122 protein-coding genes, 1 tRNA gene and 2 pseudogenes (2 of these 125 only partly in view) are annotated in these 108,791 nt (G+C 63.3%); 67 read left to right on the top strand and 58 right to left on the bottom strand.

From position 1 onward, the window contains the following. From NKJ58_RS20780 to NKJ58_RS20760, 5 genes are all read right to left on the bottom strand, one after another. Positions 1-218, bottom strand: the 5' portion of a protein-coding gene (locus NKJ58_RS20780) for a MoaD/ThiS family protein (protein ID WP_023684042.1). It extends 28 nt beyond the left edge of the window; only the first 218 of its 246 coding nucleotides appear in the window; the start codon lies at positions 216-218; the stop codon falls past the left edge of the window. Between the two features lie 24 nt (positions 219-242). Beyond that, positions 243-2,507 (bottom strand): xanthine dehydrogenase family protein molybdopterin-binding subunit, encoded by a 2,265-nt coding sequence (locus NKJ58_RS20775; protein ID WP_023818394.1) that lies wholly within the window; start codon positions 2,505-2,507, stop codon positions 243-245. Then, entirely contained in the window at positions 2,504-2,986 is a 483-nt protein-coding gene (locus tag NKJ58_RS20770; RefSeq protein WP_023698464.1) for a (2Fe-2S)-binding protein, read from the bottom strand. Before NKJ58_RS20770 ends, NKJ58_RS20775 begins: the two co-directional genes overlap by 4 nt. Continuing rightward, complete coding sequence (locus tag NKJ58_RS20765) at positions 2,986-3,846, bottom strand: FAD binding domain-containing protein (protein WP_023715051.1); 861 nt, start codon at positions 3,844-3,846, stop codon at positions 2,986-2,988. Before NKJ58_RS20765 ends, NKJ58_RS20770 begins: the two co-directional genes overlap by 1 nt. Before the next feature lie 178 nt (positions 3,847-4,024). After that, on the bottom strand, positions 4,025-4,981 hold the full coding sequence (locus NKJ58_RS20760) for an SDR family oxidoreductase (RefSeq protein WP_023818395.1): 957 nt from the start codon (positions 4,979-4,981) through the stop codon (positions 4,025-4,027). Positions 4,982-5,075: 94 nt separating this feature from the next. Here NKJ58_RS20760 and NKJ58_RS20755 point away from each other — a divergent pair, with 94 nt between their 5' ends. Beyond that, positions 5,076-5,984 carry a LysR family transcriptional regulator gene (locus tag NKJ58_RS20755; protein ID WP_023818396.1) on the top strand — a complete coding sequence of 303 codons (909 nt, stop codon included), beginning with the start codon at positions 5,076-5,078 and terminating at the stop codon, positions 5,982-5,984. On the opposite strand, the gene NKJ58_RS20750 is transcribed toward NKJ58_RS20755, so the two are convergent. From NKJ58_RS20750 to NKJ58_RS20740, 3 genes are all read right to left on the bottom strand, one after another. Next, positions 5,948-7,123, bottom strand: coding sequence for an MFS transporter (locus tag NKJ58_RS20750; RefSeq protein ID WP_023715048.1), 1,176 nt, complete (start codon positions 7,121-7,123; stop codon positions 5,948-5,950). The genes NKJ58_RS20755 and NKJ58_RS20750 overlap by 37 nt on opposite strands. 324 nt (positions 7,124-7,447) lie before the next feature. Next, a complete protein-coding gene (locus NKJ58_RS20745) occupies positions 7,448-7,756 on the bottom strand; it encodes a DUF1244 domain-containing protein (RefSeq protein WP_023673120.1) in 309 nt (102 codons plus the stop codon). A 12-nt stretch (positions 7,757-7,768) separates the two neighbouring features. Continuing rightward, the gene (locus tag NKJ58_RS20740) at positions 7,769-8,566 is read right to left on the bottom strand and encodes an N-formylglutamate amidohydrolase (protein WP_023673119.1); all 798 of its coding nucleotides are present in this window, start codon (positions 8,564-8,566) and stop codon (positions 7,769-7,771) included. A gap of 246 nt (positions 8,567-8,812) precedes the next feature. On the opposite strand from NKJ58_RS20740, the gene NKJ58_RS20735 reads away from it, so the two are divergent. Further along, positions 8,813-9,301: a DUF1036 domain-containing protein gene (locus tag NKJ58_RS20735; RefSeq protein WP_023673118.1), complete on the top strand. Its 489-nt coding sequence runs from the start codon at positions 8,813-8,815 to the stop codon at positions 9,299-9,301. Then, positions 9,298-10,743, top strand: coding sequence for a pyruvate kinase (pyk, locus tag NKJ58_RS20730; protein ID WP_023673117.1), 1,446 nt, complete (start codon positions 9,298-9,300; stop codon positions 10,741-10,743). Before NKJ58_RS20735 ends, pyk begins: the two co-directional genes overlap by 4 nt. 8 nt (positions 10,744-10,751) lie before the next feature. Here the strand turns inward: pyk and NKJ58_RS20725 are convergent, their stop codons facing one another. The 4 genes from NKJ58_RS20725 to ykgO all read right to left on the bottom strand — a co-directional run bounded on the left by NKJ58_RS20725 (position 10,752) and on the right by ykgO (position 13,223). Then, positions 10,752-11,216: a hypothetical protein gene (locus tag NKJ58_RS20725; protein WP_023684034.1), complete on the bottom strand. Its 465-nt coding sequence runs from the start codon at positions 11,214-11,216 to the stop codon at positions 10,752-10,754. 5 nt (positions 11,217-11,221) lie between these two features. After that, positions 11,222-12,286, bottom strand: a complete 1,065-nt coding sequence (locus tag NKJ58_RS20720; protein ID WP_023684033.1) for an alpha/beta fold hydrolase — start codon at positions 12,284-12,286, stop codon at positions 11,222-11,224. 116 nt (positions 12,287-12,402) lie between these two features. Continuing rightward, positions 12,403-12,984, bottom strand: a complete 582-nt coding sequence (locus NKJ58_RS20715) for a tetratricopeptide repeat protein (protein WP_023684032.1) — start codon at positions 12,982-12,984, stop codon at positions 12,403-12,405. Between the two features lie 113 nt (positions 12,985-13,097). Further along, entirely contained in the window at positions 13,098-13,223 is a 126-nt protein-coding gene (ykgO, locus tag NKJ58_RS20710) for a type B 50S ribosomal protein L36 (protein WP_006327841.1), read from the bottom strand. A gap of 242 nt (positions 13,224-13,465) precedes the next feature. Here ykgO and NKJ58_RS20705 point away from each other — a divergent pair, with 242 nt between their 5' ends. After that, a complete protein-coding gene (locus tag NKJ58_RS20705; RefSeq protein WP_023684031.1) occupies positions 13,466-13,894 on the top strand; it encodes a lysozyme inhibitor LprI family protein in 429 nt (142 codons plus the stop codon). Between the two features lie 38 nt (positions 13,895-13,932). Here NKJ58_RS20705 and NKJ58_RS20700 read toward each other — a convergent pair whose 3' ends face one another. The 8 genes from NKJ58_RS20700 to NKJ58_RS20665 all read right to left on the bottom strand — a co-directional run bounded on the left by NKJ58_RS20700 (position 13,933) and on the right by NKJ58_RS20665 (position 20,398). Beyond that, complete coding sequence (locus NKJ58_RS20700) at positions 13,933-15,009, bottom strand: 5-(carboxyamino)imidazole ribonucleotide synthase (protein WP_023684030.1); 1,077 nt, start codon at positions 15,007-15,009, stop codon at positions 13,933-13,935. Beyond that, positions 15,006-15,503: a 5-(carboxyamino)imidazole ribonucleotide mutase gene (gene purE / locus NKJ58_RS20695; protein ID WP_023684029.1), complete on the bottom strand. Its 498-nt coding sequence runs from the start codon at positions 15,501-15,503 to the stop codon at positions 15,006-15,008. Before purE ends, NKJ58_RS20700 begins: the two co-directional genes overlap by 4 nt. 74 nt (positions 15,504-15,577) lie before the next feature. Then, entirely contained in the window at positions 15,578-16,783 is a 1,206-nt protein-coding gene (locus NKJ58_RS20690; RefSeq protein WP_352519846.1) for an aminotransferase class V-fold PLP-dependent enzyme, read from the bottom strand. A gap of 20 nt (positions 16,784-16,803) precedes the next feature. After that, positions 16,804-17,265, bottom strand: a complete 462-nt coding sequence (locus tag NKJ58_RS20685; protein WP_023673109.1) for a RidA family protein — start codon at positions 17,263-17,265, stop codon at positions 16,804-16,806. Between the two features lie 116 nt (positions 17,266-17,381). Then, on the bottom strand, positions 17,382-18,176 hold the full coding sequence (locus NKJ58_RS20680) for an amino acid ABC transporter ATP-binding protein (protein ID WP_023673108.1): 795 nt from the start codon (positions 18,174-18,176) through the stop codon (positions 17,382-17,384). A gap of 4 nt (positions 18,177-18,180) precedes the next feature. Then, positions 18,181-18,831, bottom strand: a complete 651-nt coding sequence (locus NKJ58_RS20675; RefSeq protein WP_023684027.1) for an amino acid ABC transporter permease — start codon at positions 18,829-18,831, stop codon at positions 18,181-18,183. A gap of 1 nt (position 18,832) precedes the next feature. Beyond that, positions 18,833-19,498 carry an amino acid ABC transporter permease gene (locus NKJ58_RS20670; protein WP_023673106.1) on the bottom strand — a complete coding sequence of 222 codons (666 nt, stop codon included), beginning with the start codon at positions 19,496-19,498 and terminating at the stop codon, positions 18,833-18,835. 69 nt (positions 19,499-19,567) lie between these two features. Next, the gene (locus NKJ58_RS20665) at positions 19,568-20,398 is read right to left on the bottom strand and encodes a transporter substrate-binding protein (protein WP_352519851.1); all 831 of its coding nucleotides are present in this window, start codon (positions 20,396-20,398) and stop codon (positions 19,568-19,570) included. Between the two features lie 155 nt (positions 20,399-20,553). On the opposite strand from NKJ58_RS20665, the gene NKJ58_RS20660 reads away from it, so the two are divergent. Further along, positions 20,554-21,369, top strand: coding sequence for an IclR family transcriptional regulator (locus NKJ58_RS20660; RefSeq protein WP_023684025.1), 816 nt, complete (start codon positions 20,554-20,556; stop codon positions 21,367-21,369). A gap of 24 nt (positions 21,370-21,393) precedes the next feature. On the opposite strand, the gene NKJ58_RS20655 is transcribed toward NKJ58_RS20660, so the two are convergent. Further along, positions 21,394-21,597 carry a YdcH family protein gene (locus tag NKJ58_RS20655; protein WP_023673103.1) on the bottom strand — a complete coding sequence of 68 codons (204 nt, stop codon included), beginning with the start codon at positions 21,595-21,597 and terminating at the stop codon, positions 21,394-21,396. A 239-nt stretch (positions 21,598-21,836) separates the two neighbouring features. Between NKJ58_RS20655 and NKJ58_RS20650 the strand changes: the two genes are divergently transcribed. The 7 genes and pseudogenes from NKJ58_RS20650 to NKJ58_RS20620 all read left to right on the top strand — a co-directional run bounded on the left by NKJ58_RS20650 (position 21,837) and on the right by NKJ58_RS20620 (position 26,873). Continuing rightward, positions 21,837-22,016, top strand: coding sequence for a YdcH family protein (locus NKJ58_RS20650; protein WP_023684024.1), 180 nt, complete (start codon positions 21,837-21,839; stop codon positions 22,014-22,016). A gap of 287 nt (positions 22,017-22,303) precedes the next feature. Further along, positions 22,304-23,557 carry a flavodoxin-dependent (E)-4-hydroxy-3-methylbut-2-enyl-diphosphate synthase gene (ispG, locus tag NKJ58_RS20645; RefSeq protein WP_352519845.1) on the top strand — a complete coding sequence of 418 codons (1,254 nt, stop codon included), beginning with the start codon at positions 22,304-22,306 and terminating at the stop codon, positions 23,555-23,557. Between the two features lie 3 nt (positions 23,558-23,560). Then, complete coding sequence (locus NKJ58_RS20640; RefSeq protein ID WP_023752883.1) at positions 23,561-24,418, top strand: lytic transglycosylase domain-containing protein; 858 nt, start codon at positions 23,561-23,563, stop codon at positions 24,416-24,418. Continuing rightward, positions 24,364-24,507 (top strand): annotated as a pseudogene (locus NKJ58_RS31510) (phosphotransferase-like protein); the annotation flags it as partial. The gene NKJ58_RS20640 and the pseudogene NKJ58_RS31510, both read left to right, overlap by 55 nt. Before the next feature lie 68 nt (positions 24,508-24,575). Beyond that, complete coding sequence (locus tag NKJ58_RS20630) at positions 24,576-24,737, top strand: phosphotransferase-like protein (RefSeq protein ID WP_460222898.1); 162 nt, start codon at positions 24,576-24,578, stop codon at positions 24,735-24,737. Positions 24,738-24,900: 163 nt separating this feature from the next. Then, positions 24,901-26,040, top strand: a complete 1,140-nt coding sequence (locus NKJ58_RS20625) for a sterol desaturase family protein (RefSeq protein ID WP_502902324.1) — start codon at positions 24,901-24,903, stop codon at positions 26,038-26,040. Positions 26,041-26,120: 80 nt separating this feature from the next. After that, the gene (locus tag NKJ58_RS20620) at positions 26,121-26,873 is read left to right on the top strand and encodes a Stf0 family sulfotransferase (RefSeq protein WP_352853725.1); all 753 of its coding nucleotides are present in this window, start codon (positions 26,121-26,123) and stop codon (positions 26,871-26,873) included. Here the strand turns inward: NKJ58_RS20620 and NKJ58_RS20615 are convergent, their stop codons facing one another. The 3 genes from NKJ58_RS20615 to NKJ58_RS20605 form a co-directional block, all read right to left on the bottom strand. Next, entirely contained in the window at positions 26,874-29,213 is a 2,340-nt protein-coding gene (locus NKJ58_RS20615; protein WP_352853723.1) for a response regulator, read from the bottom strand. Positions 29,214-29,298: 85 nt separating this feature from the next. Continuing rightward, positions 29,299-29,484: a hypothetical protein gene (locus tag NKJ58_RS20610; protein WP_352853721.1), complete on the bottom strand. Its 186-nt coding sequence runs from the start codon at positions 29,482-29,484 to the stop codon at positions 29,299-29,301. 37 nt (positions 29,485-29,521) lie between these two features. Beyond that, on the bottom strand, positions 29,522-30,541 hold the full coding sequence (locus tag NKJ58_RS20605) for a LacI family DNA-binding transcriptional regulator (RefSeq protein WP_031208759.1): 1,020 nt from the start codon (positions 30,539-30,541) through the stop codon (positions 29,522-29,524). A gap of 218 nt (positions 30,542-30,759) precedes the next feature. Here NKJ58_RS20605 and NKJ58_RS20600 point away from each other — a divergent pair, with 218 nt between their 5' ends. The 6 genes from NKJ58_RS20600 (at position 30,760) to NKJ58_RS20575 (ending at position 37,520) form a co-directional block, all read left to right on the top strand. Then, entirely contained in the window at positions 30,760-31,593 is an 834-nt protein-coding gene (locus NKJ58_RS20600) for an inositol monophosphatase family protein (protein WP_050587118.1), read from the top strand. Positions 31,594-31,654: 61 nt separating this feature from the next. Then, a complete protein-coding gene (locus NKJ58_RS20595; protein WP_023711637.1) occupies positions 31,655-32,680 on the top strand; it encodes an ABC transporter substrate-binding protein in 1,026 nt (341 codons plus the stop codon). Positions 32,681-32,771: 91 nt separating this feature from the next. After that, positions 32,772-34,976 (top strand): ABC transporter permease, encoded by a 2,205-nt coding sequence (locus tag NKJ58_RS20590; RefSeq protein ID WP_502902322.1) that lies wholly within the window; start codon positions 32,772-32,774, stop codon positions 34,974-34,976. 14 nt (positions 34,977-34,990) lie between these two features. Next, positions 34,991-36,091, top strand: a complete 1,101-nt coding sequence (locus NKJ58_RS20585; RefSeq protein WP_023698487.1) for an ABC transporter ATP-binding protein — start codon at positions 34,991-34,993, stop codon at positions 36,089-36,091. A 98-nt stretch (positions 36,092-36,189) separates the two neighbouring features. Then, positions 36,190-36,663 (top strand): carboxymuconolactone decarboxylase family protein, encoded by a 474-nt coding sequence (locus NKJ58_RS20580; RefSeq protein ID WP_023736998.1) that lies wholly within the window; start codon positions 36,190-36,192, stop codon positions 36,661-36,663. After that, positions 36,663-37,520 carry a sigma-70 family RNA polymerase sigma factor gene (locus NKJ58_RS20575; RefSeq protein WP_352853719.1) on the top strand — a complete coding sequence of 286 codons (858 nt, stop codon included), beginning with the start codon at positions 36,663-36,665 and terminating at the stop codon, positions 37,518-37,520. The genes NKJ58_RS20580 and NKJ58_RS20575 overlap by 1 nt, the downstream gene beginning before the upstream one ends. A 113-nt stretch (positions 37,521-37,633) precedes the next feature. On the opposite strand, the gene NKJ58_RS20570 is transcribed toward NKJ58_RS20575, so the two are convergent. Further along, positions 37,634-38,218, bottom strand: coding sequence for a TetR/AcrR family transcriptional regulator (locus NKJ58_RS20570; RefSeq protein ID WP_023736996.1), 585 nt, complete (start codon positions 38,216-38,218; stop codon positions 37,634-37,636). A gap of 105 nt (positions 38,219-38,323) precedes the next feature. Between NKJ58_RS20570 and NKJ58_RS20565 the strand changes: the two genes are divergently transcribed. Both NKJ58_RS20565 and NKJ58_RS20560 read left to right on the top strand, forming a co-directional pair. Continuing rightward, positions 38,324-39,139: an oxidoreductase gene (locus tag NKJ58_RS20565; RefSeq protein WP_023727313.1), complete on the top strand. Its 816-nt coding sequence runs from the start codon at positions 38,324-38,326 to the stop codon at positions 39,137-39,139. Between the two features lie 67 nt (positions 39,140-39,206). Further along, a complete protein-coding gene (locus NKJ58_RS20560; RefSeq protein ID WP_023736995.1) occupies positions 39,207-40,208 on the top strand; it encodes an NADP-dependent oxidoreductase in 1,002 nt (333 codons plus the stop codon). A gap of 97 nt (positions 40,209-40,305) precedes the next feature. Here the strand turns inward: NKJ58_RS20560 and NKJ58_RS20555 are convergent, their stop codons facing one another. Further along, positions 40,306-41,223, bottom strand: a complete 918-nt coding sequence (locus NKJ58_RS20555; RefSeq protein ID WP_023736994.1) for a polyprenyl synthetase family protein — start codon at positions 41,221-41,223, stop codon at positions 40,306-40,308. Between the two features lie 132 nt (positions 41,224-41,355). Here NKJ58_RS20555 and NKJ58_RS20550 point away from each other — a divergent pair, with 132 nt between their 5' ends. The 4 genes from NKJ58_RS20550 (at position 41,356) to NKJ58_RS20535 (ending at position 44,139) form a co-directional block, all read left to right on the top strand. Further along, entirely contained in the window at positions 41,356-42,063 is a 708-nt protein-coding gene (locus tag NKJ58_RS20550) for a biosynthetic peptidoglycan transglycosylase (RefSeq protein ID WP_050587122.1), read from the top strand. A 153-nt stretch (positions 42,064-42,216) separates the two neighbouring features. Continuing rightward, complete coding sequence (rpmF, locus tag NKJ58_RS20545) at positions 42,217-42,399, top strand: 50S ribosomal protein L32 (protein WP_008834724.1); 183 nt, start codon at positions 42,217-42,219, stop codon at positions 42,397-42,399. 197 nt (positions 42,400-42,596) lie between these two features. Continuing rightward, positions 42,597-43,544, top strand: a complete 948-nt coding sequence (locus tag NKJ58_RS20540) for an agmatinase (protein WP_352519841.1) — start codon at positions 42,597-42,599, stop codon at positions 43,542-43,544. A 193-nt stretch (positions 43,545-43,737) separates the two neighbouring features. Next, positions 43,738-44,139: a hypothetical protein gene (locus tag NKJ58_RS20535; RefSeq protein ID WP_023670154.1), complete on the top strand. Its 402-nt coding sequence runs from the start codon at positions 43,738-43,740 to the stop codon at positions 44,137-44,139. A 245-nt stretch (positions 44,140-44,384) separates the two neighbouring features. On the opposite strand, the gene NKJ58_RS20530 is transcribed toward NKJ58_RS20535, so the two are convergent. The 3 genes from NKJ58_RS20530 to NKJ58_RS20520 form a co-directional block, all read right to left on the bottom strand. After that, positions 44,385-44,816 carry a GlcG/HbpS family heme-binding protein gene (locus NKJ58_RS20530; RefSeq protein WP_023690074.1) on the bottom strand — a complete coding sequence of 144 codons (432 nt, stop codon included), beginning with the start codon at positions 44,814-44,816 and terminating at the stop codon, positions 44,385-44,387. A gap of 175 nt (positions 44,817-44,991) precedes the next feature. After that, positions 44,992-45,225, bottom strand: coding sequence for a hypothetical protein (locus NKJ58_RS20525; RefSeq protein ID WP_023684002.1), 234 nt, complete (start codon positions 45,223-45,225; stop codon positions 44,992-44,994). 79 nt (positions 45,226-45,304) lie between these two features. Next, the gene (locus NKJ58_RS20520) at positions 45,305-45,832 is read right to left on the bottom strand and encodes a winged helix-turn-helix transcriptional regulator (protein WP_023684001.1); all 528 of its coding nucleotides are present in this window, start codon (positions 45,830-45,832) and stop codon (positions 45,305-45,307) included. Between the two features lie 115 nt (positions 45,833-45,947). On the opposite strand from NKJ58_RS20520, the gene NKJ58_RS20515 reads away from it, so the two are divergent. From NKJ58_RS20515 to NKJ58_RS20490, 6 genes are all read left to right on the top strand, one after another. Then, positions 45,948-46,781, top strand: a complete 834-nt coding sequence (locus NKJ58_RS20515; protein WP_023727309.1) for an alpha/beta fold hydrolase — start codon at positions 45,948-45,950, stop codon at positions 46,779-46,781. Positions 46,782-46,897: 116 nt separating this feature from the next. Beyond that, complete coding sequence (locus tag NKJ58_RS20510) at positions 46,898-47,554, top strand: glutathione S-transferase family protein (protein WP_352853716.1); 657 nt, start codon at positions 46,898-46,900, stop codon at positions 47,552-47,554. 5 nt (positions 47,555-47,559) lie between these two features. After that, positions 47,560-47,886, top strand: a complete 327-nt coding sequence (locus tag NKJ58_RS20505) for an ArsR/SmtB family transcription factor (protein ID WP_023699361.1) — start codon at positions 47,560-47,562, stop codon at positions 47,884-47,886. A 23-nt stretch (positions 47,887-47,909) separates the two neighbouring features. Then, positions 47,910-48,284, top strand: a complete 375-nt coding sequence (locus NKJ58_RS20500; RefSeq protein ID WP_032893136.1) for a nuclear transport factor 2 family protein — start codon at positions 47,910-47,912, stop codon at positions 48,282-48,284. 16 nt (positions 48,285-48,300) lie between these two features. Then, positions 48,301-48,435 carry an SRPBCC family protein gene (locus tag NKJ58_RS20495; protein ID WP_352853714.1) on the top strand — a complete coding sequence of 45 codons (135 nt, stop codon included), beginning with the start codon at positions 48,301-48,303 and terminating at the stop codon, positions 48,433-48,435. Continuing rightward, the gene (locus tag NKJ58_RS20490; protein WP_352853713.1) at positions 48,432-48,764 is read left to right on the top strand and encodes an SRPBCC family protein; all 333 of its coding nucleotides are present in this window, start codon (positions 48,432-48,434) and stop codon (positions 48,762-48,764) included. The genes NKJ58_RS20495 and NKJ58_RS20490 overlap by 4 nt, the downstream gene beginning before the upstream one ends. 29 nt (positions 48,765-48,793) lie before the next feature. On the opposite strand, the gene NKJ58_RS20485 is transcribed toward NKJ58_RS20490, so the two are convergent. From NKJ58_RS20485 to NKJ58_RS20475, 3 genes are all read right to left on the bottom strand, one after another. Further along, positions 48,794-49,057 (bottom strand): ArsR/SmtB family transcription factor, encoded by a 264-nt coding sequence (locus tag NKJ58_RS20485; RefSeq protein ID WP_023670147.1) that lies wholly within the window; start codon positions 49,055-49,057, stop codon positions 48,794-48,796. A 32-nt stretch (positions 49,058-49,089) separates the two neighbouring features. After that, entirely contained in the window at positions 49,090-50,328 is a 1,239-nt protein-coding gene (locus NKJ58_RS20480; RefSeq protein WP_023683997.1) for an MFS transporter, read from the bottom strand. A 96-nt stretch (positions 50,329-50,424) separates the two neighbouring features. Next, positions 50,425-50,619, bottom strand: coding sequence for a DUF1192 domain-containing protein (locus NKJ58_RS20475; protein ID WP_352853711.1), 195 nt, complete (start codon positions 50,617-50,619; stop codon positions 50,425-50,427). Positions 50,620-50,765: 146 nt separating this feature from the next. Here NKJ58_RS20475 and NKJ58_RS20470 point away from each other — a divergent pair, with 146 nt between their 5' ends. The 3 genes from NKJ58_RS20470 (at position 50,766) to NKJ58_RS20460 (ending at position 53,289) form a co-directional block, all read left to right on the top strand. Continuing rightward, positions 50,766-51,776 (top strand): NAD(P)H-quinone oxidoreductase, encoded by a 1,011-nt coding sequence (locus tag NKJ58_RS20470; protein WP_352853709.1) that lies wholly within the window; start codon positions 50,766-50,768, stop codon positions 51,774-51,776. Between the two features lie 354 nt (positions 51,777-52,130). Continuing rightward, complete coding sequence (locus NKJ58_RS20465) at positions 52,131-52,271, top strand: DUF1127 domain-containing protein (RefSeq protein WP_023670143.1); 141 nt, start codon at positions 52,131-52,133, stop codon at positions 52,269-52,271. A gap of 325 nt (positions 52,272-52,596) precedes the next feature. Further along, positions 52,597-53,289 carry a DUF1013 domain-containing protein gene (locus tag NKJ58_RS20460; RefSeq protein WP_023670142.1) on the top strand — a complete coding sequence of 231 codons (693 nt, stop codon included), beginning with the start codon at positions 52,597-52,599 and terminating at the stop codon, positions 53,287-53,289. A 63-nt stretch (positions 53,290-53,352) separates the two neighbouring features. Here NKJ58_RS20460 and NKJ58_RS20455 read toward each other — a convergent pair whose 3' ends face one another. The 3 genes from NKJ58_RS20455 to NKJ58_RS20445 form a co-directional block, all read right to left on the bottom strand. Continuing rightward, positions 53,353-54,072: a helix-turn-helix transcriptional regulator gene (locus NKJ58_RS20455; protein WP_023683994.1), complete on the bottom strand. Its 720-nt coding sequence runs from the start codon at positions 54,070-54,072 to the stop codon at positions 53,353-53,355. A 126-nt stretch (positions 54,073-54,198) separates the two neighbouring features. Continuing rightward, the gene (locus tag NKJ58_RS20450) at positions 54,199-54,609 is read right to left on the bottom strand and encodes a hypothetical protein (RefSeq protein ID WP_352853707.1); all 411 of its coding nucleotides are present in this window, start codon (positions 54,607-54,609) and stop codon (positions 54,199-54,201) included. Between the two features lie 182 nt (positions 54,610-54,791). Beyond that, positions 54,792-54,962: a hypothetical protein gene (locus NKJ58_RS20445; protein ID WP_023670139.1), complete on the bottom strand. Its 171-nt coding sequence runs from the start codon at positions 54,960-54,962 to the stop codon at positions 54,792-54,794. Positions 54,963-55,166: 204 nt separating this feature from the next. On the opposite strand from NKJ58_RS20445, the gene NKJ58_RS20440 reads away from it, so the two are divergent. Beyond that, positions 55,167-55,328, top strand: a complete 162-nt coding sequence (locus tag NKJ58_RS20440; protein ID WP_023737386.1) for a hypothetical protein — start codon at positions 55,167-55,169, stop codon at positions 55,326-55,328. Between the two features lie 9 nt (positions 55,329-55,337). On the opposite strand, the gene NKJ58_RS20435 is transcribed toward NKJ58_RS20440, so the two are convergent. From NKJ58_RS20435 to tkt, 8 genes are all read right to left on the bottom strand, one after another. Next, positions 55,338-55,487 (bottom strand): hypothetical protein, encoded by a 150-nt coding sequence (locus NKJ58_RS20435; protein ID WP_023737387.1) that lies wholly within the window; start codon positions 55,485-55,487, stop codon positions 55,338-55,340. A gap of 197 nt (positions 55,488-55,684) precedes the next feature. Beyond that, a complete protein-coding gene (locus NKJ58_RS20430; protein WP_352853705.1) occupies positions 55,685-56,398 on the bottom strand; it encodes an SGNH/GDSL hydrolase family protein in 714 nt (237 codons plus the stop codon). 62 nt (positions 56,399-56,460) lie between these two features. Beyond that, complete coding sequence (locus NKJ58_RS20425) at positions 56,461-57,201, bottom strand: DUF899 domain-containing protein (RefSeq protein WP_352853703.1); 741 nt, start codon at positions 57,199-57,201, stop codon at positions 56,461-56,463. A gap of 173 nt (positions 57,202-57,374) precedes the next feature. Next, entirely contained in the window at positions 57,375-58,400 is a 1,026-nt protein-coding gene (locus NKJ58_RS20420; RefSeq protein ID WP_352853701.1) for a class I fructose-bisphosphate aldolase, read from the bottom strand. A gap of 120 nt (positions 58,401-58,520) precedes the next feature. Beyond that, on the bottom strand, positions 58,521-59,723 hold the full coding sequence (locus NKJ58_RS20415) for a phosphoglycerate kinase (RefSeq protein ID WP_352853699.1): 1,203 nt from the start codon (positions 59,721-59,723) through the stop codon (positions 58,521-58,523). Positions 59,724-59,868: 145 nt separating this feature from the next. Beyond that, on the bottom strand, positions 59,869-61,755 hold the full coding sequence (locus NKJ58_RS20410) for a potassium/proton antiporter (RefSeq protein WP_023670131.1): 1,887 nt from the start codon (positions 61,753-61,755) through the stop codon (positions 59,869-59,871). Positions 61,756-61,960: 205 nt separating this feature from the next. Then, entirely contained in the window at positions 61,961-62,971 is a 1,011-nt protein-coding gene (gene gap / locus NKJ58_RS20405; protein ID WP_352853697.1) for a type I glyceraldehyde-3-phosphate dehydrogenase, read from the bottom strand. Positions 62,972-63,126: 155 nt separating this feature from the next. Further along, a complete protein-coding gene (tkt, locus tag NKJ58_RS20400) occupies positions 63,127-65,118 on the bottom strand; it encodes a transketolase (RefSeq protein ID WP_023670129.1) in 1,992 nt (663 codons plus the stop codon). A gap of 273 nt (positions 65,119-65,391) precedes the next feature. Here tkt and NKJ58_RS20395 point away from each other — a divergent pair, with 273 nt between their 5' ends. The 4 genes from NKJ58_RS20395 (at position 65,392) to NKJ58_RS20380 (ending at position 67,850) form a co-directional block, all read left to right on the top strand. Beyond that, positions 65,392-65,664, top strand: a complete 273-nt coding sequence (locus tag NKJ58_RS20395; RefSeq protein WP_023670128.1) for a DUF4164 domain-containing protein — start codon at positions 65,392-65,394, stop codon at positions 65,662-65,664. Between the two features lie 12 nt (positions 65,665-65,676). Further along, positions 65,677-66,042: a cell division protein ZapA gene (locus NKJ58_RS20390; protein ID WP_023670127.1), complete on the top strand. Its 366-nt coding sequence runs from the start codon at positions 65,677-65,679 to the stop codon at positions 66,040-66,042. Between the two features lie 190 nt (positions 66,043-66,232). Further along, positions 66,233-66,892 (top strand): peroxiredoxin, encoded by a 660-nt coding sequence (locus tag NKJ58_RS20385; RefSeq protein ID WP_023670126.1) that lies wholly within the window; start codon positions 66,233-66,235, stop codon positions 66,890-66,892. 85 nt (positions 66,893-66,977) lie between these two features. Further along, a complete protein-coding gene (locus NKJ58_RS20380) occupies positions 66,978-67,850 on the top strand; it encodes an MBL fold metallo-hydrolase (protein WP_023818423.1) in 873 nt (290 codons plus the stop codon). A 293-nt stretch (positions 67,851-68,143) separates the two neighbouring features. Here NKJ58_RS20380 and rpoH read toward each other — a convergent pair whose 3' ends face one another. Both rpoH and NKJ58_RS20370 read right to left on the bottom strand, forming a co-directional pair. After that, entirely contained in the window at positions 68,144-69,055 is a 912-nt protein-coding gene (gene rpoH / locus NKJ58_RS20375) for an RNA polymerase sigma factor RpoH (RefSeq protein WP_023670124.1), read from the bottom strand. Between the two features lie 244 nt (positions 69,056-69,299). Continuing rightward, the gene (locus tag NKJ58_RS20370) at positions 69,300-70,358 is read right to left on the bottom strand and encodes an RluA family pseudouridine synthase (protein ID WP_352519837.1); all 1,059 of its coding nucleotides are present in this window, start codon (positions 70,356-70,358) and stop codon (positions 69,300-69,302) included. 26 nt (positions 70,359-70,384) lie between these two features. On the opposite strand from NKJ58_RS20370, the gene NKJ58_RS20365 reads away from it, so the two are divergent. The 6 genes from NKJ58_RS20365 to NKJ58_RS20340 all read left to right on the top strand — a co-directional run bounded on the left by NKJ58_RS20365 (position 70,385) and on the right by NKJ58_RS20340 (position 73,746). Next, complete coding sequence (locus tag NKJ58_RS20365) at positions 70,385-70,765, top strand: hypothetical protein (RefSeq protein WP_023690093.1); 381 nt, start codon at positions 70,385-70,387, stop codon at positions 70,763-70,765. Positions 70,766-70,778: 13 nt separating this feature from the next. Continuing rightward, positions 70,779-71,186 (top strand): VOC family protein, encoded by a 408-nt coding sequence (locus NKJ58_RS20360; RefSeq protein ID WP_352519836.1) that lies wholly within the window; start codon positions 70,779-70,781, stop codon positions 71,184-71,186. A gap of 92 nt (positions 71,187-71,278) precedes the next feature. Continuing rightward, a tRNA-Glu gene (locus tag NKJ58_RS20355) sits at positions 71,279-71,353 on the top strand. Positions 71,354-71,944: 591 nt separating this feature from the next. After that, a complete protein-coding gene (locus tag NKJ58_RS20350; RefSeq protein WP_352519835.1) occupies positions 71,945-72,526 on the top strand; it encodes a VOC family protein in 582 nt (193 codons plus the stop codon). 25 nt (positions 72,527-72,551) lie between these two features. After that, the gene (locus tag NKJ58_RS20345) at positions 72,552-73,436 is read left to right on the top strand and encodes a glutathione S-transferase family protein (protein WP_352519834.1); all 885 of its coding nucleotides are present in this window, start codon (positions 72,552-72,554) and stop codon (positions 73,434-73,436) included. A 49-nt stretch (positions 73,437-73,485) separates the two neighbouring features. Continuing rightward, positions 73,486-73,746 (top strand): UCP034077 family protein, encoded by a 261-nt coding sequence (locus NKJ58_RS20340; protein WP_352519833.1) that lies wholly within the window; start codon positions 73,486-73,488, stop codon positions 73,744-73,746. A 109-nt stretch (positions 73,747-73,855) separates the two neighbouring features. Here NKJ58_RS20340 and NKJ58_RS20335 read toward each other — a convergent pair whose 3' ends face one another. Beyond that, entirely contained in the window at positions 73,856-74,071 is a 216-nt protein-coding gene (locus NKJ58_RS20335; protein WP_023670117.1) for a hypothetical protein, read from the bottom strand. 303 nt (positions 74,072-74,374) lie between these two features. On the opposite strand from NKJ58_RS20335, the gene NKJ58_RS20330 reads away from it, so the two are divergent. Then, positions 74,375-74,761, top strand: coding sequence for a hypothetical protein (locus tag NKJ58_RS20330; RefSeq protein ID WP_352853694.1), 387 nt, complete (start codon positions 74,375-74,377; stop codon positions 74,759-74,761). A gap of 14 nt (positions 74,762-74,775) precedes the next feature. Next, positions 74,776-75,273, top strand: coding sequence for a DUF2865 domain-containing protein (locus NKJ58_RS20325; protein ID WP_352519832.1), 498 nt, complete (start codon positions 74,776-74,778; stop codon positions 75,271-75,273). A gap of 118 nt (positions 75,274-75,391) precedes the next feature. Here the strand turns inward: NKJ58_RS20325 and NKJ58_RS20320 are convergent, their stop codons facing one another. After that, positions 75,392-75,748 (bottom strand): hypothetical protein, encoded by a 357-nt coding sequence (locus NKJ58_RS20320; protein ID WP_023693676.1) that lies wholly within the window; start codon positions 75,746-75,748, stop codon positions 75,392-75,394. Positions 75,749-75,989: 241 nt separating this feature from the next. Between NKJ58_RS20320 and NKJ58_RS20315 the strand changes: the two genes are divergently transcribed. The 7 genes from NKJ58_RS20315 (at position 75,990) to phoB (ending at position 87,187) form a co-directional block, all read left to right on the top strand. Further along, positions 75,990-80,498 carry a PAS domain-containing hybrid sensor histidine kinase/response regulator gene (locus NKJ58_RS20315; RefSeq protein WP_023734648.1) on the top strand — a complete coding sequence of 1,503 codons (4,509 nt, stop codon included), beginning with the start codon at positions 75,990-75,992 and terminating at the stop codon, positions 80,496-80,498. A gap of 496 nt (positions 80,499-80,994) precedes the next feature. Continuing rightward, the gene (locus NKJ58_RS20310; protein ID WP_023670113.1) at positions 80,995-82,023 is read left to right on the top strand and encodes a substrate-binding domain-containing protein; all 1,029 of its coding nucleotides are present in this window, start codon (positions 80,995-80,997) and stop codon (positions 82,021-82,023) included. A gap of 96 nt (positions 82,024-82,119) precedes the next feature. Next, positions 82,120-83,580 carry a phosphate ABC transporter permease subunit PstC gene (gene pstC / locus NKJ58_RS20305; RefSeq protein WP_023706293.1) on the top strand — a complete coding sequence of 487 codons (1,461 nt, stop codon included), beginning with the start codon at positions 82,120-82,122 and terminating at the stop codon, positions 83,578-83,580. After that, positions 83,577-84,893: a phosphate ABC transporter permease PstA gene (gene pstA, locus NKJ58_RS20300; RefSeq protein WP_352853691.1), complete on the top strand. Its 1,317-nt coding sequence runs from the start codon at positions 83,577-83,579 to the stop codon at positions 84,891-84,893. Before pstC ends, pstA begins: the two co-directional genes overlap by 4 nt. 17 nt (positions 84,894-84,910) lie before the next feature. Next, on the top strand, positions 84,911-85,735 hold the full coding sequence (gene pstB, locus NKJ58_RS20295) for a phosphate ABC transporter ATP-binding protein PstB (protein ID WP_023683970.1): 825 nt from the start codon (positions 84,911-84,913) through the stop codon (positions 85,733-85,735). 41 nt (positions 85,736-85,776) lie between these two features. Further along, positions 85,777-86,481, top strand: a complete 705-nt coding sequence (phoU, locus tag NKJ58_RS20290) for a phosphate signaling complex protein PhoU (protein ID WP_023670109.1) — start codon at positions 85,777-85,779, stop codon at positions 86,479-86,481. Positions 86,482-86,497: 16 nt separating this feature from the next. Then, entirely contained in the window at positions 86,498-87,187 is a 690-nt protein-coding gene (gene phoB, locus NKJ58_RS20285) for a phosphate regulon transcriptional regulator PhoB (RefSeq protein ID WP_023822590.1), read from the top strand. A 30-nt stretch (positions 87,188-87,217) separates the two neighbouring features. On the opposite strand, the gene NKJ58_RS20280 is transcribed toward phoB, so the two are convergent. Beyond that, on the bottom strand, positions 87,218-88,453 hold the full coding sequence (locus NKJ58_RS20280; protein WP_352853689.1) for an ROK family protein: 1,236 nt from the start codon (positions 88,451-88,453) through the stop codon (positions 87,218-87,220). Between the two features lie 286 nt (positions 88,454-88,739). On the opposite strand from NKJ58_RS20280, the gene xylF reads away from it, so the two are divergent. The 4 genes from xylF to NKJ58_RS20260 all read left to right on the top strand — a co-directional run bounded on the left by xylF (position 88,740) and on the right by NKJ58_RS20260 (position 93,855). Next, complete coding sequence (gene xylF, locus NKJ58_RS20275; protein WP_352853687.1) at positions 88,740-89,780, top strand: D-xylose ABC transporter substrate-binding protein; 1,041 nt, start codon at positions 88,740-88,742, stop codon at positions 89,778-89,780. Positions 89,781-89,925: 145 nt separating this feature from the next. Further along, on the top strand, positions 89,926-91,242 hold the full coding sequence (locus tag NKJ58_RS20270) for a sugar ABC transporter permease (protein ID WP_352853685.1): 1,317 nt from the start codon (positions 89,926-89,928) through the stop codon (positions 91,240-91,242). 12 nt (positions 91,243-91,254) lie between these two features. Further along, entirely contained in the window at positions 91,255-92,052 is a 798-nt protein-coding gene (locus NKJ58_RS20265) for an ATP-binding cassette domain-containing protein (protein ID WP_023683966.1), read from the top strand. A gap of 156 nt (positions 92,053-92,208) precedes the next feature. Continuing rightward, a complete protein-coding gene (locus tag NKJ58_RS20260) occupies positions 92,209-93,855 on the top strand; it encodes a CHASE domain-containing protein (protein WP_023670103.1) in 1,647 nt (548 codons plus the stop codon). A gap of 39 nt (positions 93,856-93,894) precedes the next feature. Here NKJ58_RS20260 and NKJ58_RS20255 read toward each other — a convergent pair whose 3' ends face one another. The 6 genes from NKJ58_RS20255 to NKJ58_RS20230 form a co-directional block, all read right to left on the bottom strand. Then, a complete protein-coding gene (locus NKJ58_RS20255) occupies positions 93,895-94,137 on the bottom strand; it encodes a YMGG-like glycine zipper-containing protein (protein WP_023670102.1) in 243 nt (80 codons plus the stop codon). An 83-nt stretch (positions 94,138-94,220) separates the two neighbouring features. Next, complete coding sequence (locus tag NKJ58_RS20250; protein WP_023670101.1) at positions 94,221-94,547, bottom strand: hypothetical protein; 327 nt, start codon at positions 94,545-94,547, stop codon at positions 94,221-94,223. Positions 94,548-94,689: 142 nt separating this feature from the next. Further along, a complete protein-coding gene (locus NKJ58_RS20245; protein ID WP_023683964.1) occupies positions 94,690-94,866 on the bottom strand; it encodes a hypothetical protein in 177 nt (58 codons plus the stop codon). Positions 94,867-94,995: 129 nt separating this feature from the next. Continuing rightward, entirely contained in the window at positions 94,996-96,030 is a 1,035-nt protein-coding gene (locus tag NKJ58_RS20240; RefSeq protein ID WP_023670099.1) for a sensor histidine kinase, read from the bottom strand. A gap of 163 nt (positions 96,031-96,193) precedes the next feature. After that, positions 96,194-96,361: a DUF1328 domain-containing protein gene (locus NKJ58_RS20235; protein WP_023670098.1), complete on the bottom strand. Its 168-nt coding sequence runs from the start codon at positions 96,359-96,361 to the stop codon at positions 96,194-96,196. Positions 96,362-96,581: 220 nt separating this feature from the next. Beyond that, positions 96,582-97,376, bottom strand: a complete 795-nt coding sequence (locus NKJ58_RS20230; protein WP_352500616.1) for a response regulator — start codon at positions 97,374-97,376, stop codon at positions 96,582-96,584. Positions 97,377-97,588: 212 nt separating this feature from the next. Between NKJ58_RS20230 and NKJ58_RS20225 the strand changes: the two genes are divergently transcribed. Further along, entirely contained in the window at positions 97,589-97,792 is a 204-nt protein-coding gene (locus tag NKJ58_RS20225; protein ID WP_023670096.1) for a NepR family anti-sigma factor, read from the top strand. A gap of 3 nt (positions 97,793-97,795) precedes the next feature. After that, the gene (locus tag NKJ58_RS20220; RefSeq protein ID WP_023670095.1) at positions 97,796-98,347 is read left to right on the top strand and encodes a sigma-70 family RNA polymerase sigma factor; all 552 of its coding nucleotides are present in this window, start codon (positions 97,796-97,798) and stop codon (positions 98,345-98,347) included. A 56-nt stretch (positions 98,348-98,403) separates the two neighbouring features. Here the strand turns inward: NKJ58_RS20220 and NKJ58_RS20215 are convergent, their stop codons facing one another. Next, positions 98,404-98,721, bottom strand: coding sequence for a response regulator (locus NKJ58_RS20215; RefSeq protein ID WP_050485906.1), 318 nt, complete (start codon positions 98,719-98,721; stop codon positions 98,404-98,406). A 338-nt stretch (positions 98,722-99,059) separates the two neighbouring features. On the opposite strand from NKJ58_RS20215, the pseudogene NKJ58_RS20210 reads away from it, so the two are divergent. The 3 genes and pseudogenes from NKJ58_RS20210 to NKJ58_RS20200 all read left to right on the top strand — a co-directional run bounded on the left by NKJ58_RS20210 (position 99,060) and on the right by NKJ58_RS20200 (position 100,745). Further along, positions 99,060-99,821 (top strand): annotated as a pseudogene (locus NKJ58_RS20210) (Crp/Fnr family transcriptional regulator). Positions 99,822-99,945: 124 nt separating this feature from the next. Then, positions 99,946-100,272: an ElaB/YgaM/YqjD family protein gene (locus NKJ58_RS20205; RefSeq protein WP_023670092.1), complete on the top strand. Its 327-nt coding sequence runs from the start codon at positions 99,946-99,948 to the stop codon at positions 100,270-100,272. A gap of 11 nt (positions 100,273-100,283) precedes the next feature. Beyond that, on the top strand, positions 100,284-100,745 hold the full coding sequence (locus NKJ58_RS20200; RefSeq protein WP_023806538.1) for a hypothetical protein: 462 nt from the start codon (positions 100,284-100,286) through the stop codon (positions 100,743-100,745). Positions 100,746-100,802: 57 nt separating this feature from the next. Here the strand turns inward: NKJ58_RS20200 and NKJ58_RS20195 are convergent, their stop codons facing one another. Next, the gene (locus tag NKJ58_RS20195) at positions 100,803-102,377 is read right to left on the bottom strand and encodes a sensor histidine kinase (RefSeq protein ID WP_502902319.1); all 1,575 of its coding nucleotides are present in this window, start codon (positions 102,375-102,377) and stop codon (positions 100,803-100,805) included. A gap of 112 nt (positions 102,378-102,489) precedes the next feature. Here NKJ58_RS20195 and NKJ58_RS20190 point away from each other — a divergent pair, with 112 nt between their 5' ends. Further along, positions 102,490-102,717, top strand: coding sequence for a hypothetical protein (locus NKJ58_RS20190; protein ID WP_023670089.1), 228 nt, complete (start codon positions 102,490-102,492; stop codon positions 102,715-102,717). Between the two features lie 26 nt (positions 102,718-102,743). Here the strand turns inward: NKJ58_RS20190 and NKJ58_RS20185 are convergent, their stop codons facing one another. Next, positions 102,744-103,664 carry a diacylglycerol/lipid kinase family protein gene (locus NKJ58_RS20185; RefSeq protein ID WP_023670088.1) on the bottom strand — a complete coding sequence of 307 codons (921 nt, stop codon included), beginning with the start codon at positions 103,662-103,664 and terminating at the stop codon, positions 102,744-102,746. A gap of 258 nt (positions 103,665-103,922) precedes the next feature. Between NKJ58_RS20185 and NKJ58_RS20180 the strand changes: the two genes are divergently transcribed. Continuing rightward, entirely contained in the window at positions 103,923-105,227 is a 1,305-nt protein-coding gene (locus tag NKJ58_RS20180; RefSeq protein WP_023706302.1) for a PRC-barrel domain-containing protein, read from the top strand. 97 nt (positions 105,228-105,324) lie between these two features. On the opposite strand, the gene NKJ58_RS20175 is transcribed toward NKJ58_RS20180, so the two are convergent. After that, a complete protein-coding gene (locus tag NKJ58_RS20175; RefSeq protein ID WP_031198020.1) occupies positions 105,325-106,863 on the bottom strand; it encodes an alkaline phosphatase family protein in 1,539 nt (512 codons plus the stop codon). 217 nt (positions 106,864-107,080) lie between these two features. Between NKJ58_RS20175 and NKJ58_RS20170 the strand changes: the two genes are divergently transcribed. The 3 genes in view from NKJ58_RS20170 to NKJ58_RS20160 are tightly spaced (at most 4 nt apart) and all read left to right on the top strand, a layout consistent with a single transcriptional unit that may run on beyond the window. Continuing rightward, on the top strand, positions 107,081-108,013 hold the full coding sequence (locus tag NKJ58_RS20170; RefSeq protein WP_023715016.1) for a VOC family protein: 933 nt from the start codon (positions 107,081-107,083) through the stop codon (positions 108,011-108,013). A gap of 4 nt (positions 108,014-108,017) precedes the next feature. Continuing rightward, entirely contained in the window at positions 108,018-108,650 is a 633-nt protein-coding gene (locus tag NKJ58_RS20165; RefSeq protein WP_023715015.1) for an alpha/beta hydrolase, read from the top strand. Beyond that, a protein-coding gene (locus tag NKJ58_RS20160) for a GNAT family N-acetyltransferase (protein ID WP_023715014.1) crosses the window boundary here: on the top strand, positions 108,643-108,791 show its 5' portion. The gene runs 151 nt beyond the window's last position; only the first 149 of its 300 coding nucleotides appear in the window; it begins with the start codon at positions 108,643-108,645; its stop codon lies beyond the right edge, outside the window. The genes NKJ58_RS20165 and NKJ58_RS20160 overlap by 8 nt, the downstream gene beginning before the upstream one ends.

The following is a 108,791-nucleotide window of genomic DNA, read 5'->3' as shown; positions in this document are numbered from 1 at the left end:
AAAATCTCCGCCCCCGGCGGCAGTTCCTTCGACCACGTATCGCGATAGATCGTCCCGTCGATCGCCACCGCGATGCCCTTCTCGATCCAGGGCTCGATGCCGGGATACTGTTCAGCCAGTTTCCTGAACAGCTCCCTGATGTCCTTGGCCTCGACCTCGACCTTGCTCTGGCCGCCGGCGAGCTGGCCCAGCGCGCCCCAGAGCGTCACTTCGACCATTAGGGCAAGAACCTCATTTTTGCCCTAGCCTCCCCGTTCCGCCTCGATCGCGGCGAGGACCCTTGGCGGCGACATCGGGATGTGGGTCATGCGTACGCCGGCGGCGTTGGAGACCGCGTTGGCGATCGCCGCCAGCGGCGGCACGATCGAGGTTTCGCCGACGCCGCGCACGCCATAGGGGTGGTTGGGGTTGGGGATCTCGAGGATCTGCGTGTCGATCATCGGCAGGTCCGAGCAGACCGGGATGCGATAGTCGAGGAAGCCGGCATTCTGGAGGCGCCCGTCCTTGCCGTAGATATACTCCTCGTTGAGCGCCCAGCCGATGCCTTGCGCGGCGCCGCCCTGGTACTGGCCCTCGACATAGGTGGGGTGCACCGCCTTGCCGGCATCCTGGATCACCGTGTAGCGGATCACCCTGGTCGAGCCGGTATCGGGGTCGACCTCGATGTCGCATATATGGGTGGCGAAGGAGACGCCGGCGCCGTCGGCGACGAGCTCGCTGTGGCCGGCGATCGGCCCGCCGGTCTTGCCGGAAGCGGCGGCGATCTCCTTCAGCGACAGGGCTGCAAGGTTGCCGTATTTCTCGCCCTTGGCGATGGCGTGGCCGTTTTCCCAGACCACGTCGTCGACGGGGATGTCCCACGTCTGGGCGGCGCGCTCACGCAGGATCTTGATCGCGTTGCGGGCGGCCGAGATGGTCGCCATCGAGGACGAGAAGGTGCCGCGGCTGCCGTCGGTCATGTCGTTGTAGCCAAGCGAGGACGTGTCGGCGACCACCGCCTTGAGCTGGGCATAGTCGATGCCGAGCTCCTCCGCCGCTACCAGCGACAGCGACGCGCGCGAACCGCCAACGTCCACCGTGCCGACAGCCAGCGACACCGAGCCGTCCATGCCGATGTTCAGGTCCACGCAGGTCTGGCCACCGAAATTGAACCAGAAGCCGCAAGCCATGCCGCGGCCCTGGTTCTTGCCCAGCGGCGCCTTCATGTGCGGATGGTGCTTGGCCGCCTCCAGCGTCGGGCCGATGCCGATCGGGCCGTAGACAGGGCCATAGGAAGAGCGGGTGCCTTCCTGCGCGGCGTTCTTGATGCGGAACTCGACCGGGTCCATGCCGAGTTCCTTGGCCAGCTCATCCACAGCGCTTTCCACCGCGAACGCCGCCATCGGTGCGGAGGGTGCGCGATAGGCCGCGGTCTTCGGCCGGTTGACCAGCACTTCGAAGCCGACCGTCTTGACGTTATCGAGCTTGTAGCAGGCGAAGGCCGTCATGGCGCCGATCTCGGCCCATGTGCCGGCATAGGGGCCGCTGGTGTAGCGCAGCGTCGCTTCGGCGGCGGTGATGGTGCCGTCCTTGCGGGCGCCGATCTTGACGTCGATCGAGGTGGCGCTGGTCGGGCCCGAGGCGCGGAACACCTCGTCGCGAGTCATCACCAGCTTCACCGGCCGTCCTGCCTTGCGCGACAGAGCGAGTGCCACCGGCTCGGCCCAGACATGGGTCTTGCCGCCGAAGCCGCCGCCGATCTCCGAGGAGGTGACGCGCAGCTTCGAGGCTTCCAGCCCGAGCAGTTGCGCACAATGCTGGCGGTAGACGAAATGGCCCTGCGTGCAGACCCAGAGGTCGGCGGTGCCGTCGGACGAGACGCTCGCAACGCAGGCGTGCGGCTCGATATAGCCCTGATGCGTCTGTTCGGTCTTGAAGGAGCGCTCGACGATGACATCGGCGTGCCCAAAGCCCTGATGGACATCGCCATGGCCGAACTGGCTGCGCTTGGTGACGTTGGACGGCTTTACCGGCTTTTCCTCGAGACCCTCGGTGAAGATCGTGTCGTTGATCAACGGCGCGGTGTGCTTCATCGCCTCGTCGACATCGGTCACATGCGGCAACAGCTCGTACTCGACCTCGATGAGCTTCAGCGCCTGCCTGGCCGTGCGGGCATCGACGGCGGCGACCGCGGCCACGGCGTGGCCGTCATAGAGCGCCTTGCCGCGCGCCATGCAATTGCCGAGGACGTCGTACATGGCGGCATCGCCATCGGTGAGATCGGGCAGGTCGGCGGCGGTGATCACCGCTTTCACGCCGGCCAGCTTTTCCGCTTTCGAAGTGTCGATCTTGAGGATTCTGGCATGCGCATGCGGGCTGCGCAGGACACGCCCGACCAGCTGTCCCGCCATGTTGAAGTCGGCGCCGTAACGGGCGCGTCCGGTCACCTTGTCGACGCCGTCGGGACGGATAGGCCGCGTGCCGACGGAGGAGAATTTGCGGCCCGAAAAGCGTGGATCGAAGTTCATGCGTGCGCTCCCTTCATCACATTGGCCGCATCCTGGACCGCGCGCACGATCTTGTCGTAGCCGGTGCAGCGGCAGAGGTTGCCGGCGAGGCCGAAGCGGATTTCTTCCTCGGTAGGATCGGGGTTCTTGGCCAAAAGGTCCTTCGCCGCGATGAGGAAGCCCGGCGTGCAGATGCCGCATTGCAGCGCTGCATGCTCGAGGAACTTCTGCTGCAGCGGATGCAACTGATCGCCATGCGCCATGCCCTCGACGGTTTCGATATGCCGGCCTTCGGCTTCAGCGCCGAGCACAAGGCACGAGCAGACAAGCCGGTCGTCGAGGATGATCGAGCAGGCGCCGCAGTCGCCGGTGCCGCAGCCTTCCTTGGCGCCGGTCAGCCCGAGCCGGTCGCGCAGGACGTCGAGCAACGTCTCGTCGGGCTGGCAAAGGTATTCGACGTGATCGCCGTTGATTGTCGTTGAAACTGCTACACCGGCCATCATTTGCCTCCTGCGCGTGCGTAGGCGGTCGTCGCGGCCCGTCCGGCCAGCACGCCCGCAACTTTTCGTCTGAACTCGATGGTACCGCGCTTGTCGTCGATGGGGCGGCAGGCCCCAGCGCAGATCTTGGCGAGCCGCTCAAGTGCCGCCTCATCCAGCTTCCTGCCGATGAGAGCCTCGGCTGCTTCTTCCACCAGAAGCACGGTCGGGGCCGCGGCGCCCAGCGCGACGCGGGCGGCCGTGATGACGCCATGCTCGTCGAGCGACAGCTTCACGCCGGCGCTGACCACGGCGATGTCCATCTCGGTGCGCGGGATGAATCTGAGGTAGGCGTCGCCCGAACGCGGCGCGCGCTTGTCGAGCAGGATCGCCTCGACGATCTCACCCTTGGTGAGCGAGGTCTTGCCAGGCCCGATCGGCACAGCCTCGACCGGAATGGTGCGCTTGCCCGACGGACCGGCAACCACGGCCTTTGCGGCGGCGGCCACCAAGGCCGGGACGCTGTCGGCGGCCGGCGATGCGTTGCACAGATTGCCAACGATGGTGCAGCGGCCCTGGACCTGTTTCGAGCCGATCAGCTTCGACGCTTCGACGACACCGGGCCAGGCCTTCTTCAGAACCGAGCTCTCGCCCAGGACGGCGCAGGGGACGGTGGCGCCGATGCTGAAGCCGTCGGCCGTCTCCCTGATCTCGCTCAAGCCCTCGATCGCCTTGATGTCGACGATCAGGTCGGGATCGACAAACCCGCCCTTCATCCGAACGAGGAGGTCACTGCCTCCAGCGAGAATGGCTGATGTGCCGGAAGCGTCGGCCAGCAGGCCAACGGCGTCTTCGATTGAAAGCGGACGTATGTAACGCATCGTCTCCCCTTGGTGATGGTGATCTCGCCGACCGTTATAAACAGTCTCCTCATAATGACCATCCGGTTGCTGATTTCCAGCGATTGGGCCAGCACTGCGAGAGAGATTTTTGTCTAAAGTCTTTGTTTTGATGCATGTCGTTGTCCCAGAACCGCGCACACTTCTGGGCGACATGCATTTAAGCGGCGTCTTTTGCACGGTCGAGGCTGATGCCGATGTCCTTCAAGGCCTCGGCCACGGCCTCGTCCAGCGGGGTGTGCGGGACTTCGCCGATGATGCCTTCCAGCCGGTCGGACACGAGCCGGTGCGGTTCGAAGCGCAGATAGGACATCGAGACGATCTCGCGCCACATCGCCACGAACGGGCTGCCGGCGCGCAGCACCCACCAAGGCATGAAGGTCAGTTTCAGCGGACGTCCCAACGCTTTCTCGGCCGCGGCCTTTATGTCCATGTCGGTGACGGCGTGGCCGGGGAAGTTGAGCGCCTCAAAGAAGCCGAGCTTGCCCTGATTACGCGCCAGGCCGACGAAGCCGATGCCGAAGTCCGGCAAATAGGCCCATTCGTGCACGAGGTTGGCAGGGCCAGGCGCGGTGTAGACGCCCTTGCTCATCTTGGCGGCGACGACGAGGTCGAACCATGATCCGCTGCCGGTGCCGCCGAAGAAATCGCCGGCGCGCAGGATGATGGTGCGGACGCGGCCGGCATCGGCCTCGCGGCGAAACAGCGCTTCCATGGCGCAGCGGATGCGGCCCTTCTCGGTCGTCGGACGGAATGGCGTGTCTTCGGTGACCACTTCAGGCATGGGCGAGCCGTAATTGTAGACAGTGCCGGGGAAAAGATGCAGCGCGCCATTGGCATGGCAGGCGGCCATGACGTTCTCCGCCATCGGCAGACACTTGCCCCAGTCGGTGTAGATCGGGTTGAGGGCGTTGAAGATGATGTCGACGCCTTGCGTGGCGCGGATCAGCGCCTCGCGGTCGAGCGCATCGCCGGCGACGGCGGTGGCGCCCTTGAGTTCGGCTGGGACCTTGCCGCTGCGGGTGACGGCGCGGACGTCGAAACCGGCGTCGATGAAGGCCTTGCCAACCACGCGGCCGAGCCGGCCATTGGCGCCTAGAATTGCGATCTTGGTCATTTTCTTCTCCGTGTCTGTGTTTGCACGGCGAATATGATGCCTCCATATGCGAATGAAAATTGACTAGGGATGCAGCTTTGTTATTCATAATTGAATGGAAGATATCGACTGGAACCTGATCAAGAGTTTCGTCAGCGTGGCGGAGACCGGCAGCCTGTCGGCCGCGGCGCGCAAACTGTCGGCCAGCCAACCGACGCTCGGGCGTCACATCGGTGAGCTCGAACAGGCGTTGGGCGTCACCTTGTTCCGCCGCGGGCGGCGCGGCTATGCTCTGACGGAAGCAGGCGCCACGCTGTTCGAACGCGGCAAGGGGGTGAGCGAGCAGGCGAGCGCGTTCTCACTACTGGCATTGGGCTCGGTCGAGGCGATCGAAGGCACGGTGCGCATTGCCGCCAGCGAGGTGGTGGCGGCCTATGTGCTGCCGAAGATGACGGCGCGGCTCGGCATCGAGGAGCCCGGCATCGAGGTCGAGATCGTCGCCTCGAACCAGGTCGAGAACCTGCTGCGAAGGGATGCCGACATCGCCATCCGCATGGTCAAGCCGGCGCAGAACGAGCTGACGGCGCGCAAGGTCTGCGATATCAAGCTCTGCTGCTGCGCGGCGAAATCGTATCTCGACCAGCACGGCCGCCCGCTCAAGCCCGCCGATCTTCTCGACCACCCGCTGATCGGCTTCGACCGCAGCGACGAGATGATCCGGGGCTTTACCCAGGCCGGCATCCCCGTCACCCGAAGCAGCTTCCGCTTCAGGGCCGACAACCAGATCGTTCTGTGGGAAGCGCTGCGGGCGGGAAACGGCGTCGGTCTCGGCCAGGAGCCGCTGGCCGACAGCGACCCCTTGCTGGAGAAACTCCTGCCCGGCCTGCCATTGCCCAGCCTGCCGGTGTGGCTGGCCATGCATCGCGACGTGCGCACCAGCGTGCGCATCCGCCGCGTCGCGGATTTCCTCTATGAGGAGCTGAAGCGCTATTCGGCGGGGGCGGCCGCGAATTCGGCGCGGTGAGCGAGCCCGGCCATCAACAGCACGACGATCAGCAGCGCCGACATGGCGACGAAGATCGGGCCGAAGCTCGAATGCTCGGCGACGAAGCCGATCGCCGACGGCGCCACCAATATGCCGGAATAGCCCATGGTGGTGACGACGCTCATGCCGGTGCCCGACGACATGCCTTCCTGATTGCCGCCGGCCGAGAAGATGATCGGCACCATGTTGGCGATGCCGAAGCCGCAGAGGGCAAAAGCGGCGATGGCGATCCAGGGCGAGGGCGACAGGCCGGCGACCAGCATGCCGGCGGCGGCCACGATGGCCGAACCGCGCAGCGTCGCCACCGCGCCGAAGCGGTTGCGCACGCCGTCGCCGAAAAAGCGCATGACAGCCATGACGCCGGAGAAGGCGGCGTAGGCAAGGCCGGCGATGGCGAGGTCGGCGCCGAGCTCCTGCCGGAGATAAAGCGCTGCCCAGTCGAGCACGGCGCCCTCGGAAATCATCGTCAGCAGCGCCATCAGCCCGACAAGATAGACCAGCGGGTTGGCCGGCAGCGTTAATCTGTGATGCTCGGCGGCCTGCGGCTTGTCCTCGGCGATGAGGTAGCCGACCGCCACGGCAATGACGGCAAAAGCTATGACCGTGACCACAGCCGCATGGGCGAGGTGGCCGTAAGTCTGGATGGCGTAACCGCCCAGACCGCCACCGGCGAAACCGCCGAGGCTCCAGAAGCCGTGCGAGGACGACATGATGGCGCGGGACAGCCGGCGCTCGACCACCACGGCATTGGCGTTCATGGCGACATCCATGCCACCAATCGAGCCGCCGAAGATGATCATGGCGATCGACGCCAGCGGCACGTTGGGCGCCAGCGCCACGATCAGCAGGCCGAGGCTGCCGCACAGGCCGAACCAGCGCAACACGGTGCGCGAGCCATGCCTGGAGATCAGATGGCCGCACCAGCTCATGGCCGCGACCGCGCCGACGCCGAACAGAAGGATCAGCAGGCCGAGGGTGAATTTCGAGATGTCGAGCCGGGTCAGGAACACCGGAATCTGCGGCGCCCAGCTGCCGGTCAGGAAGCCGTTGGCGAGGAAGATCGCTGCTACGGCCCATCGCCCCTGAAGGGCGCTCTGCATGGTGTTTTGCGCGTTCATGGCCCGAATCCGGTCAAAGAATGGCTTTGCGCGGCAAATTAGATCGATTCAATTTCTCGTCAAGCGCTTGGCTGCGAAAAGCTTGTGGGCCACATCTAAGGGGAAACCGTTAGGCAGCGTTCCTTCGCGCCCCCCTCTGTCCTGCCGGACATCTCCCCTACAAGTGGGGAGATTGGCGGCTTCGGCGCCTCGCTTATTCTTGCACCGCTGGCGATTGGCTAGAGCCTGCGTGACGGCCAATCTCCCCCCAAGTGGGGGAGATGTCCGGCAGGACAGAGGGGGGCGCTGTCCCGCCGACGTCAATCCTGTGAACCGCGCGCTACCTCAGTGATCCCTCGGCCGTCTTGCCTCGAACTCCGCTTTCTTGGCGTCCGAAGCCTCGGTCTGGTTCAGCGCCTGCCATTGCGCATAGGGCATGCCGTAGACGATTTCGCGCGACTGATCCTTGCCGAGATCGACGCCCTCAGCCTCGGCCGCTTCGCGATACCAGTTCGACAGGCAGTTGCGGCAGAAGCCGGCGAGGTTCATCAGGTCGATGTTTTGCACATCGCTGCGCTCGCGCAGATGATCGACCAGCCGGCGGAAGGCCGCGGCCTCGAAATCGCGTTTCTGGTCATCGCTGAGTTCGGTCATTGCCTTGGATCCTCACAGCGGCCCGGTGCGCGAGCCGAACATCTTCACCTGATGTATATCGGGACGGCGGTCGATGGCGTCAACGATCGGCGCCAGCCGTTCCGCCCAGGCCAGCGCCCCCTTGCGGTCTGATATCAGGTCCTGGCGGATCTCGATCAGCGCATGGGCAAAGCCGTTGACGATGGCGTGCTTGAACATGGTGTCGCCGCGCAACGCGCCGTCATAGGGTTCATTGTCGCCAACGACGAGGTTTTTATCCTGCGCCAGCATGTCGATCAGCGGCCGCGCCACGCGGTCGTCGAGGTCCCACAATATGCCGACATGCCAAGGGCGGATGAAGCCCTGCATGACAGGGGTGAAGGAGTGTACGGAGAAGATGAACGGCGCTTTGCCTGAGGCGTGCGCCACCGACGCGATCATGGCGCCGACCGCGTCCTGATAAGGCCGGTAGAAGCCGTCGAGCCGCCTTTCGCGTTCTTGCGGCGCCATAGGGTAGTTTCCCGGCACGACAGTGCCGTCATAGAGCTGGCGGATCAGCGTCGGGTCGTCCTCGCCGCGATTGGGATCGATCAGCAGCCGCGAAAAATTGGCGATCACCGCCGGCACGTCGAGCGCTGCGGCCAGTTCGCGCGTCACCGTCTCGACACCGATGTCGTAGGCGATATGGCGATCGAGTTCCGCCGCCGGCAGGCCTAGACTGCCATACTCCTCCGGCAGGTCGCGGCGGGCATGGTCGGCGACAAGCACGATGCCTCGCTTGCGGTCGCCTTCGACGATATCGAAAGGCGCGAAAACTGTGGATCGGGTCATTGGCTGGAAAGGTCTGTTCGCTGGCTTCCGGGGAGGGTGGTATCGTCATTCCCACGAAGAGGACTGTTGCGCAATGCCGTTGTTTGGCCACGGTTTCTGCGAAAATCCTGTGACGCGCGGCAGATCGCGTGTCGGGGGCCTTTCTAAATCGATTGGAATTGGACAGAACGGCGCGTTGACATGCGCCCGGACTTTTCCGAAAAGGGGCGTTGAGAGATGCAGATGACGTTATTGAGGGGTTTCGGGATGGGTTCCGCCGGCAGGCCGCGTGCGCGCACCGCCTTTGCCGTGCCGCTCCTGACCCTGACGCTAGGGCTCACCGCGCTGGTCGCGGCTTCGCCTGCCCGCGCCGATTTCCGCGTCTGCAACGCCACGCAGAACCTGGTCGGCGTTGGCATCGGCTACCGCGCCAAGGCAGGCTGGATCACCGAGGGGTGGTGGCACATCGAAGGATCGAGCTGCAAGACGCTGATCGAAGGTCCGCTGTCATCGAGGTTTTACTATCTTTATGCAGAAGACGCCGAGCGCGGCGGGCGCTGGGATGGCCCGATCAACATGTGCGTGGCTGAAAAAGAGTTCAAGATCGCAGGCGTTACCGATTGCGTCGCCCGGGGCTTCCAGCGCGCCGGATTCCAGGAATATGACACGGGCGAGCAGGCAAGCTGGATGGTCCAGCTGACCGATGAGTCCACAACGGGAGGCGCTCCAGCCGCCCCGGGAACAAACAGTCAATGAGACGTAGCCGCAAGGTCAAGATCCTCGCCACCATCGGTCCTGCCTCCTCGTCCGAGGAGATGCTGCAGAAGCTGTTCGAAGCCGGCGCCGATGTCTTCCGCATCAATATGAGCCACACCGATCACGAGCTGATGCGCACGCTGGTCGGCCGCATCCGCGCGGTCGAGGAAAAGGTCGGCCGTCCGATCGGCATCCTGGCCGATTTGCAGGGACCGAAGCTGCGCGTCGGCAAGTTCGCCAACGGCAAGGAGGTTCTGACGCCGGGCCAGACCTTCACCCTCGACAACAATCCCGAGCCCGGCACGTCGACCCGGGTCTACCTGCCGCATCCCGAAATCCTGAGCTCGGTCGAGGCCGGCCACCGTCTGTTGATCGATGACGGCAAGCTGGAGCTCAGGGCGGTGAAGAGCGACGGCAAGTCTATCACCTGCACCGTCGTCGCCGGCACCACCATTTCCGACAAGAAGGGCGTCAGCCTGCCCGACACCGACCTGCCGGTCGGTGCGCTGACCGAAAAGGACCGCAAGGACCTCGATGCGGTGCTGGCGGAAAGCGTCGACTGGGTGGCGCTGTCCTTCGTGCAGCGGCCGGAGGATTTGGCGGAAGCCCGCAAGATCGCGCGCGGCCGGGCACTGATCATGGCCAAGATTGAAAAGCCGCAGGCCGTCGCCCGGCTGGCCGAAATCATCGAACTCTCCGACGCGCTGATGGTCGCCCGCGGCGATCTCGGTGTGGAAATGCCGCTGGAAGCGGTGCCCGGCATCCAGAAGCAGATCACGCGCGCCGCGCGCCGCGCCGGCAAGCCGGTGGTGGTCGCCACGCAGATGCTGGAATCGATGATCACCGCGCCGGTGCCGACCCGCGCCGAGGTGTCCGACGTGTCGATCGCCGTGTTCGAGGGCGCCGACGCAATCATGCTTTCAGCCGAATCCGCTGCCGGCGCCTATCCGGTCGAGGCGGTGGCGATGATGAACCGCATCGCCACCAAGGTCGAAACCGACCCGACCTATGCCGGCATCATCAACGCGCAGCGCTCGGAACCGGAAGCAACCGGCGCCGACGCCATTTCGCTCGCCGCCCGCGAGATTGCGGAGACGCTGAAACTGTCGGCGATCATCACCTATACGGCGTCGGGCACCACGGGCCTGCGCGCCGCGCGCGAGCGGCCGCAAGTGCCGATCATCGCGCTGTCGCCGATCCTCAACACGGCGCGGCGGCTGTCGCTCTTGTGGGGCACGCATTGCGTCGTCTCGCCCGACGCCAGCGACCTCGACGACATGGTCGACCGCGCCTGCCGCATCGCTTTCGAAGAGGGGTTCGGTCAGCCGGGCGACCGCGTCATCATCACGGCGGGCGTGCCGCTGAGGACGCCGGGTTCGACCAACATGCTGCGCATCGCCTATGTCGGGTCGGACGTGCAGGCCACCCGCAACATAGGTTGACAGAGGCTTCAACTCATCACAGTTCGCAGCGCTCTTGCCGCACCTTCGGCGTGATCGATACGCTGAAGGAAGCGGTGTGCGCGAGGAACGGGGTCGTGCAGGTACTGGTCCGGACCCAGCATCTTTCGCCGGTTGAGTTCGACTGTGTCGAGCAGATCGAAATCGACCGTGGCGATCGTGCAGTGCCACCCGGGATTGCGCGACGCCCAGCCCCTCTTGTGGTGTTCCAAAAGCCGCTCGCGGGCTGAATAGCCGTGGTAGTCGAACGCGATCACGCCGTTCGTCGCGTAAATATGGTTCCCGGAAAAGCCCTCGCCAGGAATGATCCGTTCGCCGTAAAAGCCGTCCAGAGGAGGACGCTCGAGAAAGGCGCCGGCAAGAATGGCGCACGCGCCATAGCCGAAGAAGATGCGGTCCGGCAACGCCCATCGCTTCTCCGGGTTTCTCTTGATGCCGTGTTTCAGGACATAAATTGCGATCAGGTCGGGGCCAGTTCCGCGTCGGGCACCGTAATGTCGGGGCACTGTGCATCGTTGTAGGCATCGCCGGCGATGCGTGCTTCCACGGTTTTTGCCATTGCCTGCAGGTCGACGACCTTGCCGGCGACTTTCTCGATCGCGCCGACGACGAGGTCGGAGGCGATCCAATCCGGCTTGTGGCCCAGATTGTGGACCCAGATCAGTTCGGCGCCGGGGATGTCCCTGACCAGGCCGACCGAATGGATCGAGGCATAGACCACCTTGTCGCGGTCGCCCGAGATGACAATCGTCGGCGCTCTGATGTCGCGGTAATGCGGCGCGGCCTTCAACGTATAGTCGTAGAGGCCGGCGACATCGATGGCGTTGGCGCGGAAAGCGCCGGGACGCAGCACCAGCGGAATCGAGGCATTGCCGACATAGCCTTCCGGCACCTTGTTGGGAGAAAACACGCAGGCCGTGGCGCTGTCCATCTGCAGCGTGCCTGCCGGATAGGTCAATGTCTCCGAGAACAGCCAGCCGATGATGGGGGTGGCGGTCAGCTTGTAGTACCAGGCGGTCGCGCCGCCCGGCCAGGGGTGGCTGACCGGCGACAGAAAGACCAGCCCGAGCGTCTTCTCCGGGTGTTCGCGGCCAAAGGCGGCGGTGATCACGCCGCCAAAGGAATGGCCGACCATGATCGCATTGTGGATGCCGAGACGGTCCATCAGTCTGGCGATGGTGTCGGCCTGCGCCGACGGGCTCTCTTTGCCGGGGCCGCGTGCCGACCAGCCGAAGCCCGGCCGGTCGAGGAAGACCATCTCGGCGCGGCCTTCGAGCAAAGGCCTGATCGGCAGCATCTGATCCCTGAGATTGGCGCTGGCGCCGTGGATGAAGACGATGGCCGGCAGCTCGGCATTTTGAGGCGCCGGCACGTGGACATAGTGGATGCGGGTGCCGCCGATGTCGGCAAATTCGCCGGCCGGCGGGTTTCGCCACTCGATCAGCCACGCGCCGGCGCGGGTGACGCCGGCCAGGGCAAAGACGAGCGCGAGGAGCAAAGCACAGGCGGCGTAAATGAGGTTCATGCGCGGAGATACGGGGGTGGAGGGGGATAAGTTCTAGGGAGTAGGGAGTAGGGAGTAGGGAGGTGGCGTCTCGACCAATCTTCTCTACTGACTACTCACTAATCCCTACTGCCTAATCAAATTCCTTCGCCGGCAAGCTCTTCCGAAATTGCCGCGACCTGGTCCTGAGCGCTGCGCATCATCGGATAGATGGTAAGCACCTTCTGCCAGGCTTCGAGCGCCGATTGCTTGTGGCCGGTGGCGGCCATGATCTGGGCCAGGCCCGAAAGCGCGCCGAAATGGCGTGGTTCCAGCTGCAGCGTCTGGTCGATGTCGGACATCGATTTCCCGAAATTCTTCATCATGTAATGGACGGTGGCGCGCCGGTTCCAGCCTTCGGCATATTTTGGCTGCAGGATGACGACCTGGTCGAGGAAGTCGAGGGCGACGTCGAACTTCTGGTCGTCCATCGCCTTTTGCGACCATTGCATCATCAGGTCGATCGAGGCGCTGCCGGACTGGAACCATTCGCCCCAGATGCGCCCGGCGATGCGCTCGGCCGCCTTTTCGTTGCGCTCGCGCTTCAGCTCGGCAAACAGTTGGTCGAGCCTGGCTTCCCTGGTCAGGGCAACCGGCGGCTTTGCCGGCGGATCGTCCGCCGACGCCGGAGCGACGCCGAAAAGAAAGAGGGTGGCCAAAAATGCAAAAAGAATCCGCATCGCCGGAATCTAACCCCGGACGGCGGATCGTCAAACTGAAATTAGCGTGAAAGTGCCTGGAACCAGGCAATTACCATCGTATGGACGGAGGCAACGAGCCTCCGGCCGAACACTCAGCCCTGGCGCGCCTTGTAGCGTGGAGCGGTCTTGTTGATGATGTAGACGCGGCCCTTGCGGCGAACCAGCTGGTTGTCGCGGTGACGCGCCTTCAGCGCCTTGAGCGAATTCTTGATCTTCATGGTCTTGCCCGTCGGTCTGGGCCCTGTCCGGGCCGAATTATTAAGGCGCGCCTGAAAAGCGCGCCTTTGAACTTGCGGTGGCTCATAAACGAGGAGCCTTGCCCGTGTCAACCGCAAGCGTGCTGGATAGAGGCCGAGAATGGCTTTGGCCATCAAATATCCGCCATCTCGGCTCCACGCCATTGCGCGGCCGAAGGCGGGCTGGAATGGTGCGGCACCCGCAAGCCGATTTGGAGACCTCTATGCGCCTGTTGTTTGTGTCCGCGAGCCTTGCCGTTATGGCAGCCGCCTCCATCGCGCAGGCGCAGGAATGCGACCGCAACGACGACAGCCAGCAGATGATGAACATCTGCGCCGGCGAGGACTATCGGGCCGCCGATGCCAAGCTCAACCAGGCCTACAAGGATCTCGTCGGTCGCAACGACGACAAGGGCAGGAAGCTGCTGCAGGTCGCGCAACGCGCCTGGATCGCCTTCCGCGACGCCGAATGCGCCTACACGACGACAGACAGCGAGGGCGGCTCCATCCATCCGATGGAGGTTTCACAATGCCTGACCGAACTGACGGACCAGCGCATCAAACAGCTCACCGCGGGCGCCAATTGTAGGGAAGGCGATGCGAGTTGCGCCAGCCCCGACGAAGACGGGGATCTGAACGACGAGCTGCAATAGGGCTCGAGCCACGCCCTCGCGCAAAGTGCCGGAATGGCTTAGCTACGGCGGCTGATGCGCGTGAAATGGCCCATCTTGCGGCCTGGGCGCGCTTCCGCCTTGCCGTAGAGATGCAGCATCAGATCGGGCTCGGCGAGCAAAGCGGGTACGCGCAGCACATCGTCGCCGATCAGGTTTTCCATGATGCAGTTTGAATGCCGGCCAGGGTTGCCCAGCGGCAGGCCGGCAATGGCGCGGATATGCTGCTCGAACTGCGAAACGATGCCGGCGGCTTCCGTCCAGTGGCCGGAATTGTGCACGCGCGGCGCCATTTCGTTGGCCAGCAGCGTGCCATCGGCAAGAACGAAGAACTCGACGCCGATGACGCCGACATAGTCGAGGGCCGCCAGGATTTTCGCTGCCGACCCCTGTGCCGTCGCCGCCGTCTCCAGCCTGATCTGGGCCGGCAGGGTCGAGGTATGCAGGATGCCGTCGCGGTGGACGTTCTCAGCCGGATCGTAGGCGGCGACCGCGCCGTCCAACCCGCGCGCGGCGATGACCGAGATTTCGCGCTCGAAAGCGACGAAGGATTCGAGGATCAGCGGCACATTGCCCATGGTCTCGCATGTGCCGGCAAAGCCGCCCGTCTCCATGTTGCGGAAGACGCGCTGGCCCTTGCCGTCATAGCCCATGCGGCGGGTTTTCAAGATGCCGCTGCCACCGAACTCTCTCAGCGCCGCCGTCAGCTCGTCGTCATTGTCGACGGAGCGGAAATCCGCTGTCCTGATGCCGATGCCGTTCAGGAATAGCTTCTCCGCCACCCTATCCTGGGCAACTTCCAGCGCTCGCGGCGGCGGATAAACCGGGACCTTGGAAGCAAGTGCGCCGGCGGCCGCCACCGGCACATTCTCGAATTCGTAGGTGACGACGGCGCTGACTGCCGCCAGTTCGGCAAGGGCGTCCGCATCGTCATAGGCGGCGGTGATCTGGCGGTTGGCGACCTGAGCCGCCGGGCAATCGGCCTGCGGTTCGAGGATAATTGTGCGGTAGCCGAGGCGCGCTGCGGCAACAGCCAGCATGCGGCCGAGCTGGCCGCCGCCGATGATGCCGATGCTCGATCCCGCGGGCAGGCTCACGGCGCATCCGTCGGTTCGGTGGCGACCCTGGCGGTTTGGGCGGTGCGCCAGGCATCCAGGCGGGCGGCAAGTTCTTCGTCGTTCAGCGCCAGCACGGCGGCCGCCAGAAGGGCGGCGTTGGCCGCACCCGCCTTGCCGATGGCAAGCGTGCCGACCGGAATGCCGGCCGGCATCTGGACGATGGAGAGCAGCGAATCCTGGCCTGACAGCGCCTTCGATTCGACCGGTACGCCGAACACCGGCAGCGGCGTCATCGCCGCCGTCATGCCGGGCAGGTGGGCGGCGCCGCCGGCGCCGGCGATGATCACCTTGAAGCCGGCCGCCTTGGCGCCCTTGGCGAAATCATAGAGGCGGTCCGGGGTGCGGTGGGCGGAGACGATCAGCCGCTTGTGCGGAATGCCCAGCGCCTCCAGCGTTTCGGCGGCGTGGCGCATCGTCGCCCAGTCGGACTGGCTGCCCATGATGATGGCGACGTCGGCGCGGTGGTCGGTCAAGCGCATGCTCCCGGCGGTAATGGCGCGCCTTAGCGGAATTCGGGCTGGCCCGCAAGGATGGCGGCCGCCGCAGCCTAGTCCGGCCAGCGCAGGGCGCCGGATGAATCCTTTCGCGGCTGTCTCATCGCATCCGCCGGCCTGTCGGCCGCGGTGAGCACGGCGCGGAGGCGTTCGGCGACGATCTCGGCCTCGCCTGGGTGCAGATTGCAGGGGTCGAGGAAGAAATGGCCACGCTCGACCTCGTGATTGCGCACGATGATGGGCGGCGATCCGGCCGCCAATGCCGAGGCGAGGCCGGCGGCACTGAAGCGGCTTTCGGGGGAGACGAAGATCTGCAGCCGGTCGAGCGGATTGGCGGTCGGGTCGGGAATGATGTTTGCGACGATGCCGGGTATTCCCTGCAGCGAATCCCTCCATAGATTGAGCGCCGCTTCCTCGCGTCGGCGGATGCCGGCATGGTCGCGCTTTTCCCAGGCTTCGAGCGCCGCCATGGTGCCGGCGATGCTTTCCTTGCCGACCTTCATGGCGCGGGCGACGCCGCGGTTTTGCAGATAGGCGGCGCGGACGAGATCCTTGCGGCCGGCGACGATTCCGCTGGTCGGCCCCGAAAGGAATTTGTGGCCGCTGTAGACGACGATGTCGGCGCCGCGCGCCAGGAAGCTGCGCAGGTCATATTCGGAAGCCGCATCGACGATCACCGGCACGCCCCTGGCGTGGCAGATATCGCAGAATTCCTCCAGGGAAAGCATGCCGTATTGCACGGTGTGGTGCGCCACGACGTAGAGCGCCGCCGCCGTGCGCTCATTGATCGCCTCGCGCACGTGATAATCCTGGGTGACGCTGACGGTACCGGCTGAAATGACCTTGGCGCCGGCGACGCGGATCGACTGGTCGATCGGCGCGCCGTAATTGACGATATGGCCAAGCTGGATGACGACTTCGGACTTCAGGCCTTCGGTGTCGTCGGGCAGCCGTTCGATCGCCAGCAAATTGGTGCCGGTCATCGCCCCGGCGATCGCCATTGTGATGCCTGAGGCGCAGCAGGCGGTGATGAAGCCGGCCTCGCCGCCGGTGAGGCGGGCGGTGATCACGCTTGCGGCGCGCTGCAGATCGTCCATCTCCACCCACTGCGAGGCGATCTCGGCCATGGCGCTGATCGCCTCGGGAACGATGATCGAGGCGCCGAGCGTCGTCATCGTGCCGGAGACGTTGATGATCGGCCTCAGTCCCAGTCGTTCGCGGATCGTGGTGTTGGAGCCGGTGTCGGAATAGGTTTTCATGTTCAGCAATCCCTTGACTGTCAGGCGGCGATCTCGACGACCGCTTCGATTTCGACGGTGATGTTTCCAGGCAGCGAGCCGACCCCGATCGCCGAGCGGGCATGGCCGCCGATCTTGTCGAAGACGCTGGCGAACAGGTCCGAGCAGCCATTGACCACTTTCGGGTGGTCGCTGAAGGTCGGCGTCGCATTGACGAAGCCGAGCAATTTGACGACGCGCACGATGCGGCCGAGATCGCCGGCGGCGGCGTGCATGACGGCGAGCAGGTTGAGGCCGGTGAGGCGGGCATGCTCATAGGCCTGCTCGACGGTGACGTCCTCGCCGACCTTGCCGGTGCACAGCGTGCCGTCGGCGCGCAGCGGCCCTTGACCCGAAAGAAAGATCAGCCGGCCGCTTTCCGCATGGGTGACGAAATTGGCGATCGGTGTCGGCGGCTCGGGCAGCGTCAGGCCGAGTTCGGCGAGCCGGATGTAAGGCGTCATGGAAGAATTCTCCTTGGGCCGGCCTGTTGTTTTACGCAATTCCAGGGGAAAGCGCTTCGCGCTTTTCCCGGGAAAACCGCTTACACTTCTCCTGGAATTGCTTTGGGCCGCCCATGTCAGAAATGGGAGGCGCGGAAGCGCGCCAGGAAAGAGCGGAGGCGCTCATTGGTGGTCTCTTCGGCAAGGATCTCCTTCGGCGGGCCAACAGCGCTGACACCGCCATCGGCCATGAAGACAATGCGGCTCGAAGCGTCGCGGGCGAAGGCCATCTCGTGCGTGACCATCACCATGGTCATGCCGTCTTCGGCCAGGCTGCGCACAACGGCCAGCACCTCGCCGACCAATTCGGGATCGAGCGCGGAGGTGATCTCGTCGAGCAGCAGGATCTTCGGCTCCATGGCGACTGCCCGCGCTATGCCGACGCGCTGCTGCTGGCCCCCGGAGAGTTCCGCCGGCAGGCTGTCGGCCTTGTGGGCCAGGCCGACGCGGCTCAGCCAATGCTCGGCGATCTGGCGCGCCTCGGCCTTGCTCTTGCCGCGCACCTTGGTGAGGCCGAGCATGATGTTGCCGGCGGCGGTGAGGTGCGGAAACAGGTTGAAGCTCTGGAACACCATGCCGGTTTCGGCGCGCATATTGGCAAGGTCGCGCTCGCTGCGCCGCTGGCGCGCGCCGGCCTCACGAAAACCGACCTCCTTGCCGTCGATTCGGATCGAGCCTGAGTCGTAGCTTTCGAGAAAGTTGACGCAGCGCAGCAGGGTGGTCTTGCCGCTGCCGGAAGGGCCGATGACGGTGACCACCTCGCCCCTGTCCACCTTGAGGCTGACCGAGCGAAGCACCTCGACCGAACCAAAGGCTTTCGAGACCCCGGCAATGTCGAGAAGGGCAGCATTGTCGTTCGAGCTTGTGGCCATCGTGCTAGTCCCGGATGAAGGCAAAGCGCCGTTCCAGCCGCCGGCTGGCGTAGGAAAGCGCATAGTTGACGGCGAAATAGATCAAGGCGCCGAGGATGTAGAGCGGCATCGCCTCATAGGTGCGGCCGATGACCTGGTTGATCGCCTGCATCAGGTCGGTGATGCCGAGCAGCGAGACTAGGGCGCTGCCCTTGACCGCATCGGTGACGCCGTTGATCCAGGGCGGCAGGAAGCGCCGGAAGGCCTGCGGAAAGATGACGTAGGTGAGCCGCTGGCGAAAAGTCAGCCCAATGGCCATCGCCGCTTCTGACTGGCCCTTGGGAATAGAGCCGACGGCGCCCCGGAGATACTCAATGACCTGCGCCGTCTTGAACAAGGTCAGCGCCAGCACCGCCGCCGAGAAGGATTGCAGATGCAGGCCGATGGCCGGCAGGCCGTAATAGACGAAGAACATCAGCACCAGGATCGGGATGCCGCGGATGGTGTCGGAGAAGATGCGCACGGCCCAGCGCAGCGGCGCCGGGCCGTAGACCAGGCCGACGCCGAGCGCGACGCCGGCAATCAGCGACAGCACCACGACCAGCAGCGACACCCACAAAGTGATGGCGAAGCCCTGGGCGAGGAACGGTACGGCGTAGAGGATCTGGCTCAGCATGTCAGCGCGCAGCCCTGAACCGGCGTTCGACCAGCCGCAGTCCGAACAGCAGGGTGTAACCGGTCACCAGATACATCGCCGTCGTCACCAGATAGACCTCGACGATGCGGAAGGTGTTGAAGTTGATCCACTGGGCGCCGAAGGTGAGCTCGGGCACCGAGATCACCGAGGCGATCGACGTGTCCTTGAACAGCGAGATGAAGGTGTTGGACAGCGCCGGCAGCGTGATGCGCAGCATGGTCGGCAGGCGCACATGAACCAGCCGCTGCCAGGGCGTCAGGCCGATGGCTTTGCCGGCATCGAGCTGGCCGCGCGGCACGGCTTCCAGGCCGGAGCGGAACACCTCGACCAGATAGGCGCCGCTATAGACCGACAGCGTCAGCACGAACGAGGTCGGCGCGTCGTAGGCGACGTCGATCACCGTCGGCAGGCCGTAGAAGACGAGATAGACGAGCAGGATCAGCGGCACGTTGCGGATGAATTCGACGTAAGCCGCAATGATGGCGCGCACCACGCGTCCGGCCGAGACATACCAGACCGCCAGCATCAGGCCGATGACGACGCCGATGGCAATCGAAATCACGGCAAGCTCGAGGCTGAGCAGAAGGCCGCCCCACAGCTTGTCGAAATGCCGCCAGATCAGGTTGAAGTTGAGCGTATAGCCCATGCGTCTCCCGCAATAACCAAGGGGATGCGAACTAGAAGGCGGAAGGGCTAACCCTTCCGCCAGCGCTTGTCAGACAACCGGGAAACCCGGATGGCGGGCCGGCGGCTCCTGGCCGAAATAGTCCTTGAAGGCGGCGTCGTAGAGTGCGGTCTCATGGCCGAACATAGCGATGGTGAAGGTCTGGTTGACGAACGTCAGCCAGTCCAGGTCGCCCTGCCTGACGGCCGCGCCGTAGAGCATCGAGTACCAGCTCTTGCCGGCATCGAAATATTTGTCGGGGTTGCGCGAGGCCAGCCAGCGCACGGTTGAAAGATCGACAGCGGCGGCATCGGCGCGTTTCGATTCCAGTGCCTGCAGCACATTGGCCTGGGTGTCGATCTGCAGCACCTGCGCCTCCGGCAGGGCGTAATGGACCGAGCTTTCGGCATCGACATTCTGCAGGATCGAGATGCGCGTCGCCGAACCACCGGCGAGCAGCTTGTCGAAGGTCTTGTTTTCCGCCGTCGGCAGCGTCAGCAGGGCGACGCCCTCGACATAGTATGGCCTGGAGAAGTGGATCAGCTGCGAGCGCTGCGCGGTCATGGTCATGAACTGGATGGTAATGTCGACCTTGTTGGTGGTGACATTGGGGATGCGCTGCGCCGGATCCTGCATGACGAACTCGACCTTGCTCGGATCGTCGAACAGACCCTTGGCCAGGATGCGGCCCATGGTGATGTCCATGCCGACTAGCTCGCCGGGATCGTTTTCGAAATGCCATGGCGCGTTGGTGCTGCCGGTGCCGACGATCAGCTTGCCGCGGTCAAGCGCGGTGCGCAGAACGCTGTCGGATGCGGCTTGTGCCGCCGCCTTTTCGGCGCTGACAGCGGTCATCACGCCCGCCGTTGCAAGCCCGGCCATGCCCAGTTTCAGAAAATCTCGCTTGGATGCGTCGTTCACTGCGACCTCCTGTTGTTTGAGTTCCCCTACAGACACACGTGTCGCCGACCTGAATTGTCTCTTACAATAGACATATGTATCCTATACAAGACAGATACTAACATCAGGAATCAGTTATGCAAGACAGCAATGGACTCACGGATCGGGCGGAGCTTGGTCCAGCCGAGAGCCCGACGCCCGACAAGACCTCCGGCTCGCGCGAGAAGGGCCTCAACCGGGTGCTGGAGATCCTGGACTTCCTGCATGTTACGCAGCGCGCCATCGGCATTGGCGATCTCGCCAAGGGGGTGAATGCGCCGCGCTCCACCACCTATACGCTGGTGCGTTCGCTGGTCGATGCGGGTCTCCTGGAGATGGAGGGCGACGGCAACCGGGTCTATTTCGGCAAGAAGCTCTACCTCTATGGAATGGACTATGTCAGGGGCAACGACCTGCTTAGGCGGGGCCGGCAGGAGGTCGACAATCTGTCGCGCGAGACCGGCGAGACCTCCGAATTGTGCATGCTGCAAAGCGGGCGCTATACCATCGTCCATTCCAGCCCCGGCACCAGGCCGTTCCGCATCAGCTCGGCCACCGGCCTGCAGATCCCGCTGCCATGGACGGCATCGGGGCGGCTGCTTCTGGCCGGATTGGAAAGGGCCGCCATCCAGGACATGGTCTCGGAAGACGACCTTTTGCTGCCGGACGGCCGCAGGCTGCAGTTCGACGACTTCATTGCCGATATCGCGACGGCCAGAACGACCGGCTATTGCATCACTTCGGGGCTGGTCGACGCCTACACCAAATGCCTGGCCGCCCCTGTCTTCGCGGCCGCCGGCAAGGTCGAGGCGACGATGTGCCTGGTGGTGCCGATCGACACTTCAGCGGAGAAGACCGACGAATTGCTGACGTTGCTGCGCCATCGCGCGGCGCGGCTGTCGATAGCGGGGTGAGCAGTTAGGCCCCGAGGCCGTCGGCTAAGCGATGATGTCCGGAATGATCTTGTCTTCCAGCGCCATCAGCCGGTCCTTGAGGAAAAGCTTCTTCTTCTTCATGCGCTGGATCTGCAAGGGGTCGCAGCCCATGGCGATCATCGCATTGATGGCCGCGTCGAAATCGGCATGCTCCTGCTTCAGGCGGGAAAATTCGAGGCGGACATCGGCCTTTTCCTGGTCGGACATTCTCTACCGTCTGCATGTCTGCGGCGCCCGGCAATGGGCATGATTGGGCGGGGGCGGCATCAATTGCCGCCGGCGCGCAGCCAATATCACATATCACATTGTCGTGGAATGCTACCACGCAGCATTCGACATCGCAGCCGGATGGTGGCAGACTGTCATGGTGCCGTCACAGATGCGACCTGCGGTGGACGTGCCTTTGACGGCTGCAATCGAGGAAACCATGAAAGGGAGAACCAATCATGTCTCTTGCATCCCATCTTGATGAGTTGCAGCGGAAACACGGTGATATCGAACGCGAGATCGACGATGCGATGAACCATCCATCGGTCGACGACCTCGAAATCGTGAATCTGAAGCGACGCAAGCTGGCACTCAAGGACGAGATTGAAAAACTGAAGGCGAAACCGACGAGACACTGACGCCCTTCCAGGATTAGACGCGCCGCCTTGGCGCGTGACTATCGCTCCGGTGGCAACATGCCGCCGGAGGCCTGTTTTTGCTACTGATTCCGATACTGTTGGCCGGCGAAACCCGTCTGTGGGGTCGCCGCGCTGCTGCGATTTGGCGGCTCTGCTTGTCTGTCGCCATTGACAAGCCATCTTTGCTCCTCCACCTCATGCCCGAACCTCAGCGCTATGCGCTGATAGCTGATTGAGCGTGCGTCGACGTGGACGTGTGTCGCTCGGGTGATCAAGAGGCTGCCGGCATGACCGGGTATTTTTCCTCCCCCTTTGCGCGCCGGACATCGGTCGGCGTCGATGTCGGCGGCGTGGTCGTCGGCGGCGGCGCGCCGGTCGTCGTGCAGTCGATGACCAACACCGACACGGCCGATATCGACCAGACCGTCGCGCAGGTTGCGGCTTTGCATCGCGCTGGCTCCGAGATCGTGCGCATCACCGTCGATCGTGACGAGAGCGCCGCCGCCGTGCCGCGCATCCGCGAACGGCTCGAGCGGCTCGGCATCAATGTGCCGCTGGTCGGCGACTTCCACTATATCGGCCACAAGCTGCTGGCCGACCATCCAGCCTGCGCCGAGGCGCTGGCCAAATACCGCATCAATCCCGGCAATGTCGGCTTCAAGGACAAGAAGGACCGCCAGTTCGCAGCGATCGTCGAAATGGCGATCAGATACGACAAGCCGGTGCGCATCGGCGTCAATTGGGGGTCGCTCGATCAGGAGTTGCTCACCCGGCTGATGGACGAGAACCAGCGCCAAGGCTTCCCGCTGACGGCGCAGGAAGTAACCCGCGAGGCGATCGTGCAGTCGGCCATCCTGTCGGCCGAAATGGCCGAAGAGATAGGCCTCGCCCGCGAAAAGATCATCCTGTCGGCCAAGGTCAGCGGCGTGCAGGATTTGATCGCGGTCTACACCGAGCTTGCCACGCGTTCCAACCATGCGCTCCATCTTGGCCTCACCGAAGCCGGCATGGGATCCAAGGGCATCGTCGCCTCGTCGGCTGCCATGGGCATCCTCTTGCAGCAAGGCATTGGCGACACCATCCGCATCTCGCTGACGCCGGAGCCGAATGGCGATCGCACGCGTGAGGTGCAGGTCTCGCAGGAACTGCTGCAGACCATGGGCTTCCGTCAGTTCGTGCCGATCGTCGCCGCTTGCCCCGGCTGCGGCCGCACGACATCCACCGTGTTCCAGGAACTCGCCCAGAACATCCAGGCCGATTTGCGCAAGAACATGCCGGTCTGGCGGGAGAAATATCCCGGCGTCGAGAACCTCAAGGTCGCGGTGATGGGCTGCATCGTCAACGGCCCCGGCGAATCCAAGCACGCCGATATCGGCATATCGCTGCCCGGCACCGGCGAGACGCCGACCGCACCCGTCTTCGTCGACGGCAAGAAGTCGGCGACGCTGCGCGGTCCGTCGATCGCCGCCGATTTCGAAAAAATGGTTGCCGACTATATCGAGCAGCGGTTTGGACAGCACGGCAAAGCCGCGGCCGAATGAGCCATGCGGGGGCTGCTCAAAGCCGGTGTGATCCTGCTCTGCGGGCTGGGTGTCGGACAGGCACTTGCCGATCCACCGCAATCGCGCTCGGCGGCGAAACGATTGATCGGCCGTGTCTGTGACCTGATCGAGACGCATGCCGAGCGGAACGGTCTGCCGAAGGATTACTTCGCCCGGCTGATCTGGAAAGAAAGCCGCTTCGATCCCAATGCGGTTAGCCCGGTCGGTGCCGAAGGCATCGCCCAGTTCATGCCGGGCACCGCCAAGATGCGCGGGCTGGCCGATCCTTTCGACATCGAGCAGGCGATCCCGGCTTCGGCGAAATATCTCGCCGAAATGAAGACCGGCTTCGGCAATCTCGGCCTGGCGGCGGCTGCCTACAATGCCGGCGAGAGCCGCGTTTCGCGCTGGCTGGGTTCCGGCGGTTTCCTGCCGATGGAGACCGAGAGCTACGTCTTCGACATCATGGGCGAACCGGCCGACAAGTTCTCCGACAGCGCCTACGCCGGAACGATCGAGCCGCTCGACGGGAAAACCAGCTTTGCCGTCGCCTGCCGCAAGCTGCCGGTGATCATGTCGAGAACCGTGGCGATGGCGTCGATCAATGTGAAGCCATGGGGCGTCCAGGTGGCCGGCAATTTCCGCAGGGGAGCTGCGATCAATCAGTGGCTGCGGGTCAGGAGCCGGTTTCCGGCGCTGCTTTCCGGTCGTGACCCGGTGGTCAGCCGGGTGCGCACGCCGATCGGCCGACGCGGCATCTACGCCGTCAGGATCGGCGTCGACGACCGTGCCGCCGCAAACGTCATCTGCCAGAAACTGCAAAGCGTCGGCGGCGCCTGTATCGTCGTGCGCAACCGATAGGCCGAGGGGGCGACAGGACGGCCAAAATCGTCCTGCTCAATGGCGTCGGCAGCGCCGGCAAAAGCTCGATCGCCAGGGCGCTGCAAACGATCGCCACCGAGCCCTTCCTGCATGTCCAGATGGATGCTTTCATCGACATGCTGCCGCCGGCGCTGTACTGGAAGCGCGCGAGGCCGCGCGCGCCGACAGGCTGCCCGGCCTGGCGCGCTGGCAATATGGACGCGTCCACAACGGCATAGACTACGACCTCCAAGTCGACACCAGCCAGCTGATGCCGCTTGAATGCGCCCGTCGCATCCAGGAAAGATTCCGACTATAGTGCCCGGTGTTCTTTTGTTGCAATCATAGCTCTTCCAATCGCCCAAAAGCGATAGTCACCCGTCATGTGCAGGGTCGTGGCGATTAAATATTAATGAGCCCTGCTGTAGCAAAAGAGGTCGATATCTCGACGAGAGCTTTTGCGATCGTCAAAAAGGCGGGGCATGGGGGCGGTGGCAAATTTCCTTAGACGCGTTGTAAGTGAACTTGAAACGCCGCGCGCCAAACGGCCGTTCGGTTCTGGCTGGCTGTCCGGCTCGATCGGCTTGCTTGCCGGGGTCACCGCCCTGCTGATGGTCATCGTGCTGCGCTACCCGTCGCTTACATCGATGCCGGATCTGGCCCCCATCCACCAGATGCTGTTCTTCAAGCCGGCGCTCTATTTCGTCCTCATCTCCGGCTATATCCTGGCGATCCTCAGCATGACGCTGCGCAGGCAAAAGACGCTCGGCGCGGCAGCCATGTTCACTGTGCTGCTGGCGTCGCTGGTCGGCATGCTTCCTGTGCGACATCAACTGCACATCGAAGGGGTGTTCTTCGGGCTTGATTTCTTCATCCTGAACGCCCTGTTCATGGGTGTGCTGTTCGTTCCGCTCGAACGTCTTTTCGCGCGCAACAAGGATCAGACCGTGTTCCGCGACGAATGGCGCGAGGACCTGTTCTACTATCTGGTCTCGTCGCTGCTGGTGCAGATTTTGACCTACCTGACCTTGGCGCCGTCCAACTTCGTCAATGCACAGGGCGCCCTTGGTTCGGTGCGCGCCTGGGTCCACGGCTTGCCGTGGCTGGTGCAACTGCTGGCGGTAATGTTCCTGACCGACTTTGCCCAGTATTGGGTGCATCGGGCCTTTCATCGCATTCCCTGGCTGTGGAAGTTCCATGCCGTGCACCATTCCGCCAAGTCGATGGACTGGATTGCCGGTGCGCGCATGCATTTCCTGGAAATCATCATGCTGCGCAGCCTGACGGCAACCCCGATGTTCGTGCTGGGGTTCGATGAATCGGCTATCCAGACGTATATTTTGATCGTCTACGTCTATTCGTCTTTCATCCATTCCAACATCGGGACCAGTTTCGGTCCAGTCGAAAAGATGCTGGTGTCGCCGCGTTACCACCACTGGCATCACGGCCTCGAGAAAGAAGCGATCGACGTAAATTTCGCCATCCATTTCCCGCTGCTCGACCGGCTGTTCGGTACCCACCATATGCCCGAAGGGCGCTGGCCGAACGGCTACGGCATTCACGGACATCCCGTTCCGAACGGATACTGGCAGCAATTCCTCTATCCCTTCCGGCGCGGCTAGACTGGAGTCCTTCGCAAAGCGCGCGTGTCACCGCGCCTGGCGAGGTTAGCCCAATCCATGACAAGCGACAGAGCCCCGAGATGCTTGACGGCTACATAATCTGCGGCACGCCGAGAACCGGAAGCACCTTGCTGTGCGGCCTTCTGGCCTCGACGAAAACAGCTGGCGATCCGCACTCCTTCTATAGGCGGGAGGACAAGGCGGAATGGGCCGAAGAGTGGAAATTGGCGCATCCCGAGACGATGAGCGCGCATGATTTCGACCTCGCCTATCTCGGTGCGGCAATCAGCGCGGGAAGGGGCGGAACAAGCGTCTTCGGCCTGCGCCTGATGCGGGAAAACCTGGATGAACTCTCGGCGATCGTCGACCGGATCTACCCAGACCTGTCTTCGGACAAAGCGCGGTTTGAAAAAGCCTTTGGGCGGGTCCTCTACATCCACTTGTCTCGCGAAAACAAGCTGGCGCAGGCGGTGTCGCTGATCAAGGCCGAGCAGACCGGGCTTTGGCACATCGCGCCCGACGGAACCGAGATCGAACGGGCCGCACCGCCGCAGGAACCCCGCTACGATTTCAAGCGGATCCAGCGCGAGCTTGCCGAACTCGAAGCCTATGACGCGGGCTGGAATGTCTGGTTCGCGGAGCAGGGGATCGTCCCGCTGCGCATCGGCTATGAGCGCCTGTCAGCCGATCCGGCAGCGGCATTGGCATCCATCTGCGAGGCCCTGGGCGTTCCGGCGCCGAATGCCGCCGACGTAAAGCCGGGCGTCGCCAAGCTCTCGGACGAGATTAGCCTCGACTGGATGCGCCGCTATCGTCTGGACGCGGCGATTTGATCAAGCCCTCTTTACCGCCACCGTCTCGCTGAGCCATGTGCCGATCTTGCTGCCGAGACGGTCGGGCGACACCGGCTTGGGCAGATAGTCGTCCATTCCGGACTCGATACATTTGTCGCGGTCGCCCTTCAGTGCGTGCGCGGTGACGCCGATGATTGGTGTGTGATTGCCACTCGCTGCCTCCGCCGCCCGGATGGCGCGGGTCGCCTCGTAGCCGTTCATCTCCGGCATGGAGACGTCCATGAGGATCAGCTTCGGCCGTAGCGCCCGGTACATCTCGACGGCCGTGCGGCCATTGCTGGCGATGCGGTAGCTGAGGCCAAGCCCATTGAGGATCTGGCCGAACACCAGCTGGTTCACGTCATTGTCCTCGGCGATAAGAATATCGATCGGGCCGTTTGCCGTGACAGTCGATTCCAGTGTCGCGGCCACGGGCATCACCGGGCCGCGAATGACGGTGAAGGCAGGCGGTGTGGGTGCGGCCTGCGTGACAACCGGCTCGCGAACGAACTGGGCCTTGCCGATCTGGGCCCGCGCTTTCTGGATGGCCGAGATGACGGTGCCGAGCAGGATGGCCGAGCGCGCCGGCTTGGTGAGATGCGCGGCGATGCCGAAATCGATGACCATCTTGCCGAAATCGACCTGATCGACGGAGGTCAGCAGCACCACCGGGATGGCGGAGAGACGGCTGTCGGCGGAAATAGCCTTGGCGACATCGGCGCCGTTCATGCCGGGCATCTGGTAGTCGAGGATGATGCAGTCGACCGCAGCACCGAGCTGGCTGGCCCGGTCTAGAAAGGCGAGGCCAACGGCGCCGCTTTCGGCGGCCGCGCAGTCGAAGCTCCAGCTTCTGAGCTGTTCCAGCAAGATCTCGCGGTTGACCGGGTTGTCGTCGATGACCAGCACGCGGGCGCCGGTGACATCGACCGGCACGACCTCGTTGCGCGTGTCCTGCTGATGCGCCGGCAGCGGCACGGCGAACCAGAACACCGAGCCGCGGCCGATCTCGCTTTCGACGCCGATCTTGCCGCCCATCAGGTCGATGAGGCGGGCGGCGATGGCAAGGCCGAGGCCGGTGCCTTCATGGCGGCGCGTCGACGAGCCGTCGACCTGCGCGAATTTCTCGAACACGTTCTCGAGCTTCTCGGCAGGAATGCCGATGCCTGTGTCCTCGACGCGGACCTTGAGCTGGACCATGCCGTCGACCACCTCGCCGCCGACATCGATCAGCACATGGCCCTTCTCGGTGAACTTCACCGCATTGCCGAGCAGATTGGTGACGATCTGACGGAACCGTCCGGCATCGCCGACGACATGGGCAGGCAGGCGCGGGTCGACACGCACGATCAGCTCGAGGTTCTTTTCGGCGACGCGCGCCGACACCAGTGTGGCCACGTCCTCGACCGCTTCGGCAAGCCGGAAGGGTGCAGGATCGAGCGTCAGCTGACCGGCATTGATCTTGGAGAAATCGAGGATGTCGTTGATGATGGTGAGCAGCGCATTGCCGGACTTGACGATGACTTCGGTGAAGGTTTTCTGGCGCGCGTTAAGCTCGGTCTTGGCGAGCAGTTCGGCCATGCCCAGCACGCCATTCATCGGCGTGCGGATCTCATGGCTCATATTGGCCAGGAATTCCGATTTGGCGCGGTCGGCCGCTTCGGCCTTGAACAAGGATGCGGCGGATTCGGTGAAGGCGCGGCGGATCGCATTTTCCATCGGCCGGAAGATCCAGAGGGCAACGATGGCAAGAACCGCGAACAGAAGGCCGCTTGCCCACAACAGCAGCCTGTCGCTGGAGGCGTCGGCCAGATGGCGTTCGCCATCCATGGCGGTACGCACACGCACCAGCATCGGCTGGACGAACAGGTCGTTCTGGTTGAGGATTTCGCGCGAACTCCATTCGTCGGTCTGTTGCGCCGCCGACATCAGGTTGAAGTTGCGCACGATGTCGCGCGACGACCAGAACAGGTCGCCGTTGACGGCGGCCGACGAGAGTTCGTCCAGCGTTTTGGCCGACAGGCTCGGCTTGATCGCGGCCAACTCCGCGGACAGTGTTTCGATCTCGCTGGTCAGGCGTTGCGAATGGCCGCGCGCTGCGGCGGCAAGGCCGTCACGGGTTTCGGTGCGCCAGGTCGTGCTGGCGGTTTCGGCAAAGCTGGAGGCGTTGCGCAGGTCGCGGGTGAAGACGACGAGATTGCTGCTCAGCGCGTCGATGTCGTGGCGGAAGGAATTGACGCGATTGAGCGCAAACATCACCGCGGTGGAAGCCAGCGCAAAGATGAGCAATCCCGAGATGTAGCGGATCCGGATCGAGCGGATGAAGAAAGAATATTCCGGCATGCGCAACCCCAACACATACGCATCATTTTAACGGTCGGGATTACGCTTGATTTACATTAAAATTCCGTTCGCGCCTGGCGGGCCGTCAAGATCCTGGCTGCACGTGCCCGGAGTTGGCGCCATAGAGGGTGGCATCGCATTTGCGCATCATGCGCAGTGCTTCTTCCTCGGTCAGGCCGAACTTGCGCATCATGCTCCGGATTTCGGGGCCTACAGCTATCTCCACCGGTCTTGCCGCCTGGCGGGTCTTCCTGGCCTTTTTCTTGGACATCAGTACGTTTCCCGTCTTGACCGACACATGTTTCGCATCAGCCCTGGCCCGGCCTCACCGTGCTGCGCCAGACCATGGGCGCATGGCAGATCAGGCGGCTGCCAGCCTCCTCCCGCGCGCCGGTCGCGAGCCGCACGGCGCGCCTGGCGATCTCCTCGATCGGCGGCGAGAACGTCGTCAGCCGGTAAGAGGCCCAGTCGGCCTGTTCAATGTCGTCAAAGCCGATGACGCAGAGATCGCGGGGTACGCTGATGCCGAACTCGTGGCGGGCCGCATCGAGAAAGCCGCACGCAATCAGGTCGGTCACGCAGAACGCCGCATCCGGCCGCTGCCGGCCGGAAAAGAGCCGCCTGGCGCCATCGGCTCCGGTGGCATAGCCGGTGCGGCCCTCGCGCCACACGGTCACCTCCAGCCCTTCCTTCTGCGCGGCGGTAAGGAAGGCGGTTTCGCGGGAGAGCAGGCTGGGCGTGCCGGCAGCCGAGGTCACCAAAGCGGGGCGGGTACAGCCGGCCCGGATGAAGGCATGCAGCGCTGCCTCTGCGGCTGCAGCGTTGTCGACACCGATATTGTGCGGGCCGTCGAAGCGGTCATCGCGATTGATCAGCACCAGCCGCTGGCCGTTCTCAAGACAGGTGCGGATCAGCAACTGCGGCGGCGAGCCGGACAGAACGATGCTCGCATCGGCGCGATAGTTCAGCGTGTTGCGCAGCGCCTGGTCGACATGGTGGCTGGGGCCGGAGGTGTTGAACACCATGGCCATTTTGCCGGCGTCCCGCAGATGTTGGGTCAGCGCCTTCTGCAGGCGGGCATGATAGGGCGTGTCGCCATCGGCAACGATGAGGCAGACAATGCCGGTCGAGGCCCGCATCAGGCCGCGAGCCAGATGGTTGACGTGATAGCCGAGTTGCTCGGCCGCCAGCATCACCCGCTCGCGGGTTTCCCCGGAAACGGAAGCGCCGGGCGTGAAGGTACGTGACACGGCCGAGCGCGAAACCCCGGCGAGGTCGGCAACCTGCTGGGCGCTGGAAAAACCGGTGCGGATTCTCGGAACCGTCAAGCGAACGCTCTCGCTGCTGTTTTCGTGATTCTTTGCACACCCGTGCAGTGTAATGCAACTCTTCTGCCATTGCCACCCACCGCACTTGACAGGCATGGCGGAATGCAACAGCTTTGCACAGCCGTGCAATACAAGCCGGCTCAAGAGTGGCATCGGAGGAATACCCTGTCCATTTCGCCGAAGACGGCATTGAGGGCGCGATTGTCCGGACCGGCTGCATGAGCAGGGCGGCGGCGCATCCGAAGGCGGACCGGCTGTCCGAGGCCGAGATGGACAGGCGTGCCGAGGTCTGCCGGAAACTGCTTGTCACGGCCGGGCAACTGGCGATGGAAGGCTATGCCCGGCAGGGCGCCGTCCAGCCGGTGGCGATGAAAGGCCCGCAAGATTTTCTCACTGAAACCGACGGCAAGGTCGAGGAGCACATCCGCGCCACTCTGGCAGAGGCTTTTCCGCAGGACGGGTTTTTGGGCGAGGAAGGCGGCGGCATCGGCTCTGCCCGCATGTGGGTCGTCGACCCGATCGACGGCACCGCCAATTTCATGCGCGGTATTCCGCATTTCTGCATTTCGATAGCTTTCGTCGAGGACGGCCGCAGCGAGATCGGCGGCATTGCCAATCCGGCCATCGGCGAAACGTACTTTGCCCGCCGCGGGCAAGGCGCGACGCGCAATGGCGCGCCGATCCGTGTGTCGCCGACGCAAGCGTTCGACCGCGCCTTTGTCGAGTTCGGCTGGTCGCCCAGGATTCCCAATCGCGACTATCTGGACAAGGTGAGCCTTGTCTGGGCACTCGGCGCCAACGTGCGGCGCTCCGGCTCCGGAGCGCTTGGGCTGGCCTATGTGGCCGACGGCCGCTCCGATGCCTATGCCGAGCTGCACATCAATTCGTGGGACTGCCTGGCCGGATTGCTGCTGGTGGAGGAGGCCGGCGGCCGGGTGAACCGGTTCCTCGACGGCGACGGCATGGCGAAGGGCAATCCCGTGCTTGCGGCAGCACCCGGTGTTGCGGCGACATTGTCCCAGGTGATCGGAGTGCCGCTCGACGACGGGTAGATCGTTTCAGTGTGAAAGATAGGGAGGAATATCGATGAAGACATTTGACAGTAAGCAAGGCTTGCGCGCCGCCTGGCTTGGCCTTGGCGCGGCGCTGGCCATGTTCGGATTGGCGGGTGCCGCCCAGGCGGCCGATCGCAGCCTCACAATGTATTGCGCCGTCGACGAGGCCTGGTGCCGGGCGATGGCGACCACCTACCAGAAGGAGACGGGCGTCAGCGTCGACATGACCCGCATGAGCGCCGGCGAAATCTACGCCCGCCTCCGGGCCGAGAAGGACAATCCACAAGCCGATATCTGGTGGGGCGGCACCGGCGACCCGCATCTGCAGGCGGCGGAAGAGGGCCTCACCCAGGAATACAAGTCGCCGCAGCTGGCAAACTTGCGCGACTGGGCGCTGAAGCAGGCCGACAGGTCGAAGAACCGCACGGTCGGCATTTATCTCGGTGCACTCGGCTACGGCTACAATGAGGAAGATCTGAAGCAGCGCGGGCTGACCGCGCCGGCGTGCTGGGCCGATCTGGTCAAGCCGGAATTCCAGGGCGAAATCGAGATGGCCGACCCGAATTCATCGGGCACGGCCTGGACCATGCTCGCCACCATCGTCCAGCTGATGGGCGAGGACAAGGCATTCGATTATCTCAAGCAGCTCAACAAGAACATCGCCGAATACACCAAGGCAGGGGCCGCGCCGGCGCTCGCCGTCGGCAAGGGCGAGACGCTGATCGGCATCTCCTTCCAGCACGACGTGATCAATGCCGCGAAACAGAACCCTGCCGTGAAGGTGGTGTCGCCTTGCGAAGGCACCGGCTTCGAGATCGGTTCGATGAGCATCGTGACGGGCGCCAAGCATGCCGAAGAGGCGCAGAAATTCTACGACTGGGCGCTGAGCCCGGATGCGCAGAAGCTCGCGGCGCCGAACGGCAGCTTCCAGATTCCGTCGAACACCGCCACGCCGGTGCCGCCCGAGGCGCCGGACCTCTCGAAGATCAAGCTGATCGACTACGATTTCGCCAAATACGGCTCGTCGGCCGAACGCAAGCGGCTGTTGAAGAAGTTCACCGACGAGGTCCGCAATGGCGGCTGAGCGCGTTCTTTTGCGCTCGCTCTAGCATCTGATCGCCGGCTGCCCCTCGCCGCAGCCGGCGCACCATCCTTTGGCAACAGAAAGACATTGAATGTCCGCGGCCGGTTCCATGGTCAGTTCCGCTCCTGGACGAAGCGCGCTCGCCTGGGTAATGGCCGCGTGGGCGAGCTTCGTGCTCTTGCCTTGGTACAAGGTCGAAGGCGGCTTCCTTTCGTTCGACTGGCTGGCACAGCCGGCGGATGCGACGCCGGCCATCATCCTGGCGCTCGGTGGCCGGCCCTGGCTGTTGCCGCTTATCCTGCCGCTTCTGCTGGCGAGCTGGCTGGTGGCGCGCAACAACCCCAAGAGCCTGGCGGTTGCAGGCGCGGCGGGCCTGCTGTGGCTGGCCATCGAAGGCTTTTCCATCATCCATTCGGGCTGGGGATTTGGCTTGCTTACCCGGATCGCCGGCACGCCGGGACCGATGCAGCCCGGGCTTGGCTGGGGCGCGGCGCTCTATGCCGTGGCGATGCTGATGTTCATCGCCGAGGCGCTCGCTGCGCGGGGATGGTGCAAGGGCGACCGTTTCGTCGTCGGCTCGCTCTCAATCGTGATTGCTTCGCTGATCCTGTTCGTCGCCTATCCGCTGCTGTCGATCCTCACCTCGGCCATCAAGGACAATGACGGCAATGTCGTGCCGGCGCTGTTCTTCGACAAGATCTTCAGCGCCAACATATGGAGCCTGCGCTGCCTCTATGGCGAGGGCTCCTGCGGCGTGGCGTGGAACACGGTGGCGATCGCAGTCCTCGTCGGCTTTTTCTGCACGGCGCTCGGCCTAGCGCTGGCGCTGATCGCGCTACGCACCAAGCTGCCGGCCAAATGGTTGCTGCGCGGCCTGTCCATCCTGCCGATCATCACGCCGCCCTTCGTCATCGGCCTGGCGCTGATCCTGCTGTTCGGCCGCGCCGGCATCGTCACCAACCTCATGTCGGTGCATCTCGGCATTCCGCGCAGCCGCTGGATCTATGGCATGGCCGGCATCACCATCGCGCAGGTGCTGGCCTTCACGCCGATCGCCTTCCTGGTTTTGGTCGGCGTGCTGCAAGGGGTCAGCCCGAGCATGGAGGAGGCATCACAAACCCTGCGCGCCAGCCGCTGGCGGACGTTTCGCACCGTCACCTGGCCGTTGATCCGGCCGGGCCTGGCCAGCGCCTTCCTGATCTCGTTCATCGAGAGCATGGCCGATTTCGCCAATCCGCTGGTGCTGGGCGGAAACTTCAACGTGCTGTCGACCGACATCTTCTTTGCAGTGGTCGGTGCGGCGCACGACCAGGGCCGCGCGGCGGTGCTGGCGATCGTGCTGTTGATGTTCACGCTGGCAGCCTTCGTCATCCAGCGCCGCTGGATCGGCAGCCGCAGCTACGTCACCGTCGCAGGCAAGGGCGATGGCGGCGTACCGGCGACGCTGCCCAAGGCCTTGCGGATCGGCTGCTACGCCGCCGTCGTTCCGTGGCTGGTTCTGACCATCGTGGTCTACGGCATCATCCTGGGCGGCGGTTTCGTGCAATCGATCGGGCGCGACAACACGCCGACGCTCGAATATTTCCTCACCGCCTTTTCGATCGAGAAAGGCGTCAATGGCTGGTTTTTCAGCGGCTCGGCCTGGCCGTCGCTGCTGATGACCATCGGCCTGGCGCTGGTGGCGATGCCGTTCACCGCGGCGCTCGGCATCCTGACGGCCTATCTGCTCGACCGGCAGCGTTTCGCCGGGCGCACCATGTTCGAATTCCTGGCGATGATGAGCTTTGCGATTCCCGGCACGGTGATCGGCGTCAGCTATATCCTTGCCTTCAACGTGCCGCCGGTGCAGTTGACCGGCACCGGGCTGATCATCGTCATCTCCTTCATCTTCCGCAACATGCCGGTGGCGATCCGTGCCGGGCTCGCCAATCTCGGACAGATCGACAAGAGCCTGGACGAGGCATCGCTGACGCTTGGGGCGCGGTCTTTTGCTACCTTGCGGCGGGTGATCCTGCCGATCCTGAAGCCGGCGATCGTGACCGCGATGATCTACAGTTTCGTGCGCGCGGTGACGGCGGTCAGCGCCGTCATCTTCCTGGCGAGCGGCCGGTTCAATCTCGCCACGGTCTACATTGTCGGGCGCGCAGATGTCGGCGAATACGGCATCGCGATTGTCTATTCGGCGGTGATGATCGTTGTCATGATGGTCATCCTCATCGGCATCCAGCTGCTGGTCGGCGAACGCCGGCTCGGCCGGCGCCGGCCTGGGGCGGAAGCCGTGGTGGCAGCAATCTGATGGGGAGAAGCGGCGTGGATCAGACGGCGAAGAATGCTGTCCCGGTTGTCACGGACAGGCCGGCCGTGCGGTTCGAGGGCGTCACCAAGAAATACGGCGCGGTGATCGCCGTCGACAATGTCAGCTTCGACATCGCGCCGGCCAGCCTGGTGACGCTGCTCGGGCCCTCGGGTTGCGGCAAGACGACGACGCTCAGGCTGATCGCCGGGCTGGAACAGACCAGCACCGGGCGCATCCTGATCGACGACAAGGACGTCACCTTGCTGTCCGCCGCCGAGCGAGATGTCTCCATGGTGTTCCAGTCCTATGCGCTGTTCCCGCACATGAACGTGATGGAGAATGTCAGCTACGGCTTGCGGGCTATGGGGCTTGGCAAGGCGCAGGCAGCCGAGCGCGCCGCCGAAAAGCTGTCGCTTGTCGGCCTGTCCGGCTACGAGAAGCGCCAGCCGAGCGAATTGTCCGGCGGCCAGCAGCAGCGCGTCGCGGTGGCGCGAGCCATCGTACTGGAGCCGAAGGTGCTGCTGTTCGACGAGCCGCTGTCCAACCTCGACGCCAAGCTGCGCCGGCGCGTGCGCGACGAAATCCGGGGTCTCCAGCAAGATCTGGCGCTGACCATGGTCTATGTCACGCATGACCAGGAAGAGGCGCTCGCCGTCTCCGACCGCATCATCGTCATGAACGCCGCTCGCGTCGCCCAGGACGGCACGCCGCGCGACCTCTACAACGAGCCGACCAACCGCTTCATCGCCGACTTCATGGGCGACGCCAATCTGCTCGACGTCGAGGTGCTTTCCAGCAATGCGACCAGTGCAAGGGTCAAGGTCGGACCCTTGCTGCTCGACATGCCGGGTCGCGGTAACGCTCCGGGGCCGGCGATCCTCGCTGTGCGCCCGAATGCCGTGCGCATCTTGCCCGGCCAGCCAGCGGGCACCATGAAGGGCCAGGTGGTCAAGAGCTCGTATCTCGGCGACCACATGGAATACCGGATCGCGATCAGCGATCCGGCGGTCGAACTGTTCGCGACATCGCCTGATGTCACACCCGCTGTGGCGGAAGGGACGATGGTCGGGATCGATTTCGATCCGGCGAAGATCGTGCTGATCAAAGACGATTGAACGCGCCGGGAAAGCACCTTCGAAAAAATCCAGCCTGAATGTCACACCGGCCGGACCTGCCTCGTCATGATGGCGTACCCAACACAAGGACTGCAATCATGACCGCCAAAATCGACCTCTTCGCCGCCGCCCCTGCGCTGATCAAGCAGTGGCAGCGCGCATCGACCGAACTCTCCGTCGCCGCCGGGCTCGAGCACAGCCTCAACGAGCTGGTGAAGCTTCGGGCGTCGCAGATCAATGGCTGCGCCAAGTGCATCAACCTGCATGCCACCGAAGCGCGCGAGAATGGCGAGACCGAGCAGCGCATCTATCTGCTGCCGGCCTGGCGCGAAGCGCCCTGCTACAGCGACCGCGAGCGTGCCGCGCTCGGCTGGACCGATGCGCTGACGCGCCTCTCGGAAGGACAGGACCGCGAAAGCGCCTATGATGATCTTAAGGCGCATTTCACCGAGGAGGAGCAGGTGAAGCTCACCGTTTTGATCAACATCATCAATGGCTGGAACCGCATCGCCGTTGGCTTCGGGCTCTACACCGACGCAGCAACGATACGCGCCAGCGCCAAGGCGGCCTGATGACGGCGACGGCACCCGACGACGCGGCAGCGGGCTTCGGCCCGCTGGGTCCGAAGCTGATGCGGGTCGCCTATCGCATGCTGGGCTCGGTGAGCGACGCCGAGGATGTCGTGCAGGATGCCTTCATCCGCTGGATGGGGACCGACCACTCGCAGGTTCGCGAGCCAGAAGCGTTCCTGCGCCGCACGGTGACGCGGCTTTGCCTTGACCAGCTCAAATCCACGCGGCGCCAGCGCGAGACTTATGTCGGCCCTTGGCTGCCCGAGCCGATCGTCGAAGAGGGCGATCTTGAAGATGTCACCTTGCCGCTGATGTTGGCGCTGGAGCGGCTTTCGCCGCTCGAGCGGGCGGCCTTTCTGCTGCACGATGTGTTCGGGCTGGAATTCGAGGAGGTCGCGACCGCCATCGAGCGCGATTCAGCCGCCTGCCGCCAGCTTGCCGCTCGCGCACGGGGCCATGTCCGCGAGGCGCGGCCCCGCTTCAAGGTGGAGAAGCAGCGTGGCCTGGAGATCGCCGAAGCCTTTTTCGCGGCATCGCGCAGCGGCGACATGCAGGCGCTCGGCGCGCTGCTGACGGCAGATGTCAGCGCTCATGCCGATGGCGGCGGCAAGCGTCCGGCGGCTTTGGCGCCGGTGCTGGGCTTCGACGCCGTCATGAAGCAATACGCGCAAGTCGCGGCCTGGCTGCGCGACAATCGCTCGACGCTGGTGCGCATCGGCTTCGTCAATGGACTGCCGGGGTTCGTCACCCAGGAGGCCGATGGCGAACTGCAGACGACCGCGCTTGACATCGAGGACGGGAAGATCGCGGCCGTCTATGTCATGCGCAATCCCGACAAGCTCAGGCATCTGCGTTAGACCCGATTGAATCGGAGCGAAATACCGGTTCGGCCCGCCTCCAAAAGCCGGCCCTTCCTGTGTGCGACCCGCAGGACGATGTCAGGGCCCTTTGCCGCTGCCGCCACCGGCCTCTAGGATGCCTTCTCGCCGTCACGTGGCTGGATCAGCCTGCGCGCGGCATCTGCTCCTGCCGCAAGGAAGCGATCCGACAATTCGGTCCCTGCCACCGCGCGGGCCAGTTGAAGCGCGCCGATGAGGGTCGCAAAGACGCCCATGGCAACGCCTTCCGGATCCCTGGCCTGCGGAAGCGCTGCAGACAGCTGACGCACCAGAACCAGCAAGCGTTCGGTATAGACTTGGCGCGTTTCGGGCGGCTGACGCGCGAGTTCCGGGAGCAGCGCGGCGTTGGCGCAGCCCGTTCCCGGGTTGTCCCGGTGCGCAGCTGACAGATACGCCGCTATGCCCATCTCCGGACCACCGGCGGCCAATACCTCCTGCAGTTGCTGCACCTGGCTCTCCAGTGCCGCTACAAGGCTTTCACGCACGAGCTCCGCCTTGGACTGGAAATGCGGATAGAAGGCTCCGTTCGTCAGTCCGGCGTCGCCCATAATGGCTGCCAGTCCGGACGCGGCGATGCCGTCACCGCGAAAACGCTGGGCTGCGACCTCCACGATGCGATCGCGGGAGGCGTCCTTTCGGCCCTTTTCGTAGCGCATGGCTGCTATTCCTTTCTGCTATTGCATTACGGTTGTAATTTGATATTATGATCATAATTCAACCAGCGAACGAAAGCTAGCCCCAGTGGCTTTGGAGCATAAAAAATGAATGCGAACTCTGGAAAGACCGCAGTCGTGACCGGAGCCTCTTCGGGCATCGGCCGCGCCAGTGCCGAGGCCTTGGCGCGGGCGGGGTATACCGTCTTCGGGACAAGCCGCAGCAAGGCCGGCAACGGCCCGGCTAAGGTGTCCATGCTGACCTGCGACGTGACCGACGGGGAGTCCGTCAGCGCCCTCGTTGCAACCGTGCTGGCCCAGACCGGCCGCATCGACCTCTTGGTCAACAATGCCGGTGTCGGCCTGCTTGGCGGCGCCGAGGAATCTTCGGTCGCACAGGTGCAGGTTCTGTTCGACGTCAATCTGTTCGGCGTCATGCGCATGACCAATGCGGTGTTGCCGTCGATGCGGCGCCGCGGCCAAGGGCGCATCGTCAACATCGGCTCGATTCTAGGATTGGTGCCCGCGCCATACTCAGCGCACTACTCGGCGGTCAAGCACGCGCTGGAGGGCTATTCGGAGTCGCTCGATCATGAGGTTCGCGCCTTCAACATTCGCGTCTCGGTCATCGAGCCGGCATTCGTGCGCACCGTCTTCGACCAGAACGGCATCGAGCCGGATTCCCTGTTGAAGGACTACGATCAGGCGCGCGCCGGTCTCAAGGCGCTGCTTGCCGATGTGATGCCCAAAGCCGATCGGCCGGAAGTGGTGGCGGATGTGGTCGTCAAGGCAGCGACCGACGCCCGTCCGCGACGGCGCTATACCGCAGGGAAGGCAGCGCGCCAGGTCAGCCTGCTGCGCCGCTTCGCCCCCGCGGGGATGTTCGACAAGACCTTGCGCAAGCAGTTCCGCTTGCCGGTCTGAACAACGGCGGGACGGAGAATTTCACGCACAAACGGCACACCAACAGGCACTTCAGAAAGTCACTGCCATGAAGGCATTCGTTGTCGACAAATATAACAAGAAAGGCATTTTGCGGCTGGCCGAGATGCCGGAGCCGGAACTGCTGGACAATGACGTCCTGGTCGAGGTCCATGCCGCAGGAGTGAACCTGCTGGATTCCAAAATCAGAACCGGTGAATTCAAACTCATCCTTCCCTATCGCCGGCCCTTCATTCTCGGTCACGACGTGGCTGGAAGGGTTGTCAGGGTGGGCTCGAAAGTCCGCAAATTCAAACCCGGCGACGCCGTCTATGCGCGGCCGCGCGACGGCCGGATCGGGACATTCGCCGAATTCATCGCAATCGATGAAGCCGACGTGGCGCTGAAGCCGGCGAACCTCAGCATGGAAGAGGCGGCCTCGATCCCGCTGGTCGGTCTGACCGCCTGGCAGGCTCTCATCGAGAGGGCGGGTCTGAAGACAGGCCAGAAGATCTTCATCCAGGCTGGCTCCGGCGGCGTGGGGACATTCGCCATCCAGTTGGCAAAGCATCTCGGCGCGATCGTTGCGACAACAGCGGGCGCGGCAAGCAACGATCTGGTCAGGGATCTCGGTGCCGATGTCGTCGTCGACTACAGGAAGGACGACTTCGAGAAAATCCTGTCGGGCTACGACGTCGTCCTGAACAGCCAGGACGCCAAGACGCTTGAGAAATCCCTGACTGTGCTGAAACCGGGTGGGAAGCTCATCTCGATTTCCGGTCCTCCGGATCCCGAATTTGCCAGGAAACAGGGACTGAACGTGGTGCTAAGGCTGCTGCTGCGGCTGCTGAGCCGTGGTATCAGGACCAAAGCCAAGCGCCGGGGCGTGGGATTTTCGTTCCTGTTCATGTCGGCGCAAGGTGAGCAACTGAGCAAAATCACGTCCCTCATCGAAGATGGGGCGATTCGCCCGGTCGTCGACAGGGTCTTTCCTTTTGAAGCGACCAATGAGGCGCTGGCTTACGTCGAAACAGGACGCGCCAAGGGCAAGGTCGTCGTCAAGGTCAGATAGCGCGCCCAGTTGCTTTGGGGCATTTGAGAGACACCAAAGCAAGGCAGCGCAAGGCCGACAAATTCCGAAAACGGTTCGGCATCCGATCGCCCAAACCTCAGTTGTTGCGGATTGCCACGAAGCTTGCCGCTGCCTTCAGCAAGGCTGCCTGTTCACCGTAAGGCTCAAGCAATTCATGGGCCTGCTTGACCAGCCCATGGAGCTGGCTGCGCGCCCAGTTCGCGCCATGCAGCGCCACCAGCGTCGCCTTGCCGGCGGCTGCGTCCTTGCCGGTCGCCTTGCCCATCTGGCTGGCATCGGCGGTCAGGTCGAGCAGGTCGTCGGCAAGCTGGAAGGCAAGCCCGACCGCCGAGCCGAATTCGGCCAGCCGGTCGCGGTCCTGCGGTGCGGCGCCGGCAATGATCGCGCCGGCTTCGCAGGCGAAGCGGATCAGCGCGCCGGTTTTCATCGCCTGCAGCCGGATAATGCCGGCTTCGTCCGGCCTGCTGCGCTCGGCTTCGAGATCGAGCGTCTGCCCGCCGACCATGCCCCCAGTGCCGGCCGCGCGCGCCAGCGCCAGCACCAGTGCCGCCCTGCGCTCCGCCGGCAGCGCCGTCGCCTCATCGGCGAGGACATCGAAGGCAAGCGTCAGAAGCGCATCGCCGGCAAGTATGGCGGTGGCTTCATCGAAGGCCTTGTGCACGGTCGGCTGGCCGCGGCGCAGATCGTCGTCGTCCATGGCAGGCAGATCGTCATGGATCAGCGAATAGCAATGCACGCATTCGAGCGCCGCCGCCACGCGCATCGCCGCCTCGCCATCGGCGCCAAAAAGGGCGGCACTTTCCATGACCAGGAAGGGGCGCAGCCGCTTGCCGCCGTTCAGCACGCCATGGCGCATGGCCGCCATCAGACGCTCCGGCCGGGCGATCTCGCCGGCAAGCGTGCGGCCGTCGAGCAGCAGCCTGAGCCCGGCCTCGATCGCCGCCGCCCGCCCCAGAAGTGCGGCCTCAAAGGCCAATTGCTCGTCTTTCGTCATGGCCGGGAGCGGTAGCCGACACTCAGACGTTGCGCAAGAAGCCTCGCGCCATTATGCCGGAGGCGGGAGAGTGGCGCGGGTGGGGGCGGCTTGACGGAACCGATCGTCGATCATGAAACCGAAGGGTTTGAGATGGCGCGACCAAGGCGCGTGAACCGCGCCGGTCTGAAGCGCCTGGCACGGCGCGGCCTGGTCGTCGCCGTCGTGCTGGCGGCGATACCCATTGTGCTGACCTTCCTCTATCTGCCGTCCTTCGTGCATCCGATATCGACCTTGATGGTCAAAGACCTCGCGACCTTCTCCGGTTACGACCGGCGCTGGGTGTCGATCGACGATGTGTCCCCGGTGCTGGCCAATTCGGTGATCATGTCGGAGGACGGGCAATTCTGCTTCCATCGCGGCATCGATCTCGGCGAATTGCGCGGCGTCGTCGACGATGCGCTGGCCGGCGAGGCGACGCGCGGCGCCTCGACCATCACCATGCAGACGGTGAAGAACCTTTTCCTGTGGTCGCGGCCGCTGGGCTCGGTGCGCAAGGTGGTCGAACTGCCGCTGGCCGTCTATTTCGATGCGGTGATGTCGAAACGGCGGATCATGGAAATCTATCTCAACATCGCCGAATGGGGGCCGGGCATTTACGGCATCGAGGCGGCGGCGCAGCATCATTTCGGCGTTTCGGCCAAACAGCTGTCGCGGCGGCAGGCGGCATTGCTGGCCGTCTCGTTGCCCAATCCGATCGCCCGCAATCCGGCCAAGCCCGGTCCGGGTCTGCGGCGCCTGGCGTCGCTGATCGAACGCCGCGCCGGCCGTTCGGGCGCGTATGTCGGTTGTCTTGATTAGGTCGAACCGCTGCCGGCTCAAAAAAAATCGCCACGGTGCTGGCCAAAACGGCGCAGGGCGTGTATAGGCACCCGACTTTCTCAGATTATGGCCCTGACGCGGCCCTTTCACGAGGGCTATCGGGGCATTTTGACCATGTAGTGGAGCATATCCATGGCCGTTCCGAAACGAAAAACCTCTCCGTCCAAGCGCGGCATGCGCCGCTCGGCCGACGCTCTCAAGGCCCCGACCTATGTCGAGGACAAGAATTCCGGCGAAATGCGCCGCCCGCACCATATCGACCTGAAGACCGGCATGTATCGCGGTCGCCAGGTGCTGACGCCCAAGGAAAGCTGAGACCAGCTTTCGAAGGGTTTGAATGCCAAAAGAACCGGCCATTGGCCGGTTTTTTTGCGTTTGGTGCGCCGCGCCACCAACTATGCCAAAGACCGGGCGTCCGTGGCGATACAAGCTGCGGCGGCGGTGCTGTATTGAGTCCGCATGCCTTGTCGCGGCGCTTCCGCACGATGATCGACCGGCTTCAGAGGGACCGCATGACCAAGCTCACCACAGCACCCCGCGATATCTTCCAGACCTTCATGAACTTCCCGCTGGTCGAGGACCTCGATGCGCTGAAGGCGGATGTCGCCATCATCGGCATGCCTTACGGCAGTCCCTACACGATCGACGAGCTGGTCAACGACCAGACCAACGCGCCGACCGCGGTGCGGCGCGCCTCGCAGCGCATCAGCCTCGGGCTCGACCGCTATGATTTCGACATTGGCGGAACCCTGTTCGACGGGCAGGACGTCAAGGTGGTCGATGTCGGCGATGTCCCCGGCGATACCGCCGGCAGCCACTACAGGTTGGCCGAAACGGCGATCCGCAAGATCCGCGTCGCCGGCGCCTTGCCGATCACCATTGGCGGCGATCACGGCATTCCAATCCCGATCCTGCGGGCGCTGGACGGCGAAGGGCCGATCACCCTGGTTCAGATCGATGCCCATCTCGACTGGCGCGACAATGTCAACGGGGTCAGGGAAGGCTATTCCAGCCCCATCCGCCGCGCTTCGGAGATGGCGCATATAGCCGGGATTTTCCAACTCGGCATCCGCGGCCAGGGCAGCGCCCGGCTCGAGGAGGTCGAGGCGGCCCGCGCCTACGGCTCCAACATCGTCACCGCCAATGAATGGCAGGATATCGGTACGGCGGCGCTGCTCAAGCGCATCCCGGACCGTGGCCGCTATTACCTTACCATCGATGCCGACGGTCTCGATCCCGCTGTCATGCCGGCGGTCGAAGGGCCGGCGCCTGGCGGCATCAGCTACCGGCAGACGATCGAACTGATCAAGGGGCTGTTCGCCAAGGGACGTGTCGTCGGCATCGACATCGTCGAGATCGCGCCGGCGCGCGACGTCAACGAGATCACCTCGATGACCGCCGGCCTTTTCATCCTCAACGCTATCGGCGCCGCCGTGCGGACAGGCCAGTTCAAGCGCTGAATCCCGGCGTGTCGGTGGTCAGCCGGGGCAACTGTGGCTGACAGGGTTGTTTCGCGCGGTCTTTTTCCGTGTTTGCGGGCGCTAGCGAAAAATCTTGACGGCGTGCCTGCGGGGCATTCTACAGGAGGTGCCCCCATTGTTTAGGCAATTCCTTGGGAAACCGCTTTCCTGGAATTGCTAGAGGAGACGCCTGATGTTCGGTGCCATCCCGCTGCTGATCGTGCCCTTCGTGGCCTACAATCTCGGACTCCTCGGAATATTCGGCAGCGGCGACGATCCGTGGGCGACCGAGATCTTCTCGTTCAGCATGATGTCGGGCGGGGTGTTCTCGATGACGCTCGGCGACCTGATGGTGGTGATCGGGCTGATCTTCCTGTTCCTCGAAATGGTGAAGTCGGTGCGCACCACGAACGCCTCGATCATGGACCATCTGTTGTCGACGCTGGTCTTCGTGGCGTTCCTGGTCGAGTTCCTGCTGGTGAAGGGCGCGGCGCACTCCGTCTTCTTCACGCTGATGGTGATCGCCCTGTTCGATGTGCTGGCCGGGTTTTCGGTGTCGATGCGGTCGGCGAGTAGAGACATAAATTTGAACTAGCCGCCTTCGTTGGATGGTCGCATCCGTTCGCGATTGGCGTGGCTGCTCTTTCTGGTCCTCCTGGGGCGAAGCAAGGAGCGAAGCGACGCGGCGCAGACCTTGGGATCCATTCCGTGAAGCTAAGGCGTTGCAACGGTTCAGAATTCTGCTCCGCTTACACTTGCGGCAAAGGTCGCGGCATGGATCCCGGGGTCTTCGCGACGGAGCTTCGCTCCTGCTTCGCCCTGGGATGGCGAAGCTCCCCCTCAGCCCGGATCGGCGGTGAAGCCCGCCGCTTCGATGCCGGCGATGGCGGCGGCTTCGTCATTGTCCGACGTATCTCCCGAAATTCCGACGGCGCCGATGACGGCGCCTGCCTTGTCGCGGATCAGCACGCCGCCGACGACTGGCAACACGCGTCCACCCGAGACGTCGGAAATGCCGGCGACGAGATGCGGCCGCTCCTTGGCGAAAGCCTCGACACGGCGCGAGCCCATCCCGATGGCGAGCGCGCCATAGGCCTTGCCGGCCGACATTTGCGGGCGCAGGAACGAGGCTCCGTCCTGACGCTGGAAGGCGACGAGATGCGCGCCGGCGTCCAGCACGGAAACGCCGAGCGGCTTGAGCTTCAGCTCGGCGCCCTTGGCGAAGGCGGCGTCGATGATGTGCTTGGCTTTTTCGAGGGTCAGTGCGGTCATGGCTGTCTCCTGATCAAAACGCGTCAATCATCGCCTGACATGCGGGATGCGAAATCCCGGTTGCGGTTGAAATTGCTTCGCGTGGGAAAGCGGAAATGGCGGGCATTGCTGATCGTGGCACATGGCGGATACGATCCGCCGGCATCCAGATCGGGCGTCGATGAAGAAGGCCGCGCTATTTTTTCTTGGCTCGGGGCGCTTTCTTGACCGGAACGGCAGGGGCGTTGGCGAGGTCTTCCGCTTCCTTGGCAAGGCGCAATGCCCGGAGCTTGTTGGTCTTGGCCTGGCGGGCGTCGGCCTCGGCGACATACTCCGCCATCGCCTTTTGCCGCACCGTGGCTGCCTCTTCCTGCTTCTTGAAACGCATATCTGCCCTGGCGCGGGCAGTATCCTTAGAGTTCTCGACCAAGAGCGTTATCCAATCCCGTAAATTATGTTTTTCAGCCCCTTGATAGCAGAGCCGGCCTGATAATGGGGAAATAAGTTGGTCAAGCGGCCGGGGCCTCGATGCCGCTCGACGCCTTGCGGGCTACCACCGCCTCATATCCGGCCTGCAATGTAGCGCGGACGGAAGGCTGCGCGGGTGTGGCGACAGGCGTGCCCAGATGGTCGTGGCGCAACTCGTCCATGAACTGCTCCCACATTGGCGGCCCGCCTTTCTCCAGCAGCTCGGCGCGGATCGAAAGCTCCTCGCTCACCGGCAGCCAGACGCGGCCCCAAGCGCCGAGATGCGCCATGATCGGCACCAGCGTGATGGCCATCTCGGTCAGGCTGTAGATCGCCTTCTGCTTGTGCGAGGGGTCGTCGGCCTTGGTCAGCATGCCGAGTTCCATCAGCCGCTTCATCCGGTCGGCCAGGATATTGGAAGCGATGCCCTCGATCGAGCCGTTGAGCAGTTCGCGAAAGTGGCGTTTGCCGCCAAAAATCATGTCGCGCAGGATGATCAGGCTCCAGCGATCGCCGAACACTTCCAGCGACAGATTGATAGGGCATCCCGAGCGGTGTTCGGTTTTCATCCGACTCTCCTCAAAAAACCGGTTGCATTATCGTATCAGTTTTATTATCGTGCAACCGATTGCAAAATGCAACCAGTTTGATTGGCCTTTGATTGGCCGATAGGAGGAGAGTCCCATGACAAGGGCCGCAGCACCCGAAATCGTCTCCCAGACGTTTGGCGATCCCGGAGATCCAGCCATTCTGCTGATCATGGGCGCCATGGCCTCGATGCTCTGGTGGCCGGAGGCGCTCTGCAAAAAGCTCGCCGGCGAAGGCCACTTCGTGATCCGCTACGACAATCGTGACACCGGCCTGTCGACCAAATATACGCCGGGCGAGCCGCCGTATACGTTCGACGACATGGCGGACGATGCGGTGCGCGTCCTCGACAGTTGCGGCATCGGCAAGGCGCATGTGATCGGGATGTCGATGGGCGGCATGATCGCGCAACGACTGGTGTTGAAACATCCCTTGCGGGTCATCTCGCTGACCGTAATCAGCAGTTCGCCGGTGGGGATCGACACATCGCAGCTGCCGGGAACGACCGAAGCCTATATGGAGCACTCGGCCGATGGCGCCAGAGTCGACTGGTCGAACCGCGACCAGGTGGTCGGCTTCGTCGTCAAGGATGCGCGTGCGATCGCCAGCACCGCGCATCCCTTCGACGAGAAGGCGATGCGGGCGTTCGTCGAACGGGACTACGACCGATCCGGCGGCTTCCTGAGCGCGACTAACCATTTCATGCTGAAGAGCTGCGAGGATCTGAAAGGACGCCTGCGCGAGATCAAGGTTCCGCTGCTCGTCATTCACGGGACATCGGATCCGATCTTTCCGGTCGAGCATGGCGCAGCCCTTGCCGACGCTGTTGCCGGCGGGCGGCTTGTCCGCGTCGAAGGCGGTGGCCACGAACTGCATCCCGACGACTGGGGCACGATCGTTGCCGCCATCGTCACGCATACCAAACCCTGAAGGCAGTCTGGAACCTTGACACATTCGCCTCACGGAAATAGTTAAGTAATTGCTTCAGTGTCGGCGCAGGCTGGCACCGCTCCAGCATCGGCGAACCACAAACAGACGAGCAAAAAATGTCCCTGACCTTCCATTTCCATCCGCTGGCATCGTTCTGCTGGAAACCGCTGATTGCGTTCTACGAGAACGACACGCCCTTCACGCCGGTTATCGTCGACCTCGGCGACGAGCAGTCGCGGGCAGCATTCCTGAAGGTGTCGCCGACCGGCAAGATGCCGGCGCTGCGTGACGATGCACGCAATCGCACGGTGCTGGAATCGACCATCGTCATCGAATATCTGGCGGCGCATTGTCCCGGGCCGGTCGAGCTCATCCCGGCCGAGGCCGACCTTGCTCTCCAGGTCCGCCAGGCCGACCGTTTCTACGATTTCTACGTGCAGGCTCCGATGCAGAAGATCGTCGGCGACAGGTTGCGCCCGCAGGACAAGACCGATCCGTTCGGGGTCGAGGAAGCGCGCGCGCAACTGCGCAACGCCTATGCGATCATCGAGGAGGAGATGCGTTCGAAAATCTGGGCGGCCGGCCCCACCTTCACCATGGCCGACTGCGCGGCCTCGCCGGCGCTGTTCTACGCCAACAAGGTCGAGCCGTTCGGCGACAGCTATCCGGCCGTGAAACACTACCACGACCGCCTGCTCAAGCGGCCGTCCTTCGCCCGGGTGGTCGAGGAGGCGCAGCCCTACTTCAAGTTCTTTCCCTACAATAACGGCTGATCGCGATGCTGCACGATCCCGCCCAGCTCGACCTGATGTTCCAGGCGCTCGCAGACCCGGCCAGGCGCAGCATGGTCGAACGGCTGTCGCGTGGGCCGGCCTCGGTCAGCCAGTTGGCCGAACCGCTGGCGATGTCGCTGTCGGCCGTCGTCCAGCATCTCAACGTGCTCGAAGCAAGCGGGCTGGTGCGCTCGGAAAAGCTCGGCCGCGTGCGCACCTGCCAGATCGCGCCGCAGGCGCTGCGCAGCGCAGAACACTGGATCAACGAACGGCGGCTGACATGGGAGCGTCGGCTCGACCGGCTCGGCGATTTTCTCGCCGGGACCGAATGACCTGAAGCAGAGGAGAAATGACCATGCCCGGCAAAAGCAGAGCGGAGTTGATCCGCGGCTATTTTTCCGCCTACCAGGCGAATAACAAGGCTGCCGTCGCGGCGGTGCTCGCCGACGATTTCACCTTCACCAGCCCCTATGACGACGCCATCGACCGTGCGACCTATTTCGAGCGCTGCTGGCCGGACAGCCCGGCCTTCAGCTCGATCGTCATCGAGCGGATATGCGAGGACGAGGACGCCGCCTTTGTCCTCTATCGCTGCGAGACGGCGGACGGAAAGACCTTCCGCAACACCGAACTGCATCTGTTCCATGGCGACAGGTTGCGCGCCGTCGAAGTCTATTTCGGCGCGTCCTATCGCGACGGCGTCTTCGTCGCGCAGAAACCATCAAGCTGACCAAGAGGACCCGACCATGGCCGAACGATCCGTCGTCCACTCCACCTTGGTCCTCGAGCGCCTCTATCCAGTTGCGCCGGCGAAAGTCTATTTCGCGCTCAGCGATCCGGCCGCCAAGCGGCGCTGGTTCGCCGACCCGACAACCCGATGACCCACAGGCACGAAATGGATTTTTGCGTCGGCGGCCAGGAGGTCAATGCCGGCGGGCCGAAGGACGGGCCGATCCACACCTATACCGCCACCTATCAGGACATCGTGCCCAACCAGCGCATCGTCTACAGCTACGACATGCTGTTCGGTGATGTCAGAATCTCGGTTTCGCTGGCGACAATTGAGCTTCGCCCGGAAGGCACGGGCACGCGTCTGGTGCTCACCGAGCAGGGCGCGTTTCTCGATGGGCACGACACACCGTCATCGCGCGAGCATGGTACCGGATTCCTGCTCGATGCGCTGGGCAAGGCGCTGGCAACGGACACTTGAAAGCCAGGGAGGCGAGCTGGAATCGCGGCCTATGCTTCCCAGAACTGATCAAGCCAAATATTGAGCTTGAGGAAGCCGCCACTGCTGACTGTATAGACCCGCCTCGTGCCCTCGGCCTTGGCCTGAACCAGACCGGCGTCCAGCAACACTTTCAAATGCTGGGACACGGCCGGGCGGGAGACTGGCAGGCCCGAAGCCAGTTCGTTGACGGTTTTCGGGCCACGCCGGAGCTCTTCCAGAAGATAGCGCCGGTTGGGGTCCGCAATCGCCATGAAGGCGTCAGAAAAGATCATGCCTATACTTGTGGGGCAAAGCTTTTCAAATCTCAACCGTCGGCTTCCGCTTTTCTGAGCCGCAGTGCTTCAGGGGTGACCGAGCGATCGGCCGGCTGGGTCTTGAAGGCATCGCGGTCTTCGATTGGCACCGGCGCGCGGCGGCTGATGCGCAGCAACGTGTAGGCGGCGAGGCTGAGATGCGCCAGCGCGGTGGCCAGGAACAGGCCTTCGGGGCGGAGCCAACCCATCAGGGCGGCAGCCAGCAAGGGCCCGATCATGGTTCCGAAGCCATACAGAAGCAGCAGGCCGCCCGAGACCTTGACGAAATCCTCCGATCGGGCGTGGTCGTTGGCATGCGCCACGGCGATCGAATAGAGCGTGTAGGCAAAGGCGCCGTAGGCGGCGGCGAAGACAATGACGAGGACGGCGGAACGCGGTTCGAACAGGAAGATCAGGATGGCGAACAGTGCGGCGCCGAAAGCCGCGCCCGCCAGCACGAAACGGCGGTCGGTCTTGTCGGAGAGGCGTCCGGCCGGAAGCTGCATGGCCGCGCCGGCAATAACGACAAGGCTCATCATCAGTGCGATCTGGGCGGTGGAGATGCCGATACGGGCGCCGTAGACGGCGCCAAGCGTGCCCCAGGCGCCATTGGCGATGCCGACCAACAGGCAGGCGATCGCCGACACCGGCGAGTTGGCGTAGAGACCTTTGACATCGAGCTTGACGTCCTGCAAAGGCTTGGGAGACGAAGCCGACGACACCGCGGTCGGGATCAGCGACAGGCAGAACAATATGCCGGTGATCATGAACAGCGACGCCGATCTGACGTCGCCGCCGGCAACGATCATCTGGCCGCCCATGATCGAGGCATAGGTGACCATCATGTAGAGGCCGAAGACGGTGCCGCGGTTCTCGTTGGTGGCCTTCTCGTTCAGCCAGCTTTCGATGACCATGAAGGCTCCGGCCATGGTGAAGCCGGTGAAGGCACGCAGCAGGATCCAGACATATTCGTCGATGATCAGACCGGTAAGCAACGCCACTATGGCGCCCGAAGCGGCAAAGGCGCCGAACGCCCGGACGTGGCCGGCGCGGCGCACCAGGCGCGGTGCGAAGAAGCAGCCGGTGACGAAGCCACCGGCCCAGGCCGTGCCCATCAGACCGAGCGATGCGGTCGAAAACCCTTCGAGCTGGCCGCGCAACGGCAACAACAGGCCGTGCAATCCCGAAGCCGCAAGCAGGAAAGCGGTGCCGCGAAGCAGCGAGAGGATCGGCCTGTAGCTTGCAAACATTGTTTGATCCGTCTGGAGATTCGGTGGCGGGGTCTGAAGACAGGCGCATTCGGGCTTTTCGGCGGCGGATGCTCAACGCCGAAACTAATGCGAAAACTAGCCGCGGCGAAACAGGGCTTCGGCCGCCGATTTGGTGCTGCCCTTGGTCTGGAGTTCGGCTTCGAGCCGGGCAATCTCCTCGCGCAGGATGCTGATCCGTTCGGTCAGGTCACCGACCGAAAGCAGCGCCAGATCCTGTCCGATCTCATGCGGGCGGGCTTTCTTTTTGGGTTCTTCGTCGAAGATCGCCATCGTCGCTCCTCCCTGTTCAGTATTGGGCTGGTTTGGCCATTTGCCTGATCCGGCAATCAGCATACATAGGGCAGGGGCGTAGATGCAAACAGCCGGCAAGAAGCTGGCAGCCGGCGACAGACCGGCGGACCGAGACGGGAAATTTCATGGCGAGCGGACATAAAATTCCAGCCACGATGACGGCCATTGCAATCTCGCAACCGGGCGGGCCGCGGGTGCTGAAACCGGAAACGCGCGACGTGCCGGTGCCTGGTCCCGGCGAAATCCTGATCCGGGTGCGTGCGGCCGGCGTCAACCGCCCCGACGTGCAGCAGCGCAAGGGCGCCTATCCGGCGCCGCCCGGCGCTTCCGACCTGCCCGGTCTCGAGGCATCGGGCGAAGTGGCCGCCCTTGGCGACGACATATCGCGCTGGCGCATCGGCGACCGGGTCTGCGCGCTGACGCCGGGGGGCGGTTATGCCGAATATGTCAAGGTTCATGCCGGCAGCGTGCTGCCGCTGCCCGCCGGCTTCACCCACACGGAGGCGGCCGCGGTTCCGGAAAACTATTTCACCGTCTGGCACAATGTGTTCGAGCGCGGCGGCCTGAAAAAGGGTGAGACGCTGCTGGTCCATGGCGGCTCATCGGGCATCGGCACCACGGCGATCCAGCTGGCGTCGGCCTTCGGCGCCTATGTCGTCACCACCGCCGGCAGCAAGGAAAAATGCGACGCCTGCCTGAAACTCGGCGCCGACCGGGCCATCGACTACCGCGAGGAGGATTTCGTCGCGGCGGTCAAGGATGCGACCGGCGGCAACGGGGCCGACGTCATTCTCGACATGGTCGGCGGCGACTATATCGCGCGCAACTACGAGGCCGCCGCGGTCGAGGGCAGGATCGTCCAGATCGCCGTCCAGGCCGGCGCGGTGGCGAGCGCCGATTTCTCGAAAATCATGATCAAGCGGCTGACCCACACCGGCTCGACGCTGCGGCCTCGCACGGTCGAGTTCAAGGCGGCGCTCGCCGCCGCACTGGAAGCACAGGTGTGGCCGCTGCTCGGCACCCGGAAGGTAGCGCCGGTGATGGACATGATCTTCCCGCTGACCGACGCCTGGCGGGCGCATGAGCGCATGGAAGAGGGCGAGCATATAGGCAAGATCGTTCTCGACGTCGGCTAGATGGGGCGAGATTCAGGTGAGGCCGGCCTGCGAATGGCGGCTCCCTGCGCTTCCGGCCTTCGCCGGCCGAAGCCCTCATGAGGGTTGCGGCAGTTAAGGCTACGGCCGGCGTAGGCCGGTGTCACGTACTGAAGTACGCTCCGCTCCGGTTCTCGGGAGCCGCCATTCTCGGCTCGGCCTGACCTGAATCTCGCTGATCCTCCGCGCTCAGCCTGTCGGCAAGATGAACATAACCTTAATGGTGCAATGCAGCATTTGCATTGCGGCTATGCAAAGACGTCTGTTCAATTCGTGGGCAGCCCTGCCTATCTAAGCGTCATCGAAACGATTTGATCCAACAACTGGAGGACAACCATGAACCCGATCCGCGCTTTCCGTAACTGGCGTATGTACAACGAAACCGTGCGCGAGCTGAACAAGCTCAATGCCCGTCAGCTCAGCGACCTCGGCATCAGCCGCGGCGACATCGAGAGGATTGCTCGCAAGGCCATCTAATTCGAGCATGGTCGGCCAGTGAGGCCTGACCACGCGGCAGAAGCAAGAGCCGCGGCAGACGGTATCCCGTCGCCGGTTCCGAGCCCGCTGGACCCTGTCCGGCGGGTTTTGTCGTTTTGGACCCCCTGTACAACTCGGCATCAATGATCGCCGGAGCCGAGGTCCTCCTGGCCTCCCCCGCTGTCCGGTGTCCGACGGCTGCGCCCTGCGCCAAAAACATTGCGAAACGGCAGCGGAGCGGTTATACAGGCCGCGAATTTCCCATTTTGGTGGCTCTAAACCACCGCCCGCGCGGGAACGCGGGCGAACGAGAAGGATTTTTGAAATGGCCAATACGCTGCTGATGCCCAAGGCGACCGCCGTCTGGCTGGTCGACAACACCGCGCTTTCCTTCGAGCAGATCGCGCAGTTCTGCGGGTTGCATCCGCTCGAGGTCAAGGCGATCGCCGACGGCGAATCGGCGCAGGGCATTAAGGGCATGGATCCGATCATGACCGGACAGCTGACCCGCGACGAGATCGCGCGCGCCGAGAAGGATCCGAACCAGCGCCTGAAACTGTCCGACCCCAAGGTGCGGGTGCCGGAATCCAAGCGCAAGGGTCCCCGCTACACACCGCTGTCGAAGCGCCAGGACCGGCCCAACGCCATCCTGTGGCTGGTCCGCAACCATCCGGAATTGAAGGACGCGCAGATTTCGCGCCTGGTCGGCACGACCAAGTCGACGATCGAACAGATCCGCGAGCGCAAGCACTGGAATTCGGCCAATCTGCAGCCGATGGACCCGGTGACGCTGGGTCTCGCTTCGCAGATCGACCTCGACATGGAAGTCAACCGCGCCTCGCGCGGCCGCGAGCAGGCGCAGCCTGTCGGCGACACGCTGCTGCCGGCTGCCGTGACCGAGCGCCTGGTGCCGGCGCCGGAGAAGCCGAAGGACGAGGATGCCGAGCTCGACGCCAACGCCGTGTTCGCCAAGCTCTCGGCGCTCAAGTCCAAGAAGGAAGATGCGGACGACGAATAAGGTTTGCGACAGTTCAACAAAAAAGCCCGCTTCGAGCGGGCTTTTTAACTGATTGTCGAAATCTCAGCTGCGCGCCGCCCGGTCCGGCGTCATGCCATAATCCTCGCTGCGCTCGACCGCGCGGTAGAAATCGGCGAGCTGCTTGCCGCGCTCCGGCTTGAAGATGCGGCCGGCGATGACCACCGAGGCGATGCGGTCGATGCGGAAGGCGCGGAAATCGTCGCGCATCTCGCACCAGGCAACCAGCGTCCATACCTTGCCCCAGAACCACAGACCGAGCGGACGGATGTCACGCCCGGTGCCGCGGCCGGCCTCGTCGCGGTAGTCGATGGTCAGCACCTGTCGCTTCTCGACAGCGCGCTCGATCACGTCGATCGCCTCACGCGCGGCGTCGCTCACCACCCACATCGGCGTGTGGATCTCGGTGCGGGCGATGCGGTCCTTCTCGGCGTCGGGCAGGACGGCGCCGATCTTGACCAGCGCCTCGTCGGCCGCACGCGCCATGGCCGCGCCGCCAAAGGCCCGCACCATGCGTGCGCCGGCGACCAGCGCGACGATTTCGTCACGCGTGAACATCAGCGGCGGAAGGTCGAAACCCTCCCTCATCATGTAGCCGACGCCGGCCTCGCCGTCGATCGGCACTCCGGTCGACTGCAAATCGGCGATATCGCGGTAGATGGTCCGCTCGGAAACCTCGAGCCATGTGCCGAGCTTCTGGGCGGTGACCAGCCGGCCGCCACGCAGGTGCTGCACGATCTGAAAGAGCCTGTCGGCACGTCGCATCGTATGGTCCCTCGGCTGCTCGTCTATGAATGTCACGGTCCCGAAACCGGTTCCGGGTGACATCCACGTCCTGTTTTATGCTTGCCGTTCTCCCAAAAACCGCTGCGCACTTTTGGGCGACACGCATTATGGTTTAAGTCCTTCGCGCTTGCGCTGCACGGCGACGAATTCCGCGCCGAAGGACAATTTCTTCGTTGTCGGCGTGTTCACGTCGAGCACACGCCAGTACGGCGTGATATCGTTCAGCGTCATGCCGCGTTCGAGATCCTCATTGGCGGCTTCGGCGACGGTTTGCAGATGATAGCCGATGGTGACCGGACATGTCACTTGCGCCCCATGCTCGATGGCGAGCGCAGTGCGCAAGGCGCGTACATCCATCTCGACGCCGTTGGGGATCGTGCGGATGAAATCATCGACCTGACGGGGCGTCGGCACCAGCATCGGCTGGCCCTCGACGACGTCGCCCATTGTGCGTGGCGTCGGCTTCACGCCGTTGACGCCCGGCGTGTTCAGCCTGTCGTTCCAGCTTTTCACCATTCATGTCTCCTGACACGTTTATGGCATGGTGCTCCTGACAGCATTCTGTCAGGAGCCTTCAGCATTGTCCGTAGCAGGCGCCAAAAGTCTTTGCGCCAGCCCAAGGCGTCGCCGCCCGGGGGTCCATGTCAATGATCCGGGCGTTGCGGGGTCCGCATCCAAGCATTGTCATGTAAAACGCCTCAGATCTCGCGAATGCGGCTGTGACCCTCATACATATCCGGCCAGCCAATGTCCTTGCGGATGTCCGCCGGCAAGGAGTTCAGGAAGCGCTGGGTACGGACTTCATTGCGCATCGTGCGGATCTTGCCGACATAGTGCTGTACGCTGTTCAAAATACCAAAGCTGTTCATGACCATCTCCTCTTCTCTGATGGAGACACTATCGCATACCCCTCCTGACAGCAGTCTGTCAGGAGCATGTCAGCTCGTTGAAGAAAGCTGCGAGGTGCTTCGCGGTCGGTTCGGAAACGAGCCTTTTGTCAGGAATGGCCAAGTCGATCGAGACCATGCAAGAACCGCTTTGACAGCCTGTCGCGATGCTGCTCAAAGGCGGGCATGTCGAAACTCCTCGCGCTCGTCATCATCGGCATGATGGCCATTCAGCTGATCAAGCCGCTCGGCTGGCCGGGCCTGAAGCGGCGCGGCGATTTCTGGAAACTGGCCCTGCTCGCCATGGCGGCCATCGCGCTGGCGGGTGCGCTGGGGCACTGGACATAGCCTTGAGGGTCAGGTCGGGTCCATCGTTCCCATGGCAATCATCCGGATGGCGTTGAGGCTGGGCACGAAGAAGTAATCGCCACCGCGCGTCGTCATGAATTCCGGCAGGTTCGCCGCAATAAAAGGCGTGGCGTTGGCCGGGCCGGTCCGGAATGACATGCTTGCCCGATTCGGCGCGGTTGCCGGTCAGCGTGCAGGTGTCGTTGCCGGTTTCGGAATCCAGGCCGTAGCTCATCCATTGCTGCTGGATGATATTCTGGCTCAGATCCATTGGAAGCAGGCTGCAATCAACAGTATTTGGAAATACTCGCGTCAGTTCTCTGAAGCCCACCAGTCCGAGCTTGTGCCCCCTCAGGTCAATCGGCGAGCACCCATCCGACCAGATGTTCGGCCCAGGCGCGGTAACCGGCTTCCGAGGCATGAAAGCCATCGGAGGCAAAGCCGGCCTCAGGGTTGGTGATCGGCAGCCGTGGCGCCGGCAAGGCGCCGCGCTCGAAACAGAGGCGCTCGCCCATGCGGTTCATTGCGGTAGCGCGGATTTCGAGAATCTTGCCGAGCAGCGGCGGCATGGCCGGCGCGCGGGTGAATTCCAGCACCGGCGACCACACCACGCGCGCCTCCGGCCATTTGGCACGCAGGGCATAGAGCAGGCCACCGAACTCCTTCTTGAAGCGCGGTACCGAGTGGAAATTCTTGGTGTCGTTGGTGCCGATGGCGAGCACGATATGCGTCCACGGATCGGCCGACAGATTGGGCAGCACATGGTCGCGGATTTGGCCCGACGTTGCCGAGTTGAAGCCGGCGGCGCGCCAGCGCACGGCAAGGCCGGTTCGTTGCGCGATCATGACGGCAAGCTGCGCGGCAAGCCCGTTCTCGGAATTGCCGATGCCGACGGAAGCGGCCGAGGAATCGCCCAGCACCAGCAGCGAGATGGCCGGCGCCTTGCCCGATATTTCGTGCATGACCGGCCCTTGTGCCGGCAGCATGCGGGTGGTGCGGCGGCGCACGCCGAGGCCCTGCCAGACATAGACGGGGTAGGCGAGCCAGGTAAGAAGGGCCGGGAAGCGCATGGCAATACCGTTAGAGGTTAACGGCAGCCTTAGCGCATGTTTGGGCGCAGGTGAACGCGCTTCTAGTCGCAGCAGTTCGGCTTGTCCGACTGCTTGTCCTGATATTCGTCATGCAGCCGCACCCAGTCCATCAGGCTTTGATAAGGGCCATTTTCGCCGCGGCCCTTCGGTGTCATGTCGAGATAGTCGTAAGTGCCGATCTGGCCCTCGCCGCCGCGGGCGCGCGACATAAAGGTAAGGAATATGTCGCCGTTCTCTTCCTTGTAGAAAACACTGGTGCCGGGAAGGTCCTTTGACGTGCGCGGACGCGTCTCGAAATTGTAGGTGGTGTCGCCGGCCGCGATCTGCTTGTCGGTGAAGGAGACCTGCATGTCGAAGTTGAAATCCGAGGCGTAGGACGACACCCAGTCGAATTTCCAGCCCATACGCTGCTTGTAAGGCAGCAGTTCCGCCAGCGGCGCGCGCGCAACCACCACCAGCGACACGTCGTGGTGCCTGAGATGCTGATCGGCGCCGTCTATATGGTCGGCAAGGAAGGAGCAGCCTTCGCAGCGGTGGTTCGATCCTGGCGTCATCATGAAGTGGTAGACGATCAGTTGGCTGTTGGCGCCGAACAGTCCGGCCAGGTTCTTCGGACCCTGCTCGGTCTCGAAGACATAGTCCTTGCGGATTTTCATCCAGGGCAGTTCACGCCGCTCGGCGGCGATGCGCTCACGCAACCGTGTCAATTCCTTCTCGCGCGCCAGATGCGCCTTGTGCGCCTCAAACCAGTCTTCACGCGAAACCACCCTCTTGCGAGTCATGAAGTTCTCCCTGTCTGTTCACCCAAGGACGTTTGGGGTGGGCAGAAACCGACATCGCCGTCAGCTTTTGCCGAAAGGTAGATAAGGATGGACGAACTCCGTCCAAGCCGGGCTTTGCATAAACAAAACCCGGGCGCATCGGCCCGGGTTGTATGACAACGGGAGGACTGCGCTCAGGCGGCCTGTTCGAGGCTCGCCGTCCATTGTCCCAGCGCCGCCAGATGGTTCATGTGGGCACGATGGGTGAAGGCGGCCTGGCCGGCGGCGACGTTCGATGCCTTGCCGCTCCAGGCCTTTTGCGGGGCGGCCTGCAAGGCGCGGCCATAGGAGAAGGTCAGCTTCCACGGATGCGGGCCGATGGCGTTGATGGCGTTGAGGTTGGCGGTAGCCTCCTCGTCCGACTGCCCGCCCGAAAGGAAGGCGATGCCCGGCACCGCTGCCGGTACGGTTTCGCGGAACAGTTTTATGGTCTTTTCCGCGACCTCTTCGGGGCTGCTCACCTTGCCCGACTTCCTGCCGGCCAGCACCATGTTCGGCTTCAGGATGGTGCCTTCCAACACAACGCGCGCCGCATGCAGCTCGTCATAGAGCTTGATCAGCGTTGCCTTCGAGATGTCGTAGCAGGTGTCGATGTCGTGCGCGCCGTCCATCAGCACTTCCGGCTCGACGATCGGCACGATGCCAGCCTCCTGGCACAGTGCGGCATAGCGGGCCAGCGCATGGGCGTTGGAGGCAATCGAATTGACCGAGGGCACGCCCTTGCCGGTGTCGATGTCGATCACCGCGCGCCATTTGGCGAAGCGGGCGCCGAGCTTGTAATAATCTGCGAGCCGCTCGCGCAAGCCGTCGAGGCCTTCGGTAACGGTATCGCCGGGAAAGCCGGCGAGTGGCTTGGCGCCGGCATCGACCTTGATGCCGGGAATGGCGCCCGCCGCCTTGATGATGTCGACCAGAGGCGTGCCGTCGGCAGCCTTCTGACGGATGGTCTCGTCGTAGAGAATGACGCCGGAGATGTACTTCGTCATTGCGTCCTTGGCGCGGAACATCATCTCGCGGTAGTCGCGGCGGCTATCGGCGGTCGATTCGACGCCGATAACGTCGAAGCGCTTCTTGATGGTGCCGGAGCTCTCATCGGCGGCCAGCAGGCCCTTGCCGCCGGCCACCATCGCGGCGGCAATGTCTTCGAGACGTTCGCTCATTTTTCTTCTCCTAAGGGGGTACGTTCCGCGCGTAACGGAAGTCTACCGCCAAAGGAATGGGATCGGAAAGCTCGAATCGATTGAAAGTTCCTGGCGTCCGTTTTTGCGCCCCCGATCCGGTCAGGCTTGTTTCTTCAGCACGTCGACGCCGGGCAGCGGCTTGCCTTCCATCCATTCGAGGAAAGCGCCGCCGGCGGTCGAGACATAGGTGAAGTCGTCGGCGACGCCGGCATGGTTGAGGGCGGCCACCGTATCGCCGCCACCGGCGACCGAGACCAGCTTGCCGGCCCTGGTGCGGGCCGCCGCGTGCCTGGCCGCCGCCACCGTGGCGTGGTCGAAAGGCTCGATCTCGAAGGCGCCGAGCGGGCCGTTCCAGACCAGCGTCGCGGCGCGGTCGATCCATTCACCGATCGTCTTCACGGTCTTTTCGCCGACATCGAGGATCATGCCGTCAGCCGGGACATCCGAAATGGCAACGGTCTCGCTGGCCGCACCCGCCTTGAATTCCTTGGCGACGACACCGTCGACAGGCAGGATGATGGCGCAGCCGGCCTCGGCGGCCTCGATCATGATCTGCTTGGCGGTCGCGGCAAGGTCATGCTCGCACAGCGACTTGCCGACAGCGGTGCCACGCGCGGCGAGAAAAGTGTTGGCCATGCCGCCGCCGATCACCAGCGCGTCGACCTTCTTCACCATGTTCATCAACAGGTCGATCTTGGTCGACACCTTGGCGCCGCCGACAATGGCGACGACAGGGCGGACCGGATTGCCGAGCCCCTTCTCCAGCGCCTCGAGCTCGGCCTGCATGGTGCGGCCGGCATAGGACGGCAACAGCCGCGCCAGGCCTTCGGTCGAGGAGTGTGCCCGGTGGGCGGCGGAAAAGGCGTCGTTGACGAAGATATCGCCATTGGCGGCGAGCCGCTCTGTGAAGGCCGGGTCGTTCTTCTCCTCGGTCTTGTGGAAGCGGGTGTTTTCCAGCAGCAGCACATCGCCCTTGTTCATGGCGGCGACCGCACTGCCCGCCGTGTCGCCGACGCAGTCGCCGGCAAAGCCGACGGGGCGGCCAAGCACCTCCGCGGCAGCCTTGGCGATCGGCTCCAGCGAGAATTCGGGCGAGGGACCATCCTTCGGGCGGCCGAAATGCGCGAGCAGGATGACCTTGGCGCCCTTGCCGGACAGTTCGGCGATGGTCGGTGCGATGCGTTCGATTCGGGTGGCGTCGGTGACCTTGCCGTCGGCGACGGGAACGTTGAGGTCGACGCGCACCAGCACGCGCTTGCCGCTGATATTGCCGATATCGTCGAGTGTCTTGAAGGCGGCCATGCTGATACCTTTCCGTGAAAAATCGCCGGGACCATACCTCGCATCGATGACGATGCAAGGCTTGAGCCGGGGTGCGAGCTAAATTTTGAGATCAAGGCGAAGGCTGTCGTGATGATGCGGGACGTCAGCGTGAACCGATCGCTTGTCAGCCTTCGGTCGTTATCTTTTCCGCCGTCGGCTCAAGGGCCTTCTCATTGGCTGTCGCCTCTGCAGTCTGCGTCTCGGTCGGCTTGCGCCAGTTGCGGATGAAGGCGGAGACCCGATCGCCGATCTCGCCGGCGCTCAGGAACACCGGAACCCGCGCCACCGGCGCGGTCGGCTCGAAGGAGAGGCCGAGACCGGTGATCTTGCCCTTGTCGTCGACGTCGCGGACGATCAATTCGATCGGGCCGATCAGCACCCGGTCGGCATATTCGGCATGGCCGCCGAGCCGCGCCGTCACCAGCGCGCCGACGGTGAGCTTCTGCTCGGCTTCGCTCAATCCCGGTGTGTATGCGGCCTCGAGCTCTGCGGCCGAGCGGGCGGGATCGACGGCGAAGGCGCCGAAGAAGTCGGCATCCTCGGGGTCGACTACGGCGCGGCTGGCAAACAGCTTGTCAAGCAGGCGCGGATAGCGGTCGGGCACGAAGATATAAACCTGGTCGCCGGCCGCGAGCCGGCCCATGTCCTGGAAACGCATCGAGCGGCCGTCGCGCAGCACCAACGAGGGCCGTGCCCAGCGCGGGATACGCTCGCCGCGCGCCACCGGGCTGCCGGGCGCCACGCGGTAGGCGAGCAGTTCGTGATGGGCGGAGCCCGGCAGTTCGAGTTCGACCTTGTCGAGCGGCCCGAGCCTCGCCGGCACGATCAGGCCGAGCCGGCGCGCCAGCGGACCGACCGACCAGCCCTGCACCACCAGCGATACCAGCACGATGATGAAGGCGACGTTGAAGATGGTGCGGCCGTTCTCCAGTCCGCCGAGCAGCGGGGTGATGGCAAGCAGGATGGACACGGCGCCGCGCAGGCCGACCCAGGAGACGAACGCGATCTCGGGACGCGGCAGGCGGAACGGGATCAGGCAGAGCCAGACGGCGACAGGGCGCGCTACAAACATCAGGAACAGGCCGAGCAGCACCGCCGGCACCATGATCGCCGGAAACTGCGAGGGTGTCGCGAACAGGCCGAGGATCAGGAACATGATGATCTGTGCCAGCCACGACATGCCGTCCTGGAAGCGCTTCAGGATGGTGACGGCGCGGATGTCGGAGTTGCCGGCAATGAGCCCGGCGAGATAGACCGCCAGGAAGCCCGAGCCGCCAATGGCGCCGGCCGCGGCGAACACCATCAGCGACAGGGTTAGCACGAAGATCGGCAGCAAGCCATGGTCGAGGTTGAGCCGGTCGACGAGGCGCACGATGCCGAGCCCGCCAAGCACGCCGACGACGGCGCCGAGCCCCATATTGAGCAGGAAGCCGAGGATCAGGTCGGTGACCAGCACATGGGTCTCGGGATTGGCGTGGGCGGCGATGATCTCGACCAACGTGATGGTCAGGAAGATGGCGATGGGGTCGTTGGTGCCGGATTCGACTTCGAGCGTGGCGCGCACGCGCTCGCGCAGATTGATTTCGCCGGCGCGCAGCAGGAAGAACACCGCAGCCGCGTCGGTCGAGGCGACGGCAGCTCCCAGAAGGAAGGATTCCAGCCAGCTGAGGTCGAGCAGATAATAGGCGGCGGCGCCGAACAGGCCAGTGGTCAGGATTACGCCGAAGGTCGCCAGCGACAGCGCCGGTCCGGCCGCTTGGCGCAGCGCGTTGAGCGGCGTGCCGAAACCGGAATCGAACAGGATGACCGCCAGCGCCAGTGAGCCGGCAAAATATGCCACGCGCGCATTGTCGAATTCGATGCCGAGACCATCGACGCCGCTGGCGAGGCCGATGCAGAGGAAGAGCAGCAGCAAAGGGGCGCCGAAGCGAAAGGCGATCAGGCTCGAGAACGCTGCGGCGACGACTAGCGCTGTGCCGACCAGCGTGACGAGATAGATCGCATGCTCCATCCGTGATTTGCCCCTCGAATTCCTCTTTCTACCGATTCACGGGAGAGTGGGGCGAAGGCATGGCCGGTGCAAGGCGCAAGGATGGCTTTTTGCCTGATGCCGCTGATTTTCCGGCGTTTGGCGGCTTGGCGCGCCTTGCCCGCCGCCCTGACGAAAAACGCCCGGACAAGCCGGGCGTTCGAAGCTGCGAGACGATGCCTTCAGGTCAGGCGATGGTCTTGCCAAAGGCGACCGAGGTGTCGGCCATGCGGTTAGAGAAGCCCCACTCATTGTCGTACCAGGACAGCACCGAAACGAAGTTGCCGTCCATGACCTTGGTCTGGTCGAGCGCCAGGATCGACGAGCGCGGATCGTGGTTGAAGTCGATCGACACATTCGGGTGATGGGTGACGCCGAGAATGCCGTTCAGCTTGCCGTTGGAGGCGGCGATCACCGCTTCGTTGATCTCCTGCACGGTGGTGGCGCGCTTGGCGATGAACTTGAAGTCGACAACCGAGACGTTGGGGGTCGGCACGCGGATCGAGATGCCGTCGAGCTTGCCCTTGAGGTCGGGCAGCACCAGGCCGATCGCCTTGGCCGCACCGGTCGAGGTCGGGATCTGCGACAGGGCAGCCGCGCGGCCGCGGTAGAGATCTTTGTGCATGGTGTCCAGCGTCGGCTGGTCGCCGGTGTAGGAGTGGATCGTCGTCATCATGCCCTTTTCGATGCCGACGGTCTCGTGCAGCACTGCGGCCAGCGGCGCCAGGCAGTTGGTGGTGCAGGACGCATTCGAGATGACGATGTGGTCCTTGGTCAGCTTGTCGTGGTTGATGCCGTAGACGACGGTGAGGTCAGCACCTTCGGCAGGCGCGGAGACCACGACGCGCTTGGCGCCGGCGGTCAAATGCGCGGCAGCCTTGTCGCGGGCGGTGAAGATGCCGGTGCATTCGAGCGCGATGTCGATGCCGAGTTCCTCCCACGGCAGTTGCGCCGGGTCCTTGATCGCGGTGACCTTGAAGGTCTCCTTGCCGACGGTGATCTGGTCGCCCAAGACCGACACTTCGTGCGGGAAGCGGCCGTGCACGCTGTCATAGCGCAGCAGATGCGCGTTGGTCTCAACCGGGCCGAGGTCGTTGACGGCGACCACGTCGATATCCTTGCGGCCGGATTCATGGATGGCGCGCAGGATGTTGCGGCCGATGCGGCCAAATCCGTTGATGGCAACTCTGACGGTCATTTTACTCTCCCTGGGAGCTGGAGGCGGCAGATGGGTCCGCAGCTTCATAGCGGCGGATGGCACAAGAATCCAGCCGCAGAAGGCCGAATTTAAATCGATTAGGTTGGTCCAGCCCCGCGAATCCGCCTTGGAGGTGCGCGGGACTGACCCTGATCTTACTTGCCGTGCAGGCGGGCTTCCGCAGCCTTGGCCGCGGCTTCGGCGGTGATGCCGAAATGCGGGTAGAGCTGCTCGATGGTGCCGGAAGCGCCGAAGCCGGTCATGCCGATGAAGATGCCGTCGGAGCCGATCAGGTGATCCCAGCCCTGGCGGATGCCGGCCTCGATCGCCATCTTGATCGGCGCGTTGCCGATCGTCTCCTTGCGGTAGGCGTCGCTCTGCTGGTCGAACAGTTCGAAGCAAGGCACCGAGACGACGCGGGTCGGGTGCCCATGCTTTTCAAGCAAATCACGGGCGCCGAGCGCGATCTCGACCTCGGAGCCGGTGGCGAAGATCGTCACCGCCGCTTCGCCGCTCGCCGCGGCCAGTTCATAGGCGCCCTGGCTGCTGAGGTTCCTGGCCGAGTGCTCGGTGCGCACCGTCGGCAGGTTCTGACGGGTCAGCGCCAGGGTGGACGGGGTCTTTTCCGATTCAATGGCGATCTGCCAGCATTCGGCGGTTTCCACCGCGTCGGCCGGGCGGAAGACATTGTGGTTGGGGATGGCGCGGAGCGCCGCCAGGTGCTCGACCGGCTGGTGGGTCGGGCCGTCTTCGCCCAAACCGATCGAATCATGGGTCATGACGAAGATCGAGCGGATGCCCATCAGCGACGCCAGCCGCATCGACGGACGGGCATAGTCGGAGAAGCACATGAAGGTGCCACCATAGGCGATGAGGCCGCCATGCAGCGTCAGGCCGTTGAGGGCGGCCGCCATGCCATGCTCGCGGATGCCGTAGTGGACATAGCGCTGGCCGTAATCGTCCGGCGTGATGTTCTTGGTCTGGCTGGTCTTGGTGTTGTTGGAGCCGGTGAGGTCGGCAGAGCCGCCGATGGTTTCCGGCACCGCGCCATTGATGACTTCCAGCGCCATTTCCGACGATTTGCGGGTGGCGACCTTCGGCTTGTCGGCCGACAGCTTCTTCTTGTAGTCGGCAATGACGGCATCGAAATTCGACGGCAGCTTGCCGGCGAGGCGGCGCTCGAACTCGGCCTTCAACTCAGGCTTGGCCTTGGCCAGGCGGCCTTCCCAGTCGGTGCGCGGCTTGACGCCGGCCTTGCCGGCGGTGCGCCAGGCGTCGAGAATGTCGGCCGGAATTTCGAAGGGCGGCGAGTCCCAGTTGAAGAATTTCCGCGCGCCTGCGATCTCGTCGGCGCCGAGCGGCGAACCGTGCGCCTTGTTGGTGCCGGCCTTGGTCGGGGCGCCGAAGCCGATGGTCGTCTTGCAGGCGATCATCGTCGGCTTGTCGGAATGGCGGGCGGCTTCGATGGCGTAGGCGATCGCCTCGGGGTCGGTGCCGTCAATGTGGCTGGCGTTCCAGCCGGAGGCCTGGAAGCGGGCGACCTGGTCGGTGTTGTCTGCAAGCGAAACCGGACCGTCGATCGAGATGTTGTTGTTGTCCCAGAAGACGATCAGCTTGTTGAGCTTGAGGTGGCCGGCCAGCGCGATGGCTTCCTGGGAAACACCTTCCATCAGGCAGCCGTCGCCGGCCAGCACATAGGTGTAGTGGTCGACGAGGTCGTTGCCGAAGGCGGCGTTCATGATGCGCTCGCCGAGCGCGAAGCCGACCGAATTGGCGAGACCCTGGCCGAGCGGGCCGGTCGTCGTCTCGATGCCGGTGGCATGGCCGTATTCGGGATGGCCGGCGGTCTTGGAACCCAGCTGGCGGAAATGCTTGATCTGGTCGAGGGTCATGTCCTCGTAACCGGTCAGATGCAGCAGCGAGTAGAGCAGCATCGAACCATGGCCGGCCGACAGGATGAAGCGGTCGCGGTCCGGCCAATGGGGGTTCTTCGGATCATATTTCAGGAAGCGGGTGAACAGCACTGTGGCGATGTCGGCGCAGCCCATGGGCAGGCCGGGATGGCCGGACTGGGACTTCTCGACGGCGTCCATGGAGAGAAAACGGATCGCATTGGCCATCCGGTCATGTTGTTCACGCGACGTCATGGTACCTCCGGGGTGGGGATTTGTGGGCTTGGCAGAGCCCAGGAAAGAGTGCGCGACACATAGCAGCCACGGGCTTTTAGTCAACAAATCGGCTGCACATTTGCCGGTCTTGTGATGGCTTTGAGACCTTATGGGGCGACCTACATTAGCGTTAGCGGGGGACAGTCGCGAGAGCTTTGTTGACGTTGCCTTCACCCGGTGCCTAATGTTTCCTTGTTAACGCGTTCTGAACGCGAAGCGATTCGGTGATGGGCAGGGCACAGGACGAAGGCCATGACCGGCGAAACCACACTCAAGGAAGTCATCCACAGGCTGGGCAAGGCCATCGAGGGGCTGGAAAACGCCGTCGCGGCCAAGCTCGAGCACGAGCGCGACTATTCCGAAGCCGAGGCTGAGGTGCAGCGCATGAACGCCGACCGTTCACGGCTGGCGCAGGAACTCGACAATTCCGAAGCCCGCGCCGAACGGCTGGAAGATGCCAACAAGGAAGTGTCGCGCCGCTTGGTGACCGCCATGGAAACCATCCGCGCGGTGCTGGACAGGTAGGAGCTGCAGGCCATGGCACAGGTCACGGTTTCCATCGACGGCAAGCAGTATCGCATGGCTTGCGACGAGGGTCAGGAAGAGCACCTGATCGACCTCGCCGAGCGGTTCGACCGTTATGTCTCGCATCTGAAGGATTCGTTCGGCGAGATCGGCGACCAGCGGCTGACGGTGATGGCCGGCATCATGGTGATGGACGAGCTTTCGGAGCTGCAGAAGCGGGTCAAGGGCATGGAGACCGAAGTGCAGACACTGCGCAAGACGCGCGACGAAGCGCTGACCAAGGCCGACAAGAACGACACCGTGCTGACCAGCGCGCTCGGCGCGCTCGCCCAGCGCATGGAAGACCTGGCCACGTCGCTGGCGGTCAACAAGGCCTGAGTCTTCCCCGCACAAACGAAAGATTGTCGGCCCAACGTCGGGCCGTAGAACGAAAGTGCTCGTTCGGTCGCCAATAATAGTTTCCTATTGTCCTGCAGCCGCGATTTTTGCGCTAAGATGCGGGAATGCCGGAGCGTTGACGCCGTCCACGGCCGCTCCTGACGAAATCTGTTGCTGGGGAAATAATGCCATGAGCCTTCGTATCAACGACATCGCGCCTGACTTCACCGCCGAGACCACGCAAGGGCCGATCAAGTTTCATGACTGGATCGGCGACGGCTGGGCGATCCTGTTCAGCCATCCGAAGAATTTCACCCCGGTCTGCACCACCGAGCTGGGCACGATGGCGGGGCTCGAAGGCGAGTTCAAGAAGCGCAACGTCAAGGTCATCGGCATTTCCGTCGATCCCGTTGCGAGCCACGACAAGTGGCAGGCCGACATCAAGACGGCGACCGGCCAGACGGTGAACTACCCGCTGATCGGCGACAAGGACCTCAAGGTGGCCAAGCTTTATGACATGCTGCCGGCGGGCGCCGGCGAGACGTCGGAAGGCCGCACGCCGGCCGACAACGCCACGGTGCGCTCGGTCTATGTCATCGGGCCGGACAAGAAGATCAAGCTGGTGCTGACTTACCCAATGACGACGGGCCGCAACTTCGACGAGATCCTGCGCGCGGTCGATTCCATGCAGCTGACGGCCAAGCACCAGGTGGCGACGCCGGCCAACTGGAAGCAGGGCGAGGATGTGATCATCACCGCCGCGGTTTCGAACGAAGATGCGGTCAAGCGTTTTGGCGCTTTCGAGACGATCCTGCCCTATCTCAGGAAGACCAAGCAGCCGTCAGCCTAGGTTTTCTCCGTCGGAGCTATTTGGGGCTTCAGTCCTATTTGTGGCAAGGCGTGCTTGACCGGGCAAGGGGCAGGGGGGCCGGACATTGGACATCGCTTCGGCCAAACCTGAGGTCGCCGGCTTCTACGACAAGCCGACCGGCGCCATCCAGTATGTCGTCACCGACCCGGTGACGAGACGCTGCGCCGTCATCGACCCGATCCTCGATTTCGACGAAAAATCCGGCGCGACGGCGACGAAGAATGCCGACGCCTTGCTGGATTTTATCCGCGAAAACGGGCTGGAGCTCGAGTGGATCCTGGACACCCATCCGCATGCCGATCATTTCTCGGCGGCGCACTATCTCCGGGAAAAGACCGGCGCGCCGACGGCGATCGGCGACAGGATCATCGAAGTCCAGGCGCTGTGGAAGGCGATCTACAACTGGCCGGATTTCCCCGCAGACGGCTCGCAGTGGGACCGGCTGTTTGGGGAAGGCGAAACGTTCATGATCGGCAACCTGCCGGTCAAGGTGCTGTTCTCGCCCGGCCACACGCTCGCCTCGATCACCTATGTCATTGGCGACGCAGCCTTCGTCCACGACACGCTGTTCATGCCCGACAGCGGCTCGGCAAGGACGGACTTTCCCGGCGGCAGTGCCGCGCGGCTGTGGCATTCGATTGAGGGCATTCTGGCGCTGCCGGACGATACGCGGGTGTTCGTCGGCCACGACTATCAGGCCGGCGGGCGCGAGCCGTGCTGGGAGAGCACGGTCGCCGAGCAGAGGGCAAAGAATATCCACCTCGTTGCGGCGCGCAGCGAAGCCGAGTTCGTCGACTTGCGCGAAGCGCGCGACAAGACACTGCCGATGCCGCGGCTGATCCTGCATGCGCTGCAGGTCAACATGAATGGTGGACGGCTGCCGGAACCGGAGGCCAATGGGAGGCGGTATCTGAAGTTTCCGCTTGATGGGCTTTGAGAGGGCAGTGGCGAAGCTGCCGATCTCCCCCCTTGCGGGGGAGATGCCCGGCAGGGCAGAGGGGGGTGCTGTCCCGCTGACCTTTGGCTGTGTGCTCGAACAATTCCAGGTTGGGGATAGTTAAAATCGCAAGCTGCGATCCGTCACGCCCCCCTCTGTCCTGCCGGACATCTCCCCCTCAAGGGGGGAGATCAGCTGTTGTCCGACTTTCGCTAACCGCCGACGGACGACAAAACAAAAAAGGCGGCGCCGGTTTCCCGACGCCGCCTTCTGTTCCTTAACCGAACCCAGCCTTAGGCCGCCGGCTGCGCCTCGATCGTGCGCAGCGCCTGCATCTGGCGCTTGGCGGCGGCCTTGACCGCGTCCTGCACCTTCTCGAAGGCGCGCACCTCGATCTGGCGCACGCGCTCGCGGCTGATGTCGAACTCGGACGACAGTTCTTCCAGCGTCAGCGGCTCCTCGGCGAGGCGGCGGGCCTCGAAGATGCGCCGCTCACGATCGTTGAGCACGGCCAGAGCGCCCGACAGCATGCCGCGGCGGTTTTCCAGCTCGTCCTGCTCGATCAGCATGTCTTCCTGGCTTTCGTGGTCATCGACCAGCCAGTCCTGCCATTCGCCGGATTCACCTTCGCTGGCGCGGATCGGCGCGTTCAGCGACGCGTCGCCGGACAGGCGGCGGTTCATCGACACGACTTCAGCTTCCGACACGTTCAGCCGGGTGGCGATCTCGGTGATCTGGTCGGGCTTGAGGTCGCCATCGTCCAGCGCCTGGATCTTGCCCTTCACCTTGCGCAGGTTGAAGAACAGGCGCTTCTGATTGGCGGTCGTGCCCATCTTGACCAGGCTCCACGAGCGCAGGATGTACTCCTGGATCGAGGCCTTGATCCACCACATGGCGTAGGTAGCGAGGCGGAAGCCACGCTCGGGTTCGAATTTCTTGACGGCCTGCATCAGGCCGACATTGCCTTCCGAGATCACTTCGCCGATCGGCAGGCCGTAGCCGCGATAGCCCATGGCAATCTTGGCAACAAGCCGAAGGTGGCTGGTGACGAGCTTGTGCGCAGCGCTGGTGTCTTCATGCTCGGCGTAGCGCTTGGCGAGCATGTACTCTTCCTGCGGCTGAAGCATCGGAAAGCGGCGGATTTCTTCCAGGTAGCGGCTGAGGCCGCCTTCGCCGGAAACAATACTAGGTAGTGACTGGGCCATGATTGCGCCCCCTCTCTATTGGAGTGATGCCCCCGAAACGCGGCGGGCATGTGACGCGAGCACCAAAAGGCTCGCCCGCGACAACTGATTTATATAGGAACAAAACCAGAAAAGACAGGCATTTGTTCAACACGAAACAGTGTGTCACGCTGAAGTGAACAATGCCGCTCAGGTTTTAGCTGGCTTGTTTAGACGCAATTCCGGACGGAAAACCGTTTCACACTTTTCCTGGAATTGCTCGGGTTCAGAGTTTGCGGAAGCCGCCGACGAGTTCCTCCATGTCCCCCGGTATCGGCGCCTCGAACCTCATCGGTAAATGGGTAGCCGGGTGCCGAAATGCAAGAAGCCAGGCATGCAAAGCTTGCCTGGAAAATGCCTTGACCTGACCCTTCAGCAGTTCGGGCAGCCGGTTGGCCTTGGTGCGGAAGGCCTGGCCGTAATCGGGGTCGCCGATGACGGGATGGCCGATATGGGCCATGTGGACGCGGATCTGGTGGGTGCGGCCGGTTTCCAGCCGGCATTCGACCAGGCTGGCGGTGGCGAACGCCTGCTGGCCCTCGCCGAAACGCTCCTTGACGGTGAAATGGGTCACGGCGTGGCGGGCATCGTCACGGCCTTCCGGCACGACGGCGCGGCGCACGCGGTCGGCGGCACGGCCAAGCGGCGCATCGACCGTTCCGGCCGGCCGCGACGGGATTCCCCAGACCAGCGCCAGATAGGCACGTTCGAGGTCGCCGGTGCGGCCGTGGTCGGCAAAGGCCTCCGACAGCGCCTTGTGGGCGCGGTCGGTCTTGGCCACCACCATGACGCCGCTGGTTTCCTTGTCCAGCCTATGGACGATGCCCGGCCGCCTGACGCCGCCAATGCCGGAAAGACTGTTGCCGCAGTGGTGGATCAGGGCGTTGACCAGCGTGCCGGTCCAGTTGCCGGCGCCGGGATGGACGACGAGGCCGGCCGGCTTGTTGATGACGATCAGCTCGTCGTCCTCATAAAGCACGTCGAGCGCGATGGCCTCACCTTGCGGTTCGGCCGGTTCCGGCTCGGGCATGACGACCGATACGCGCTCGCCGGCACTCATCTTGCGCTTGGTCTCGTCGACCGGCTTGCCGTCGATCGAAACGGCACCTTGCCGGATCAGCATCTGCACCCGGCTGCGCGACATATTGGGACCAAGGGCGCTCGCCAGCCACTGGTCGAGGCGCTGGCCGGCCGCTTCCGCGCCGGCTTCGAGCACGGTCGGCGCCCCCTCTATGAATTGTCCAGCCTCTATCAATTCAGGGGTCTCTTCGTTATGAGCGCTCATCGAAAAAAGTTCCGGAAAGTTCTGCCATGGCCCGGCCCGTTGCCGATGAAGAAGAAAAGCCGCTCGATCCCGAGATCGAAAAGGTGCGCGGCAGGCTCATCCGCTTCATGGCCATCAATCTCGGCCTGCTTTTGCTGGCCCTTATGGTGGTGATCGCGGCCATTGTCTACAAATCGCGCAAGGCGCCGCCCGCGAACCCGCCGCTCGCCAACGACATTCCAGTTCCGCCCGGCGAGCCGCTCGCGGCCGACATAGTGCTCCCGGTCGGAGCCAAGGTGATCAGCCAGGCTCTGTCGGGCAATCGCATTTCGATCGACGCCGAGCTCAGCGACGGCAGCCGCACCATCTTCGTCTACGACATCGCCGAGCGCCGTATCATCGGCCGCTTCGCCATCCGCAACAAATAGCCGGGCCGAAACAATGACCGGGTTTGCCGAACATCGCCGCATCGCAACCATCACGCTCGTCGTCGCCAACTATGATGAGGCGATTGCCTGGTATGTCGAACGGCTCGGCTTTCTGCTTGCCGAAGATGTCGAGCTCGGTGACGGCAAGCGCTGGGTGACGGTGACGCCTGCGGCCAGGCAAGGCCCCCGGCTGCTTTTGGCGGAAGCGTTGGACGATGTGCAGAAAAGCCGCGTCGGCGACCAGACCGGAGGCCGGGTGGTTTTGTTTCTCGAAACCGATGATTTGGCCAGGGACCATGCGACCATGCTGGAAAACGGCGTCGATTTCCATGAAACGCCACGCCATGAGCCGTACGGCACCGTGGCGGTTTTCGCCGATCTCTACGGCAATCTGTGGGACCTGATCGAGCCGAAACGCTAGGTTCGCGAAGCGACATTACACAGAAGCGGTCCGGCCGTTCGAAGCCCAGTTGCTTTTTCCAAACCGTCAGCCTATATCGCCGGTTCTTGAACGCGCCCATCGTCTAGCGGTCAGGACACCGCCCTCTCACGGCGGGAACAGGGGTTCGATTCCCCTTGGGCGTACCAAGAAACGACTTTCCTTCCGCATCATCGAAAATTTCGGGCAGCAGCCGCGCGGATCGCGTGTGACCGCGAGGGTCGGCGGCATCAGCGAAATTCGGCAAGTCCGCGTACCCGAATACACCCAATTTAAGTCAGGCCGCGACGCTTGAAAGCGTAGCGATCTCTGTTACTTGCGGTGCGGGGGTAGCATCTGCGGCAACGCGGATTTGGTTGGGCATAGCAGACATGAATTCGGCAAAAATGATATGCCCGTGCTGTCACGGCAGCGGGCAGGTTTTCGATTGCTTGAAATGGCGCGAGTCGAAAGGGCATTGCTGCCCGCAAGGCACGCATCGGGCCGGCTGTCCCGGGCAGACGATGGCATGCGCCGAATGCGCGGGCCTGGGTACGCTGGAGGAGGCCGAGTTCAGAGCTGTTGCATAGCCTCAGGTCGTGCAACTCAAGCCCCTTTCACCATCCAGCGCCGGCAGTTTCCGCGAGCTTCTGGCGCGGCGCGGCCAATTGCACTAGCATCGTGTACGAAGCCTCGCCAAAGGGCGTTGCGGCGCGCAAGACGCCGGGGAACATAGGCGAGGGCCGGCGAGGAGGAGACCGATGCAGAAACTGCAGTCGCAGGGCGTCCATCACATCACGCTCGTCGGCGCCGGCCGCCAGACCTCGATCGATTTCTGGGAGGGCGTGCTCGGCATGCCGTTCATTTTCGAGCAACCCAATCTCGACAAGCCAAGCGAAAGCCATCTTTATTTCGATCCCGGCGACGGCAGGCTGATCACCGTCTTCACCGACGAGAGCCGCACGCCGGTCAAGCGGCGCACGCCCACCGAACCGGGCTGCGTCCATCATATTGCGTTCTCAGTGTCGCGCGTGACCTTCCTGCAGGCGGTCGCCCGGCTCGACGAGCGCGCCATCAAGCACAGCGGTGTCAAGGATCGCGGCTTCATGGATTCGATCTATTTCGAGGATCCGCTCGGCCTGTTGATCGAGCTAGCGTCCTATCGCTTTGAGCCGCCGGCCGGCTTCACCCACGCCGATGTGCTGATGCAGGCGCACAAGCTGCGCGTTGCGCGCGGCGACTACAACATCGCCGAAGTGCACCTTGCCGACGCGCTCCAGACGCTGGTCGAGTGGTCGCGCGCGACCTTGTCGGACGACCGGACGCCGAAGAATCCATACTGACTGCCAGCAAAAGGGGAGGACCATAATGGCAAAGACAGTGACCAAGAGCGCTGGCAAATCAGCGGCCAAGCCTGCGGCAAAAGCGGCTGCGAAGCCGGCGGCAAAAATGGCTGTAAAGGCCGCGCCGAAGGCAGCCGCAAAGCCGGCCGCGAAAGCCGCGACAAAGCCGGCTACTAAGATGTCGGGGCCTAAGGCCAAGGCGGCGAAAAAACCGGCGCTGAAGCTCTCGATGCTGAAGCCGAGCGTCAACAACATGACCGTCCGGGTGTTTGCCCGTGCGGCCGGGTTCGACGCCGCCGAGACTGACGCCTGGGGCCACACGCGCTCGCCCGAATATATGGCGCGCAATCCGGCGCATCTGACGCCGATGATCGAGGACAAGGGGCTGCCGCGCGGCGTGCTGTGGGAGAGCTGTGCCATCATGCAGTATCTCGCCAACAAGCACGGGCTGGAGAAATTCTATCCCAAGGCACCGGCCAAGCGGGCGATGGTCGACAGCGCCATGTTCTACCTGATCGGCACGCTCTACCCGTATGTGGCGCGCGCCACCTATCCGGCGCTGGGTTTCCCGCACTATGCCGGCGAGGTCGGCCATAGCGACGCTCATCCGGAGAAGAAGTCCGAGGCGCAGAAGGCCGCCATGGCGGCGATTGCCGAGCCGCTGGAGGTGTTTCACTCCTTCTTCAGGGACGGCAAGCCGTTCATCGGCGGCAAGCACCCGTCGATCGCCGACATACGCCTGGCATCGACGCTGGAGTTTCTGGCCGTCATCGACTATGCGCTGCCCAAATGGGCCAAGGAGTATGTCGCGGCGATGGAGAAGAAACTCGGCCAGGCCTATGCCGAGCCGGCCGGCGACGTGCGCGGCTACATCGCCTATGTGAAGTCGCAGGCCAGCGCGCAAAACTAAGGATTCGTTAACCAAAACGCTGTCTATTGAAGGCACCGCGCGACCACGGATGTACTGGCGCAAGGGTGAAGGGAAAGGTCGGCGCAATGCCGGCCTTTTGCTTTTCGCCGATGCGCCATCAGGCCCGTCTCATGCCGTAAAGTCTGGCATCAGGATCAAGGTCGATGGCGATGCCGATACCAGGAAGTCGTTCGTCGACGCCGCAACCACTGCTCTGCAAAAGTGCTTGCCGTTGAGCTTCTCGCCGACGCTGGCGCAAGGCGTCGCGGGCAATGTCTTCAACTTGCAATTCGCTTCGCCCAAGCAGTAGGCGAGCGGGCGAGCGTTTCACCGTTTCACAGAAACGGCGACCCCCTCTCTCGTTGTCTTGACGCAATTCCGGACGGAAACCGCTCGCACTTTTCCTGGAATTGCTCTGATCAGTTGTGCGGGCGCCTGATATCCACATGCCGCTGCAGTTCCGGCGCCTCGAAGACGTAGTCGGCCCAGGCGGATTCCGGAATCTGTCCGGCGAGATAGCATTCCAGCAACAGGCTCTGTTCGGGATCGAGCGCTCTCGGCGCCCGCTCATGGTCCAGCCCCAGCGAGTGGAACAGGTTCCTGGTCAGGCCAGAGACAGTGAAGTGAATAGACATCTTCGTCTCCTTTGCCCGACACAACGCGAGACACCGGAGAAAGGTTTCATCCGCAAGGGCCGACAACGCGGGATCGATGATTGCGGCGGCCTGGGCTCGCCCAAGCCTGGCTACGTCTCAATCTTGAAACAAAAGTGTAATAGCGAATTTACAGGAACCGGCATAATACACTCGGCATAAAATACCTGGCGGTTGCTGGCGTCTCTTGAATTAGACTTACCTCTCGCATTGAGGCTCAATCGGCTGGAGCGGCGATCGGCTCCACAGGGGTACAAGGAACCAGGTGTCGCCGATGATGCGTTTGTGGCAGTCGTGACCTTTGCACTGGTGTCGGTAGCGGCAAGCGTCCTCGGCATTTCGGCTTCCCTTGCCGATCCATGCGCCGCGCTCAGGAGCCAGCTGGCACCGTCCGGCCGCAGCGGCGGGATCAGCCCCCAGCTTGCGCAGCTGCGTCGCCAGCTTGCGGCGATCCAGGGGCTGGAGAGGCAACGTCGGTGCACGGCGCAAAGTGCGGTGGGGGGCTTCTTCAATGCTTGCGCCGACCTCGCCAAAAGCCGCACACAGGTGCAACGCCAGATCGCGGCGCCGCGATTTCGCGCCGGGATGCGTCCGGACTGCAGGCCAGGCTCGTCGCGCTCGGCTGCACGCCCGCCGCCGGGCAACAAAGACAGCGTCCGGCTGGCGCCCTGATCGGCAGCAATTCGATGCTGTTTTGCGTTCGTCTCTCGGACGGCTATTTCTTCCCGGCGCCGAAATCGCAGTTCGTGCAAGGCGGCGATGTCAAGGAGATGGTCGATCAGTGCCGCTACATCTGCGACGATGCCGGCGTCGACCTGTACACGCTCAGTGATCCAAGCCTTGAAACCGAAGAGATGGTCGCGCTCAATACGCGCACATCCTACAAGGACCTGCCGACGGCCTTCAAATATCGCAATGATGCGAACTTCAGGGCCTGCGACCTCAAGCGCTATCACCGGCGCGTTGCCGAGCTGAGAGCGCGCACGGTGACGCCAGCCAATATGGCCAACGCGATCATTCCTTTGCCGTCAGCGAAGCCGGATCTTGGCACCGTGGCGCAACTTCCCCAGCCTGGCGCAGACGCTGCAGAGGCCAGGGGCGCCGCCCAGCGACAGTCGGCCGAGCCATTGGCCGGCTCGCGGCCGGTCAGGGTGGTCGGGCCGGCTTTCTTCCCGGCGGAGTAACCTGCGCCTAGAGCGTTTCACCGTTTCACCGAAACGGCGAACCGCTCTATGTCTTTGTTTTACGCAATTCCGGACGGAAAACCGTTTCACACTTTTCCTGGAATTGCTCTAGTACCAGCTATTCGCAAACCATCCTGTAGCGTTTGCCTGGTTCGCTGACATTCTTGCAGGTGAGCGGATTGGCCGGTTCGGAAGCCATGCTGGGCGGGCTGGACCTGACGTGCCGCCTTGGCGCAGCTATTTGTGTTGTGTGCCTGCGTGCCGCGGGCCGGTAGGGCTCCTGCGGCGGCGGCGTCGGAAACACACCGGCTGCCGCCTGCATCCGGCTGGCCTCAGTCTGCGACGGATCGCGATCCCAGACCCGCCTGATATCGAGCGGCTTCGGGATCACCACCGTGCCGTCATAGCTGCGTGCGCAGCCGCTGCCCGCAAGCAGCGCCAGGCACAGGAAACAAGGCACGATCCAACCGGTCATCAGCAACACCCCCGCCGACTTATAGCCCGGCCGGGGTTCCGCCGACAACCGGCGGAATACCGCAGGGCAATGTGGCTCTGGCCGCAGTCTGGATGGTTATGGTTAGCGGATCATTAATGCTTCTCGGGCACATTCCGCCGGCGAACCGCTGAGGGGATTCGGCCTTGGCTTTCGGGGTGGGAACGGGATGGCTGACGGGACTGTTGGAACACGCGGCGGACGCGGTTCCCGAAAAGGGGTGGTGAACGGCCAGGATACGTCCGTCGGGGTTTCGCCCGAAGCGCTGCGCGAACTGGTCGGGGCCGGCGCCGACTGGGTCTGGGAGACCGACGCCGAGCTGCGCTTTTCCTGGCTTTCGGAGAACTACCAGGCCGCCACCGGCATCGATCCGGCCAGCATTCTTGGCCGTTTCCGCTTCGATTTCCTCAAGCAGATGGTGCACGGCAATCGACACGCCGCCGCGCATCTGGAGGATCTGCAGGCGCATCGGCCGTTTCGCGACTTTGTTTATGAGTTGAAGGGCGGCCGTCCCGGCTGCCGCTGGGTTTCGATCACCGGTTCCCCGCGGTTCGACGGCGAAGGCGAATTCATCGGCTATCGCGGCATCGGCCGCAACGTCACGGCACTGGCCGGTGCGCTGGACGAACTGCGGGAGGAGGAGAGCGATCCGCCGGCCGGCGAGGCCACGCAGCACCTCGCCGATCTCGAGCGGACGATGGATGCCATGCATATGGGCGTCGTGCTGCTTGACGAAAAGCTCGGCACACTCATCGTCAACAAGGCCTATCGCGAGCTCTCCAGGATTCCCGATGGCGCCGTCACTGTCGGCGCGCCGTTCAGTCTGTTGATGGAACTCAACCGCCGCAACGGCATCTACGGCGATCTCGATGAACAGCAGTGGCAGCACTACCTAGCCACCCGCATCGAGGAGATCAGCGCCGGCTCGGTTGCGCCACGCGAATTTCTCCATGCCAATGGCAGGACGATGATGTTCTCCGTGACGGCGTTGTCCGGCGGCAAGCGGCTGTTGACCTACTACGACGTCTCCGAGCTCAAGCGTCGCGACGCCGAGATCGAGAGTGCCAACGCCAAAATTACGGAGACCTTCGCCAATCTTCGCACGATGGTCGACCAGATGCCGATCGGCGTGCTCGTCCTCGATGCGGAGATGCGCGCGGAGGTGATCAACCGCGCCTTCTATGATTTCTGGGAAATCGATCCCCGACGCGCCGGCATCGGCTGCGGCTTCCGCGAACTGATGCAGGCCAGCCGCGATATGGACCCTTACGGTGCTGACGATGCCGAATGGCAGGGCCACATCGCCGAGCGCGAAGCAGAAATCTCGGCCGGCCTGGTGGGCTCCAGGCAACTGCCACGCAATGACGGCCGTACGCTGATTGCCTCGCTGGCGCCGCTCGCCGGCGGCAAAAGGCTGATCTCCTATGTCGACGTCACCAACATGAAGGATCGCGAGGCTGAACTCGCCCAAGCGCTGGAGAAATCGCGGCTGGCCGAGGCGGTGATCAACGGCGTCAAGGACCCGATCTTCGTCAAGGACGACAATCTGCGTTTCGTCTTCGTCAATGAGGCGTTTTCGGCACTGTTCGGACAGAGCCCGCAAGCGATGCTGGGCAGGCCCGGCGGCGACTTCCTCAAGCAAAAGGACGCCGCGCAATTCGAAGACAGCGAACGCGCCGTGCTGGCGACCGGCACGCCCTACGAGGTCGAGGAGACTTTCGACGCCGAGGGCGCCAGCCGCTCGCGCATCGTGCGCAAGAACCGCGTCGGCATGCCCAGCGGCCGCAACTATGTCGCCGGTTTCCTGTTCGACATCTCCGACATGAAGCGCCGCGAGACCGAAGCCGAGGACGCCCGCAAGAACCTCACCACGGTGCTGGAGTCGCTGCCGGCGGCCGTCATCATCTATGACCGCGACGACAAGTTCGTCTTTGCAAACCGCAAGCTGCAGGACACGCTGCCGGAGCTGAAACCGGCATGGCAGCCCGGCCGCAGCTTCCGCGAGGCCCTGGAACTCGGACATTCGGTCGGCTATTTCCGATCGAGCGGCGATCGAGAAATCGATAGGCTCTATGAAGGCGACCCCGATGTCTGGCTCAATGCCATCCTCGCCCGCTATCGCCTGCCCAACTCGTCCTATGAGCGCCTCAATGCGGACGGCCGTTGGTATCAGGTCTACGATATGCGCACCGAGGACGGCACCTTCATCGGCGTGCGCGTCGACATCTCGGAGATCAAGAGCCGCGAAAAGGCGCTGCAGGAAAGCATGCGCCAGATCGACCTGTTCCGCCACGTCATGGACGAACTGCCGGTCGCCGCCTTCATCAAGGCGCAGGATCTGAGCATGGAATTCGTCAACAAGGCCTGGTGCGCGCTGACCGGCATCCCCAAGGAGGAAGTCATCGGCCGGACCGATCTCCAGCTTTTCGGCATCGACGACGCCGAAACCTACACCCATGACGACACCGAGGTCGTCGTCACCGGCCGCGGCCGCGAGATCGAGGAGCCCGTTACCCATCGCGACGGCACGGTGCGGCAATTGATGACGCGCAAGAGCCGGCTGGTGGCGCTCGATGGGTCGGTGCACCTTGTCGGCTCCAGCACCGACATCACCGACGTCAAGGCGCGCGAGCAGGCGCTGGAAGAGAGCATGCGCGAGAACGAGGTGTTCCGCAATCTCATCGACAACGTGCCGGTGTCGATCTACGCCAAGCGCTCCGACCTCAGGCAGTTCTACGTCAACAAGGGCTGGTGCGACCTCACCGGCCTCCGCAGGGAAGACGCGATCGGCAAGACGGACATCGAGATTTTCGGCGAAGACGGCGAAGCCTTCGTCAACAGCGATCTCGCCGTGCTGCGCACAGGCGATACACAGGAGATCGAGGAAACGGTGACGCTTGCCGACGGCAGCGTGCGCCACCAGTTCGCCCGCAAGGGCGCGATGATCGCGTCCGACGGTTCGCTCTATCTGATTGGGTCGACCACCGACATCACCGAACTGAAGCTGCGCGAGGCCGAACTGCGCGAGGCGCGCCAGCGCGCCGTGCTGGCCGACCGCGCCAAGTCGGAATTCCTGGCCAATATGAGCCACGAGATCCGCACGCCGATGAACGGCGTACTCGGCATGGCCGAGTTGCTGGCCAAATCCGACCTCGATCCCAAGCAGAAGACGTTCACCGATATCATCGTCAAGTCGGGTAACGCGCTCTTGACCATCATCAACGACATACTGGACTTCTCCAAGATCGATGCCGGACAGCTGGTGCTCGACCCTGCGCCCTTCAACCTGCCCGAAGCGATCGAGGATGTGGCGACGCTGATATCGACGCGCGCCAAGGAGAAGGACCTCGAGCTCATCGTGCGCGTCGAGCCGGGCCTGGAAAGCCTGTTCGTCGGCGATGTCGGTCGCGTCAGGCAGATCGTCACCAATCTGGTCGGCAACGCGGTGAAGTTTACCGACGAAGGCCACGTGCTGGTCGACGTGACCGGACAAAGGGGGCCGACGGGGACAAAGCTTACCGTTTCGGTCACCGACACCGGCATCGGCATTCCGCAGCAGAAATTAAAGCTCGTCTTCGAAAAATTCAGTCAGGCCGACACCTCGTCGACCAGACGCCACGAAGGCACAGGGCTCGGGCTCGCCATCACCTCGCGGCTGGTCGAGTTGATGGGCGGCGAGATCGGTGTCGAGAGCGCCGAAGGCAAGGGCTCGACCTTCTGGTTCACCGTGACATTGCCCAGGGCCGAGGAACAGACCGGACGGCGGATCATGCCGGTCGACGTGACCGGCTCACGGGTGCTGATCGTCGACGACAATGCCGTCAACCGATCGATCCTGAGCGAGCAGATGACGTCATGGACCTTCGATTCCTGCGCCGCCGAAAGCGGACCCGAAGGGCTCAAGGTGCTGGTCGCCGCGGCTGCCTACGGCGTGCCGGTCGACTGCGTCGTGCTCGATTATCAGATGCCGGGGATGAGCGGCGCCGAAATGGCGCGCGTCGTGCGCAACACCGCAGGGCTGGCCGACACGCCGATCATCATGCTGACCTCGGTCGACCAGTCGCTCGCCAACACCAGCTATCGCGATCTCGGCATCGACGCCCAGCTGATCAAGCCGGCGCGTTCCTCGGTGCTTCTGGAAACGCTGGTCGCCACCATCCAGCGGCACCATCACAATATCACGGACGGCCGTGTGCTGCCGGCGGCAAGCAGCGGTTCCGGCGGCGGCAGGAACGAACCGTCGCCGGCAAAGCCGCCGCTCGCTGCATCGGAACGCGCCTTGCTGCAACCGCCGCCGGTTCGTGCCCGCGCCCGGGCCGCCGGGGATGAACGCCGGCTCGACATTCTCGTTGCCGAGGACAATGAGGTGAACCAGATGGTGTTCACCCAGATAATCGGCGAAACCGGCTACAGTTTCGAAATCGTCGGCAACGGCCGCAAGGCGCTCGACGCCTTCGGCCGGCTTAATCCGCGCATGATCCTGATGGACGTCTCGATGCCGGAGATGAACGGGCTCGAGGCCACCGCCGCAATTCGCCGGCTGGAAGAACATACGGGTATGCATATCCCGATCGTCGGCGTCACCGCGCATGCCTTGAAGGGCGACCGCGAGCGCTGCCTGGAAGCCGGCATGGACGACTATCTGCCCAAGCCGATCAGCCCCAGGGCGCTGCTCGAAAAGGTCGAGCGCTGGGTCGGCATATCAGGCGAAGCCCAACGAGACGCTGGATAGCAACCTGCGGCGCCGCCGGGATTCGGCCGCGCCGCAACAGCCAAGGCTATGGTGCGATCGCACCATATCAAAGCTAGCGCCCAGTCAGGACAATGGTCGCAACGAAACCGCTCATTCAGTTACGGGCGGGAGCAAGCGACCGCCGACAAGAAACAGCGTCGAATCTACCCCAACGGACCTGTTTTTGGCGATGGCTCGGCCAAGATTCGCTCTGGCCACGGGCAACGCGCTCCCGTCCGGTTTTTCTTTCTCGGCATCGCGGCCTGCGGTGTGCCGGGACTTGATGCCAGCACGAATTGCGCAAGCGTCTGATTCCAGCGGCAACTTCCATTCCCACCAACCGGCTTAAAGGGTGCGGCCCACAAGACGTCTGTGCGACGTTACCGGGCTGACACGAAACTGTCATGCGACTGTAATAATCGAAGGCTATTGGCCTCAGCGGGCGCCGGTTTGAAGAGGGCGCCAAGAGACCATCTTCCGAACAGGAGCAGGCCACATGAAGAAATTCCTCGTTACGGCATCGGCCGTGGCGGTAGCGTTCGCCGCATCGTCCGGTGTCGCCGCTGCGCGTGACCAGATCCAGGTCGCCGGTTCGTCGACCGTGCTGCCTTACGCCAAGATCGTCGCCGAGCAGTTCGGCGAAACCTTCACCAACTTCAAGACCCCGGTGGTCGAGTCCGGCGGCAGCGGCGCCGGCATCAAGGAGTTCTGCAAGGGCGTCGGCGAAGACACGATCGACATCGCCAACTCCTCGCGCCCGATCAAGAAGGACGAGCTGAAGTCCTGCGCCGACGCCGGCGTCAAGGACGTCCAGGAAGTCCGCATCGGCTATGACGGCATCGTCTTTGCCACCGACATCAAGGGTCCGGACTGGGCGCTGGTTCCCGCCGACATCTACAAGGCGCTCGCCGCCAAGCTGGTGGTCGACGGCAAGCTGGTCGACAACCCGAACACCAAGTGGAACCAGGTCAATCCGAAGCTGCCCGACTGGGATATCGCCGCCTATATCCCGGGTGAGAAGCACGGCACCCGTGAAGTGTTCGAGACCAAGCTGCTCGACGCCGGCTGCGACAAGGCCGCTTTGAAGGCTGCCGGCATCGCCGACGACAAGGAAATCGGCAAGACCTGCATCGCCATCCGCAAGGACGGCAAGGCTGTCGACATCGATGGCGACTACACCGAGACGCTGGCCCGCATCGACTCCAACAAGACCGGCGTTGGCGTGTTCGGCCTCGCCTTCTACGAGAACAATGCCGACAAGCTGAAGGTCGCTACCGTGGAAGGCATCGTGCCTTCGACGCAGACCATCGCCGATGGCACGTACCCCGTGTCGCGGCCGTTGTTCTTCTACGTCAAGAAGGCGCATCTGGGCGTCGTTCCCGGCCTCAAGGAATATGTCGAGTTCTTCCTTGATGACCAGATGATCGGCCCGGAAAGCCCGCTCGCCCAGTACGGCCTGGTTTCCGCTCCCGACGCCGAACGTCAGGGCCAGCGCGACGCCTTCGCCGCCGGAAAGACGATGTAATCAACCGACCGGATCAGGGCGCGGACCAAATCCGCGCCCTGATTTCGCCGCTTGCCGCAACGGTGGCGGCGATCTGAATTTTCCCTGGGGTGGGTGATGTCGTCCTTGCTCGTACTCGCCATAGTCATCGCCATAGGCGTGGTCGCTTTTGTGATCGGCCGCCAGCGCGCAGCGGCGCAGGATACCGGCAAGGTCAAGCCGCATTCGCGCGCGCATTATCATGGCTGGTGGGCCTTTCTGCTCGCGGTCCTGCCTGCCGTCCTGCTGCTCGCCGTCTGGGATATCGGCTCTTCCTTCTATCTCGACCGGCACATCCATGCCGCTTTGCCCGAGCGCACCGCCGACACAAAGGTGGCCAGCGAAGCGCTCGACGCCAGCCTGGTGAAGAGCCTGGCCAAGGGCCTGCGCCGGCTCGATGGCGATACCGCACTTCCCGCTACTTTCGCCGAATTGCAGCCGCTGCTCGCCGCCAAGGGCGTGGCACTGGCCAGCGACACACAGGACTATATGATCCCGATCGCGGTCGAGGCGAACCAGGTCCAGGACCGGCTCGGCCTGTTCGGCGCCGTGCTGACCTTCGCGCTGTCGGTCGCCGGCGCCTTCTATGCGCTGAGGCAGATCGCGCCGCGCGCCAGGGCGCGCAACAATGTCGAGAAGCTGATGCTGTGGGGGCTGCTTGCGGCCTCGACCATCGCCATCCTGACCACGGTCGGCATCGTGCTGTCGATGCTGTTCCAGACGATCACCTTCTTCGAGAGCGTATCGCCGATGAGCTTCTTCTTCGGCACGGTGTGGGATCCGCGTTTCGCCGCCGCCGGTTCCGGCGGCAGCCAGGGTCAGTTCGGCCTGATCCCGCTACTCGCCGGCACGCTCTACATCGCCGCCGTCGCGCTTCTGGTCGCAGTGCCGGTCGGGCTGATGTCGGCGGTCTACATGTCCGAATATGCCTCGCGCGGTGTGCGCTCGGTGGTCAAGCCGGCGTTGGAACTGCTGGCCGGCATTCCGACCATCGTCTACGGCATCTTCGCCGTTGTCACGCTCGGACCGTTCTTGCGCGACCTGTCGGCGGCACTCACCGGCGGCTCGCCCTTCATCCAGGGCCAGAGCATCTTCACCGCCGGTCTGGTGATGGGCGTCATGCTGATCCCGGTCGTGTCCTCTTTGTCCGACGACATCATCACCGCGGTGCCGCGCGCAATGCGTGACGGCTCGCTCGGCCTCGGCGCCACCCGCTCCGAGACGATCAAGCGGGTGATCCTGCCGGCGGCACTGCCCGGCATCGTCGGCGCCATCCTGTTGACGGCGTCGCGCGCCATCGGCGAGACGATGATCGTCGTGCTGGCGGCGGGCGTCGCCGCCAATCTGACGGCCAATCCGTTCGAGGCGATGACGACCATCACCGTCAAGATCGTCAACCAGCTGACCGGCGACCTCGAGTTCAACTCGCCGCAGACGCTGGTCGCCTTCGCGCTCGGCCTGACGCTGTTCGCGCTGACGCTGGTGATGAACATCGTCGCCCTCTACATCGTGCGCAAGTACCGGGAGCAGTACGAATGACCGACATCCCCCTGGACACGATGGCGGGCGCCGTCGCGCGACCGCGCCGCGACATCGGGCTGAAGGCGCGCTATGCCGCCGAACGCCGGTTCCGCATCTATGGCGTGATTGCGATCTCGGTGGGCCTGGCGTTCCTGGCCATCATGCTGATCACCATCGTCTCGAAAGGCTACACCGCCTTCTGGCAGACGACGGTGACGCTGCCGGTCACCTTCGACGAGAAGGTGATCGATCCCTCCGGCAAGCGCGCGACCGACCCTACCGTGCTGATCAAGGCGAACTATCCCAAGCTCGCCGAAAACGCACTGGTGGCCAAGCTCGGCATCGATCCGGCCAACAAGCCGATGATGCTGAAGCTCAAGGGCTTCCTGTCGGAAGGCGCCCGCGTCCAGCTGCGCGACATCGTCTCCGCCGATCCGTCGGTGATCGGCAGGACGCGTGACGTCGACATCCTGGCTGCCGCGAACCTCGACTCGGCCTTCAAGGGCCAGATCGACCTCGGCGTCGATGAAGCGCGCCGCAAGGTGTCCAACCAGCAGATCGACTGGATGAACAAGCTTAAAGCCGACGGCGTGATGGCCGAGCATTTCAACACCGGCCTGTTCACCTATGGCGCCTCCAGCCGGCCCGAAACGTCGGGCATGGGCGTGGCGATCATCGGCTCGTTCTACATGATGGTGATCGTGCTGTTGCTGGCGCTGCCGATCGGCGTCGCCGCCTCCATCTATCTGGAGGAGTTCGCCAAGAAGAACCGCTTTACGGACCTGATCGAAGTCAACATCAACAATCTCGCGGCGGTGCCGTCGATCGTCTTCGGTCTGCTTGGCCTTGCCGTGTTCATCAACTTCCTCGGCATGCCGCGCTCGGCTTCCTTCGTCGGCGGCCTGGTGCTGACCTTGATGACATTGCCGACCATAATCATCGCCACGCGCGCCGCCCTCGCCGCGGTGCCGCCGTCGATCCGCTCGGCGGCCCTAGGTCTCGGCGCCTCCAAGATGCAGATGGTGTTCCATCACATCCTGCCGCTTGCCGCCCCAGGCATCCTTACCGGCACCATCATCGGCCTGGCGCGTGCGCTCGGCGAGACAGCACCGCTGCTCTTGATCGGCATGGTCGCTTTCGTCGCCGATTATCCGGCGACGCCTTTCGATCCGGCGACCGCGCTGCCGGTTCAGATCTATATGTGGGCAAACGAGGCTGAGCGCGCTTTTGTCGAGCGCATGTCCGGCGCCATCATCATCCTGCTCGTCTTCCTCATGGCCATGAACATCACCGCGATCGTGCTCCGGCGCCGCTTCGAGCGGCGCTGGTAGAAAAAAGGCAATTTGGTATGAACATCATGACCGAACAGTCCCTTGAGAATGCAGTGGGCGACAAAATGAACGCCAAGTCGAACGAAGTCATCAAGATGCGCGGCGACAAGGTCGGCGTCTTCTACGGCGAGAAGCAGGCGTTGTTCGACGTCAATCTCGACGTGCGTCAGAACCAGGTGACGGCGCTGATCGGCCCGTCCGGCTGCGGCAAGTCGACCTTCCTGCGCTGCCTCAACCGCATGAACGACACCATCGATTTGGCGCGGGTGACCGGCAAGATCACGCTCGATGAAGACGACATCTACGACAAGAACATCGATGTCGTCGAACTGCGCGCCCGCGTCGGCATGGTGTTCCAGAAACCCAACCCGTTCCCGAAGTCGATCTACGAGAACGTCGCCTACGGCCCGCGCATCCATGGGCTGGCCAAGCGCAAGTCCGACATGGACCAGATCGTCGAGCAGAGCCTGAAGAAGGCGGCGATCTGGAACGAGGTCAAGGACCGCCTGCAGGAGCCCGGCACCGGCCTGTCCGGCGGCCAGCAGCAGCGCCTGTGCATCGCGCGCGCCATCGCCGTGTCGCCGGAGGTGATCCTGATGGACGAGCCCTGCTCGGCGCTCGATCCGATCGCCACCGCCCGTGTCGAGGAGCTGATCGACGAACTGCGCCAGAACTACACGATCGTCATCGTCACCCACTCGATGCAGCAGGCGGCGCGCGTGTCGCAGCGCACGGCGATGTTCCATCTCGGCTATCTCGTCGAGGAGGGCGCCACCGACAAGATGTTCACCAACCCCGACGACAAGCGCACCCAGGACTACATTACCGGCCGCTTCGGCTGAGCCGTCCGGCGGGTGAATTTTCAGGCACGAGGACCAAGATCATGGGTGAACATACCGTCGCCTCCTTCGATGAAGAGCTCGGGCAGATCAGCAAGCTGATCCGCGACATGGGCGATCTGGCAGGCTCGATGGTCAGCGGCTCGACCAGGGCGCTGCTCAATTCGGACAATGCGCTGGCACAGCGTGTCGTTTCCGACGACGCCATCATGGATGCGCGCCAGCGCGAACTGGACGACCGCGCCATCACGCTGATCGCCAAGCGCCAGCCGATGGCCAACGATCTGCGCGCCGTGGTCGGCTCGATCCGCATGGCGGGCGACCTCGAGCGCATCGGCGACCTCGCCAAGAACATCGCCAAACGCGTCGGCACCGTGGGCTTGAGCGTCACGCCGCGCGACCTCTCGCACTCCATCGATGCCATGGCGCAACTGGTGCTGATCCAGGTGCAAGGCGTCGTCGAGGAATATGCCGCCACCGATGCGGCAGCGCTTGCAAAACTCAGGAATGACGACGAGCGCATCGACGTCAAATACACGTCCGTGTTTCGTGAGCTTTTGACCTACATGATGGAAGACCCTCGCAACATCACCGCCTGCACGCATCTCTTGTTCTGCGCCAAGAATCTTGAGCGCATCGGCGATCATGTCACCAACATCGCCGAAAATGCGTATTATGTGCTGACCGGCCAGCAATTGCCCGCCAATCGTCCGAAGCAGGACGAGACGGCGATGGCCACGCCGGCCTGATGAGGGTGAACTGCCTATGATCGCGCCACGCATCATGGTCGTGGAGGACGAGGAGCCGCTGGGCGTGCTCCTCCGCTACAACCTCGAATCCGAAGGCTATCAGGTCGAGGTGGTGACACGCGGCGACGAGGCCGAGATCCGCCTGCAGGAAAACGTGCCCGATCTCCTGGTGCTCGACTGGATGGTGCCCGCTGTTTCCGGCATCGAGCTCTGCCGGCGGCTTAGAGTGCGGCCCGAAACCGAGCGGCTGCCGATCATCATGCTGACCGCGCGCGGTGAGGAAAGCGATCGCGTGCGCGGCCTGTCCACCGGTGCCGACGACTATCTGGTCAAGCCATTCTCGACGCCGGAGTTCATGGCGCGCGTGAAGGCGCTGCTGCGCCGGGCCAAGCCGGAAGTGCTGTCCAGCGTGCTCAAGGTCGGCGACATCGTGCTCGACCGCGAGTCGCACCGTGTCTACCGCAAGAAGAGCGAGATCAGGCTCGGACCGACCGAGTTCCGGCTGCTCGAATTCATGATGCGCCATCCCGGCCGCGTGTTCTCGCGCAGCCAACTGCTCGACAATGTCTGGGGCGAGACGATCTATATCGACGAGCGAACCGTCGACGTCCATGTCGGGCGCTTACGCAAAGCGGTCAACAACGGCCGCATGCCGGATGTCATCCGTACCATTCGCGGCGCCGGCTACGCGATCAGGGAAGACTAGGATGCTGCGCGTCGCGCCGTTGCCGGCCATTCAGGCGACATGCTTGCCGGATTTGGCCTGAATGCCCGGCGCGAAAATCTCCTGATCGACGAAGCCGAGCGCGCGCATGGCACAGCCTTCGCGGATCAGCGGCAGCTCGTTGGGCTCGGTGTCGAAGGAGATCGATTTCGAGTGCTGGCCGCCGGCGGTCTGGGCGATCGCTTCGCGCAATGCCGGTTCGATCAAGTCGAAGGCGGCGGCGCTGACGCCGACCATGGCGACGGGTGCCGGATCGATCAGTGCAAACAGGCTGCCGAGGCCGAAGCCGAGCGCCTCGCCGGCCCTGCGATAGGCTTCGCGCTCCGGGCCATCGGTTTCGCGGGCGCGCGCGGCGAGTGCGCGCATATCAGCGTCGCCGATATCGACCGGCTCGGCATCTTCGCTCATCATTTTGGCGCTGCGCCAGATGGCGTAGTTTCCGGCATAGGCCTCGACGCAGCCGCGCCGCCCGCAGCGGCAGAGCGCGCCGCCCGGACGGTGGATCATGTGGCCGAACTCGCCGCCCGAGGAATGGGTGCCGGTGAACAGTTCGCCTTTCAGCACCAGGCCCATGCCGATGCCGTGCGATAAGAGGATGGCGATAAAATTGTCGCGGTAGCGCTCGGGCTGGCGCCATTGCAGCGCCACCGCCATCATGTTGCAATCGTTCTCCATGGTGGCAGGAATGCCGAATTCCGCTTCCAACATGTCGGCGAAGGCAATGTCGGTCAGTGGCGTGATCGGCGACCACAGCATGGCGCGCGCCTGCGAATCGGTGATGCCCTGGATGCCCATGGCAATGCGGGCGATGCTCTGGACATCGAGGTCGGGATCCTCAAGCCGCCGCCGGACGATTGCTACGCATTCGCCAATCAGCTCGTCGCGCGGCTTGGTCAGCGTGTCCAGCCGGCGCTGTTCCTCGGCGACGACGTGGCCGGCATAGTCGATGACGGTGACGGACAGGAAATTGAGCGACAGCACGACGGTCATCACCGCCGCCGCTTCCGGGTTGAGACCAAGGCCCACCTGCGGCCGGCCGCGTTTCAGTGCGCCGGTCTCGCCAGGTTTGCCTTCAATCAGGATGCCTTCTTGAATCAGATCAGACGAGATTGCCGATATGGTCGAGTGGCTGAGGCCGGTGGTCGCCGCAATCTCGGTCCGCGACGGCTGGCCGGCCCGGCGCACGGCCGAAATCACCATCGCACGGTTGCGACGGCGCAGATCGTCGTGGCGGATCCCAACCGACATTTGTTTTCCTCCCGGCCTCCTCGCGCCTCATGATAGTGAAGGCGTTCGACGGCACCAGCCAAATATTGGCAGACGCCGGCAGCCCTGTCATTGTTTATTGCGGACCTCGAAAAAATTCGGCAAGGCCATCAGAATCCATCAGAATCGATGTTGACAGCGCCTTATCGATGTTGACAGCGCCTTATCATTGAACCAGTATTTTTTCGAGGCTCGAAAAAATAGGGCCTCTGTGTGCCGGCCCTCGGGCCAGTTTTGTCGCGCCGCACGCGGCGCAGGGAGGATTATGATGAACAGATTTGCAGCCGCCATGCTGGCGGGTGTCGCCATGTCGCTGGCGCTGATGTCGGTCGCGCAGGCGAAGGACAAGGTCATCGGCGTGTCGTGGTCGAACTTCCAGGAAGAGCGCTGGAAGACCGACGAGGCGGCGATGAAAACGGCGATCGAAGCCGCCGGCGACAAGTACATTTCGGCCGACGCGCAGTCCAATCCCGGCAAGCAGCTGACCGACGTCGAAAGCCTGATCTCGCAGGGCGCCAACTCGCTGATCATCCTGGCGCAGGACGCCTCGGCCATCGGCCCGGCGGTGCAGAAGGCGCTGGACGAAGGCATTCCGGTCGTCGGCTATGATCGCCTGATCGAGAACAAGGACGTCTTCTACCTGACCTTCGACAACAAGGAAGTCGGCCGCATGCAGGCCCGCGAAGTGTTCAAGGCGAAGCCCGAAGGCAACTATGTCTTCATCAAGGGCTCGGGCTCGGATCCGAATGCCGATTTCCTGTTCTCGGGCTCGATGGAAGTGCTCAAGGAAGCCATCGACTCGGGCAAGATCAAGAATGTCGGCGAGGCCTATACCGATGGCTGGCTGCCGGCCAACGCCCAGAAGAACATGGAACAGTTCCTGACCGCCAATGACAACAAGGTCGATGCCGTGGTTGCGGCCAATGACGGCACCGCCGGCGGCGTTGTCGCCGCGCTGACGGCGCAGGGCCTTGCCGGAACGGTTCCGGTCTCGGGCCAGGACGGCGACCATGCCGCCCTGAACCGCATCGCGCTCGGCACGCAGACGGTGTCGGTGTGGAAAGACGCGCGCGAACTCGGCAAGAACGCCGCCGAGATCGCCACGCAGCTTGCCGATGGCAAGAAGACGGGCGACATTGCCGGCGCCAAGGACTTCACCACGCCTGGCGGCAACACCGTCAAGTCGCTGTTCCTGACCCCCGTCGCGATCACCAAGGACAACCTCAACGTCGTCATCGACGCCGGCTGGATCAAGAAGGACGAAGTCTGCACAGGCGTCGCCGCCGGCAGCGTCGCGGCTTGCAACTGATCTCGACGACTTGAAGAAAATGAGGCGCCGCGGCTGTCAAGCCGCGGCGTTTTCTCTACGAGAATTGTGTGTTTCCGCCATCGGCGGCAAACTTCTAGGCTGTGGTCCGGCATCCGCGCCAGACGGCAAGCCGCTGGAGGACATCATGACCGACACGACCTCAAATCCGCAGGCCGATACGGCACGAGCGTCTGAACTCGGCGCGGTCGCCCGGTTCCTGAAAGCGACCGAGCTCGACACGCGCATGCTCGGCATGGTCGGCGCGCTGCTGGTCATCTGGGTCGGCATACATATCCTGTCGGGTGGGCTTTTCCTGACGCCGCGCAATCTTTGGAACCTGTCGGTGCAGACGTCCTCGGTCGCGATCATGGCGACCGGCATGGTACTGGTCATCGTCATGCGCAACATCGACCTTTCGGTGGGCTCCGTCGAAGGCGTGATCGGCATGATCATGGGCGTGGCACAGGCCGAATTCCTGATTCGCGTCATCGGCTTCCAGCTTGGAAACCCCTGGCTCTGGGTCGTCGCGCTTGCCGCCGGCGTGGTGCTTGGTCTGCTGATCGGCGCGTTCCAGGGCTTCATCATCGCCTATATGCAGGTTCCGGCCTTCATCGTGACGCTTGGTGGCCTGCTGGTCTGGCGTGGCATGGCATGGCTCATAACCAGCGGGCGCACGGTCGCGCCACTCGACGCCACCTTCCAGCTGATGGGCGGCGGACCACGCGGCTCGATTGGCGCCGCTGCCAGCTGGATCGTCGGCATCGTCGCCTGCGCGGCGGTCACCTTCGCGCTGCTCAACGGTCGCTCGCAGCGCAAGCGCTTCAGCTTTCCACTGCGCCCAGTCTGGGCCGAGACCCTGCTTGGCGTGGTCGCTTGCGCGGCCATCCTCGGCGCCGTGTGGATCGCCAATTCCTATCCATGGCCGATCGGCATCGTGCGCCAGTACGCACAGCAGAACGGCATCACCGTTCCCGAAGGCGGGCTGTTCATCGCGCATGGCATCGCCATACCGGTGCTGATGGCGGTGATTGTCGGCATCATCATGACGTTCATCACCAAGCGCACGCGTTTCGGCCGCTATGTCTTCGCCATCGGCGGCAATCCGGAGGCAGCGGAACTCGCCGGCATCAACACGCGCTGGGTGACCATGAAGGTGTTCATGATCATGGGTGTGCTGGCTGCAATCAGCGCGGCGATCTCGTCGGCCCGTCTCAATGCGTCAACCAATGCGCTGGGCACACTGGACGAGCTTTTGGTAATCGCGGCCGCTGTCATCGGCGGCACGTCGCTCGCGGGCGGCGCCGGAACGGTGATGGGCGCCATGCTCGGCGCGCTACTGATGCAGTCGCTGCAATCCGGCATGGTGCTGCTCGGCATCGACTCGCCGCTGCAGAGCATTGTCGTTGGCGCTGTCCTGGTCATCGCCGTCTGGCTCGACACCGTCTACCGCAAGCGCGTCTAGGGAGGAACGATTATGGAAAAAACTGCTCCCACCGGTACGCCACTGATCGACATGCGCAACATCTCGATCGCGTTCGGTGGCATTCGCGCCGTCGACGATGCGTCCATCGATCTTTTCCCGGGCGAAGTGGTGGCGCTGCTTGGCCACAACGGCGCCGGTAAGTCGACGCTGATCAAGATCCTGTCGGGCGCCTACAAGCGCGATGCCGGCCAGATCTTGGTCAACGGCCAGGAGGCCTCGATCTCCAATCCGCGCGACGCCAAGAAATACGGCATCGAAACGATCTACCAGACGCTTGCGCTGGCCGACAATGTCGACGCTGCCGCCAACCTCTTCCTCGGCCGCGAACTGATGACCGCGTGGGGGACACTCGACGATGTCGCCATGGAGGCCGAGGCGCGCAAGGTGATGGGCCGGCTCAATCCGCGCTTCCAGCGCTTCAAGGAGCCCGTGATCAAGCTATCGGGCGGCCAGCGCCAGTCGGTGGCGATCGCACGCGCCATCCTGTTCAACGCCCGCATCCTGATCATGGACGAACCGACGGCCGCGCTTGGGCCGCAGGAGACGGCGCAGGTCGGCGAACTGGTAAAGCAGCTCAAGGCCGACGGCATCGGCATTTTCCTGATCAGCCACGACATTCACGACGTGTTCGAGCTTGCCGACCGGGTCTGCGTAATGAAGAACGGCCAGGTCGTCGGCACCGCGCTCACCACCGATGTGACGCAGGACGAAGTGCTCGGCATGATCATCCTGGGAAAGTGCCCGCCCGGCGCCATTCCCGGTCCGGGTGCGCTGAAGATCGCGGCCTGAGACCACGCTATCGTCAGCTGTCATGTTCACTGATGCTCGAGATCGATAAGCCGGCTAAATATGCATGATATGCCAGCTGTCATTATGGCTTGGCCGCGCCATTGTCTTGCCGCGGCGACTTGCCCATAAAGGTCCCGAACCGTCCATGGGCCTGCGTTGAAGAAGTTTTTCCCGATCCTTGCCTTCATTGCCGTTGCACTGATCAGCCTGACGATGGCGGGCTTCGCCTATTTCGCGACCCAGGAAGCGGCGCGCATCAAGTTCGAGGCGACGGCCGACGACGCGCTCAACCGCATCGAAAGCCGTATCGATCTGCATCTGTCACTGCTGCGCTCGACGCAGGCGCTGTTCGACGCCCGCAATGGCGAGATTTCAGGTAGCGAATTCAAGGCCTTCTTCAGCGCCCTCGATGTCGATAACAATTTCGCCGGCCTGCGCGGCATCGGCTATCTCAGGCTGGCCAAGACCGGTGACGAAGCGGCGGTCGAGCGCGACATGTTGCGCGACCGCGGCGCCGCCCACACGGTCTATCCGGACACGACACAGCCATGGCGCACGCCCGTCGTGCTGTTCGAGCCGCTCGACCCTGCCAACGAATCCACCATCGGCTACGACATGTTCACCGAGCCGGTGCGGCGCGAGGCGATCGAAAAAGCGATGGCCGATGACGCACAGCACGCAAGCGGTCTGGTCCAGCTCGGCCAGGACACTGGCGCGGCGCAGACCTTTACCGGTTTCCTGGTCTTCGTCAGGCTCAATGTCGAAACCGCGCCGGATGGTATCAATGCGTCCAGATCATCGACATCAGGCCTTCTCTACGCGGCCTTCCGCGCCCGCGACCTGTTCCAGACCGCGCTCAGCCGCACGCCTTTGCTGCCGGTCAACACCGCGGTCTATGACGGCACGGCCGACGCCGACAATCTTCTGTTCCAGTCGGAAACGCCGCCGGTTGCGAGCTTTGGCGACAGGCTGTTGGTGACGCGCAAGATCATCGTCGCCGGTCGGCCGTGGACGGTGCTGTTTCGGCCGACAAGTGCATTTTCGCAACCGTCCTCGCGCGCCATTCCGGTCATGCTCGGGCTGTTCGGCCTGCTTCTGGCCGGGGCCATCGCGTTGGTGGCGCGCTACCAGGAGCGCGCCTACGACGCCAAGTCGCTGCTGCATGAAACGACGGAAAAAAGCCTGCTCGAAAAGGATTTGATGCTGCAGGAGATGAAGCATCGGATCAAGAATTCGATCACGCGGGTGCTGGCGATTGCGCGCCAGACGGCAGCGCAAGCAACCGACGTGAAGGAGTTCTCAACTTCCTTCTCAGCCCGCCTGCAGGCAATGGCGGCTTCCCAGGATATGCTGACGCGTTCGCGCTGGCAGAAGGCCGATCTTGGCGACCTGCTGCGCATCGAGCTCGGCCAGGTGTTCGGCAAGGAGCTTCCGGAAGGGATATTGTCAGGGCCTCAGGTGCTGCTCGACGAGAGGACGACGCAGGCGCTTGGCCTGACCTTTCACGAACTGGCGACGAATGCGCTGAAATATGGCGAGGCCGGCAATTCCGTGGGTGCGCTCAAGGTCGACTGGTCGTTCGAGGGGCGCGGGTCCGAGCGGATGCTGGTTCTGAACTGGCGCGAGGCCGGGCAGAAGGAACTCGAAGCGCCGGCGAAGACCGGCTTCGGCACCAAGCTGATCGACCTCAATGTCACGCGCGAATTGCGCGGCACGATTGCCCGAGATTTTCGCATCGATGGGCTTACGGTGGAAATCAGGATCCCGCAGCCTGATGCAGTCAAACAAACGGAGACCGGCTGACCGGTCTCCGTCGCGATTGTCTGACGCTTTTGAAGCGGATCAGCAGCGAGCGGTGTAGAGCCGGCCGCGATTGTCGCGATACTGGCAATAGCCGTTGCGCAGGTTGCGCACCAGCAGGCCGGAACCGGCGCCAACGGCTGCGCCGATCAGCGCACCCTTGCCGCCGCCGATCAGTCCGCCGGCCAAAGCACCGACACCGGCGCCGACACCGACATCCTGCTCGGTCGTGCTGCAGCCGCTGACGGCGACCACCGCAACCATGGCAATAATCAATTTCCGCATAGAATCTCTCCTCACTTTTGTCCTCACTTTAGTAAGCTCCAGCCGCTATTTAGCACGAAACAGCAGCCTTTGCCCGCTCGATCTTATTGTTGGCTAAGAGAGTCTTTTTCGCGGCGCGTGGCGTTCGACGCGACCACGACACTGGAAATCTGCAAAGACGCGTCGAGGGTGCCGTCCGGGCGCACGTTCCAGACGATCTGGTCGTAATCATCTTCCAGCGCGGGGTCGACCGTAAGACATTTGGCAACGACGTGCTCGGCCTGACCCTGCACGTCGCCGGCAGCGAATGGACGTTCTGCCGTGCATGCTTCGGCGGTTTCGAAAACACTGACCGGCACCGGCAGTTCACGGCATTCGGTCATGTTGTTCGAACAGCCAATTACCAAAAGCAAAGCGGCGATGTGTTCCACGGCGACACGTCCTCTCGCCATAAGAACGGTCCACAGCCGTCAAAGTTCCTGTGCCGAAAGGGGCGTTAATAATTGGTCGGCTACGAGCTGGACAGTTTCTGAGCCAGGCTGCTTGGGAGCAGCGTGAACCTGAGCATCTGGCTCAGACCAATTGCGACGCCACGATCAGCACAACAGCGGCGACGAGCGCGACAGCGGCGACGCGAAGCAAGGGATGCCAGGCGTGCTGCAAAGGCGAGGCTGAAGCGTCAGGATCCTGAAAGCCGCTCATCGACACCCGGGCGGCCTGCTCCAGCCTGTTCATATCGGCAACCGTCATGATCATTCCTCCCATACTCGCGTTGCAGGCTGCGGCCGAAACATCGGTTGAATCGGTCAAGATCCAGCAATCTCTGGGAACCACAGCATCGGATTTTATGGTGAACAGCCGGTTAAGGAATCCCGCCGCTCATTCGGTTTCGAAATTGCCGTGCGGAACGACGAGGCGATATTCGAGGCGGTCACTGGTGATCTCCAGCGTCGCCGTGCCGTTCAGCGATGCCGGCACGACACGTTCGAGGGCAACGCTGCCGAAGCGTTTCTCGGTGCGCCTGTTATCATTGGCGACAATGGCCTCGACCCAGGTCAGCGACAAAGCCGGCTTGTCTGCGGCCTCTGCGACGTTCGACAGATCGGCGGTTACCTCGACAAAGCCGTCCGGCCGCGCCAGGGCGCCGTAGCTGAATGAATTGACGGCGAGTTCGTGCATGGCCAGGCCGATATGAATGGCCGCGTTGGGATTGAGGTAGGGGTTGACGCCATTGAAGCGCAGGCTCTGCGCGGGATCGGCGCCGTAGCGAACGACCTGGCCGCGGATAAGCTCGCGAAGTGCTGCACCCCGCCAGTTCGACGACGTCACCAGGTCCTGCGAGGAAGCCAGTGACTGCAGGCGGCCGCGAAAGCGCTTCAGGAAATCGTCCGGTGTCTCGGAATAGCGGCCGGTCTGGGTGGCAATACTCTGGATGATAGCCAACAGGTTCTTGGAGCGGTGGCTGACTTCGCGCAACAGCGTCTTCAGCGTCTGTTCGCGGCGTTTCTGCTCGGTGGTTTCCACCATCGTGGTGACGACGCCCTGCACGTCGCCGCGATGGCCCCGATCGGCATCGACCCATACCTGGAACCAGCGCATGCCATCACCGGTGGGAACACTCAGTTCAAGGCGTTCCGGATTGCCGGAAGCGATCACATTGCTTTTGGCGGCGGCGATTTGCTCAGCTTGCGCCGGTGGCAACGCGCCGTTGCTGTCGGCTGTGTCTGAAACCCACGGCGCACGCATGTTGCGGGCCCATACAGTCTTCAATTCACGATCCTGATAGAGGACGGAAATGCCGGCATTGTGCAGAGCGTGAAGCAAGGCCCGGCCAAGCTGCATTCCGCTTTCAGCCGGGTGCAGTGCGATCACCTCGTCGCCCTGTCCGCTCTCGCCTCCGCCAATGGAACGCATCAATCACCTGTCCACCTGATCAGGACCGAACGATTCACTTGGACTCAGTTCCTGAGTAGGTCCCCAGAAAAGGTCCGCCGGACGATGTCCCGTTGGAGGACATCGCCCGGCGGTGGCTGGAAACCGTTTGAGGGGTGCGGCTTCCAGTGTTCTTCGCCCGCTCCTACGATGCCCGTCTGAACAGGCCGGCCAGAAGCGAGATGACGAGGAAGGCGAGAAAGATGAAGAACAATATTTGCGCGATACCGGCCGAGGTACCGGCGATGCCGCCGAAACCAAGCGCGCCGGCGATGATCGCCACGACGAGAAATACGAGCGCCCAGTAGAGCATGATCTGTCTCCTTCCGATACTGGATCAAGAACGTGAGTGATTGCTGTTTGTTCCACCATTTGCCGAAAAAGAAGGTCTTTGGAAGAGGCCCGGACGCGAATTGATTCGCGCGCGTGAGCGCCATACGGCGCGACGGGCAGCCGCCGATCGCCGGGTTAGGCGATCGCCAGTGCCGCCAACGCTGCGAGGCGGCGAAAAGTTGGAGATTGAAGGCCCTACTTCACGCGGCGGCCTTGGCCTGCCGGTCGAAGAACAGCGCTTGGCTGATCAGCGCCTTGACCATGTCGGGATTGAACGGCTTGGTGACGAGGAAGGCCGGTTCAGGCCGCTCGCCGGTCAGCAGACGTTCGGGGAAGGCGGTGATGAAGATTACCGGCACCGAAGTCGACGACAGGATTTCGTTGACCGCATCGATACCCGAGCTGCCATCGGCAAGCTGAATGTCGGCCAGCACCATCTTCGGCCTTGTCTTGGCGAACATCGCCACCGCCTCGGTATGGGTGCGCGCGGTTCCGACCACGTGGTGGCCGAGGCTCTCGACCATTTCCTCGATGTCCATGGCGATCAGCGGCTCGTCCTCGATGATCAGCACATCGGTCGCCACCTGGCGAGAGATCTCGTTGCTCGCCTGGGCAAGCAGTTCGGAAAATTCCCTGGCGTCGACATCGAGAATTTCAGCTGCCTCGTCTTCGCCGAAGCCTTCGACCGCGACCAGCAGGAAAGCCTGGCGTGGCCGTGGCGCAATGGCGTTCAGATTGGCGGCGGCGCGCTGCTCCCATGCCGATTGCGCCTGCTCCTGCGGAACGCGGATGGCAATGGAGGTGAACAGTTTGGCGAATACCTTATAGAGCGCGATGCGGTCGCTTGACGCTTGCGGGAAGATGTCGACGTCGGCGATGATGGCTTCGAGCATCGCGGCTACCAGCGCATCGCCACTCTCCTGCGATCCGGATACGGCGCGTGAAAAGCGGCGCAGGAACGGCAGGTGCGGAGCGATGGTTGCGGAAAGGCTCATGGTAGACGTCTCCCTCAGATGACGTGATTGCATAGATTGCAGGTCAAGCTGATTGCAAGCCCCAACATCCAAACGCGGGTTTTGCGAAAAAGTTCCGACACTTGTGGAACGAAACTGCACGGGCGACGTTTGTGGTGCGATGGGCAACCAGACGAGGGGGCCGCTTTGCGTTGTGTAATGGGGCGGCTCGGGGCGCTGGATTTAAGGGCGAAATGAAGGACATGAATAAAGAAACGCTGGCTGGCGCCGCTGACAGGCGCCGGGCCAATTCCGGCGACCCGCTCGGGGCGAATTCGGAAATTGGCCGTAAACTCAAACAGTATTATGACGAGCTGGTCTCGGACAATGTGCCGGATCGCTTTGCCCAGTTGCTCAGCCAACTGGAAAAGGCCGAACCCGCACAGAAGAAGGACTGAGGCATGGCAGCTGTCTCACAAGGGTTCAAGACCGACCTGCTCGGCTCGATCCCGAGCCTGCGGGCCTTTGCCGTGTCGCTGACGCAGAATGCCGACAAGGCCGACGATCTGGTGCAGGAGACGCTGGTCAAGGCTTGGGACAAGCATGAGAGCTTTCAGCCCGGCACAAATCTCAAGGCATGGCTGTTCACCATCCTGCGCAACGAGTTCTATTCCCAGATGCGCAAGCGCGGCCGCGAGGTGCAGGACAGCGACGGCATCATGACGGCCAGGCTTGCCGTTCATCCGGCTCAGCACGGCCAGCTTGACCTCAAGGATTTTCGCGGCGCGCTCGAGCAACTCCCCGAGGACCAGCGCGAAGCCATCATCCTCATCGGCGCTTCAGGCTTTTCCTATGAAGAGGCCGCCGAAATCTGCGGCTGTGCGGTCGGAACGATCAAGAGCCGGGTCAGCCGGGCCCGCACACGGTTGCAGGAGATCCTCAAAATCTCCGGCGAAGACGAATACGGGCCGGACGCGATCTCGTCCCAGGTGACGGGTTCAAACGCTGCCTGACGGCGGAGGCCCCGTTTGCGGGCCTGGGCTCTCTACACATACGCATCGAAGATATCTCAGACTGGCGCGCGGCCGCAGGCCGCCGCCAGAGCCTCGACGAGATCGGTCCCCGAATAAGGCTTGGTGACCAGGCGGATGCCGGGAAAAGACCCTTTGATCTCATCGGGGTCCGAATAGCCGGAGGCAAAGACAAACGGCAGGCCCGATTGGCGCAACCGCGCGGCGAAATCGAGTGTGGACGTTCCGCCCAGCATGAGGTCCACGATAGCGGCGTCGAACTCGCCAACGACCTTCTGCTCATCGATCTCGGCCAGAGCGCGGGCAATCACTACGTCGTTCGCGCCATGGTCGCGGCAAAGCTGCTCGACATCCATGGCGATCAGGAATTCATCCTCCAAGACAAGAATTCGCAATCCCTCAAGCAATGGCGGCACTTGGCAATCTCTCCTCAATTCTTGCAGCATCGGGTACAGTGACTCCAGTCAACCGCATCGCGGACCTTGGGGGATCGGTCAGGCCTTAATCCGAAAAGTTCGCCCACCGGCTCTACTCCACAAGCGAGCTTCGAATTCGCCTCAGTGGAGTGTAGCGAGTCATGATCGCTATTTGCCATCCTGTCATTTAAAAAAGACATGCCGTCGGCAGCGGAACCGCGGCCTTACAAGGCGTAGCACTCAGTCTCTGGCAAGAGACTTTCGAAAGAGGGATCGAAATGTCTGGCCAGAATGGTCGTTCGTTTTCCAGCCGTCAGTACCCATGCGAGATCTGCCCGCTTCGGCCATTGCCGGTGTTCCGGGAATTCGAGAAGCAGGAGCTTGCCTATGTCAGCATGTTCAAGAAGGGCGAACTGGCCGTCGACAAGGGCGCCACAGTGCTGGTCGAAGGCAGCCAAAGTGCTCATCTCTACACCGTGCTTTTCGGGCTGGGCCTTCCGCTACAAACTGTTGTCGGACGGCAGGCGCCAGATCCTGAACTACTCCATGCCCGGCGATCTTATCGGGCTGCAGGGCAGCCTGATGGGCGAAATGCAGCACTCGGTCGAGGCGCTGTCGCCCATGCTGTTGTGCGTCTTCGAGCGTGAAAACCTGCACGAGCTCTACCGCAACCATCCGGGCCTTGCCTAGACATTACCTGGCTGGCGTCGCGCGAGGAGCGCATGCTGGACGAGAACCTGCTCAGCGTCGGCCGGCGTACGGCGGTCGAGCGCACCGCCTATCTCATTGCCTTCATCGCCAGCCGCGCGGCGGCAGTCGGGCTCAACGGCAAGGCGCCGGTGCAAATCCCGATTACCCAGCAGCATGTCGCCGATACGCTCGGCCTGTCGCTGGTCCACACCAACAAGACGATCCGCAAGCTCATCGATCGCAAGCTGATCGCCTGGCGCGACGGCGGTTGCGAAGTGATCGATGGGGAGGGGCTGAAGGATCTCGCGCGCTGGGAGGGCCTAAGCGAAGGCCGTCGGCCGCTGATCTGACAGGCAGGCCTCCATCTGGGGCTGGACTCGCACTTGCAAACACCCTTTCATGGATACGGTCTCCGATTTCGGAACCATGACGTGTGTCGGGCGTTTGAAGCCAAGCAAACGCAAGGAGTTTAGAATGGCAACTGCCGCAGGAAAAACCGCCAACGAAAGTCAGACGAACGCCGACCTCGAAGCCGACATTCGGCAGTTGAAGGCGGATATCGAAAAGTTGACCAAGCAATTGGCCAAGACCGGCGAACATGGTTACGGCACGGCGCGGCGCGCTGCTGCCGAAGGCGTCGACCAGTTGCGCGCCCAGGGTGAAGCCGTCTTCGACAGCCTGCGTGGCAACGCCAAGGATCTTGAGGCCCAGATCACGGCCAATGTGCGCGAGAAGCCAGTTACTTCACTGGCGATCGCGGCCGGCGTCGGCTTCCTGTTTGCGCTTCTTGCCCGGCGCTAGTTTCGACAGAGATGGGCATGCTGGCACCGCTTATCTCGGCCTTGGCCTCGGGTGAAGCCATTGCCGCCATGCGCCGCGCGCGCACGGCGGCAATCGTCTACGGGTTCGCCGCCGTCGCTGCCCTGTGCGGCCTCGGGTTTCTCCTGGGGGCGGCCTACATCTGGGCGGCTGACCGTTATGGCTCGATGGCCGCCTGTCTCGGCTTCGCGGCTGGTTTCCTGGTACTGGCCGGGCTTATCGTGCTCATTCATCAACTTGCGGCTGGAACGCGTGCGCGCCGACGTGCGCGAAGGCGCAATGCCGACCTGAAGGCGCTCGGTATCACCGCGGCGCTTGCCGTGCTGCCGGCCTTGCTCAAGGGGAAAGGCGGGAAGGGCGTCATTCTCGGCCCGATGATCGCGCTCGCGGCCTATGCCATCTACCGTGAGAACGTCAAGCCGGACCGGGGCGATCCGGACAGCGAAGCCGACTAAAGCGCGCGCGCTGATACGCTGTTCCCGGGAAAACCGCTTCGCACTTCTGAAATTGCTTTAAGCCGGCAGATCTTCAAGCGGCATCGATATTTCGGCGAACACGCCTTCGCTGCGGAATTCGTGGGTCACTTCGCTCGATAAAACCTTGGCGAGGCTGCGGCGGATCAGGATAGAGCCGAAGCCCTGGCGTTCCGGCGGGTCGACTTTCGGCCCGCCGCTTTCGCTCCAGGTCAGCACAAGGCGGCGCGCGCCTTTCTTGCCCGCCGCCTTCCAGTCGACATCGACCTTCCCCGAGCCAACCGACAGCGATCCGTATTGCAGCGCGTTGCTGGCCAGTTCGTGCATGATCAGGCCGAGCCCCACCGCCTGGTCAGGCGAAAGCAGCAGCTCCGGACCGGAGATCACGATGCGCGGCCGTTCTGCCGAATCGAACGGCTTGACCTCGATCTGCATCAGTTCGCGAATACCGATGCCGCGCCATTCGCGATCCGACAGCAGGTTATGGGCAGCGCCCAGCGCCTGCAGCCTGGCGCCGAAGGCTTCCAGGAATTCGCTTGGGCGGCGAGCGTGGCGAACGGTCTGCGTCGCCAGCGCCTGCACCGTCGCCAGCGTGTTCTTGACCCGATGGTTGAGTTCGCGCAGCAGCAGCCTTTGCCGGTCCTCGCCGAGCTTGCGTTCCGAGATGTCGTAGTTGACGCCAAAGATAAGCGTCGGCTTGCCTTCGCCGTCGCGCTCGATGACGCGGCCGCGGGTGACTATCCAGCGCGGCGGATCGAAGCCTTTGACACGGTATTCGCCGAAATAGTCGTCGCTGCCGGTCAGGGCATCGCGAAAGCGCGTCTCGGTCTGGTAGACGTCGCGCGGGTCGATGGCGGCCAGAATGTCGCGCGCCCGCAGCCGGTTCGAACGCGGCAGGTTGAACAGCTCCGACAAACGCACGTCGCATTCGATCATGTCGGTGCGGATATCCCAGGCCCAACTGGCGAGCGAGGCGGCGTCGAGCGCTATGGCTCGGCGCTTTTCCTCCTGCGCCAAAGCAGCCGTGGCAATGGCGCCGCTGCGGGTGGCGTCCTTGAGGGTAAACAGGCTGGCGGCGAGGCTGGCCAGCGATTTCAAATGATCGAGCGCGGCAGCGGACGGAAATTCATGCGGCTCCCGGTCGAGTACGCACACCGTGCCGACGCGCGCGCCGGCGACCACCATCGGCGCGCCGACATAAAAGCGGACATGGTGTTCGCCGGTGACCAGCGGATTGCGGGAGAAGCGAGGGTCGATGCTGGCATCCGGCACCACCATCGGCTCGTCGCCGGCGGCAATGGTATGGGCGCAGAACGATATGTCGGTCGCGGTTTCGGTCTCGTTGAAGCCGACACAGGATTTGAACCACTGTCGTTCGGTGTCGAGCAGCGTGACGAGCGCGATCGGCGCCTGCATCACGGCTGCGGCAACGTCGGTGATGTGATCGAAGTCGGGATCGGAGTCGGTGTCGATCGCGTCAAGCCCGTGCAGTACGGCAAGCCGCTCCGGCGCCGCCACGGCGCGGCGGACCTCAACCGGCAAACCAGCCTGCTTCGCCACCTTGCTATCCACCAAGCCCCCTCGCTTGCAGGCCCCACCCGCGGTGGCGCGCATCTTGCGCGGCCGTCGCGCGCCGGAACTTTTGTAGCAAGCAATCGTTACCCCACCATGTTTCGCCGGCGATGGTTTCATCGACCATGCCGGTTGCACGATAGGAACGCCGCCAATGACCAAGATCGCCCCTGAAAACAAAGCCCGTCAGGGGCGCTGGGGTTGGCACGGCCTGCGCATATTGGTCGCCGCGTTGCTCCTGGCTTTTATTGCTTGGGGAGCGGCCGAGATTTATGGCCAAAAGATAGATCCAGATACCCCTGAAAGCCAAGGGCAGCCCACCGGCCAGACCGCGCCGGCCAACCAGAGCTCGCCAGCCGGCGAGGGGCAGTCGGGCGGCTAGGGTTTTCCGCGTCATTCGTAATCGCATCAGGCGGCCTTCGCCTGGGCGGCTTGCGCCGGAACCAGGACGTTCAGTGCTCCAGGGTGGATCTGGATTGTCGTTTCGCGCTCCAGCTTGACCAGTTCGCCGTCGATGACGGCGCCGAATTTCTTGCTCCCGGTATGGATCTTCACGATTGCCTTGTCGGCCTGATGAGTTTCGACATGATCGCTGTCGCGCCACCTGCCTCGAGCCATGTCGAAGAGCGCCCTGACCAGCTCGCCACGCTGCCGCGCCACGGTGACATAGATGCCGAGCACGCCGCCGGCAGGATTGTCGGCATAAGGCAGATGGCCTTCGCCAAACAGATTGTTGGAAATGCCGATGCCGCTGATGCGGGTCACGATCTCGGCTTCGCCGACCGTCAATGTCACCTTCATGGCGGGAGGATTGTTGATCGTCGTCCAAGCGGCCTTGGCCGAAGCGCGAATCTTTCCCAAGCGCGAGGCGAATTCCATATTGTCGCGCAGCTTCACCATCCTGGCGTGCAGGCCGATCGAGAACTGATGCACGAACGGCCGGCCATTCGCGCTCGCGATATCGACCGCCATGATCTCGCCGTCGGCAAAGGACTTCAGCGCGCCATCGATGGTCTGCGGAATTCCAAGGCCGCGGGCGAACAGGTTCATTGTTCCTGCAGGCAGGACGGCCAGCGCCTTCTTGCCATTCATCAGCCGCCCCGCGGCGGCCGAAATGGTGCCGTCGCCGCCACCGGCCAGCACGACGTCGATGTCGCGCCGCGCGGCGACCTTGTCGAGCGCCGCGACAATCTCCTTGCCGGCGACGATGTCGATCTCGATGGAGTGACCAGCCGCCTCGAGCGTCTGGCGCATCCGGTCGGTTAGCGCTGAAAGATCGGTGGTCCGCAAGGTGCCGCCGTCCCGGTTCAGCACCGCTGCAAATCGCATGCCCCACTCCGTATTCTTTTTAGCGGCCGGAATGCCAGCCGCAGGCTGAAACGGGCAAGCTTGGCAAAGGTTCCATCGGCCGGGCGGGAATGTCGGGCGATTCCGCGGACTTGCCCAGGGTATTTCGATGCTCCCGTTTTTTCGGAACAAGCGCCTTGTCACAACGTTGTGATCCCATTGGATGCGCCGCCTTCGGTCTCCCGGCAAGTGGTTTGCCGATTGCGGCGCGCATGAGATCACGCAAGAGGAGACTTAATCATGATCCGCACACTGTTCGCGACGACTGCACTCGCAACGCTGATCGCTACCGGTGCGTTTGCGCAGTCAACGACGGCCCCGGCGACGACCCCAGCGCCGGCTGAAGCCCCTGCTACCATCGCGCCGGCGCCGCAACAGGCCGACGGCGCGCTGATGACCAATATCATCGGCGAGTCCGTCTACAATGGCACTGGCGACGATGCGCAGAAGATCGGTGACGTCAGCGACGTCGTCCTCGATGAAAACGGCCAGGCGAAATCCGCCATTATCGGCGTTGGCGGCTTCCTCGGCATAGGCAGCAAGAACGTCGCCTTCGACTACGGCAAGTTGCAATGGGTCGAGAGGAATGGTGACCGCTGGCTCGTCGCCGAGACGACGAAAGAAGCGTTGACGGCGCTGCCCGATTTCGACCGCAAGCCCTACGATCCGGCCCCGGCCACTGCTTCCACGGCGCAGAACGACCCGCAGAAGCCGGTTGATCTCAACGCCGCGCCGTCAGAACCGGCGGTGAAACGCGCTGACGGCAATCTCGCAACCAACATCATCGGCGAGAATGTCTACAATGGCACTGGCGACGATGCCCAGAATATCGGCGACGTCAACGACATCGTGCTGACCAAGGATGGCAAGGCGCAGTCGCTGGTGATCGGCGTCGGCGGCTTCCTTGGCATGGGTGAAAAGAATGTCACCTATGATTTCGCCAAGGCGCAGTGGGCCGAAAAGAACGGCGATCGCTGGCTGGTGGCGCAGACCACCAAGGAGGAACTGCAGGCGCAGCCTGATTTCGACCGCAAGCCCTATGATCCGGCGCCGGTGACGACAACCTCCGACGCAACGCAGCCGACTGCTCCCGCTGCCCCGACGGCCGTTGCACCGGCTGACAATGCTCAGCCAGCGGACAAGACCGCGGAAGCTCCGGCCGGTACAAAAGCCACCGATCCGACGCAAACGGCAGCGATCGACAAGTCGACACTGACCGAAATGCCGGTCGGCAACATCAGAGGCGACGACCTGAAGGGCACCACCGTCTATGGCGCCAACGACGCCAAGGTCGGCGAGATCGGCGACGTCGTGCTCACGCCCGACAGCAAGCCGGATGCCGTCATCATCGATGTCGGCGGCTTTCTAGGCATCGGCGCCAAGGAGGTCGCGGTCGGCATGGACAAGCTCAAATTCATGACCGACAAGGACGGCAACAAATATCTCTACACCAACTTCACCAAGGAGCAGCTGCAGGCGCAGGCTGCGTATGACAAGGGCAGCTATGCCGAGAAGCGCGACCAGCAGCGGATGATGGTACAGTAAGGGAATAGGCAGTAGGGATTGGGCAGTAGGCGAAACCGAGTGACGAGGCAATCAGGCCGCCAGAACATTCTACTGCCTACTGCCTACTGCCTACTGCCTACCACATATCCACCACCCCTTCGTCCGTCAGCTCTGCAAGCGCCAACGACTGGTCAAGATGCTCGGCGCGCCAGGCAAGCAGTCGCTCGGCAAATTCAAGCCGCACGCTGAGATAGGCCGGGTCGGCGGCAACGTTGGCCAGTTCGCCCGGATCCTTCTGCATGTCGAAGAGCAGCGGCGGCAGGCCGCCGCCGAAATGCACGTATTTGAATTTTTCCGTACGGATGACGGCGAGGTTGCACTGGCGCGAGCCGATGCCGAAATGCCGTTCGGCCTCACCGCTGGCAATCGAGCGGAAGTCGAACTCCCAATGCGCCGCGTCGCGCCAATCCTTAGGCGGTTCATCTTGCAGGAACGGTTTTAGCGAGCGGCCGTCGAGATGCAGCTGGGCGTCGGCGTCCAGCAGATCGAGCAAGGTCGGGAAGATGTCGACGGCCTCGGTGAAGTGGTTGACGGTCGAGCCGGCTGCATTGCCGCGTCGTGGGTCGCGCACGATCAATGGGATGTGATAGCTGCCGTCGAAGAAGCCGCCTTTGCCCAGCATGAAATGGTCGCCCATCATCTCGGCGTGGTCCGAAGTCAGCACGATGATGGTGTCATCCCATGCATTCGCCGTCTTGATCGCTTGCCAGATGCGGCCAAGCTGCGCGTCGACCTCCGAGATCATGCCGTAATAGATCGCGCGGATGGCCCGGATGTTGTCGTCGCCCCAGTCGCGCACGTGGCCGTCGGTGCCGGGGCGAAAGCTTCTCCGCTTCTGGCGACCAAGGTCGTAAGCCACATAGGGATGCCTTTGCGCCTCAGCCTGCCAAGTCTCGGCACGGCGGAAGGGCGGTCCGTCCGCCGGATCATACAGCGTGTTGTAGGGCTGCGGTACGACAAAGGGCGGATGCGGGCTGATGAAGGAGACATGCGCGAACCATGGCGCATCCTGTTCGTCCAGCCAGCGAATGAATTCGCCGGCAAGAAAAGCGGTCGGCGTCTCGTCCCTGGAATAGACAGGCGGCGCGCTGGTCACGGCGTCGCCCGCTTCCCCGCCCACGGGGCGGTGAATGCCGGGAGAGCCGGCGCTGGTGTCGACGCCACGTGCCTTCAGCCATGACAGCCATGGTTTCTGATGCTCAGGAAGGAACCGGCGAACGCTGAAGCCGGGCAGCACGCCCTCATAGCTTTTCAGCCGGGGATCGCCCGGCGCCATCGTGCGCGGATCGGGCGAGACGTCGGTGTAGCCGAACAAAGTCGGATCATAGCCGAGGGCGCGTGCCGAAAGCGCCATGTTGCCATGGCGGGCGTCGAGCGGCGTGCCGTTGCGGCAGACGCGATTGTTCATCTGGTAGAGGCCGGTGTAGAGGCACGCGCGGGCCGGCGAGCAGGGCGCCGCGCCGCCGTAATGCCGCATGAAAAGGACGCCTTCGGCGGCGAGCGCATCGGCATTCGGCGTCTTCACCACGGGATGGCCGGCAGCCGACAGGCAATCGCCCCGCCATTGGTCGCAGGAGATCAATAGGATGTTCGGGCGTCTGCTTTTCGCGGCCAATGCTCTATCCTGTCACGTCGGGAAGACGTTCAATGAACCGGAATTTGGCGGCAGCGCAAGCCTGTCAGTCTTGCTTAAATGGTGAACGAAAATTTCCTGCTGTTCACTATTAGGATACAGTCCATTCTGAGTTTGCCGCCTTTGCCATTGCCGGGCGGCCACTCATATAGGCGTGGACAGCGGCAAGAGCCGCAAACCGAAGGGAAGGAGCAAGACAATGCTCGACCAGATCAAGGGCCTGCATCACGTGACGTCGATGGCCGGCGATGCGCGCCAGAACAATGATTTCTTCACGCACAAGCTCGGCCTGCGCCGGGTCAAGAAGACCGTCAACTTCGACGCGCCAGATGTCTATCACCTCTATTATGGTGACGAGCACGGTACGCCCGGCTCGGTGATGACCTATTTTCCGTTCCCGGACATTGCCAGGGGCCGCCATGGCGTCGGGGAAGTCGGTACCACGGCCTATTCGGTGCCGGCCGGCACGCTCGGCTATTGGGAAAAGCGCTTCGCCGATGAAGGCGTTGCGGGTGTCTCCCGCGAAGAGACGTTCGGCGAGAAGCGGCTGGCCTTCGCCGGTCCCGACGGCGACGGTTTCGCGCTGGTCGAAGACAAAGCGGACAGCCGCGCGCCATGGTTGAAAGGCGGCATTCCTGCTGATGAGGCGATACGCGGCTTCCACTCGGTCTCGCTCAGATTGAAGGATGGTGGCGCCACGGAAGAGCTGTTGAAGTTCATGGGCTATGAGCAAGTGGACAAGTCCGGCAGTGTCAGCCGGCTCGCCATCAAGAACGGCAACGGCGCTGATGTCGTCGATATCGAATCGCTGCCTACCGCGGCCTTTGCCAATCTCGGCGCCGGCTCGGTCCACCATGTCGCCTTCTCGGTGGAGAACCGCGCCCAGCAGCTCGAAGTGCGCAAGGCGCTGATCGATACGGGTTATGGTGTGACGCCGGTGATCGACCGCGACTATTTCTGGGCGATCTACTTCCGAACGCCGGGCGGCGTGCTGTTCGAAGTCGCCACCAATGAGCCGGGCTTCGACCGCGACGAGGACACCGCCCATCTCGGCGAGGCGCTGAAACTGCCGACGCAGCACCAGCATCTGCGGCCCTATCTTGAAGAACATCTGCAGAAGCTGGAAGGCTGAGACGATGAGCAAGGAAGCTTACATCCATAAGGCGCTGCCGGGTTCGCCCGGCGGCCCGCTGCTCTTCGTCTTTCACGGCACCGGCGCGGACGAGAGCCAGCTGCTGTCGCTCGGGCGCGACCTCGCGCCACAGGCGACGATCGTATCGCCGCGCGGCGATGTTTCCGAGCATGGTGCGGCGCGTTTCTTCCGCCGCACCGGCGAGGGCGTCTACGACATGGACGACCTCGCGCGGGCGACCGCCAAGATGGCCGGTTTCATCAAGGCGCAGGTGGCGGCGGCAAGACCATCTTCGGTCTTGGGTCTCGGCTATTCCAACGGCGCCAACATCCTGGCGTCGGTAATGTTCGCCGCGCCCGAGCTGTTCGATGCGGCGGTGCTGATGCACCCGCTGATCCCGTTCGAACCGCAGGTGCAGGGCAGCCTTGCCGGACGCCGCATCCTGGTCACCGCCGGCAAACGCGATCCGATTTGCCCGCCCAACCTGACGTCGCGGCTGGAAGCCTGTTTGCGTGCCGATGGCGCCGATGTCACAGTGGAGTGGCACGATGGCGGCCACGAAATTCGGCCCAACGAGATCGAAGCGGCGAAGCGGCTTTTTGCCGATGCGCCGGTTGAAGGAGCAAGCGATGCCTGACCAGTTACCTGAGATCGAACTCGAGGACCGCGGCTCGAAGGGACGTTATGTCCTGCGCGGGCCCGGTGGCGCCGAGGCGGAAATGACCTTCACCAAGATCGGCGAGCACCAGATCATCATCGATCACACCGAAGTGCCGGA

The sequence above is a fragment of the Mesorhizobium sp. M0139 genome, assembly GCF_040322455.1.
Classification (GTDB): domain Bacteria; phylum Pseudomonadota; class Alphaproteobacteria; order Rhizobiales; family Rhizobiaceae; genus Mesorhizobium.
The sequence above is the reverse complement of the archived record's forward strand: the minus strand, read 5'-3'. Positions and strand labels throughout refer to the sequence as shown.

Bases quoted from the DNA above. Each gene is read 5' to 3' on its own strand.
- NKJ58_RS20575 (WP_352853719.1), top strand. From the start codon at position 36,663: ATGACGGCGACGGCACCCGACGACGCGGCAGCGGGCTTCGGCCCGCTG.
- NKJ58_RS20465 (WP_023670143.1), top strand. From the start codon at position 52,131: ATGAACCCGATCCGCGCTTTCCGTAACTGGCGTATGTACAACGAAACC.
- NKJ58_RS20435 (WP_023737387.1), bottom strand. From the start codon at position 55,487: ATGTCATTCCGGACCGGCCCGGCCAACGCCACGCCTTTTATTGCGGCG.
- NKJ58_RS20530 (WP_023690074.1), bottom strand. From the start codon at position 44,816: ATGACCGCACTGACCCTCGAAAAAGCCAAGCACATCATCGACGCCGCC.
- NKJ58_RS20215 (WP_050485906.1), bottom strand. From the start codon at position 98,721: ATGGATGTCGAGCAGCTTTGCCGCGACCATGGCGCGAACGACGTAGTG.
- NKJ58_RS20185 (WP_023670088.1), bottom strand. From the start codon at position 103,664: ATGCGATTTGCAGCGGTGCTGAACCGGGACGGCGGCACCTTGCGGACC.
- NKJ58_RS20460 (WP_023670142.1), top strand. From the start codon at position 52,597: ATGGCCAATACGCTGCTGATGCCCAAGGCGACCGCCGTCTGGCTGGTC.
- NKJ58_RS20610 (WP_352853721.1), bottom strand. From the start codon at position 29,484: ATGTCCAAGAAAAAGGCCAGGAAGACCCGCCAGGCGGCAAGACCGGTG.
- NKJ58_RS20735 (WP_023673118.1), top strand. From the start codon at position 8,813: ATGGGTTCCGCCGGCAGGCCGCGTGCGCGCACCGCCTTTGCCGTGCCG.
- NKJ58_RS20320 (WP_023693676.1), bottom strand. From the start codon at position 75,748: ATGACCGGTTGGATCGTGCCTTGTTTCCTGTGCCTGGCGCTGCTTGCG.
- NKJ58_RS20615 (WP_352853723.1), bottom strand. From the start codon at position 29,213: ATGCCGGAATATTCTTTCTTCATCCGCTCGATCCGGATCCGCTACATC.
- NKJ58_RS20515 (WP_023727309.1), top strand. From the start codon at position 45,948: ATGACAAGGGCCGCAGCACCCGAAATCGTCTCCCAGACGTTTGGCGAT.
- NKJ58_RS20495 (WP_352853714.1), top strand. From the start codon at position 48,301: ATGGCCGAACGATCCGTCGTCCACTCCACCTTGGTCCTCGAGCGCCTC.
- pstB (WP_023683970.1), top strand. From the start codon at position 84,911: ATGAACATCATGACCGAACAGTCCCTTGAGAATGCAGTGGGCGACAAA.
- NKJ58_RS20500 (WP_032893136.1), top strand. From the start codon at position 47,910: ATGCCCGGCAAAAGCAGAGCGGAGTTGATCCGCGGCTATTTTTCCGCC.
- NKJ58_RS20335 (WP_023670117.1), bottom strand. From the start codon at position 74,071: ATGTCTATTCACTTCACTGTCTCTGGCCTGACCAGGAACCTGTTCCAC.
- NKJ58_RS20590 (WP_502902322.1), top strand. From the start codon at position 32,772: ATGTCCGCGGCCGGTTCCATGGTCAGTTCCGCTCCTGGACGAAGCGCG.
- NKJ58_RS20600 (WP_050587118.1), top strand. From the start codon at position 30,760: ATGAGCAGGGCGGCGGCGCATCCGAAGGCGGACCGGCTGTCCGAGGCC.
- NKJ58_RS20520 (WP_023684001.1), bottom strand. From the start codon at position 45,832: ATGAAAACCGAACACCGCTCGGGATGCCCTATCAATCTGTCGCTGGAA.
- NKJ58_RS20240 (WP_023670099.1), bottom strand. From the start codon at position 96,030: ATGCGTTCCATTGGCGGAGGCGAGAGCGGACAGGGCGACGAGGTGATC.
- NKJ58_RS20740 (WP_023673119.1), bottom strand. From the start codon at position 8,566: ATGACCCGATCCACAGTTTTCGCGCCTTTCGATATCGTCGAAGGCGAC.
- NKJ58_RS20370 (WP_352519837.1), bottom strand. From the start codon at position 70,358: ATGAGCGCTCATAACGAAGAGACCCCTGAATTGATAGAGGCTGGACAA.
- NKJ58_RS20775 (WP_023818394.1), bottom strand. From the start codon at position 2,507: ATGAACTTCGATCCACGCTTTTCGGGCCGCAAATTCTCCTCCGTCGGC.
- NKJ58_RS20550 (WP_050587122.1), top strand. From the start codon at position 41,356: ATGGCGCGACCAAGGCGCGTGAACCGCGCCGGTCTGAAGCGCCTGGCA.
- NKJ58_RS20680 (WP_023673108.1), bottom strand. From the start codon at position 18,176: ATGGCCACAAGCTCGAACGACAATGCTGCCCTTCTCGACATTGCCGGG.
- xylF (WP_352853687.1), top strand. From the start codon at position 88,740: ATGAACAGATTTGCAGCCGCCATGCTGGCGGGTGTCGCCATGTCGCTG.
- NKJ58_RS20410 (WP_023670131.1), bottom strand. From the start codon at position 61,755: ATGGAGCATGCGATCTATCTCGTCACGCTGGTCGGCACAGCGCTAGTC.
- NKJ58_RS20235 (WP_023670098.1), bottom strand. From the start codon at position 96,361: ATGCTCTACTGGGCGCTCGTATTTCTCGTCGTGGCGATCATCGCCGGC.
- NKJ58_RS20385 (WP_023670126.1), top strand. From the start codon at position 66,233: ATGAGCCTTCGTATCAACGACATCGCGCCTGACTTCACCGCCGAGACC.
- NKJ58_RS20445 (WP_023670139.1), bottom strand. From the start codon at position 54,962: ATGAACAGCTTTGGTATTTTGAACAGCGTACAGCACTATGTCGGCAAG.
- NKJ58_RS20440 (WP_023737386.1), top strand. From the start codon at position 55,167: ATGTCGAAACTCCTCGCGCTCGTCATCATCGGCATGATGGCCATTCAG.
- NKJ58_RS20650 (WP_023684024.1), top strand. From the start codon at position 21,837: ATGTCTCTTGCATCCCATCTTGATGAGTTGCAGCGGAAACACGGTGAT.
- NKJ58_RS20420 (WP_352853701.1), bottom strand. From the start codon at position 58,400: ATGAGCGAACGTCTCGAAGACATTGCCGCCGCGATGGTGGCCGGCGGC.
- NKJ58_RS20450 (WP_352853707.1), bottom strand. From the start codon at position 54,609: ATGGTGAAAAGCTGGAACGACAGGCTGAACACGCCGGGCGTCAACGGC.
- NKJ58_RS20480 (WP_023683997.1), bottom strand. From the start codon at position 50,328: ATGTTTGCAAGCTACAGGCCGATCCTCTCGCTGCTTCGCGGCACCGCT.
- phoU (WP_023670109.1), top strand. From the start codon at position 85,777: ATGGGTGAACATACCGTCGCCTCCTTCGATGAAGAGCTCGGGCAGATC.
- NKJ58_RS20620 (WP_352853725.1), top strand. From the start codon at position 26,121: ATGCTTGACGGCTACATAATCTGCGGCACGCCGAGAACCGGAAGCACC.
- gap (WP_352853697.1), bottom strand. From the start codon at position 62,971: ATGACCGTCAGAGTTGCCATCAACGGATTTGGCCGCATCGGCCGCAAC.
- NKJ58_RS20475 (WP_352853711.1), bottom strand. From the start codon at position 50,619: ATGGCGATCTTCGACGAAGAACCCAAAAAGAAAGCCCGCCCGCATGAG.
- NKJ58_RS20505 (WP_023699361.1), top strand. From the start codon at position 47,560: ATGCTGCACGATCCCGCCCAGCTCGACCTGATGTTCCAGGCGCTCGCA.
- NKJ58_RS20655 (WP_023673103.1), bottom strand. From the start codon at position 21,597: ATGTCCGACCAGGAAAAGGCCGATGTCCGCCTCGAATTTTCCCGCCTG.
- NKJ58_RS20745 (WP_023673120.1), bottom strand. From the start codon at position 7,756: ATGACCGAACTCAGCGATGACCAGAAACGCGATTTCGAGGCCGCGGCC.
- NKJ58_RS20720 (WP_023684033.1), bottom strand. From the start codon at position 12,286: ATGAACCTCATTTACGCCGCCTGTGCTTTGCTCCTCGCGCTCGTCTTT.
- NKJ58_RS20625 (WP_502902324.1), top strand. From the start codon at position 24,901: ATGGGGGCGGTGGCAAATTTCCTTAGACGCGTTGTAAGTGAACTTGAA.
- NKJ58_RS20280 (WP_352853689.1), bottom strand. From the start codon at position 88,453: ATGTCGGTTGGGATCCGCCACGACGATCTGCGCCGTCGCAACCGTGCG.
- ispG (WP_352519845.1), top strand. From the start codon at position 22,304: ATGACCGGGTATTTTTCCTCCCCCTTTGCGCGCCGGACATCGGTCGGC.
- NKJ58_RS20220 (WP_023670095.1), top strand. From the start codon at position 97,796: ATGGCAGCTGTCTCACAAGGGTTCAAGACCGACCTGCTCGGCTCGATC.
- NKJ58_RS20565 (WP_023727313.1), top strand. From the start codon at position 38,324: ATGAATGCGAACTCTGGAAAGACCGCAGTCGTGACCGGAGCCTCTTCG.
- NKJ58_RS20715 (WP_023684032.1), bottom strand. From the start codon at position 12,984: ATGCGGATTCTTTTTGCATTTTTGGCCACCCTCTTTCTTTTCGGCGTC.
- rpoH (WP_023670124.1), bottom strand. From the start codon at position 69,055: ATGGCCCAGTCACTACCTAGTATTGTTTCCGGCGAAGGCGGCCTCAGC.
- NKJ58_RS20570 (WP_023736996.1), bottom strand. From the start codon at position 38,218: ATGCGCTACGAAAAGGGCCGAAAGGACGCCTCCCGCGATCGCATCGTG.
- NKJ58_RS20535 (WP_023670154.1), top strand. From the start codon at position 43,738: ATGTTCGGTGCCATCCCGCTGCTGATCGTGCCCTTCGTGGCCTACAAT.
- NKJ58_RS20230 (WP_352500616.1), bottom strand. From the start codon at position 97,376: ATGAGCCTTTCCGCAACCATCGCTCCGCACCTGCCGTTCCTGCGCCGC.
- NKJ58_RS20640 (WP_023752883.1), top strand. From the start codon at position 23,561: ATGCGGGGGCTGCTCAAAGCCGGTGTGATCCTGCTCTGCGGGCTGGGT.
- rpmF (WP_008834724.1), top strand. From the start codon at position 42,217: ATGGCCGTTCCGAAACGAAAAACCTCTCCGTCCAAGCGCGGCATGCGC.
- NKJ58_RS20675 (WP_023684027.1), bottom strand. From the start codon at position 18,831: ATGCTGAGCCAGATCCTCTACGCCGTACCGTTCCTCGCCCAGGGCTTC.
- NKJ58_RS20580 (WP_023736998.1), top strand. From the start codon at position 36,190: ATGACCGCCAAAATCGACCTCTTCGCCGCCGCCCCTGCGCTGATCAAG.
- NKJ58_RS20245 (WP_023683964.1), bottom strand. From the start codon at position 94,866: ATGACGGTTGCCGATATGAACAGGCTGGAGCAGGCCGCCCGGGTGTCG.
- NKJ58_RS20180 (WP_023706302.1), top strand. From the start codon at position 103,923: ATGATCCGCACACTGTTCGCGACGACTGCACTCGCAACGCTGATCGCT.
- NKJ58_RS20670 (WP_023673106.1), bottom strand. From the start codon at position 19,498: ATGGGCTATACGCTCAACTTCAACCTGATCTGGCGGCATTTCGACAAG.
- phoB (WP_023822590.1), top strand. From the start codon at position 86,498: ATGATCGCGCCACGCATCATGGTCGTGGAGGACGAGGAGCCGCTGGGC.
- ykgO (WP_006327841.1), bottom strand. From the start codon at position 13,223: ATGAAGATCAAGAATTCGCTCAAGGCGCTGAAGGCGCGTCACCGCGAC.
- NKJ58_RS20195 (WP_502902319.1), bottom strand. From the start codon at position 102,377: ATGCGCGCCACCGCGGGTGGGGCCTGCAAGCGAGGGGGCTTGGTGGAT.
- NKJ58_RS20760 (WP_023818395.1), bottom strand. From the start codon at position 4,981: ATGACCAAGATCGCAATTCTAGGCGCCAATGGCCGGCTCGGCCGCGTG.
- NKJ58_RS20430 (WP_352853705.1), bottom strand. From the start codon at position 56,398: ATGCGCTTCCCGGCCCTTCTTACCTGGCTCGCCTACCCCGTCTATGTC.
- NKJ58_RS20415 (WP_352853699.1), bottom strand. From the start codon at position 59,723: ATGGCCGCCTTCAAGACACTCGACGATATCGGCAATATCAGCGGCAAG.
- NKJ58_RS20510 (WP_352853716.1), top strand. From the start codon at position 46,898: ATGTCCCTGACCTTCCATTTCCATCCGCTGGCATCGTTCTGCTGGAAA.
- NKJ58_RS20265 (WP_023683966.1), top strand. From the start codon at position 91,255: ATGGAAAAAACTGCTCCCACCGGTACGCCACTGATCGACATGCGCAAC.
- NKJ58_RS20350 (WP_352519835.1), top strand. From the start codon at position 71,945: ATGCAGAAACTGCAGTCGCAGGGCGTCCATCACATCACGCTCGTCGGC.
- pstA (WP_352853691.1), top strand. From the start codon at position 83,577: ATGACCGACATCCCCCTGGACACGATGGCGGGCGCCGTCGCGCGACCG.
- NKJ58_RS20255 (WP_023670102.1), bottom strand. From the start codon at position 94,137: ATGCGGAAATTGATTATTGCCATGGTTGCGGTGGTCGCCGTCAGCGGC.
- NKJ58_RS20345 (WP_352519834.1), top strand. From the start codon at position 72,552: ATGGCAAAGACAGTGACCAAGAGCGCTGGCAAATCAGCGGCCAAGCCT.
- NKJ58_RS20560 (WP_023736995.1), top strand. From the start codon at position 39,207: ATGAAGGCATTCGTTGTCGACAAATATAACAAGAAAGGCATTTTGCGG.
- NKJ58_RS20455 (WP_023683994.1), bottom strand. From the start codon at position 54,072: ATGCGACGTGCCGACAGGCTCTTTCAGATCGTGCAGCACCTGCGTGGC.
- NKJ58_RS20705 (WP_023684031.1), top strand. From the start codon at position 13,466: ATGCGCCTGTTGTTTGTGTCCGCGAGCCTTGCCGTTATGGCAGCCGCC.
- NKJ58_RS20555 (WP_023736994.1), bottom strand. From the start codon at position 41,223: ATGACGAAAGACGAGCAATTGGCCTTTGAGGCCGCACTTCTGGGGCGG.
- pyk (WP_023673117.1), top strand. From the start codon at position 9,298: ATGAGACGTAGCCGCAAGGTCAAGATCCTCGCCACCATCGGTCCTGCC.
- NKJ58_RS20325 (WP_352519832.1), top strand. From the start codon at position 74,776: ATGCTGTTTTGCGTTCGTCTCTCGGACGGCTATTTCTTCCCGGCGCCG.
- NKJ58_RS20750 (WP_023715048.1), bottom strand. From the start codon at position 7,123: ATGAACGCGCAAAACACCATGCAGAGCGCCCTTCAGGGGCGATGGGCC.
- NKJ58_RS20205 (WP_023670092.1), top strand. From the start codon at position 99,946: ATGGCAACTGCCGCAGGAAAAACCGCCAACGAAAGTCAGACGAACGCC.
- NKJ58_RS20755 (WP_023818396.1), top strand. From the start codon at position 5,076: ATGGAAGATATCGACTGGAACCTGATCAAGAGTTTCGTCAGCGTGGCG.
- NKJ58_RS20660 (WP_023684025.1), top strand. From the start codon at position 20,554: ATGCAAGACAGCAATGGACTCACGGATCGGGCGGAGCTTGGTCCAGCC.
- NKJ58_RS20390 (WP_023670127.1), top strand. From the start codon at position 65,677: ATGGCACAGGTCACGGTTTCCATCGACGGCAAGCAGTATCGCATGGCT.
- NKJ58_RS20470 (WP_352853709.1), top strand. From the start codon at position 50,766: ATGGCGAGCGGACATAAAATTCCAGCCACGATGACGGCCATTGCAATC.
- NKJ58_RS20310 (WP_023670113.1), top strand. From the start codon at position 80,995: ATGAAGAAATTCCTCGTTACGGCATCGGCCGTGGCGGTAGCGTTCGCC.
- NKJ58_RS20425 (WP_352853703.1), bottom strand. From the start codon at position 57,201: ATGACTCGCAAGAGGGTGGTTTCGCGTGAAGACTGGTTTGAGGCGCAC.
- NKJ58_RS20485 (WP_023670147.1), bottom strand. From the start codon at position 49,057: ATGATCTTTTCTGACGCCTTCATGGCGATTGCGGACCCCAACCGGCGC.
- NKJ58_RS20540 (WP_352519841.1), top strand. From the start codon at position 42,597: ATGACCAAGCTCACCACAGCACCCCGCGATATCTTCCAGACCTTCATG.
- NKJ58_RS20490 (WP_352853713.1), top strand. From the start codon at position 48,432: ATGACCCACAGGCACGAAATGGATTTTTGCGTCGGCGGCCAGGAGGTC.
- NKJ58_RS20690 (WP_352519846.1), bottom strand. From the start codon at position 16,783: ATGAAAACCTATTCCGACACCGGCTCCAACACCACGATCCGCGAACGA.
- NKJ58_RS20770 (WP_023698464.1), bottom strand. From the start codon at position 2,986: ATGGCCGGTGTAGCAGTTTCAACGACAATCAACGGCGATCACGTCGAA.
- NKJ58_RS20270 (WP_352853685.1), top strand. From the start codon at position 89,926: ATGACCGACACGACCTCAAATCCGCAGGCCGATACGGCACGAGCGTCT.
- NKJ58_RS20170 (WP_023715016.1), top strand. From the start codon at position 107,081: ATGCTCGACCAGATCAAGGGCCTGCATCACGTGACGTCGATGGCCGGC.
- NKJ58_RS20200 (WP_023806538.1), top strand. From the start codon at position 100,284: ATGGGCATGCTGGCACCGCTTATCTCGGCCTTGGCCTCGGGTGAAGCC.
- NKJ58_RS20190 (WP_023670089.1), top strand. From the start codon at position 102,490: ATGACCAAGATCGCCCCTGAAAACAAAGCCCGTCAGGGGCGCTGGGGT.
- NKJ58_RS20340 (WP_352519833.1), top strand. From the start codon at position 73,486: ATGTACTGGCGCAAGGGTGAAGGGAAAGGTCGGCGCAATGCCGGCCTT.
- NKJ58_RS20765 (WP_023715051.1), bottom strand. From the start codon at position 3,846: ATGCGTTACATACGTCCGCTTTCAATCGAAGACGCCGTTGGCCTGCTG.
- NKJ58_RS20225 (WP_023670096.1), top strand. From the start codon at position 97,589: ATGAAGGACATGAATAAAGAAACGCTGGCTGGCGCCGCTGACAGGCGC.
- NKJ58_RS20165 (WP_023715015.1), top strand. From the start codon at position 108,018: ATGAGCAAGGAAGCTTACATCCATAAGGCGCTGCCGGGTTCGCCCGGC.
- NKJ58_RS20360 (WP_352519836.1), top strand. From the start codon at position 70,779: ATGACCGGGTTTGCCGAACATCGCCGCATCGCAACCATCACGCTCGTC.
- NKJ58_RS20365 (WP_023690093.1), top strand. From the start codon at position 70,385: ATGGCCCGGCCCGTTGCCGATGAAGAAGAAAAGCCGCTCGATCCCGAG.
- NKJ58_RS20665 (WP_352519851.1), bottom strand. From the start codon at position 20,398: ATGGCCGGGCTTGCAACGGCGGGCGTGATGACCGCTGTCAGCGCCGAA.
- tkt (WP_023670129.1), bottom strand. From the start codon at position 65,118: ATGACGTCGCGTGAACAACATGACCGGATGGCCAATGCGATCCGTTTT.
- pstC (WP_023706293.1), top strand. From the start codon at position 82,120: ATGTCGTCCTTGCTCGTACTCGCCATAGTCATCGCCATAGGCGTGGTC.
- NKJ58_RS20395 (WP_023670128.1), top strand. From the start codon at position 65,392: ATGACCGGCGAAACCACACTCAAGGAAGTCATCCACAGGCTGGGCAAG.
- NKJ58_RS20685 (WP_023673109.1), bottom strand. From the start codon at position 17,265: ATGACGCCTTACATCCGGCTCGCCGAACTCGGCCTGACGCTGCCCGAG.